This window comes from Pseudomonas sp. B21-059 (assembly GCF_026016285.1).
GTDB lineage: Bacteria > Pseudomonadota > Gammaproteobacteria > Pseudomonadales > Pseudomonadaceae > Aquipseudomonas > Aquipseudomonas danubii.
The window spans coordinates 1,215,424-1,329,968 of the sequence record NZ_CP087201.1; the positions used below are offsets into that span (position 1 = coordinate 1,215,424).

Annotated in this window: 97 protein-coding genes and 1 pseudogene (2 of these 98 only partly in view); 69 read left to right on the forward strand and 29 right to left on the reverse strand. The window is 62.2% G+C overall.

The annotated features are described in order from the left end of the window. Positions 1–766, forward strand: the 3' portion of a protein-coding gene (locus LOY69_RS05435) for an ATP-binding protein (RefSeq protein ID WP_413787143.1). The gene continues 2,846 nt to the left of window position 1, outside the view; the window shows 766 of its 3,612 coding nt (coding positions 2,847–3,612); its start codon lies beyond the left edge, outside the window; it ends in the stop codon at positions 764–766. 90 nt (positions 767–856) lie between these two features. Then, positions 857–2,122, forward strand: coding sequence for an EAL domain-containing protein (locus tag LOY69_RS05440; RefSeq protein ID WP_265074225.1), 1,266 nt, complete (start codon positions 857–859; stop codon positions 2,120–2,122). Between the two features lie 18 nt (positions 2,123–2,140). Here LOY69_RS05440 and LOY69_RS05445 read toward each other — a convergent pair whose 3' ends face one another. Further along, positions 2,141–2,794 carry a response regulator transcription factor gene (locus LOY69_RS05445; protein ID WP_170001088.1) on the reverse strand — a complete coding sequence of 218 codons (654 nt, stop codon included), beginning with the start codon at positions 2,792–2,794 and terminating at the stop codon, positions 2,141–2,143. Between the two features lie 218 nt (positions 2,795–3,012). Here LOY69_RS05445 and LOY69_RS05450 point away from each other — a divergent pair, with 218 nt between their 5' ends. Then, the gene (locus tag LOY69_RS05450) at positions 3,013–3,300 is read left to right on the forward strand and encodes a DUF3509 domain-containing protein (protein WP_102861309.1); all 288 of its coding nucleotides are present in this window, start codon (positions 3,013–3,015) and stop codon (positions 3,298–3,300) included. 168 nt (positions 3,301–3,468) lie between these two features. Here LOY69_RS05450 and LOY69_RS05455 read toward each other — a convergent pair whose 3' ends face one another. Then, on the reverse strand, positions 3,469–4,320 hold the full coding sequence (locus LOY69_RS05455; protein ID WP_413787139.1) for a TIGR02285 family protein: 852 nt from the start codon (positions 4,318–4,320) through the stop codon (positions 3,469–3,471). Positions 4,321–4,396: 76 nt separating this feature from the next. After that, entirely contained in the window at positions 4,397–5,596 is a 1,200-nt protein-coding gene (locus tag LOY69_RS05460) for a CaiB/BaiF CoA transferase family protein (protein WP_102861311.1), read from the reverse strand. A 318-nt stretch (positions 5,597–5,914) separates the two neighbouring features. Between LOY69_RS05460 and LOY69_RS05465 the strand changes: the two genes are divergently transcribed. The 6 genes from LOY69_RS05465 to LOY69_RS05490 all read left to right on the forward strand — a co-directional run bounded on the left by LOY69_RS05465 (position 5,915) and on the right by LOY69_RS05490 (position 16,136). Continuing rightward, entirely contained in the window at positions 5,915–6,535 is a 621-nt protein-coding gene (locus LOY69_RS05465) for a YjfI family protein (protein WP_123393630.1), read from the forward strand. A 15-nt stretch (positions 6,536–6,550) separates the two neighbouring features. Next, positions 6,551–7,246, forward strand: coding sequence for a PspA/IM30 family protein (locus LOY69_RS05470; protein ID WP_265074226.1), 696 nt, complete (start codon positions 6,551–6,553; stop codon positions 7,244–7,246). Positions 7,247–7,312: 66 nt separating this feature from the next. Beyond that, entirely contained in the window at positions 7,313–7,954 is a 642-nt protein-coding gene (locus LOY69_RS05475) for an OB-fold-containig protein (RefSeq protein WP_207167116.1), read from the forward strand. Positions 7,955–7,990: 36 nt separating this feature from the next. Beyond that, the gene (locus LOY69_RS05480; protein WP_170001087.1) at positions 7,991–10,066 is read left to right on the forward strand and encodes a flotillin family protein; all 2,076 of its coding nucleotides are present in this window, start codon (positions 7,991–7,993) and stop codon (positions 10,064–10,066) included. Positions 10,067–10,262: 196 nt separating this feature from the next. Further along, entirely contained in the window at positions 10,263–15,407 is a 5,145-nt protein-coding gene (locus LOY69_RS05485; protein ID WP_265074227.1) for a DNA repair ATPase, read from the forward strand. Positions 15,408–15,446: 39 nt separating this feature from the next. Continuing rightward, a complete protein-coding gene (locus LOY69_RS05490; protein WP_102878510.1) occupies positions 15,447–16,136 on the forward strand; it encodes a phospholipase D-like domain-containing protein in 690 nt (229 codons plus the stop codon). 29 nt (positions 16,137–16,165) lie between these two features. On the opposite strand, the gene LOY69_RS05495 is transcribed toward LOY69_RS05490, so the two are convergent. Then, complete coding sequence (locus LOY69_RS05495) at positions 16,166–17,896, reverse strand: hypothetical protein (protein WP_265074228.1); 1,731 nt, start codon at positions 17,894–17,896, stop codon at positions 16,166–16,168. A gap of 139 nt (positions 17,897–18,035) precedes the next feature. Then, complete coding sequence (locus LOY69_RS05500) at positions 18,036–19,772, reverse strand: hypothetical protein (RefSeq protein ID WP_265074229.1); 1,737 nt, start codon at positions 19,770–19,772, stop codon at positions 18,036–18,038. 219 nt (positions 19,773–19,991) lie between these two features. On the opposite strand from LOY69_RS05500, the gene LOY69_RS05505 reads away from it, so the two are divergent. The 3 genes from LOY69_RS05505 to LOY69_RS05515 all read left to right on the forward strand — a co-directional run bounded on the left by LOY69_RS05505 (position 19,992) and on the right by LOY69_RS05515 (position 23,803). Then, positions 19,992–20,534, forward strand: coding sequence for a YaeQ family protein (locus LOY69_RS05505; RefSeq protein ID WP_041116152.1), 543 nt, complete (start codon positions 19,992–19,994; stop codon positions 20,532–20,534). 57 nt (positions 20,535–20,591) lie between these two features. After that, positions 20,592–22,301 carry a single-stranded-DNA-specific exonuclease RecJ gene (recJ, locus tag LOY69_RS05510; protein ID WP_265074230.1) on the forward strand — a complete coding sequence of 570 codons (1,710 nt, stop codon included), beginning with the start codon at positions 20,592–20,594 and terminating at the stop codon, positions 22,299–22,301. A gap of 395 nt (positions 22,302–22,696) precedes the next feature. After that, a complete protein-coding gene (locus LOY69_RS05515; RefSeq protein ID WP_102878515.1) occupies positions 22,697–23,803 on the forward strand; it encodes an NADH:flavin oxidoreductase/NADH oxidase in 1,107 nt (368 codons plus the stop codon). Between the two features lie 163 nt (positions 23,804–23,966). Here LOY69_RS05515 and LOY69_RS05520 read toward each other — a convergent pair whose 3' ends face one another. Continuing rightward, positions 23,967–25,586, reverse strand: a complete 1,620-nt coding sequence (locus LOY69_RS05520) for a glucan biosynthesis protein D (protein ID WP_265074231.1) — start codon at positions 25,584–25,586, stop codon at positions 23,967–23,969. A gap of 199 nt (positions 25,587–25,785) precedes the next feature. Between LOY69_RS05520 and LOY69_RS05525 the strand changes: the two genes are divergently transcribed. After that, positions 25,786–26,319 (forward strand): GNAT family N-acetyltransferase, encoded by a 534-nt coding sequence (locus tag LOY69_RS05525; RefSeq protein WP_102861323.1) that lies wholly within the window; start codon positions 25,786–25,788, stop codon positions 26,317–26,319. Here the strand turns inward: LOY69_RS05525 and LOY69_RS05530 are convergent. The 3 genes from LOY69_RS05530 to LOY69_RS05540 form a co-directional block, all read right to left on the reverse strand. Then, positions 26,316–27,509, reverse strand: a complete 1,194-nt coding sequence (locus LOY69_RS05530; protein ID WP_265074232.1) for a DUF418 domain-containing protein — start codon at positions 27,507–27,509, stop codon at positions 26,316–26,318. The two genes, LOY69_RS05525 and LOY69_RS05530, sit on opposite strands and share 4 nt — an antisense overlap. Before the next feature lie 184 nt (positions 27,510–27,693). Then, entirely contained in the window at positions 27,694–28,716 is a 1,023-nt protein-coding gene (locus LOY69_RS05535; RefSeq protein ID WP_258379355.1) for a hypothetical protein, read from the reverse strand. Positions 28,717–28,751: 35 nt separating this feature from the next. Then, on the reverse strand, positions 28,752–29,162 hold the full coding sequence (locus tag LOY69_RS05540; RefSeq protein ID WP_170001083.1) for a hypothetical protein: 411 nt from the start codon (positions 29,160–29,162) through the stop codon (positions 28,752–28,754). Positions 29,163–29,564: 402 nt separating this feature from the next. Between LOY69_RS05540 and LOY69_RS05545 the strand changes: the two genes are divergently transcribed. The 14 genes from LOY69_RS05545 to LOY69_RS05610 all read left to right on the forward strand — a co-directional run bounded on the left by LOY69_RS05545 (position 29,565) and on the right by LOY69_RS05610 (position 45,554). Next, on the forward strand, positions 29,565–30,290 hold the full coding sequence (locus LOY69_RS05545) for a tellurite resistance TerB family protein (RefSeq protein WP_110652331.1): 726 nt from the start codon (positions 29,565–29,567) through the stop codon (positions 30,288–30,290). 214 nt (positions 30,291–30,504) lie between these two features. After that, a complete protein-coding gene (locus tag LOY69_RS05550; RefSeq protein ID WP_110596463.1) occupies positions 30,505–32,127 on the forward strand; it encodes a methyl-accepting chemotaxis protein in 1,623 nt (540 codons plus the stop codon). Continuing rightward, entirely contained in the window at positions 32,127–32,663 is a 537-nt protein-coding gene (locus tag LOY69_RS05555) for a chemotaxis protein CheW (protein WP_265074233.1), read from the forward strand. The genes LOY69_RS05550 and LOY69_RS05555 overlap by 1 nt, the downstream gene beginning before the upstream one ends. Then, complete coding sequence (locus tag LOY69_RS05560) at positions 32,660–33,937, forward strand: CheR family methyltransferase (protein ID WP_265074234.1); 1,278 nt, start codon at positions 32,660–32,662, stop codon at positions 33,935–33,937. The genes LOY69_RS05555 and LOY69_RS05560 overlap by 4 nt, the downstream gene beginning before the upstream one ends. After that, a complete protein-coding gene (locus LOY69_RS05565; protein WP_265074235.1) occupies positions 33,934–34,620 on the forward strand; it encodes a chemotaxis protein CheW in 687 nt (228 codons plus the stop codon). The genes LOY69_RS05560 and LOY69_RS05565 overlap by 4 nt, the downstream gene beginning before the upstream one ends. Further along, on the forward strand, positions 34,617–36,935 hold the full coding sequence (locus LOY69_RS05570; protein WP_265074236.1) for a hybrid sensor histidine kinase/response regulator: 2,319 nt from the start codon (positions 34,617–34,619) through the stop codon (positions 36,933–36,935). Before LOY69_RS05565 ends, LOY69_RS05570 begins: the two co-directional genes overlap by 4 nt. Then, complete coding sequence (locus tag LOY69_RS05575; protein ID WP_102878525.1) at positions 36,932–37,942, forward strand: chemotaxis response regulator protein-glutamate methylesterase; 1,011 nt, start codon at positions 36,932–36,934, stop codon at positions 37,940–37,942. The genes LOY69_RS05570 and LOY69_RS05575 overlap by 4 nt, the downstream gene beginning before the upstream one ends. Positions 37,943–37,990: 48 nt before the next feature. Continuing rightward, the gene (locus tag LOY69_RS05580; protein ID WP_102861333.1) at positions 37,991–38,992 is read left to right on the forward strand and encodes a response regulator; all 1,002 of its coding nucleotides are present in this window, start codon (positions 37,991–37,993) and stop codon (positions 38,990–38,992) included. Between the two features lie 237 nt (positions 38,993–39,229). Further along, positions 39,230–40,325, forward strand: a protein-coding gene (gene prfB / locus LOY69_RS05585; RefSeq protein WP_102861334.1) for a peptide chain release factor 2 whose coding sequence is annotated in 2 segments (ribosomal slippage) — positions 39,230–39,301 and positions 39,303–40,325 — 1,095 coding nt in all. Because the reading frame shifts where the segments join, the coding sequence is not laid out codon by codon here. Positions 40,326–40,417: 92 nt separating this feature from the next. Then, positions 40,418–41,920 carry a lysine--tRNA ligase gene (lysS, locus tag LOY69_RS05590; RefSeq protein ID WP_102861335.1) on the forward strand — a complete coding sequence of 501 codons (1,503 nt, stop codon included), beginning with the start codon at positions 40,418–40,420 and terminating at the stop codon, positions 41,918–41,920. A 105-nt stretch (positions 41,921–42,025) separates the two neighbouring features. Next, positions 42,026–42,742, forward strand: coding sequence for a TetR/AcrR family transcriptional regulator (locus LOY69_RS05595; protein WP_102878526.1), 717 nt, complete (start codon positions 42,026–42,028; stop codon positions 42,740–42,742). Between the two features lie 243 nt (positions 42,743–42,985). Then, entirely contained in the window at positions 42,986–44,263 is a 1,278-nt protein-coding gene (locus LOY69_RS05600; protein ID WP_102861337.1) for a flavohemoglobin expression-modulating QEGLA motif protein, read from the forward strand. A 53-nt stretch (positions 44,264–44,316) separates the two neighbouring features. Continuing rightward, the gene (locus LOY69_RS05605) at positions 44,317–45,231 is read left to right on the forward strand and encodes an alpha/beta hydrolase (RefSeq protein WP_265074874.1); all 915 of its coding nucleotides are present in this window, start codon (positions 44,317–44,319) and stop codon (positions 45,229–45,231) included. Continuing rightward, a complete protein-coding gene (locus LOY69_RS05610; protein ID WP_102878528.1) occupies positions 45,228–45,554 on the forward strand; it encodes a hypothetical protein in 327 nt (108 codons plus the stop codon). Before LOY69_RS05605 ends, LOY69_RS05610 begins: the two co-directional genes overlap by 4 nt. Before the next feature lie 127 nt (positions 45,555–45,681). On the opposite strand, the gene LOY69_RS05615 is transcribed toward LOY69_RS05610, so the two are convergent. The 3 genes from LOY69_RS05615 to LOY69_RS05625 form a co-directional block, all read right to left on the reverse strand. Further along, the gene (locus tag LOY69_RS05615) at positions 45,682–46,470 is read right to left on the reverse strand and encodes an OmpA family protein (RefSeq protein ID WP_110596467.1); all 789 of its coding nucleotides are present in this window, start codon (positions 46,468–46,470) and stop codon (positions 45,682–45,684) included. A gap of 50 nt (positions 46,471–46,520) precedes the next feature. Continuing rightward, the gene (locus LOY69_RS05620; protein WP_016967758.1) at positions 46,521–46,934 is read right to left on the reverse strand and encodes a DUF4398 domain-containing protein; all 414 of its coding nucleotides are present in this window, start codon (positions 46,932–46,934) and stop codon (positions 46,521–46,523) included. A 285-nt stretch (positions 46,935–47,219) separates the two neighbouring features. After that, positions 47,220–47,564 carry a pilin assembly protein gene (locus LOY69_RS05625; protein WP_102878530.1) on the reverse strand — a complete coding sequence of 115 codons (345 nt, stop codon included), beginning with the start codon at positions 47,562–47,564 and terminating at the stop codon, positions 47,220–47,222. A 204-nt stretch (positions 47,565–47,768) separates the two neighbouring features. On the opposite strand from LOY69_RS05625, the gene ppc reads away from it, so the two are divergent. The 7 genes from ppc (at position 47,769) to LOY69_RS05660 (ending at position 55,023) form a co-directional block, all read left to right on the forward strand. Continuing rightward, positions 47,769–50,399, forward strand: a complete 2,631-nt coding sequence (gene ppc, locus LOY69_RS05630) for a phosphoenolpyruvate carboxylase (protein WP_102861339.1) — start codon at positions 47,769–47,771, stop codon at positions 50,397–50,399. A gap of 289 nt (positions 50,400–50,688) precedes the next feature. After that, complete coding sequence (adk, locus tag LOY69_RS05635; RefSeq protein ID WP_102861340.1) at positions 50,689–51,336, forward strand: adenylate kinase; 648 nt, start codon at positions 50,689–50,691, stop codon at positions 51,334–51,336. A 90-nt stretch (positions 51,337–51,426) separates the two neighbouring features. Beyond that, entirely contained in the window at positions 51,427–52,101 is a 675-nt protein-coding gene (gene tsaB, locus LOY69_RS05640) for a tRNA (adenosine(37)-N6)-threonylcarbamoyltransferase complex dimerization subunit type 1 TsaB (RefSeq protein ID WP_102878531.1), read from the forward strand. 186 nt (positions 52,102–52,287) lie between these two features. Continuing rightward, positions 52,288–52,590 carry a hypothetical protein gene (locus tag LOY69_RS05645; protein WP_102878532.1) on the forward strand — a complete coding sequence of 101 codons (303 nt, stop codon included), beginning with the start codon at positions 52,288–52,290 and terminating at the stop codon, positions 52,588–52,590. Further along, positions 52,587–53,447 carry a DUF72 domain-containing protein gene (locus tag LOY69_RS05650; protein WP_265074875.1) on the forward strand — a complete coding sequence of 287 codons (861 nt, stop codon included), beginning with the start codon at positions 52,587–52,589 and terminating at the stop codon, positions 53,445–53,447. Before LOY69_RS05645 ends, LOY69_RS05650 begins: the two co-directional genes overlap by 4 nt. Before the next feature lie 33 nt (positions 53,448–53,480). Further along, on the forward strand, positions 53,481–54,311 hold the full coding sequence (locus LOY69_RS05655) for an isocitrate lyase/PEP mutase family protein (RefSeq protein WP_102878533.1): 831 nt from the start codon (positions 53,481–53,483) through the stop codon (positions 54,309–54,311). A 13-nt stretch (positions 54,312–54,324) separates the two neighbouring features. Further along, positions 54,325–55,023 (forward strand): extensin family protein, encoded by a 699-nt coding sequence (locus LOY69_RS05660; RefSeq protein WP_102878534.1) that lies wholly within the window; start codon positions 54,325–54,327, stop codon positions 55,021–55,023. A 9-nt stretch (positions 55,024–55,032) separates the two neighbouring features. Here LOY69_RS05660 and LOY69_RS05665 read toward each other — a convergent pair whose 3' ends face one another. Beyond that, complete coding sequence (locus tag LOY69_RS05665; protein ID WP_110596470.1) at positions 55,033–55,650, reverse strand: energy transducer TonB; 618 nt, start codon at positions 55,648–55,650, stop codon at positions 55,033–55,035. A gap of 93 nt (positions 55,651–55,743) precedes the next feature. Between LOY69_RS05665 and LOY69_RS05670 the strand changes: the two genes are divergently transcribed. Next, entirely contained in the window at positions 55,744–56,526 is a 783-nt protein-coding gene (locus LOY69_RS05670; protein ID WP_102861346.1) for a class I SAM-dependent methyltransferase, read from the forward strand. Positions 56,527–56,674: 148 nt separating this feature from the next. Here LOY69_RS05670 and LOY69_RS05675 read toward each other — a convergent pair whose 3' ends face one another. Next, positions 56,675–57,310 (reverse strand): TetR/AcrR family transcriptional regulator, encoded by a 636-nt coding sequence (locus LOY69_RS05675; RefSeq protein ID WP_102861347.1) that lies wholly within the window; start codon positions 57,308–57,310, stop codon positions 56,675–56,677. A gap of 94 nt (positions 57,311–57,404) precedes the next feature. On the opposite strand from LOY69_RS05675, the gene LOY69_RS05680 reads away from it, so the two are divergent. Beyond that, positions 57,405–58,493 carry an efflux RND transporter periplasmic adaptor subunit gene (locus tag LOY69_RS05680; RefSeq protein WP_102878537.1) on the forward strand — a complete coding sequence of 363 codons (1,089 nt, stop codon included), beginning with the start codon at positions 57,405–57,407 and terminating at the stop codon, positions 58,491–58,493. A 6-nt stretch (positions 58,494–58,499) separates the two neighbouring features. After that, positions 58,500–61,556 carry an efflux RND transporter permease subunit gene (locus tag LOY69_RS05685; protein WP_110596471.1) on the forward strand — a complete coding sequence of 1,019 codons (3,057 nt, stop codon included), beginning with the start codon at positions 58,500–58,502 and terminating at the stop codon, positions 61,554–61,556. 368 nt (positions 61,557–61,924) lie between these two features. Here the strand turns inward: LOY69_RS05685 and LOY69_RS05690 are convergent, their stop codons facing one another. Genes LOY69_RS05690 through plsB form a run of 3 tightly spaced genes read right to left on the reverse strand, consistent with a single transcriptional unit; the run spans position 61,925 to position 65,593 of the window. Beyond that, positions 61,925–62,614 carry a DUF4197 domain-containing protein gene (locus tag LOY69_RS05690; protein ID WP_102878539.1) on the reverse strand — a complete coding sequence of 230 codons (690 nt, stop codon included), beginning with the start codon at positions 62,612–62,614 and terminating at the stop codon, positions 61,925–61,927. Positions 62,615–62,638: 24 nt separating this feature from the next. After that, positions 62,639–63,037, reverse strand: coding sequence for a YbaY family lipoprotein (locus tag LOY69_RS05695; protein ID WP_265074237.1), 399 nt, complete (start codon positions 63,035–63,037; stop codon positions 62,639–62,641). 51 nt (positions 63,038–63,088) lie between these two features. Then, complete coding sequence (gene plsB / locus LOY69_RS05700) at positions 63,089–65,593, reverse strand: glycerol-3-phosphate 1-O-acyltransferase PlsB (protein WP_102878541.1); 2,505 nt, start codon at positions 65,591–65,593, stop codon at positions 63,089–63,091. Between the two features lie 253 nt (positions 65,594–65,846). Here plsB and LOY69_RS05705 point away from each other — a divergent pair, with 253 nt between their 5' ends. Then, a complete protein-coding gene (locus LOY69_RS05705) occupies positions 65,847–66,056 on the forward strand; it encodes a cold-shock protein (protein ID WP_011059510.1) in 210 nt (69 codons plus the stop codon). Between the two features lie 100 nt (positions 66,057–66,156). On the opposite strand, the gene LOY69_RS05710 is transcribed toward LOY69_RS05705, so the two are convergent. The 4 genes from LOY69_RS05710 to LOY69_RS05725 all read right to left on the reverse strand — a co-directional run bounded on the left by LOY69_RS05710 (position 66,157) and on the right by LOY69_RS05725 (position 71,360). Next, positions 66,157–66,534 carry a hypothetical protein gene (locus LOY69_RS05710; RefSeq protein WP_102861352.1) on the reverse strand — a complete coding sequence of 126 codons (378 nt, stop codon included), beginning with the start codon at positions 66,532–66,534 and terminating at the stop codon, positions 66,157–66,159. A gap of 88 nt (positions 66,535–66,622) precedes the next feature. Then, the gene (locus LOY69_RS05715) at positions 66,623–67,432 is read right to left on the reverse strand and encodes a putative RNA methyltransferase (RefSeq protein ID WP_102861353.1); all 810 of its coding nucleotides are present in this window, start codon (positions 67,430–67,432) and stop codon (positions 66,623–66,625) included. Then, positions 67,432–68,583 (reverse strand): succinyl-diaminopimelate desuccinylase, encoded by a 1,152-nt coding sequence (gene dapE / locus LOY69_RS05720; protein WP_265074238.1) that lies wholly within the window; start codon positions 68,581–68,583, stop codon positions 67,432–67,434. Before dapE ends, LOY69_RS05715 begins: the two co-directional genes overlap by 1 nt. Positions 68,584–68,768: 185 nt before the next feature. After that, positions 68,769–71,360, reverse strand: coding sequence for a glycosyltransferase (locus LOY69_RS05725; RefSeq protein ID WP_110596474.1), 2,592 nt, complete (start codon positions 71,358–71,360; stop codon positions 68,769–68,771). 217 nt (positions 71,361–71,577) lie between these two features. Between LOY69_RS05725 and tcdA the strand changes: the two genes are divergently transcribed. Next, a complete protein-coding gene (tcdA, locus tag LOY69_RS05730) occupies positions 71,578–72,387 on the forward strand; it encodes a tRNA cyclic N6-threonylcarbamoyladenosine(37) synthase TcdA (protein WP_372851759.1) in 810 nt (269 codons plus the stop codon). Positions 72,388–72,509: 122 nt separating this feature from the next. On the opposite strand, the gene LOY69_RS05735 is transcribed toward tcdA, so the two are convergent. From LOY69_RS05735 to LOY69_RS05750, 4 genes are all read right to left on the reverse strand, one after another. After that, on the reverse strand, positions 72,510–72,920 hold the full coding sequence (locus tag LOY69_RS05735) for a SufE family protein (RefSeq protein ID WP_102878545.1): 411 nt from the start codon (positions 72,918–72,920) through the stop codon (positions 72,510–72,512). Then, positions 72,917–74,122, reverse strand: coding sequence for an aminotransferase class V-fold PLP-dependent enzyme (locus LOY69_RS05740; protein WP_265074239.1), 1,206 nt, complete (start codon positions 74,120–74,122; stop codon positions 72,917–72,919). The genes LOY69_RS05735 and LOY69_RS05740 overlap by 4 nt, the downstream gene beginning before the upstream one ends. Before the next feature lie 76 nt (positions 74,123–74,198). After that, entirely contained in the window at positions 74,199–75,233 is a 1,035-nt protein-coding gene (dapD, locus tag LOY69_RS05745) for a 2,3,4,5-tetrahydropyridine-2,6-dicarboxylate N-succinyltransferase (RefSeq protein ID WP_102861358.1), read from the reverse strand. A 33-nt stretch (positions 75,234–75,266) separates the two neighbouring features. Further along, positions 75,267–75,629, reverse strand: coding sequence for an ArsC family reductase (locus LOY69_RS05750; RefSeq protein ID WP_102861359.1), 363 nt, complete (start codon positions 75,627–75,629; stop codon positions 75,267–75,269). 237 nt (positions 75,630–75,866) lie between these two features. Between LOY69_RS05750 and LOY69_RS05755 the strand changes: the two genes are divergently transcribed. After that, the gene (locus tag LOY69_RS05755; RefSeq protein WP_102861360.1) at positions 75,867–77,513 is read left to right on the forward strand and encodes a Na+/H+ antiporter; all 1,647 of its coding nucleotides are present in this window, start codon (positions 75,867–75,869) and stop codon (positions 77,511–77,513) included. A 72-nt stretch (positions 77,514–77,585) separates the two neighbouring features. On the opposite strand, the gene dapC is transcribed toward LOY69_RS05755, so the two are convergent. The 3 genes from dapC to map are packed head-to-tail and all read right to left on the reverse strand — an operon-like array spanning position 77,586 to position 82,357. After that, on the reverse strand, positions 77,586–78,785 hold the full coding sequence (gene dapC, locus LOY69_RS05760) for a succinyldiaminopimelate transaminase (RefSeq protein ID WP_265074240.1): 1,200 nt from the start codon (positions 78,783–78,785) through the stop codon (positions 77,586–77,588). 38 nt (positions 78,786–78,823) lie between these two features. Continuing rightward, entirely contained in the window at positions 78,824–81,526 is a 2,703-nt protein-coding gene (locus LOY69_RS05765) for a [protein-PII] uridylyltransferase (protein ID WP_123393597.1), read from the reverse strand. A gap of 48 nt (positions 81,527–81,574) precedes the next feature. After that, positions 81,575–82,357, reverse strand: coding sequence for a type I methionyl aminopeptidase (gene map / locus LOY69_RS05770; protein ID WP_102861366.1), 783 nt, complete (start codon positions 82,355–82,357; stop codon positions 81,575–81,577). A 407-nt stretch (positions 82,358–82,764) separates the two neighbouring features. Here map and rpsB point away from each other — a divergent pair, with 407 nt between their 5' ends. The 23 genes and pseudogenes from rpsB to ispD all read left to right on the forward strand — a co-directional run bounded on the left by rpsB (position 82,765) and on the right by ispD (position 108,886). Continuing rightward, positions 82,765–83,502, forward strand: coding sequence for a 30S ribosomal protein S2 (rpsB, locus tag LOY69_RS05775; protein WP_011059524.1), 738 nt, complete (start codon positions 82,765–82,767; stop codon positions 83,500–83,502). 203 nt (positions 83,503–83,705) lie between these two features. Then, the gene (tsf, locus tag LOY69_RS05780; protein ID WP_016962579.1) at positions 83,706–84,572 is read left to right on the forward strand and encodes a translation elongation factor Ts; all 867 of its coding nucleotides are present in this window, start codon (positions 83,706–83,708) and stop codon (positions 84,570–84,572) included. A 208-nt stretch (positions 84,573–84,780) separates the two neighbouring features. After that, positions 84,781–85,524 carry a UMP kinase gene (gene pyrH / locus LOY69_RS05785; protein ID WP_011059526.1) on the forward strand — a complete coding sequence of 248 codons (744 nt, stop codon included), beginning with the start codon at positions 84,781–84,783 and terminating at the stop codon, positions 85,522–85,524. After that, positions 85,521–86,078 carry a ribosome recycling factor gene (gene frr / locus LOY69_RS05790; RefSeq protein WP_102861367.1) on the forward strand — a complete coding sequence of 186 codons (558 nt, stop codon included), beginning with the start codon at positions 85,521–85,523 and terminating at the stop codon, positions 86,076–86,078. The genes pyrH and frr overlap by 4 nt, the downstream gene beginning before the upstream one ends. 15 nt (positions 86,079–86,093) lie before the next feature. Then, positions 86,094–86,850: pseudogene (gene uppS / locus LOY69_RS05795) on the forward strand (polyprenyl diphosphate synthase). After that, positions 86,850–87,656 carry a phosphatidate cytidylyltransferase gene (locus tag LOY69_RS05800; RefSeq protein WP_102878549.1) on the forward strand — a complete coding sequence of 269 codons (807 nt, stop codon included), beginning with the start codon at positions 86,850–86,852 and terminating at the stop codon, positions 87,654–87,656. Before uppS ends, LOY69_RS05800 begins: the two are co-directional and overlap by 1 nt. Beyond that, positions 87,653–88,843: a 1-deoxy-D-xylulose-5-phosphate reductoisomerase gene (ispC, locus tag LOY69_RS05805; protein ID WP_265074241.1), complete on the forward strand. Its 1,191-nt coding sequence runs from the start codon at positions 87,653–87,655 to the stop codon at positions 88,841–88,843. Before LOY69_RS05800 ends, ispC begins: the two co-directional genes overlap by 4 nt. Before the next feature lie 48 nt (positions 88,844–88,891). Then, on the forward strand, positions 88,892–90,244 hold the full coding sequence (rseP, locus tag LOY69_RS05810) for a sigma E protease regulator RseP (RefSeq protein WP_102861371.1): 1,353 nt from the start codon (positions 88,892–88,894) through the stop codon (positions 90,242–90,244). Between the two features lie 74 nt (positions 90,245–90,318). Continuing rightward, entirely contained in the window at positions 90,319–92,709 is a 2,391-nt protein-coding gene (bamA, locus tag LOY69_RS05815) for an outer membrane protein assembly factor BamA (RefSeq protein WP_102861372.1), read from the forward strand. Positions 92,710–92,753: 44 nt separating this feature from the next. Next, positions 92,754–93,257, forward strand: a complete 504-nt coding sequence (locus LOY69_RS05820) for an OmpH family outer membrane protein (protein ID WP_102861373.1) — start codon at positions 92,754–92,756, stop codon at positions 93,255–93,257. Between the two features lie 3 nt (positions 93,258–93,260). Further along, on the forward strand, positions 93,261–94,316 hold the full coding sequence (gene lpxD / locus LOY69_RS05825; protein ID WP_110652351.1) for a UDP-3-O-(3-hydroxymyristoyl)glucosamine N-acyltransferase: 1,056 nt from the start codon (positions 93,261–93,263) through the stop codon (positions 94,314–94,316). Between the two features lie 109 nt (positions 94,317–94,425). Then, positions 94,426–94,866, forward strand: a complete 441-nt coding sequence (gene fabZ / locus LOY69_RS05830; protein ID WP_007924058.1) for a 3-hydroxyacyl-ACP dehydratase FabZ — start codon at positions 94,426–94,428, stop codon at positions 94,864–94,866. Further along, positions 94,863–95,639 carry an acyl-ACP--UDP-N-acetylglucosamine O-acyltransferase gene (gene lpxA / locus LOY69_RS05835; protein ID WP_102861375.1) on the forward strand — a complete coding sequence of 259 codons (777 nt, stop codon included), beginning with the start codon at positions 94,863–94,865 and terminating at the stop codon, positions 95,637–95,639. The genes fabZ and lpxA overlap by 4 nt, the downstream gene beginning before the upstream one ends. A 2-nt stretch (positions 95,640–95,641) precedes the next feature. Then, on the forward strand, positions 95,642–96,772 hold the full coding sequence (lpxB, locus tag LOY69_RS05840; protein ID WP_102878553.1) for a lipid-A-disaccharide synthase: 1,131 nt from the start codon (positions 95,642–95,644) through the stop codon (positions 96,770–96,772). An 11-nt stretch (positions 96,773–96,783) separates the two neighbouring features. After that, the gene (rnhB, locus tag LOY69_RS05845) at positions 96,784–97,416 is read left to right on the forward strand and encodes a ribonuclease HII (RefSeq protein ID WP_110596483.1); all 633 of its coding nucleotides are present in this window, start codon (positions 96,784–96,786) and stop codon (positions 97,414–97,416) included. Between the two features lie 69 nt (positions 97,417–97,485). After that, positions 97,486–101,007, forward strand: coding sequence for a DNA polymerase III subunit alpha (dnaE, locus tag LOY69_RS05850; RefSeq protein WP_265074242.1), 3,522 nt, complete (start codon positions 97,486–97,488; stop codon positions 101,005–101,007). Positions 101,008–101,146: 139 nt separating this feature from the next. Then, on the forward strand, positions 101,147–102,094 hold the full coding sequence (locus tag LOY69_RS05855; protein WP_016964689.1) for an acetyl-CoA carboxylase carboxyltransferase subunit alpha: 948 nt from the start codon (positions 101,147–101,149) through the stop codon (positions 102,092–102,094). A gap of 115 nt (positions 102,095–102,209) precedes the next feature. Beyond that, a complete protein-coding gene (tilS, locus tag LOY69_RS05860; RefSeq protein ID WP_265074243.1) occupies positions 102,210–103,526 on the forward strand; it encodes a tRNA lysidine(34) synthetase TilS in 1,317 nt (438 codons plus the stop codon). A 274-nt stretch (positions 103,527–103,800) separates the two neighbouring features. Then, positions 103,801–105,432 (forward strand): CTP synthase, encoded by a 1,632-nt coding sequence (locus LOY69_RS05865; protein ID WP_102878557.1) that lies wholly within the window; start codon positions 103,801–103,803, stop codon positions 105,430–105,432. Between the two features lie 5 nt (positions 105,433–105,437). After that, positions 105,438–106,283, forward strand: a complete 846-nt coding sequence (gene kdsA / locus LOY69_RS05870; RefSeq protein WP_011059542.1) for a 3-deoxy-8-phosphooctulonate synthase — start codon at positions 105,438–105,440, stop codon at positions 106,281–106,283. A gap of 157 nt (positions 106,284–106,440) precedes the next feature. Then, complete coding sequence (gene eno, locus LOY69_RS05875; RefSeq protein ID WP_102878558.1) at positions 106,441–107,730, forward strand: phosphopyruvate hydratase; 1,290 nt, start codon at positions 106,441–106,443, stop codon at positions 107,728–107,730. 173 nt (positions 107,731–107,903) lie between these two features. Further along, a complete protein-coding gene (gene ftsB, locus LOY69_RS05880) occupies positions 107,904–108,182 on the forward strand; it encodes a cell division protein FtsB (RefSeq protein ID WP_102861382.1) in 279 nt (92 codons plus the stop codon). Further along, a complete protein-coding gene (ispD, locus tag LOY69_RS05885; RefSeq protein WP_253083805.1) occupies positions 108,179–108,886 on the forward strand; it encodes a 2-C-methyl-D-erythritol 4-phosphate cytidylyltransferase in 708 nt (235 codons plus the stop codon). The genes ftsB and ispD overlap by 4 nt, the downstream gene beginning before the upstream one ends. 98 nt (positions 108,887–108,984) lie before the next feature. On the opposite strand, the gene LOY69_RS05890 is transcribed toward ispD, so the two are convergent. Continuing rightward, a complete protein-coding gene (locus tag LOY69_RS05890) occupies positions 108,985–109,884 on the reverse strand; it encodes a LysR substrate-binding domain-containing protein (RefSeq protein ID WP_102878559.1) in 900 nt (299 codons plus the stop codon). A 104-nt stretch (positions 109,885–109,988) separates the two neighbouring features. Between LOY69_RS05890 and LOY69_RS05895 the strand changes: the two genes are divergently transcribed. The 6 genes from LOY69_RS05895 to LOY69_RS05920 form a co-directional block, all read left to right on the forward strand. Continuing rightward, on the forward strand, positions 109,989–111,101 hold the full coding sequence (locus LOY69_RS05895) for an S-(hydroxymethyl)glutathione dehydrogenase/class III alcohol dehydrogenase (protein ID WP_102861385.1): 1,113 nt from the start codon (positions 109,989–109,991) through the stop codon (positions 111,099–111,101). A gap of 87 nt (positions 111,102–111,188) precedes the next feature. Next, the gene (gene fghA, locus LOY69_RS05900; RefSeq protein ID WP_110596486.1) at positions 111,189–112,034 is read left to right on the forward strand and encodes an S-formylglutathione hydrolase; all 846 of its coding nucleotides are present in this window, start codon (positions 111,189–111,191) and stop codon (positions 112,032–112,034) included. A gap of 52 nt (positions 112,035–112,086) precedes the next feature. Further along, positions 112,087–112,560 (forward strand): 2-C-methyl-D-erythritol 2,4-cyclodiphosphate synthase, encoded by a 474-nt coding sequence (gene ispF / locus LOY69_RS05905; RefSeq protein WP_265074244.1) that lies wholly within the window; start codon positions 112,087–112,089, stop codon positions 112,558–112,560. Then, on the forward strand, positions 112,557–113,615 hold the full coding sequence (gene truD, locus LOY69_RS05910) for a tRNA pseudouridine(13) synthase TruD (RefSeq protein ID WP_265074245.1): 1,059 nt from the start codon (positions 112,557–112,559) through the stop codon (positions 113,613–113,615). The genes ispF and truD overlap by 4 nt, the downstream gene beginning before the upstream one ends. Then, positions 113,603–114,352: a 5'/3'-nucleotidase SurE gene (gene surE, locus LOY69_RS05915; protein ID WP_265074246.1), complete on the forward strand. Its 750-nt coding sequence runs from the start codon at positions 113,603–113,605 to the stop codon at positions 114,350–114,352. The genes truD and surE overlap by 13 nt, the downstream gene beginning before the upstream one ends. Positions 114,353–114,393: 41 nt before the next feature. Further along, a protein-coding gene (locus LOY69_RS05920) for a protein-L-isoaspartate(D-aspartate) O-methyltransferase (RefSeq protein ID WP_170001073.1) crosses the window boundary here: on the forward strand, positions 114,394–114,545 show its 5' end (the start). 484 nt of this gene lie beyond the right edge of the window; only the first 152 of its 636 coding nucleotides appear in the window; the start codon lies at positions 114,394–114,396; its stop codon lies off the right edge, out of view.

A 114,545-nucleotide genomic window follows, 5' to 3' on the forward strand; every position in this document is an offset into this window, starting at 1 on the left:
GGTCAGCGAGGATCTCGATCCGCAAGTCTCGCCGCCTGCCGAGCGTCCGCCGAGCCGCAGCATCGAAGTGCTGGTGGTGGATGACTTGAGCGCCAACCGCATGGTCCTGAGCCAGCAACTGATGTTCCTCGGGCATCGGGTCGTGGCCTGTGACAACGCCCGTGAGGCGTTGCAGCGCTGGCGCTCCGGGACCTTTGATGTGCTGATGACCGATTGCAACATGCCGGGCATGAGTGGCTACGCCCTGACCGAGGCCATCCGCCAGATCGAGTCGCAGGAAGGGCGTTCGCCCTGCCCGGTGATCGGCTGCACGGCCAATGCGTTCGAAGACGAGCGCGAGCGTTGTGAGCGCGCCGGCATGGATCAGTTGCTGGTCAAGCCGGTGACCCTGGATCAGTTGGCCCAGTCTCTGGCCCGTTTCCTGCCGTCGCCATCCTTCAACATCCAGACCTTGCGCGGCATGACCCAGGCCGACGAACACGTGTTGCAGCGCATGTTGCAGGAGCTGTTGCGCAACCTTGCCCAAGAGGAGCAAGCGCTGGAAGAGGCTTTGGCGGTGCTGGATTGGGAGCGCCTGAGAGGCACCTTGCATCGGCTCAAGGGTGTGTGCTGCCTGATCGACGCCTTGCCCCTGGCCAAGGCCTGTATCGAGCTGGAGGTGCTGGTCAAGGAGCGTCAGGAGCAGGCGCTGGGCCGTCAATGGCCGCTGCTGCTTGAGGTCATGGGGATTTTGCGCAGCGATATTCAGATGGCTCTGGACGAATAAGACTTGTCCTATGTGTGATTAGGACTTGTCTGATTACCGTGTCGGCCCGTAGTGGACTGTTCCCACCTGCGCCGATCGGAGGTTGCCCCCATGCATTCGCTAAAAGTGCTGATTCTCGAAGACAACTCGTTCCAATTGATGGCCTTGCACCAGATGCTCAACGCCAATGGTGTCTTCAACGTGCTGACCGCCGAGAACCAGGAGTCCGCGCGGCGCTCGCTGGACAGCAAGGGGCCGGTGGATATCGCTATCTGCGATCTGTACCTGGAGCAGACCGATGGCCTGGAGTTGATCCGCGAACTGGCCCAGCAGCAACTGGCCAAGGCCCTGATCATTCTCAGCGACGCAGAGCCGGATGTCCTTGAAGGTACAGCCGGCATGGCTCGCGAGCTGGGGTTGAAAGTGCTCGCATGCCTGCCCAAGCCGGCTTCGGCTGCGGTGCTCGGCGACTTGCTCTGTGCCTATCAACAGCACGCCAGGGCAGCCGGCCCCGAATTGAACCAGACATTGCTCCGGGACTTGCTGGGCCTTGAGCCCTTTGTCTTCGAGGACGTGACTCAGGATGAGGGGCTGGCGGCGGTGCTGGGTTGTGGGGTTGCGCATTTTCAGCCGGTCATCCATGAGCATGGCGAGCTTCAAGGTGTCGAGGCGCTAGCGCGCTGGCAGCATCCCGAGCGGGGTCTGCTGATGCCTGGCGAATTTCTTCCGCTGATCGAGTTCGCCGGCCTGCAAGAGGTCTTCACCTGGCACATGCTGGAGCAGGCACTGGAACTGGTGGCCGGGGTGAAACTGGTGCTGGGCTACTGGCTGCCGGTTGCCGTGAACATTCCCACCGGCATCCTTGAGCGGCCGTTGTTCCCCCGTCAGTTGGAGGTGTTGCTGAGGCGCTTCGAAGTGCCGGCCCGGATGCTGACCCTGGAAGTCATCGACACCACGCAACTGCAGACCGATACCGCCCATGTGGAGGCGCTGCTGCGCCTGCGGATGATTGGTTGCAAGTTGTCCATCGGCGATTTCGGCACCGGTGGAACCAGCCTGCAGCGCTTGCTGGAGTTGCCGTTCACCGAGCTGAAGATCCCTCCGGTGTTTGTCGCCGGCATGGCCGTGGATGAGCGCAAGCGGGCGCTGGTCGGCGGTGCGATGAACATGGCGCGACGCATGTCCCTGGGGGTGGTGGTGACCGGTATCGAGACCGAGTCCGACTGTGTGGCGGCCAGGGGCCTGGGGGCGGCTCATCTGCAGGGGTGTTTCATCGCCCCGCCGATGAGCGCCGCCCAGATGCGCCAATGGCTGGCCGAGACCCCAGGCGTGGGCAGCAACGGCCTGGATGGGCAGGCCGCCGGTTTGTGTGCTTAAGGTCGCTGCCCGTAGCGCCTAGGACAGCCCGTGTTCCTGGACATAGATGTACAGCGCGGCTTCGCTGGCCAGGCCCAGTTTGCGCATGGCGCTGACTTTCTGCGCGCTGACCGTCTGTTTGCTGCGGTTGAGCTGAGTGGCGATGGTTCCCACCGCATGGCCGGCGGCCAGCAGGCGGATCACTTCCAGTTCCCGGGGCGACAACTGATCCTTGGAGACCAGTCGATCCGGTCCCACTTCACCGGCAAGGCTCAATGCCCGCCTGATGGCCTGGGCCACATAGCGTTTGTGCTGTCGCGCATGGGCAATCGCTGACGGCAGTTCATCGGCCAGGCTGGCCTTGCTCAGCAACCCCATCACCCCCAGGTCGAGGATCGAGCGAAACAGCCCGGCGTGATTGAGCATGGTCACCACCACGATGGGCAGGTCGGGATGATGCCGGCGCAATTGCTCGATCAGGCGCAGGCCGTCGTTCTGCTGCTCCTCGGGCATCATGAAATCCGTTACCAGCACGTCGCACTCGACTTCCTGCATCAGTTGGCTCAGGGCGGAAGGCGAGCGGGCTTCACCGACAATGGCCAGGCTGTCGTCCTGCTCCAGCACGGCACGCAAGCCAATCAGGAAGATCGGGTGATCGTCGGCAAGGATGATGCGCAATTTGTTGTTCGACATTGCTTTCAAAGCTTGGGCTCCAATGCAACGGCGGCGTGGTTTGCGCCTGGTCGGCCGTTTTATATCTGTCATGTTACCCGTGCATGCTCGAATGACTCAGGTCGGCAGCAGTAGGTGTGGCGAACTTTCTTCTCTGAGCGATGGTCACTTGAATGTCAGAAAGCTACCGGCATTTTTGTTTTCGAACCTCTAATTCGAGCTATTGAGTGGTGATCTAGATGGAAAGTATCAGTCTTTTGTTGAGCGAGTCGCTGAGTCCGTACCAGGTCACACTGACGCCTTGCGGCGGCCATGGCGAATGCCTGGTGACCCTGAAGAACGCGGCTGGCGCCATGGTCTTGGAGCGTGAGGTCAATCAGGCCCAGCTCACCGACAAGCGCCTGCTTACCGACGTAGTCGATGGTCTGCACCGTGACGTGCTGATCGCCGAAGGCCGGCTGGAACCCTGTGTGATCGCCGCGTTGCGCCATGCAGCTGAAGGCAAGGTGTTCGATCAGCGCAACTGATGCAAATTTTTGCGGAACCTTCCTGTCACCCGGTCAGTCAGACTCAGTATCAGCAGGATCAGGCATTGTGCTCCGGTGCTTGTAGCCGGCTGATACCGGTCGTCAAAGACCGCGTTTAACCCCGAGTCGTCTCCCCACTTCTCGGGGTTTCTTTTTGCCCGGGATTTGTCAGTGGTCGTGCAGATCGCGGAAATAGGCCTTGGCGTCGGCACGGTATTGGTCACGCATCTCGGGCTCCAGCCAGGCGGCGTACAGCTCAACCAGACGATCCTCACGCAGCTTGAGCAGGGCCTGGTTGATCCGGGCTATGGCTTGTCGCCCTTGGGCGGTCTTGCTGCAGCCGATATGGATCTCCTGATACTGCTGGGTGCCCTGGATTGGGTAGAACTCCAGCTCCTGCGGGTCCATGCCTTGCTGCATTGCCTGGTAGCGAATCTCCGGCCAGTAGCCCAGCAACAAACGCAGGCGCCCCAGGCGCTGCATCTGCAACAGGCTGCCCAGGGCGTCGTTGCCGTGGTGGGCATTGACCGAGTCCGCGGGGGCTGCTTGCAGCAGGTTATCGACTTGTTGGCCATAGCTGCGCTCGGCAACCACTCCGACTTTTTCCTGGCCGCTGGCGAGCAGGGCGCGCAGATCGACCTTGCCCTCCCGGACGAACGGGGTCAGGTGTTCATGGTCGGCGCGGCGGATTACCAGGCCATTGCTCAGGACCCGGAAGCTGGTGATGGAGAAGGTCACCCACTGTTCGCGTTCCTTGTTCATGATCAGCGACGGGTCGCAGACGAAGGTCGGCTCGCGCAGCATCTGCATGCCCCGGGCGCGATTGACCCGCACTATCTGTTGTTGGTACTCCGGCAGGCTGGCGATCAGTTGCGGCATCAGCAGGTCGATAACCCCTTGTCCTTTCTGCTCGCCCTCGAAAATGCTCAGTGGCGGCAGGTCTCGCAGCAGCCAGAACAGCGTCTCCTTGGGTTCGCTGAAGGCGTTCGGCAGCCACAGCAGGGCGAGCAGAAACGTCACGCAGCACCTAAGGCGACGGCGTAGGAAGGGTGGATGGGCGCCGGACAGGGCGCTGATGGAAAACCGGTTTTTCAGCTTAGATCGCCCCAGAGTTGCGCAAGTGTTGGATCTGTTCGCTGCTGTAGCCCAGGCTCGCCAGGACTTCTGTCGAATGCTCGCCGAGCTCGGGGCCGACCCAGTCCGCGGAGCCGGGCGTCTCAGAGAGTTTCGGCACGATGCCGGGCATCTTGAAGGGCTTGCCGTCGGGCAGTTTGGCCTGGAGGAACATTTCCCGAGCGAGGAACTGCGGGTCGTGGAACATGTCCTCGGCGCTGAAGATGCGGCTCGCCGGGACGTCAGCCTGATTCAGCTGCTGCAGTACCTGGTCCAGGGGCAGGGAGGCCACCCAGCGGTCGATCACGCCATAGAGTTCATCGCGGCGGGTATCGCGTCCGTCGTTGCTGGCCAGGGCGGGATCGTTGGCCAGGTCGTCGCGGCCGATAAGCAGCATGAAGCGCTTGAAGATCGCATCGCCGTTGGCGCCGATCTGCACATGCTTGCCATCGGCGCTGGTGTGGATCGAAGACGGGGTGATGCCGGGCATGATGTTGCCGCTGCGCTCGCGGATAAAACCGAACACATCGAACTCCGGAACCATGCTTTCCATCATGGCGAAGATCGCCTCGTACAGCGCCACGTCCACCACTTGCCCCTGGCCGCCGTTGACCTCGCGATGACGCAGGGCCATCAGCGCGCCGATCACGCCCCACAGGGCCGCGATGGAGTCGCCAATGGAAATCCCGGTGCGTACCGGCGGACGATCCTCGAAGCCGGTGATATAGCGCAGGCCGCCCATGGATTCGCCCACGGCGCCGAAGCCCGGCTGGTCCTTCATCGGGCCGGTCTGGCCGAAGCCCGACAGGCGCACCATCACCAGTTTGGGGTTGAGGGCGTGCAGCACGTCCCAGCCCAGGCCGAGCTTTTCCAGGACCCCGGGGCGGAAGTTTTCGATCAGGATGTCGGCTTCGGCCAGCAGTTGCTTGAGCACCGCCAGGCCTTCGGGATGCTTGAGGTTCAGGGTCAGGGATTTCTTGTTGCGGGCCTGGACGAACCACCACAGCGAAGTGCCTTCATACAGCTTGCGCCACTTGCGCAGCGGATCGCCGCCGTCCGGAGACTCGACCTTGATCACCTCGGCACCGAACTCGGCGCAGATACGCGAGGCGAAGGGGCCGGCGATCAGGGTGCCGAGTTCGATCACTTTCAATCCGGCGAGGGGCTTGCTGAGGCTGTTCATGGGGCATCCGCTGGGCAGGAAAATCCGCCTAGCCTAGACCATTGGTTGCCATTAAGGCAGCGCTGGACGGTTGCCTTCATTCATTATTTGCAGGTCGATGGCGGGATAATTGTGCTTCTCATTCTCTGGGGTGGCGGGTTTAATGGCGCCTTTCATGAGAAGGGCGGTTGCAAATCCTTCGATCTGGTCTATGCCCCGTGACAGGTTCGATGTTTTGTTCCGAGCTGGTCGATAGAAAACTATTGTTACAAATACCCCTTTAAAAAATTACATGTGATGAATTGAAAGTCTTACATGTGATGCTCTAGTCTGTGCGCCATGGAAAACAAATCCTCAGCCCATTACCAACGTTTATTCCGCCAGCGCCTGCGTGATCAGGGCTTGGTGAAAAAGGAAGTCTGGATACTGCCCGAGAACGCCCAGGCGTTGCTGGCGGTTGAACGCAAACTGCGTCAGCCCTCCGAGGGGCTGGCTCCTGTGGAAAAGGATGGAGAAATGAGCATGCCGCAGATCTGGAATGCCCGATCGCTGTGCCAGGCCCTGATGGCCACCGAGTTGTTCAGCAGCGGCGAAGCCAGCGTTGAACTGCTTGAAGGCGCCGAACCGAGCTTGCACGTGACCATGCGCGAATACGGCGACCTGCCGCTGTTCGTCGCCCTGTCCGGCGAGCAGATCCTGGTCGAAGCCCTGCTCTGGCCGCAAAGCGAAGTCACCGATGTGCAAGCCTTCAATGAAGAAGTGCTGCTCAGCCGCCAGTTGTTCCCTCTGTCGAGCATCGGTCTGGAAACCGGCTTGGGCGGCGAGCGCTTCTACATGATGTTCGGTGCGCTCAGCGCCACCTCGATCCTCTCCAACGTGCTTTACGAGATCGAAACCCTGGCCAGCAACGTGATCAGGGCTACCGAGGCCTATGAAGGCTACCTGAAGGCTCAGGCCTGACCTGGAGGAATGCACATGAACGTATGGAGCAAGTTGCTTACCGCCCTGCGCGGTGGCGCCAATGAGGCGGGCGAAGCCATGGTGGACAGCCAGGCCCTGAGGATTCTGGATCAGGAAATCCGCGACGCCGACCAGGAACTGCGCAAGTCCAAGGAAGCCCTGGCCGAGATCATGGCCCGGCAGAAACTCGCCGCCGAGCGCGCCAACGGCAGCGCGGCGAAGATCGCCGAGTATGAAAGCTACGCCCTCAAGGCCCTGGAGGCGGGTAATGAAAATCTTGCCCAGGAAGTGGCGCAGAAGATCGCCAATCTGGAAAATGACCTGGCGGTCGAGCGCGAGCAGGCCGATGGCTTTGCCGCCAGCGTGGCCCAGTTGCGCAAGGCCGTGACCCAGGCTGAAGGCAATATCAAACATCTGAAACAACAGGTGGATACCGTCAAGGCCACCGAGAGCGTGCAAAAGGCTCAGCAGGCCGTGGCCCAGCGCTACGGCGGCTCGCAGAGCAAGCTGCACACCGCGGTGGAGTCCCTGGAGCGGATCAAGCAGAAGCAGGCCGAGCGTGCGGCGAAGATGGAAGCCGCAGCGGAGCTGGCCAGCACCAGCACCCCCGACGATGCCCTGGACGCCAAGTTGCGCGAGGCCGGGATCGTCGCCGGCAGCACCAGCGCCGACAGCGTGCTGGCGCGCCTCAAGGACCGCAACAAGTCCTGATTCATCGTTGTGTTGTAGGGGCGGGGCCGATGGGCCTTGCCCGGCTTTTTCAGGGATAGGAAAGCAATGGAAATCTTCCTGCAGACAGTGTTGTCGTTCCCCACAGTGCTGTTCAGCTTCATGCTCTGCCTGGCGGTGATCTACTGGGCCGTGGTGGCCATGGGCATGCTCGAGGTCGATCTGCTGGACTTCGAGGCTGATTCGCTGCTCGAAGGCGCCCATGCCACTGAAGGCCTGGCCGGGCTGCTGATCAAGTTCAAGCTCAACGGGGTGCCGGTCACCCTGGTGCTGACCCTGCTGATGTTCTTCAGCTGGTTCCTGACCTATTTCGCCGAACTCTACGTCCTCAGCCACCTGCCCCTGGGTTGGCTGCGCTATCCCCTGGGCCTGTTGCTGGCTGTGGTTGCGCTGTTTCTGGCGGCCCCCATCAGCGCGGCCATCTGCCGTCCGCTGCGTCCGCTGTTTCACAAGATGGAAGCCACCAGCAGCCAGTCGGTGCTGGGGCAGACCGCCGTGGTACGCAGCGGCAGAGTCACCCTGGAACACGGCGAAGCCGTGCTCGAGAACGGCGGCGCGGGCCTGATCCTGCGTGTGCGTGCCGATGAGGCGCGAGCTTTCAAACGCGGCGATCGCGTCGTGTTACTGGAGTATCTGGAGGCGCAACACGCCTATCGGGTCATTACCGAGGACGAGTTTCGCGGCCTCTGAGCCCGGGCTTCCTCAGAATCAAAGGAGATTGATTGCATGAATTTACCGTCGCTGCTGCCCATCCTGCTCGGGATCGGCCTCGTCGTTCTGGTGGTCTTCGGCCTGCTGGCCCTGTTCAAGGCCTTCTATATCAAGGTCCCCCAAGGCACGGCGCTGATCGTCAACGACATGTCCTCGACGCCCAAGGTGCACTTCACCGGCGCCCTGGTGTACCCGGTCATCCACCTCAAGGAGTTCATGCGGATCTCGCTGATCACCCTGGAAGTCGACCGTCGGGCCAAGGATGGTCTGATCTGCCGCGACAACATGCGCGCCGACATCACCGTGGCTTTCTACCTGCGGGTCAATGAAACCCAGGAAGACGTGCTCAAGGTGGCCAAGGCCATCGGTGTCGACCGTGCCTCCGACCGCGCCGCGGTCAACGAGCTGTTCAACGCCAAGTTCTCCGAAGCGCTGAAGACCGTGGGCAAGCAGTTCGACTTCGTCCAGTTGTTCGAGAACCGCCAGGACTTCCGCGACCGCATCATCGAGATCATCGGCAACGACCTCAACGGCTACGTGCTGGAAGACGTGGCCATCGACTACCTGGAGCAGACCGCCAAGCACTCTCTGGACCCGAGCAACATCCTCGACGCCGAAGGTATCCGCAAGATCACCGAGCTGACCGCGGCGCAGAACGTCATCACCAACGAACTGGAGCGCAACCAGGAACTGGCGATCCAGAAGAAAAACGTCGAGACCCGCGAAGCCTCGCTGTCCCTCGAACGCCAGCAGGCCGACGCCGAAGCGCGGCAGAAGCGCGAGATCGAAACCATCCGCGCCCGCGAGGAAGCCGAGACCGCCAAGGTCAAGGAAGAAGAGCGCCTGAAGGCCGAGCAAGCACGCATTCAGTCGCAGCAGGAAATCGACGTGCGCACCGAGAACCATCAGCGCGAAGTCGAAGTGGCCCAGCAGAACCGTCAGCGTGCGGTGGTCATCGAAGTGGAGAAAGTCACCCGCGCCAAGGACCTGGAAGTAGTGGCCCGTGAGCGTGAAGTGGAACTGCAGCGCATCGAGAAAGAAAAGGCTCTGGAAGAGCAGCGCAAGAACATCGCCACCGTGATTCGTGAGCGGGTAGCGGTCGAGAAGACCGTGGCCCAGGAAGAAGAGCGGATCAAGGAAGTGCGCGAAATTTCCGAAGCCGAACGCGCCAAGCAAGTGGTGGTGATCCAGGCCCAGGCCGAAGCCGAGCAGGATCTGGTGCGTCAGGTCAAACAGGCCGAAGCCGACGAGACTCGTTCCAAGCACAAGGCCGTGGAGATCAACAACCTGGCCCAGGCCGAACTGGAAGCGGCGGCCAAACAGGCCGAAGCCAAGAAGCGCCTGGCCGAAGGCCTGGAAGCCGAGCGCGCCGCGCCTGGTCTGGCCGATGCCCGCGTGCTGGAAATCACCGCAGCGGCCCAGGAAAAAGAAGGCCTGGCTCAAGCCCGCGTACGCACCGAGCAGCTGATTGCCGAAGCTCGCGGCGAGCAGGAAAAAGGCCTGGCCGACGCCCGCGTCATGGAAGCCCAGGCGGCTGCCAAAGAGAAGGACGGCCTGGCGGAAGCCAAGGTCATGGAAGAGAAACTCGGTGCTCAAGCCCGTGGCGAAGAGCAACTGGGCGCGGCCAAGGCCAAGGCCACCAAGGACCTGGGTTCGGCCGAAGCCGAAGTGCTGCTGCAGCGTCTGAACGCCGAAGCCGAAGGCCTGGGCAAGAAGTTCGGTGCCCTGGATTCCCTCAGCGACAGCGCTCGCCAGCACGAAGAGTTCCGCATGCAACTGGAGAAGAACTTCGAGGAAGCGATGGCCGCCATCGCCGCCAACAAGGACATCGCCAAGGACCAGGCCGAAGTGCTGTCCGCCGCCCTCAGCAAGGCCAAGATCGAAATCGTCGGCGGCGAAGGCGACTTCTTCAATTCCTTCGCCAAATCGCTGTCGGTGGGCAAGGCCATCGAGGGCGTGGTGGGCAAGAGCCCGGTGGTCCAGGACGTCCTGGCACGCCTGCTCAATGGCAAGGGTGCCCCGGCCGTTGCCGCTGAACTGGCCGCCGCTGCCGTCTCGCGCAAGGCCGACGCGCCGTCTGCCGAAGCCTGACCCACACCTGACACACCTGTAGCCGCTGCCGAAGGCTGCGACCGACTCCGTAGGAGGCGCAGCCCTTGAGGGCCTTCGGGCCCTCAAGCACGCACCCAGCCCGCGGCAGCGGCTACCGGCCTAGTGTCGGGTACTGGGCTCCAGGTTTGAGGAGCCCGCTTTTTTTGCACACCGCCGTAGATCCAGGAAGGCCACGATGTCGGACGCTCAAGTCGCAACTCCCCCGCAGGACGTATTGGACAAGGCCGTCGCCGAAGGCGGCGCCTATGAGGTGCTGCACAAGCGCCTGCTGGACCAGGGCCAGCGCCTGCGGGCCACCACCGACGACCTCAACCAGAGGCGTCTCGACGAGTTCGGCAACAGCCGCATGGAAGTGGTCGGGCGGGTGCGCATCCGTACCGAGAACAATTGCATCGCCCGGGACATCGTCCAGGTCGGCGACTGCCTGTTGTTCGGCTACAACGTGTTTATCGGCCTGAAGAAGGAAACCAGCGTCGCCGACGTGTTTTCCCTCTACCGGCTGGTGGAAGAGGGCGAAGGCTACGAAGCCGAGCCCGTGCCCCTGGAAGGCAGCTTCCTGGCGGCCCAGGGCTTCCTCAATGATTTCAACGAGCTCTACACCTATTACAAGAACACCCGCCTGCTGCAACTGGCGATCCGTGACGGCAAGCTGCTGGCGAGTTTCCAGATTGGCGAGCGCGTCACCGATGTGCGGGTGTTCCGCTGGTCGATCTCGGTGGACGGACGGGATGTCCGTTACATCGACAACCGCGGCGAGCGGGATATCGCCCTGCCGGCGCCCTTCGATTTCGAATGGAAGAAGGCCACCCGCGAGATGGTGGTCGAAGGCCGCTTCCCGCACCTGAACATCCTCGACACGGTGTTCGTCGAAACCATCGGCGGCGACCTGACCATCAAGGTCGAGAACAACACCGAGTCGGGTCTGGGCATCTACCGCGAAGAGGTGCTGGACAAGACCCAGTCCCTGGACGACTCGCAGATCGAATTCGCCCGCCTGGGCAGCCTGATCCTGCTCAAGGTCCTGCCGTACCGCGAAGAGCAGTGGCGCTACCTGGTGTTCAACAGCCTGACTCGCCAGGTGGAGCGCATCGACGCCATCGGCCTGGCCTGCGTGCAGTTGCCGGAAGACCACGGGATCATCTTCCCCGGCGGTTACTACCTGCAAAGCGGCGAGTACAAGACCTTCGAACAGTCAATGGAAGGCATGCGCTTCAAGCGCTCGGTGCGCTCGCCCAACGGTGAAGATGTGCAGTACATCTTCTACCACCCGGAGCAGGGCCGCTCGGTGCTGCTGACCTACAACATGATCAACCGCCAGTTGCAGAACCCGCTGTTCGGCCACGGCTACGCACGCCTGGAAGACGGGCGCATGGTGATCTTCGCCGCCGAGGGCGAAGAGCCGACCCGGGTGCATCCGATGCAGATCTGGCAGACGCCGTTCTTCACCGAGGAATACGCCGCGCGGCAACCGACCCGCAGCGGTTTCCTGGGGCGCATCGGCAATGCCGAACTGGTGCGCAGCGTCTCCGATCTCTATGACCTGTGCCGCGAGATCGACACCCCGGCGGTGTCGGTGCAGCGCTATTCGTTGCTGTGCCAGAACACCCGGCGCCTGTTCGACGTGTACCACTGGTTGGGCAGTGCCGAACTTGACGGGTTGGCGCCGCTGCTGCGTGAGGTGGCTTCCACGTCGGAGCTGGTGCTCGACGAATACGAGAAAGTCGAAAGCATCCGCCGCCAGTCGGACCAGGCCATGGTGGCCGCCGAGGCCAAGCAGAAAACCCTGCTCGACAGCCTGCTGGTGGACAGTTGGGATCAGGTGCAGAGCTTTGTCGATGCCCTTAACGGCATCACCGCCCAGCGCGGTCTGCTGCTGACCATTCGCGACTACCGCTATATCGACGTGGCGCGCATCGACGCCATGGAAGCCGATTTGCTCAAGGCCCAGGAGCGCACCGCCGCCGGCACCGCGACCTTCCTCGCCAGCGATCAGGCCCTGCAGCCCTTCGTCACTCAGCTGGAAACCCTCGACGCCCAGGCGCAGAAAGCCGAAACCGTGGCCCAGCTCAGCGAGCCCCTGGGCGCTCTGCAAGCCATGGCTGGCGACCTGGACATGCTGTCGAGCCTGATGGCCTCGCTGCAGATCGACGACGCCACCCAGCGCACCCGGATCATCGAATCCATCTCGCAGATCTACGCTCGCCTGAACCAGGCCAAGGCCCGCGCCGAACAGCGGCGCAAGGGCATGGGCTCGACCGAAACCGTGGCCCAGTTCGGGGCCCAGTTCAAACTCTTCAGCCAGGGCATCACCAACGCCCTGGCCCAGGCCCAGGACCCCGAGCGTTGCGACGAGCAGCTGTCGCGGCTGCTGGTGCAGCTTGAGGAACTGGAAAGCCGTTTCGGTGATCACGAACAGTTCCTCGGCGACATCCTCGGCAAGCGCGAGGAGTTGCTGGAAACCTTCGAGGCCCACAAGCAATCGCTGCTCGACGAGCGCCAGCGCAAGGCCCAGGGCCTGCTGGACGCGGCGCGGCGGATTCTCGACAGCCTCGGCCGGCGCACCGCAAAGTTCACCCAGGCCGAGGAGCTCAATGCGTTCTTCGCCGCCGACCCGCTGATCCTCAAGCTGCGGGAGCTGGCCGAGCGCCTGCGCGAGCTCAAGGACAGCGTCAAGGCTGACGACGTCGAGTCGCGTCTCAAGGGCGCCCGGGATCAGGCCGTACGGGCGCTGCGCGACAAGACCGAGCTGTTCGAAGAGGGCGGCAACGTCATCAAGCTGGGGCCGCGCCACCGTTTCAGCGTCAACACCCAGGAGCTGGACCTGACCCTGATGCCCCGGGGCGACGAACTGCACCTGCACCTCACCGGCACGGATTTCCTCGAACCTCTGCGCGACCCCGAGCTGGAAGCCCTGCGCGACTTCTGGCAGGTGGCCCTGGAGTCGGAATCGGCCCAGCTGTACCGCGCCGAGTACCTGGCCGGGCAAGTGCTGGACGCTGCCGACCGGGGCGTGGAAGGGCTGAGCCTGGAAAGCCTGAAACCCTTGCTGGCGCAGCCTGAGGAATTGGCGCGGGTGATCCGCGACTTCGCCGCGCCGCGCTACAAGGAAGGCTACGAAAAGGGCATTCACGATCACGATGCGGCGGCGATCCTGTTGCAACTGCTACCGCTGCGCGACAGCGCCGGCCTGCTGCGCTTCGGCGCGGCGGCGCGGGCCTTCGCCACGCTGTTCTGGGGCCGCCAGCAGCACCAGCCGCAACCGCAGCAATGGGTCGAGCGGGCGCGCACCAGCCGGCATATTCAGCAGCTGTTCGGGCGTCGTGAAGGCTTGCTGCAGTTGCAGGAGGAAATCCTCGCGGCACTGAGTGACTGGCATCAGCAGCACGCCTTCACCCTGGCCGCCGAGCTGTTGCCGGAGGCCGCCGAGTACCTGGTTCAGGAACTGGCTGCAGAACGCATCGAATTCACCTTCAGCAAATACGCCAAGCAACTGCAGGAAGCCCTGACCCTGCGTCTGCAGGGCGCGCGGATGTGGGACGACTACCAGCAGGCCCTGGCGCGGCTGGTGGAGCGGCCTGCTGCACAGTGGGCATTGACCGAGAACTGGCTCTCGGCCCTGTGCGCCGAGGGCGAGTTCGTCGAGTGGGCCGACTACGTGCCCGAGGCGGTGGCCCTGTCGCTGCTGCGGGAAGACTTTGCCAAACGCATCACTGAAGTCGACCTGCGGTTCAAGGTCGACAACCTGATGGGCGAACACCCGCGCATTCACGAGCGCAGTCTGTCACTCACCGTGGATGGTTTCTTTGCCCGCCTGCGGGCCCACCGCGAACAGTTCCTGCCCGGCCTGCAGCGCTACCAGGCGCTGCGCCAGGGCATCATCAGTCGTGAACGCTCGGCCCTGCGCCTGAGCGAATTCAAGCCGCGGCCGCTGAGCTCGTTCGTGCGCAACAAGCTGATCAACGATGTGTACCTGGGCTTTATCGGCGACAACCTGGCCAAGCAGATGGGCACCGTGGGCGAGAACAAGCGCACCGACCTGATGGGCCTGTTAATGCTGATTTCGCCACCGGGCTACGGCAAGACCACCCTGATGGAATATGTCGCCCACCGCCTGGGCCTGATCTTCATGAAGATCAACGGCCCGGCCCTGGGTCACCAGGTGCGTTCCCTGGACCCGGCCCAGGCACCGGACGCTACTTCGCGCCAGGAACTGGAGAAACTCAACCTGGCCCTGGAGATGGGCAACAACGTGATGCTCTATGTCGACGACATCCAGCACACCCACCCGGAATTCCTGCAGAAATTCATCTCGCTGTGCGACGGCACCCGGCGCGTCGAAGGCGTGTGGAAAGGCCGCACCAAGACCTACGACATGCGCGGCAAGAAGTTCTGCGTGGTGATGTCGGGCAACCCGTACACCGAGTCCGGCGAGGTGTTCAAGATCCCTGACATGCTGGCCAACCGGGCCGACATCTATAACCTCGGCGATACCTTGGGTGGCATGCAGGAAGCCTTCGCCCTGAGTTACATCGAGAACGGCCTGACTTCCAACCCGGTGCTGGCGCCGCTGGCCACCCGCGACATGGCCGACGTCTACCGCTTCGTCGCCAAGGCCGAGGGCAAGGCCTTCTCCAGCAACGAACTGAGCCACAGCTACAGCGGCGCCGAGATCAACGAAATCACCACCACCCTGCAACGCCTGATGCAAGTGCGCGACGTGGTGCTGCGGGTCAACCAGCAGTACATCGCCAGCGCCGCGCAGGCCGACCAGTACCGCAGCGAGCCACCGTTCAAGCTGCAGGGCAGCTACCGCAACATGAACAAGATGGCCGAGAAGATCTCGGCGGTGATGAACGATGCCGAGCTCCTGCAACTCTTGGCCGACCACTACCAGGGCGAATCCCAGTTGCTGACCACCGGCGCCGAGGAAAACCTGCTCAAGCTCGCCGAACTGCGCGGTAACCAGACCCCGGAGCAGAGCGAACGCTGGACCCAGATCAAGCGCGACTTCGTGCGTAACCGCTCCATGGGCGGCAGCGACAGCGATGTCGGCACCCGGGTCGTGGCCCAGCTCAACGATCTGGTGGAAGGCGTACGCGGCCTGGCCCGGCCCGCACAGCAGCATGACCTGCGCGCGGTGCTGGAAAACCTCTCCGAGCACCTGGAGAACAGCTTCCTGCCGCTGATCAAGGTCATGCACAAGAAGATCGACGTCGATCTGCACAGCCACCAGCGCATCGGCGACATCGCCACGCGTGTGGACGAACTGAGCCGCATGCTCAGCCACGGCGATGTGCCCACCCTCAAGGACTCCCAATAGTAGGAGCCGGCTTGCCGGCGAACAGCCAAGGATCACAACATGGATTTTGCCCACCTGGACCAGCAGCTGCGCGACAGCCTGCAGGACCTGAAACTGAGCAACGAAGAGCGGGACGAGCTGCGCCAACTGGGCAGCGAACTCAGTGCCGATCAAGTGCGTTACCTGCGCAATCGGGCTTTCGATCTGGTACGGGAACTGAGCCTGGCGGACAGCGCCAATGTGCTGCCGGCGTTGAAATGGCTGGAGCAGGTGGTCAAGACCCTGGACGCCAACAGCGCCCCGGTGCGCGACATGGCCAGCGCCCACTTCAGCCCCGGTGAAGACTGCCGACGCAAGATCCGCGACCTGTGCCGCCAGGCCCGGATCTCGGTGGATATCTGCGTGTTCACCATTTCCGACGATCAACTGAGCGACGAAATCCGCGCCTGCCACCAGCGCGGCGTGGCCGTGCGGGTGATCAGCGACAGTGAAAAGCAGTTCGATGTCGGCAGCGATATCGCCGTGCTACGCGAGGCCGGGGTGCCGGTGCGGATCGACGACACGCCGTTCCACATGCACCACAAGTTCGCCGTGTTTGATGGCCGAACCTTGCTCAATGGCAGCTTCAACTGGACCCGCAGCGCCACCACCGGCAACGAGGAAAACCTGCTGGTGATCGACCACCCGCAACTGGTGGTCAGTTACCTCAAGGAGTTCAACGAACTCTGGGCCCGCTACGCGCCGCGTTAAGGCGTGCCGCGGCGGGCCAGCACCCGGCCTCAGGCGGCGCTCGGCTGACTCCAGAGGCTGTCGTCGGCCAGCCTGTCGAGGAGTTTCTGGCGCAACCTATGGGCCTGTTCGGGGGCGCTCTGGCTTAGGGTTTCCAGGGCCAGGTGCAACTGCTGCAGCGGGTTTTCGCTGTTAAACAGGCTGCCCAGTTCCAGGCCGGCAATGGTTTCTTCGAAACGTTGCTGACGGATATGGTTCAGCAGCGTGGCGTGGCTCAACTGGCTGGCATAGGACAGGTTCTGTTCCAGGCGGCTCTTGAGCTCGGCGGCTTTTGCCTGCTCGTCGATGTAGAGGTAGACCAGTGCCAGCTGTGCCAGGTGGTAGTTTTTTTCCGCAGGGTCCATCGCCGTATTCTGAGCTTCGTCGTCGAGCGCTTGCACGGTCTGGTCCAGCAGTTCGATGGCTTGCCGGGTCTGTTCCAGGTCATGCAGCAATTTGGCCTGTGCTGCCTGTTTCACCGGGCGATCGGCGTATTCGATCTGGGTGTTGAGGAGCGCCACTTCCTCAAGACCGTTGCGGATCAGCTCGCTGTCGCGGCGCTGGGGCGCCAGGGCAGCCTGCACCCACAACTGGGTTTCCACGATCAGCAGGCGATGCCACGGCCATTGCTCAGCGCCACGCCAGGTCTCCAGTGTCAGCAGGGCCTGCTCCAGCAGGTGGGCGCACCAATGCGGGTGCTCCTCGAGGTAGGTGCGCCACAGAGAGAGCAGGCACCAGAGACGCTGCGAGGGCGCGACCGCGCAGGCCTGCAAGGCCGCCTCGGCCTCGGCCAGCTCATGGCGCGCGACATGCCAGTGCAACAGGCTCAGCAGCATCTCGCTGGCGTGTCTCACTGGCACCTGGGCGATCAGCGGTGCCGCCAGATCCGGGCGGCTGGCGTCCAGGATCAGCTTGAGCAGCGGTGGGTAACCGCAGTAGTCCTCGGGCTCGGGGTTCTGCGCCAGCAGTTCGAATCCGGCGTCGAATTCCCCGGCTTGTATCAGCAAGACCACAACGATGATCTGGGCCGACGCGGGCAATTGCGCGGCCATGGCCGGGAACTGCGCGTCCTGCCCCTGGGCACGGAACTCGCGCAGGGTCTGTTCCACTTCATACGGGTCCAGTTCGTCGGCCGGCTGTTTGAGCAGCAGTTGCCAGGCCAGGCCGAGGCTGATGGCGGCCTGCTCGGCCAGGCCCACACTGCGTTGCAGGGTCGCCAACTTTCGGTGCTCACTGGCACAGCCCTGGTTCAACTGCTCGACACCGAAGGTCACCAGCAAGGCGTGGGCCTGCTCAAGTTCACCGCGGGCCACCAACAGCGGGATGCGCAGCAGGGGCGCTGACGGCAGGGGCTGATGCAGGCGCTCCAACAGGCTCAGCACCGCCTGCGGGCCGTCCTTGTCGAGCAGGGTTTCGAGCAGTCGGTACAGCGCCATGGGCTGGTAGGTTTCATCGAGCTCGGCCAGGACTTCCAGGGCCTGGGCCTGGTTGCCTTGCCGGTACAGTGCGGCGGGTATCTGCAGCAGCCCCTGTTGCCGGGCTTTGCCCGTCAGGCGCTGGGCCAGTTGCAGGGCCACCTGCGGTTCGACGGCGCTCAGGTACGCCGAGCGATAGATCTGCGCCTCCTCGTCCAGGTTGATGCCCAGGCTGGTGCCCTGGTCATTGCTGCTGCCCTTGTGGGCATAGACCACCAGCAGCGAGATCACGCCGGTGATGAGCAGCAGGATGATAAACACTTCCATGATTCGGTTTTCCTTGGGGGCGAGAACTGAGCCTGGCGGACCGCGGCAATGTGCTGCCGGCATTGAAACGGCTGGAGCCGATGGTCAAGCCCTTGGACGCCAATAGCGCCCCGTTGGGGGCGCGCAAAAGGCCGCTGGGTCAGTTCGCCTGGAAGGCGCGCCAGGCCATCCCGCTGCTAAACCGCTCCAGCAGCTGTTGCTGGAGTTCGCTGGCCCGCTCGGGGGCCCGTTGCTGCAGCTCCTCCAGGGCCTGATACAGGCGTGACAGAGGCTTCTTGTCGCTGAGCAAGACGCTCAGGGTCAGGGCCTCGATGGCCTGGGCGTAACGCTGGTGCTCGATGTGATTGAGCAGCAGGTCCTCTTCCAGGTCGCGACTACCGGCCTCCAGGCTGTGCAATCGATTCTGCAGGGCCTGGGCCTGCTCTGCTTCGTCGATGCTCAGGTAGGCGCTGGCGATGTCCTCCAGGTAGAAGGTTGTGTCCATCTCATCGACCTCCGGCAGGCTGTCGCTGTCCAGCAATGCCAGGGCCTGCTCCAATAGGGTCCTGGCCTGGGCGGTCTGACCCAGGTCGTGCAGCAACGTGGTCTGCTCGCGAATGCACAGCAATTGCTGTTCGCCGTCTTGCTGCTGGTGCAGGCGGTGCAACTCCTCAAGGCTGCTGCGTACCAGCCAGCTGTCCCGGCGATGGGCCGGCAGCCGGCTTTGCAGCTGGAGCTGGGTGCGCAGGGCCTGCATGCGTATGCCGCTCCAGAACTCATGGTCATTCTTGTAACCGTCGATCTGTTGCAGCGCCTTGGCCAGCAGTGCCTCGGCCCATTGCGGCTGCGTGGCGTGGTGCTGCTCACAGAGGCTGAGCATCAGGCCGGGATGCTGGCTCGGTTCAGGTTCCAGAGTCAGCAGCAGTGCTTCGGCTTCTGCGGTCTGGCCTTGTGCTGCCAGATGGTTCAGCAGGCTCAGCAGCAGGCTGTAGCGATCCCGGTCGGGGGCTTTGTCCAGCAGACGCAGGGCGTTATCGATCGGCGGCAGGGCCAGGGTCAGGTCCATCAGTTCGCTGTACGTGGTGGAGTAGAGCGCGTCGTTGATGGGGGCCAGCAGGTTGAGGGCTGAGTCCAGCTGAGCGGCCTTGATCAGGGCGGCGACTGCCTGGGCCTGTTCTTCTGCCGGCAATGGCGCGGCCCGGGTCAGGATCGTGTCGAACTGACCCAGGGTTGTGCAGGCTTCGAACAGGCTGCGCAGCGTCGACTGGCGATGGACCTCTTCGGTTTCTTCAAACGCCGACCACGCCTGCTCAACGCTGGCCAGCGCCGCATCCTGCATCCCGGCCTGATGCTGCAGGCGCGCCAGGATCAGCAGGTTGCCGATGCTCTGGCGTTCCTGGGCGGCCGCTTGGCGCGGGTCGCTCAGTTCGCCCAGTACGGCCAGGGCCTGGTCCTGTTCGCCGCGGGCCTGAAGGATACGCACTTGCAGCAGCGGCCAGCTGGGCAGGGCTTCACCCCAGTTCTCCAGGAGTTCCAGGCAGGCTTGGGTATCGTCGGTGTCGAGCAGTGTTTCGATCAGGGTATTGAGCACGTAGTCCCGGGCGTGGGGCGGCAGTTGCTGGTAGATCGCCAGGGCCTGGGCCTTGTGTCCTGCCAGGTAGAGCTCGCTGGCCACCAGTTGCAAGGCCAGTTCCCGGGCCTCGCCGGGTAGCGTCTCTGCCAGTTTCAGCGCCAGCAGCGGCTCGGCCTTGCTCAGCAGCAGGGTCTGATTGATCTGGGCGGTGAGGTTGCTGGTCATTACCAGACCCTCGCTCTGTTCGGCGATTTTCCGGCGGGAGTACAGAATCAGTGCGATGAACACCAGTGCGATGACAAGCAGGATGACAAAGAGGGTCATGGACGTCCTTTTCTATTGAACTGCGGCTCTGGCGCGTTACGCGCCAGCCGGTTTGCGCGGGGTTATAAAGCCATGGCTACAGGCTGGCAACCGACTTTACCCAGCCAATGCGTTTCAGCGGATGTCATCCAGAGCAGGGTTGGCCCGGTCAGTGGTCGGGCAGGGCGGCAGGTTTCGGGTTAGACTTGCCGCCTTTTCGCACACTCAAGAAGCCCGCACATGGCCCAGCCGTCCACCACCTACAAATTCGAACTGAACCTGACCGACCTCGACCGCGGGGTCTATGAAAGCGTCAAGCAGACCATCGCCCGTCACCCTTCGGAAACTGAAGAGCGCATGACAGTGCGGCTGCTGGCCTACGCCTTCTGGTACAACGAGCACCTGTCGTTTGGTCGGGGTCTGTCGGATGTGGATGAACCTGCCCTGTGGGAAAAGAGCCTGGATGACCGCGTCCTGCACTGGATCGAAGTCGGCCAGCCGGACGCCGATCGCCTGACCTGGTGCTCGCGCCGCACCGAGCGCACCAGCCTGCTGGCCTACGGCAGCCTGCGGGTCTGGCAGACCCGGGTGCTGGACGCGGTGAAGAACCTGAAGAACCTCAACATCGCCGGCGTACCCCAGGACGTCCTTGAGACCCTGGCCAAGGACATGCCGCGCGTCATCAAGTGGGACGTGATGATCAGTGAAGGCACGATCTTCGTCACCGACGATCGCGGCCAGCACGAAGTGCAGCTGGAATGGCTGCTGGGTGAGCGCGGCTGATCGCCCGCTCTGCCCCTGAACGATCCACCGTCCTCCAAGAGAAGTTGCTGTTAGCCCATGCGTATCGAACCCCGTGAGTTGCCCGCCGTCCTGCCCTTTCTTGGCGATCTGCCGCCACTGCTGACCCGCCTTTATGCCGCCCGTGGTGTGCAATCGGTGGAGGAGTTGGACAAGAGCCTGGCGCGGCTGATCCCGTATCAGCAGCTCAAGGGCATCGACGCCGCGGTGGACCTGCTGGTGACCGCTCTGGACCAGCGCCAGCGCATCCTCATCGTCGGCGACTTCGATGCCGACGGCGCCACCGCCAGCACCGTGGGCGTGCTGGGCCTGCGCCTGCTGGGCGCAGCCCACGTCGATTACCTGGTGCCCAACCGCTTTGAATACGGCTACGGCCTGACCCCGGAAATCGTCGCCGTGGCCCTGCAGCGCGAGCCGCAGCTGCTGATCACCGTGGACAACGGCATCTCCAGCGTCGAAGGCGTGGCCGCGGCCAAGGCCGCAGGCTTGCAAGTGCTGGTCACCGACCACCACTTGCCCGGCCATGAACTGCCCGCGGCGGACGCCATCGTCAACCCCAACCAGCCGGGCTGCGAGTTCCCCAGCAAGGCCCTGGCCGGGGTCGGGGTGATCTTCTATGTGCTGATGGCCCTGCGTGCGCGCCTGCGCAGCCTGGGTCGCTATGAAACCCGGCCGCAGCCGAACATTGGCGAGCTGCTGGACCTGGTGGCCCTGGGCAGCGTGGCAGACGTGGTGCCCCTGGACGCCAACAACCGCATCCTGGTGCACCAGGGCCTGGAGCGGATTCGCGCCGGTCGCGCGCGGCCGGGGCTCAAGGCGATTCTCGAAGTGGCCAAGCGCGATCACTCGCGCATCACCTCCACCGACCTGGGCTTTATCCTCGGCCCGCGGCTCAACGCCGCCGGACGCCTGGACGACATGAGCCTGGGCATCGAATGCCTGCTCAGCGACGACGTTTCCGCCGCCCGGGCCATGGCCGCCCAGCTCGACGAGCTGAATCAGGACCGCAAGTCCATCGAGCAGGGCATGCAGCGCGAAGCGTTGGCCCAGCTCAAGGAGCTGCCGGTGGAATCCATGCCGTTCGGCCTGTGCATGTTCGACGCCGAGTGGCACCAGGGGGTGATCGGGATTCTCGCCTCGCGCCTGAAAGAGCGTTACCACCGCCCGACCATCGCCTTTGCCGACGCTGGCGAGGGCATGCTCAAAGGCTCGGCGCGTTCGGTGCCGGGTTTCCATATCCGCGACGCCCTGGACGCTGTGGCCGCGCGCCATCCGCAACTGATCAGCAAGTTCGGCGGCCACGCCATGGCCGCCGGCCTGTCGCTGCCGGAGCAGAACTTCCCGGCCTTTGCCGAGGCCTTCGACGAAGAGGTGCGGCGCCAGCTGCGCGAAGAAGACCTCACCGGGCGCCTGCTGTCGGACGGCACCCTGGCGGTGGAAGAGTTCCACCTGGAACTGGCCCGCGCCCTGCGCCACGCCGGTCCCTGGGGCCAGCACTTCCCCGAGCCGATGTTCCACGGCGTGTTCGAACTGCTGGAACAACGCATCGTCGGCGAGCGTCACCTGAAAGTGGTGCTGCGCAGCGAATGCGGCTCACTGAAGCTGGACGGCATCGCCTTCGGCATCGACCGCGAAGTCTGGCCCAACCCGACCATCCGCTGGGTGGAGCTGGCCTACAAGCTCGACCTCAACGAGTTCCGTGGCCAGGAAACCGTGCAGTTGATGATTGCCCATATCGAACCGCGCTAACCTGCGAAAGGGCCGCCGAGCCGTGCCCGGCGCCCTCCCGCTGCCCTCTGTAGCCGCTGTCGAGCCTATGGCGAGGCTGCGAAAAGGCCCGCAGGGCCTTGCCTGGCGATCTCCCGCCGAACCTCTGGCAGACTTCAAATCCCGCGTCTGCTGCGTCGGAGTGCCGCCCAAGCCGGTCGCAGCCTGCGGCAGCGGCTACAAGGGCCGGTGGGGCAGTTTTTTGCTCGGGCACTCTGCCAGCGACAGTGTTGTCGACTAGTCTCTAAGCACTGTCTGATTGGCCTTGTGACCTTTTGTCATTCTTCTACCCGCGGGGGCGGGCGCTTCACTTCGCAGTCACTCGTCGACCGTTCAAACAGAACCCTGGAGCCTGACCATTGATCGAGAGGTGCCCCATGAGTCTGCTGCTTGAACCCTATACCTTGCGTCAACTGACCCTGCTCAACCGCATCGCCGTGTCGCCCATGTGCCAGTACTCGTCGGTGGACGGGCTGGCCAACGACTGGCATCTGGTGCACCTGGGCAGCCGCGCCGTCGGCGGCGCCGGGTTGATCTTCACCGAGGCCACGGCGGTCACCGCCGAGGGCCGCATCACCGCCCAGGACCTGGGCCTGTGGAACGACGCGCAGATCGAACCCTTGCAGCGCATCACCCGTTTCATTACCGCCCAGGGCGCGGTGGCGGGTATCCAGCTGGCCCATGCCGGGCGCAAGGCCAGTACCCATCGGCCCTGGCTGGGCAAGTCTGGCAGCGTCAAGCCCGAGGACGGCGGTTGGGTGCCGGTGGGGCCATCGCGGATTGCCTTCGATCCGCAGCACACGCCGCCCACCCAATTGGACCAAGGGCAGATCGACGAGATCATCCAGGCTTTCGTCGCGGCCGCCAAACGCGCCCTGGAAGCTGGTTTCAAGGTGGTGGAAGTGCATGCCGCCCACGGCTACCTGCTGCACCAGTTCCTCTCGCCCCTGAGCAATCAGCGTCAGGACCTGTACGGCGGCTCGTTCGAAAATCGCATTCGCCTGGTGTTGCAAGTGACCGAGGCGGTACGAAAAGTCTGGCCCGAAGAGCTACCGCTGTTTGTGCGGGTGTCGGCCACCGATTGGGTGGAGGACGGCTGGAACCCGGACGAGACCGTCGAGCTGGCGCGGCGCCTCAAGGATCTGGGGGTGGATTTGATCGATGTGTCGTCCGGCGGCACCGCGGCCAATGCCGAGATTCCCACCGGGCCGGGTTATCAGACGCGTTTTGCCGAGCGGGTGCGCAAGGAGTCGGGCATGGCCACCGGCACCGTGGGGCTGATCACTGAGCCGGCCCAGGCCGAGCACATTCTGCGCACCTGTCAGGCGGACATCATCTTCCTCGCCCGGGAGCTGCTGCGCGATCCTTACTGGCCGCTGCATGCCGATGATGACCTGGGCGGGCGCAAGGCAATCTGGCCGGCGCAGTATCAGCGGGCGACCCACAGGGACCAGCCGATTCATGAGTCGGACTTGCGCGATTAAGGTTGTGCCGATGTAAAAAAACCGGCCCGTGTGGGCCGGTTTTTTTGTGTCTGACTGCTGGCTGCCTTCGCGGGCAAGCCCGCTCCTACGGAGGCGGTGCGATCTGTAGGAGCCGGCTTGCCGGCGAAGAGGCCCCTGGGGCGTGCCGGGGGCTGTCAGCCGATCAGGGGTATTTGCGCTTGTCCGGCGCCGGCGGGAAGTACTGGTACAGCCAGGTTTCGCTCAGGGTGCGGTCCTGGGAGCGGATGAACAGCCGCAGTTCCACCGGATCGACGCTGTCGTTGGTCGGGTACCAGTCGAAGAGGATGCGGTAGCCCTTGATCTCGTCCAGCACCAGGATGCTGAAGTCCTTGACCTCGCCGTTGGAAGCGGTGACCACCGGTTCGATGCCAGTGCCGGCGGGCAGACGATCGAGGCCGCCGCCGGTGAAGTCCACGGCAAAGCGTCGGGCCCAGACTGGCGGGTAGTGCTCGCCCGGGGCCCAGCCTTCGACGAAGCCGCCCATGCCGGAACGGGTGGCGTGGACCCGGGCCAGTGGCGTGCCTACCGGCGGCAGGGCGCTCCAGTAGAGCTTGTAGCCGTAGTTCAGGGAGTCGCCGGCGGCCACGGGTTTTTTCGGGGTCCAGAAGGCCACGATGTTGTCCATGGTTTCGCCGGTGGTGGGGATTTCCAGCAGGTCGATGCTGCCTTCGCCCCAGGCGGTGGTGGGCTCGACCCACAGGCTCGGGCGGCGGCTGTACCAGTCCACGGTGTCCTGGTAGCTGGCGAACTCGTGGTCGGTCTGCACCAGGCCGAAGCCCTTCGGGTCCTTGTCGGCGAAAGCGTTGAACTGCAGGTTGGCCGGGTTGTTCAACGGGCGGCAGATCCATTCGCCATTGCCGCGCCACATGGCCAGGCGGTCGGAGTCGTGGATCTGCGGGTGGATGGTGTCGCACATGCGCCGTTCATGGGTGCCGCAGCTGAACATGCTGGTCATCGGTGCGATGCCCAGTTGTTCGATGGCGGTACGGGCATTGATGTGGGCGTCGATCTCCATCACCACGCGCTCGGCCTGGCAGTCGATGTCGAAGCGGTAGGCGCCGGTGGCGCTTGGCGAATCCAGCAGGGCGTAGACCACGAAGCGGGTGCTGTCCTTGTCCGGGGTCTCGAACCAGAACTGGGTGAAGTCGGGGAATTCCTCACGGCGTTTGGCGTAGGTGTCGATGGCCAGGCCCCGGGCCGACAGGCCGTACTGGCCGGTGGCGTCCACTGCACGGAAATAGCTGGCGCCGAGGAAGGACACCACGTCATGCCTGTCCAGTTCCGGAGCCTTGAACAGCTTGAAGCCGGCAAAGCCCAGGTCGCCCTTGAGCTGGGCGGTGTCGACGCTGGTGTTTTGGTAGTTGAACAGCGAGGGACGGAAGTGCACTTCCCGCGCCTGGCGGGTCTTGGGGTCGACGCTGTGCATGCGCACCGGTTGCTTGAAGCCCATGCCCACATGGAAGAACTGCACATCCAGCTGGCCGTTCAGGTCATTCCACAGCGAGTGCTGGCTGTCGTACTGGATGGCGTTGAAGTTCTGCGGCGTCATCTGCGCCAGGGTCGGTGGCAGCACCTGCTTGGTGTCCACGTATCGCTGGCCGGCCAGTTGCTTGGCCTGGGCCTTGAGACGCTCGAAGTCGAATGCCTGGGCTTGGCCATCAGCGGCGCCGGCCCAGGCCCTGGCTGCCAGCAGACCGCTGGCCGAGAGGCCGGTGTAGGCCGCCAGGGCCATGGAGGCTTTGAGGAGATTCCTGCGGTGCATAGGTGAACCTTATACGGGGAAAGATCCCCAGCCGTTCCTGGCTGTATGAGGGGATCGCGAGGTGAGGTTCGGTCAAGCCATCGGCCAAACGCAACTGAATGTAAACAGACGGCGGATAGAATAAACGGTTCGCCAGGGGCAGAAAAATGATTAGCTTGTGTCCATTGGTAACCACTGATCAGCTCCAGGAACCTGTCCCATGCTGCACCCGCGCCTGCTCAGCGAAGACGATATCCAACGGCTAAAATTGATCGACCGTGCCGAGGTCATCGATGAGTTCTACCGCCTGCAGGAGGGGGTTCTGCTGCGTTATGCCCAGCATGAAGTGGTGGAGGGCTGGCCGGAGGGCGAGGCCGAGCATGACGCGCTGATCTTGCAGCAGTGTTACCAGCGCGGCGGCTGGTTGTACGGGGTGTTCGATGGCCCGGCTCTGGTGGCCGCGGCGGTGGTGGATTGCCTGCCCATCGAGGCTGCCGGGCTGGACTTGCGGCAGTTGAAGTTCCTGCATGTGAGCCGGGCTTATCGCGGCCTTGGCCTGGGCCGGCAACTCTTCGCCCTGGCTCGGGAGCAGGCCCTGTTCATGGGCGCCCAGGGCTTGTACGTGTCGGCCACGCCGTCGCGGCACACCGTGGATTTTTACACCGGCCTGGGCTGTGAGCTGCTGGCCATCCCGGACCCGGAGCTGCTGCGCCTGGAGCCCGAGGATATCCACCTCTATCTGCGTCTGGTTTAAGCCTGGAGGGGCTTGCGCCAGCTCGGCCAGGCACCGATGGTCAGCGCCCGCAGCAGCCACTCGCAAGGGCCGTACTGATGAGAACGCAGCCACAGGGCGCTGAGTTGCATCTGCAACAAGTAGATGGCGATTACCAGGACGGGCATCCACAGCGGCGACAGATGGTTGATCAGCCCCAGTCCGTAGCCGGTGAACAGCAGGCAGAGGATCAGTGATTGCAGCAGGTAGTTGCTCAGGGACATCCGGCCCAGAGGGGCCAGGCGTTGGCACAGACGCTGGCCCAGAGGGGAATGAAAGGCCCTGAGCAGCAGCATGGCGTAACTGGCCGAGAGCAGTGGCGCGGTCAGTTGGCTGATGCCGTAGCCGATGACTTCCAGACCACCACCGGGGGCGTAGGCTGCCCAGTATCCGTAAAGCAGGGCGCCACCCAGGCCCAGGGGCAGGGTCAGGGCCAGCAGCCCTGGCAGCCTGCGTTCAAAGCGGTAAGGCGCCACCAGCAGGCCTTTGCGCCCGGCGACATAGCCCAGCAGGAACATCGCCAGGGTACTGGGGCCCTGCAGTAGCCACAGGGCAGAAGCGGTCTCCAGCAGGTGAGAGGCGTTGTAGGCCAGGGTATCCAGGGCATCGCCGCCCAGGGCCATGTCCTTGAGCACCGCTGCGCCGTCGGCGGCGCCGGTGTAGAGACCGGCGCTCAGCAGTTGGACACCCAACAGCAGGATCAGCACGGCGGTTCCCGTGATCAGCACCAGCGCCAGGGTCGCGGCCCACCTTGCCGACAATCCGCGCAGCGTCAGCAGCACCAGGCCCAGCAGGGCGTACAGCGAGAGGATCTCGCCGTAGAACAGCAGTGCGCCGTGCACCAGGCCGATGGCCAGCAAGGCCAGTTGCCGCCGCAGCATGCGCGGCACGAAGCGTTCGCCCGCCCGCTCGGCGGAGGCCATCTGCAGGGTGAAGCTGTAGCCAAACAGGAAGGAGAACAGCAGGTAGAACTTGGCCTCGAACAGCACCGACACCAGCCAGCGGATCAGGTGGTCGAGGTCGCTGGCGTAGGCCGGGTTGCTGACCGGCGAGGCGTAGTAGGGGTCGGCGAAAGACCAGATGTTCACCGCCAGGATGCCCAGCAGAGCGAAGCCGCGCAGGGCGTCGACCTGCTGCAGGCGTGACGCCTGGCGCGGCAACGGCGCGTTCATTTCCGGGACCTGGGCTGCGGGGCGTGTTCCAGAGCGGCGAGGTGCATGGGCGGGCCTGTCGGTGAATGGAGTGAAGGCTCAATTAACGCGATCAGGCGGTGTGCGGGCAATCAAACTCTTGTGAAAAAAAGTCAACAAACCTGCGGCGCCGTGTCCGCCCCAGGGCCGGCACGCCGCTCCGGGGTCAGCTCCCCGCCGGCGCCGTGGCTGGCAGGCACTGGGCTTCACCGGCGGGTGTTTGGCCTTTTTTCGTCCACCAGGTCAGGGGCCGGAGGCTGTTCAGGTCGCCGCGCTTGATCGCTTCCCGGTAGCAAGCCAGGGCCCGGGGGCCATCGGTGGTGCCCCACTTGCCCTCGGCGTAGCCGCTGCCCAGGTAGTAGTAGGCGTCGGCCGAGTCCAGTTCCCGGGCGGTGCGCTGCACCAGCTCTTCGGACTTGCGCGGTTGCTGGCATTCATTGACGGAGCCATCGCCGCGGGGGTCGCAGTAGTACATCGACAGCATCAACGCCGCCTCGGCATCGGTCTGGGCGTAAGGCAGCAGCAGTTCTTCCGGCTCCCCGGGCTTGAGCTCCGGTGCCATGCCCGAGTAACCCAGGCTCACTGCCCGCACCGCCGCCGTGGCCGAGCCATGCCGGGCGGCGTCCAGCAGAAGCTGCTGGCCCAGCTCGAAGAAGTACTGGGTCAACAGGTACTGCTCGCGACCGCCGTAGCCCAGGAACAGATCGGCCTTGCGCATCTGTCGCTGCAGGGCGGTTTCATTGGCCGGGGCGTCCTGGTTGAGCAGGCCGTCCATGGACCACTGCTCCACCCGCACCAGTTGCCAGCAGGCGCCCTGTTGAAAGACGAAGGCCTGGACCACGTCGCCCAGCGGATCATGCACCACCAGGGTCTGGCTCTCCCAGAAGGCTTGCAGTCCGGCCCGAGCCTGGGCCTGTGGATCGAGCAGGGTCAGCAGGTGGCGGGTATCGCCCGTCAGCTTGTGCCGGGTGGTGATCTCGCGGCCGTACTCGTCATGGCTCGGGCGCTGTTCGATCAGCGGCGAATCGGTGAACGCCTGCTGCAGCTCCGGGCTGCTGGCAAAGGCCTTGAGGAAGGTCGGCAGGTCGCTGGACGGGCAGGCGGGGGCAGCGGCCTGGGCCGCCTGGGTGGCGGCGCCAAGCAACAGGGCGGCGAGCAACGGGCGCAAGAGATGACGAAGGGCGGGCATCGGCGAACTCATCGAGGTTGGAGGCGGAGCGCGGTTCATGGCGTGTCCGGCGGGGGTGTCGGCACGCAGCAGCGGCACAGCCACTGCGCCAGCCAGATTGCCAGCAGCAGCGGCACGCTCATCAGGAAGCAATAGACGTAGCCACGTATCGGATGGTCGGGAAACATCGCCCAGGCGGTGAACAGCACCAGGGCGCCGACCAGGCCCAGCTTGGCCTTCAGGTTGGGCACCAGGGCCACCAGCACGCTGACGAGGATCAGCAATTGGAGCAGGAATTCCACCATCATTCCCAGGCCAAAGCCCTTGGCGATGGAACCGAAGTGGCTGCGATACACCGATATGCCCCAGACATGTGCCAGATAGAACAGCGGCGCCGGCAGCGACAGGGGCACGAGGCCGGTGATGATGCGTATCAGGTGATAACGGCCTACGGCGTCCAGGCTCATGGGCGGCACTCGTGGGCGGTGGCGCAGTTCTGTCGGGGCATGGGCGCATCCTTGCTGCCGGAAGGTCTTCAGCGATTCCGGTCGGTGGCGCCGGGTTTTTTCAGGCGGGCGATAGTGCCGTAACTCGGGGCGCTAATCCAGTCTGGCAGCCTGGGTGGGTACTGATCGAGGACCCTTGATGCAGGCATTTCGCGCGCGTGGGGGGCTTCGTTGGCAAGCCGGCTCCTGCAAGGCGATCTTGGTCGTGGTGCGGGTCATGTGTCTGGCCCGTTGTCCGGTCCTTTGTCCGGTTCCTGGGAAAGCAACATTCAGAAGCACTATCGTCCCCCTGAACCTGGGCACTTCTCTCTAGGCTTACGGCCTTATGTGTCGATGTGACACCCAATTTTCCGGAGGCGGCAGATGAACACCCGTGGATTGCTCGATCAATTACTCAGGTCCGGCCAGGAGTTGCTGCAGAACAAGGCAGGCGCGGCGCCAACGGACAAGGCCCGGCCCGATTCCAGTGGCCTTGGCGGCTTGCTCGGCGGCCAGGCCGGCGGGCTGGGTGGACTGCTGTCCGGAGCGGGCGGCGGGGCACTGGCAGCTGGCGCCATGGGCTTGCTGCTGGGCAACAAGAAGGCCCGCAAGTTTGGCGGCAAGGCCCTGACCTATGGCGGCCTGGCGGCTCTCGGAGTGCTGGCCTACAAAGCCTACGGCAACTGGCAAGCGCAACAGGGCACTGCTCCTCGCAACGAGCCGCAGACCCTTGACCGGCTGCCGGCGCAGCAGGTGGAGCAGCACAGCCAGGCAATCCTCAAGGCCCTGGTGGCGGCAGCCAAGGCCGATGGTCACGTGGACGAGCGTGAGCGGGCACTGATCGAAGGCGAGTTCCGCAAGCTGGACAACGATCCGCAATTGCAGAACTGGCTGCACAGCGAGTTGAACAAACCCCTGGACCCGGCGGACGTGGCCCGTGCTGCCAGCACCCCGGAGATGGCGGCCGAGATGTACCTGGCCAGCGTGATGCTGGTGGATGAAGAACACTTCATGGAAAAGGCCTACCTGGACGAACTGGCGCGTCAGTTGAAACTGGCGCCGGGGCTCAAGGCCGAACTGGAAAGCCAGGTGCGCCAGAGCGTTCTCTGAAGCACCTGGGACTTGTCGTTTGCCAAGGATGGCGGTTCTGCCGGAAGGTATTGCCGAAATACCTTCTGCAAGCCTGAAAGTGCCCGCTAAGCCACCATCCAGAGCGGGCGCACAAAGATGCCGAAAGTGCCATTCGGGTTCTTAAACCACCCATAAAACCTGCATCGTCCTCGGCTATACTCCTTCCATTTTTGAATGGCTTCGAGGACTGACTGTGAAGAACTGGACGTTGCGCCAACGCATTTTGGCGAGCTTTGCGGTGATTATTGCCATCATGTTGTTGATGGTCGTCGTCTCGTACTCGCGCCTGTTGAAGATCGAAGCCGGTGAAGAGCGAATGCGCAATGACGCAGTGCCCGGGGTTTATTTCAGTTCGATGATTCGCGGAGCCTGGGTCGACAGCTACCGACAGACGATGGAAATCATCGGGCTCAAGCGGGACCAGGGCATCAGCGCCCAAGACCAGGAAAACTTCAAGAAATATGAAGAAAACCTGCAGACTCAGATGGCCGGTTACCAGAAGTCCATCACCACTGAGGAGGATCGGATTGCGTTCGCGGCCTTCGAGAAAGACCATCAAGAGTTCAATCGCGTCATGGCCCAGGTGCTGGACCTGCACCTGCGGAACCAGAGTGCTGAGGCGATCCGCTTGTTCAACGAGCAACTGACCCCGCTCTGGATCAAGGGCCGCATCAAGCTCAACGAGCTCATCAGTTTCAACAAGCGCATAGCCGATTCTGCCACCCATGCCATCGACGATGCGGTGGCCGCAGCCAAGGTTGGGATGGGCGTGTCGTTGCTGGTGGCGATTTTCGTCGCTGGTCTATGTGGCCTGCTGTTGATGCGGGCGATCATGGCGCCGATGAATCGCATCGTGAGCATTCTTGAAATCATGCGCACCGGTGACCTCAGCGGCCGTTTGAACCTGGAGCGCAAGGACGAGTTCGGCGCGGTGGAAACCGGCTTCAACGACATGATGACCGAGCTCACTGCCCTGGTATCGCAGGCCCAGCGTTCGTCGGTGCAGGTCACCACATCGGTGACCGAGATTGCCGCCACCTCCAAGCAGCAACAGGCCACCGCCACCGAGACCGCCGCCACCACCACGGAAATTGGTGCCACTTCGCGGGAAATCGCCGCGACATCCCGGGATCTGGTGCGCACCATGACTGAAGTATCCAGCGCCGCCGATCAGGCTTCGGTGCTTGCCGGTTCCGGCCAGCAGGGCCTGGCGCGCATGGAAGACACCATGCATTCGGTGATGGGCGCCGCGGACCTGGTGAACGCCAAGCTGGCGATCCTCAATGAGAAGGCCGGCAACATCAATCAGGTGGTGGTGACCATCGTCAAGGTTGCCGACCAGACCAACCTGCTGTCGTTGAACGCCGCCATCGAGGCGGAGAAAGCCGGCGAGTACGGTCGCGGCTTTGCCGTGGTGGCCACTGAAGTGCGACGTCTGGCGGATCAGACCGCCGTCGCCACCTACGACATTGAACAGATGGTCCGTGAGATCCAGTCGGCGGTGTCGGCGGGGGTGATGGGCATGGACAAGTTTTCCGAAGAGGTGCGTCGCGGCATGGCCGAGGTGCAGCAGGTGGGTGAGCAGCTGTCGCAGATCATCCATCAGGTCCAGGCCCTGGCACCTCGGGTGCTGATGGTCAATGAAGGGATGCAGGCCCAGGCCACCGGCGCCGAGCAGATCAACCATGCCCTGGTGCAACTGGGGGATGCCAGCAGCCAGACCGTCGAGTCCCTGCGCCAGGCCAGCTTTGCCATTGATGAGCTGAGCCAGGTGGCCGTGGGCCTGCGCAGCGGCGTCTCGCGTTTCAAAGTCTGATGGATGAGCTCGCGCACAAGCGCAGCGCCGCAGCCGGGGCGCGCAGTGCTCTGTTCCTGGTGTTCCGCATCGGTCAGGAGCGCTATGCACTACAGGCCGTTGACGTGGTGGAGGTGTTGCCGCGCCTGCAGCTCAAGCCCATTGCCCAGGCACCGTCCTGGGTCGCCGGGGTCTTTGCCTATCGCGGGGTGGTGGTACCGGTCATCGACCTGTGCGAGCTGACGTTCGGGCGTGCGGCGCAGTTGCGTACCAGTACCCGGTTGGTGCTGGTGCACTACCGTGGCGACGGCTCCCAGCCACCCCGAGTGCTGGGTTTGTTGCTGGAGCAGGCCAACGACACGTTGCGCTGCGACCCCCAGGAATTCCAGCCCTATGGCCTGGACAACCGCCAGGCGCCGTATCTGGGACCGGTGCGTGAAGACGCCCAGGGGCTTTTGCAATGGGTGCGGGTCGATGACTTGCTGAGCGCGCAGGTGCGGGAGTTGCTGTTTCCGGCCGAGCCTCTGGACCCGGCGTCGCTTGAGGAGCTTCGATGAGCGACGAACAACGGTTTTTCGACTTTCTCAAAGAGCGAATCGGCCTGGACGTCGCCTCGGTGGGCCCGGCGATCATCGAACGCGCGGTGCGCCAGCGCAGCAATGCCCTGTATGCCCGCAGCAGCGATGAGTACTGGCAAAAGCTGCAAGGCTCGCGGGACGAACAGCAGGCCCTGATCGAGGCGGTGATCGTTCCGGAAACCTGGTTTTTCCGTTATCCGGAATCCTTCGCCACCCTGGTCAAGCTGGCCAAGGAACGTCTGTCACAGATCAAGGGCATGCGCGCCTTGCGCCTGTTGAGCCTGCCCTGTTCCACCGGTGAGGAGCCTTACTCGATTGCCATGGCTCTGTTGGATGGCGGCCTGGCTCCCCATCAGTTCAAGGTCGACGGCCTGGACGTCAGCCCGTTGTCAGTGGAGCGGGCCCGGGGGGCGGTCTATGGCAAGAATTCCTTTCGTGGCCAGAACACCGAGTTCCGCGAGCTGCACTTTTGCGCCGAGGGTGATCGTTATCGCTTGAGCGAGCGGGTTCGCGAGCAGGTACGGCTGCAGGTGGGCAATGTCCTGGCCCCGGGCTTGCTGGCCAGCGAGCCGCCTTTCGACTTTGTCTTCTGTCGCAACCTGCTGATCTATTTCGACCAGCCGACCCAGCGTCAGGTGTTCGAGGTGCTCAAGCGCCTGACCCATGAAGAGGGGGTGCTGTTCATCGGGCCTGCCGAGGGCAGCCTGCTGGGGCGGCTGGGCATGCGTTCGATTGGCATTCCCCAGTCCTTTGCCTTCAGCCGGCACAGCGAGCCCGAGCCTGCACCGGCTCCCGTGGCCTTGCCTCAGCCCTTGTCCTTGCCCCTGCCGCCGCGCAGCTCGGTGCCTGCGGCGCCGCGCCAGCGCCCCTTTGCCGTCCGTGCAGCCCCGGCCCCGGTGGCCGAGAGCACGCCGCCGGACAGCGATGCCGCGAGCCTGCTGGCCAACATTGCCGCTTTGGCCAATGAGGGCAAGAGCGCGCAAGCCCGTGCCGCCTGCGAGCGCTATCTGCAGCAGCATGAACCTGTGGCCCAGGTGTTCTATTGGCTGGGGCTGCTCAGCGATGTGGCCGGCAACGCCATGGAAGCCCAGGGTTTCTACCGCAAGGCCCTGTACCTGGCTCCCCAGCACCCTGAAGCCCTGGCGCACCTGGCGGCGCTGCTGGCATCCCAGGGCGATGTCGCCGGAGCCCAACGATTGCAGGAGCGCGCTGCCCGCAGCACTCGCACTGCCGACAGTGAGTTGAAACGATGAGCCATTCCTACTCATTGGACGTGACCCGTGAAGATGCGCAGGCCATCGACGATTGCTGGAACCGCATCGGCATCCACGGCGACAAGTCCTGCCCCTTGCTCGCCGAGCATATCCATTGTCGTAACTGCGCGGTCTACTCCGCCGCTGCTACGCGCCTGCTGGACCGCTATTCGTTGCGTCAGGAGGACCGGGAACACGCGCTGAACCTGGAGGCCAACAGCGATGTGGTCACCCGTTCGCTGCTGATGTTCCGTCTCGGCGAGGAGTGGCTGGGACTGGCGACCCGGTGCCTGCTGGAGGTGGCACCGCTGCAGGAAATCCATTCCTTGCCTCACCAGCGTTCCCGGGCGTTGCTGGGGGTGGCCAACGTGCGCGGGGCCCTGGTGGCCTGTCTGTCATTGACCGAACTGCTGGGCCTGGATGGCACACCGGTGGTCGCTGCCGCCGGGCGGGTCATGCCGCGGATGCTGATCATTGGGGCCGAGGGCGGCCCGGTGGTGGTGCCGGTGGATGAGGTGCACGGCATCCATGCCATCGACGAACGCCTTCTCAACGCTGCCTCGCTCTCCGGAGAACAGGCCAATGCCAAGTACACCCGTGGCGTGTTGCAATGGCAGGGACGCAGCCTGCGCTTGCTGGATGAAGAGCAACTGCTCTTGGCCGTGACCCGGAGCCTGACATGACCCCCGATCAAATGCGCGATGCCTCGTTGCTGGAACTGTTCAGCCTGGAAGCCGAGGCCCAGACCCAGGTACTCAGTACCGGGCTGCTGGCCCTGGAGCGCAATCCGACCCAGGCCGACCAGTTGGAAGCCTGCATGCGCGCCGCCCACTCGCTCAAGGGCGCGGCGCGGATTGTCGGGGTCGATGCCGGGGTCAGCGTTGCCCACGTGATGGAGGATTGCCTGGTCAGTGCCCAGGAAGGGCGACTGTACCTGCAGCCCGAGCATATCGACGCCCTGTTGCAGGGCACCGACCTGTTGATGCGGATTGCCAGTCCCGGGGGCGTCGAGACCGTGGCGCCGGATATTCCGGTCTATGTGGCCTTGATGGAGCGCCTGCTGACTCAAGGACCGGGAACGCCAAGCGTGCCGGCCCAGGACAGCGCCCCGCCAGAGCCGCAATTGGAAGCACCAGTGGCGCCCATGGCGCAGTTGCCGAAGGAACTGGAGCCCTTGCCGCCACCGAGCGATCCGGCCCTGGAGCCGGCAGTGAGCAGCGGGCGCCCAGGCAAGCGCATGACCGAAGGCGGCGAGCGGGTGCTGCGGGTGACCGCCGAGCGCCTCAACAGCTTGCTGGACCTGTCGAGCAAATCCCTGGTGGAAACCCAGCGGCTCAAGCCCTACCTGGTCACGATGCAGCGCCTCAAACGGATTCAGAGCAACAGCCTGGCCGCCCTGGAAAACCTCAACCTGCACCTTAAGGAGCATGCGCTGAGCCTGGAGGCCCAGGAGGCACTGGCCGACGCGCGACGCTTGCTGGCCGAGTCCCAGCAACTGTTGGCGCTGCAGACCGCCGAGCTCGATGAGTTCGGCTGGCAGGCCAGTCAACGGGCCCAGGTGCTTTATGACACGGCCCTGGCCTGTCGCATGCGGCCCTTTGCCGATGTCCTCACCGGTCAGGTGCGCATGGTCCGCGATCTGGGGCGCAGCCTGGGTAAACAGGTACGCCTGGAAGTCGAAGGCGAGAAAACCCAGGTCGACCGCGATGTGTTGGAGAAACTCGAAGCACCGCTGACTCACCTGCTGCGCAATGCCGTCGACCACGGCATCGAGCTGCCCGAGCAGCGCCTGCTGGCGGGCAAGCCGGCCGAAGGGGTGATTCGTCTGCGGGCCTCGCACCAGGCCGGTCTTCTGGTGCTGGAACTCAGTGATGACGGCAACGGCGTGGATCTTCAGCGCTTGCGCCAGAGCATCGTCGAGCGTCAGCTGTCGCCGGCCCAGACCGCCGCCCAGCTCAGCGAGGAAGAACTCCTGACTTTCCTGTTCCTGCCGGGTTTCAGCCTGCGGGACAAAGTCACCGAGGTTTCCGGACGCGGCGTCGGCCTGGATGCCGTGCAGCATATGGTGCGGCAGCTGCGTGGCGCGGTGGAGCTGGAGCAGACCAGCGGCCAGGGCAGCCGTTTCCACCTGGAAGTGCCCTTGACCCTGTCGGTGGTGCGCAGCCTGGTGGTGGAGGTCGGCGACGAGGCCTACGCCTTTCCGCTGGCCCATATCGAACGCATGTGCGACCTGGAACCCGAGTCCATCGTCCAGGTGGAGGGGCGCCAGCATTTCTGGCACGAGGGGCGGCATGTGGGGCTGGTGGCCGCCAGTCAACTGTTGCAGCGGCCGGCGACCGAGACCAACGCGCCGACTCTCAAGGTGGTGGTGATTCGCGAGCGTGATGCGGTGTACGGGATCGCCGTGGAACGCTTTATCGGCGAGCGCACCCTGGTGGTGCTGCCGCTGGATGACCGCCTGGGCAAGATCCAGGATATTTCCGCCGGGGCCCTGCTCGATGATGGTCGGGTGGCGCTGATCGTGGATGTCGAGGACATGCTGCGTTCGGTGGACAAACTGCTCAATACCGGCCGCCTGGAGCGCATCGCACGTCATCACCAGCAGCATGCACAGGCTGCGCGCAAGCGTATTCTGGTGGTGGACGACTCACTGACGGTGCGAGAGTTGCAGCGCAAGCTATTGATCAATCGCGGCTACGATGTGGCCGTTGCAGTGGACGGCATGGATGGCTGGAATGCCTTGCGTTCGGAAAGCTTCGACTTGCTGATCACCGATATCGATATGCCGCGAATGGATGGAATTGAATTGGTCACACTCTTGCGTCGCGACAATCGCCTGCAGTCCCTGCCGGTGATGGTGGTGTCCTACAAGGATCGTGAGGAAGACCGGCGCCGTGGACTGGATGCCGGCGCCGACTACTATCTAGCCAAAGCCAGTTTCCATGACGACGCCCTGCTCGACGCAGTGGTTGAGCTGATTGGAGGAGCGCGGGCATGAAGATAGCGATAGTCAACGACATGCCCATGGCCGTGGAGGCGTTGCGCCGGGCCTTGGCCTTCGACCCCAGCCACGAGGTGGTGTGGGTCGCCACCAATGGCGCCGAGGCGGTGAAATACTGCGCCGAACTGACGCCGGACCTGATTCTCATGGACCTGATCATGCCGGTCATGGATGGTGTCGAGGCCACGCGGCGGATCATGGCCGAGTCGCCTTGCGCCATTGTGATCGTCACCGTCGACCGCCAGCAGAATGTGCACCGAGTGTTCGAGGCCATGGGCCATGGCGCCCTGGACGTGGTGGACACCCCGGCCCTGGGCGCGGGCAATGCCCAGGAGGCGGCGGCGCCGCTGCTGCGCAAGATCCTCAATATCGGCTGGCTGATCGGCCAGCGCGGCAGTCGGGTGCGCTCGGCGCCGGTGCCGCTGCGCAGCGGGGCGCCACGCCAGAGCCTGGTGGCCATTGGCTCTTCCGCCGGTGGCCCGGCGGCCCTGGAAGTGCTGCTCAAGGGCTTGCCAAAGGACTTTCCCGCCGCCATCGTGCTGGTCCAGCATGTTGACCAAGTGTTCGCCGCCGGCATGGCCGAGTGGCTCAGCAGCGCGTCCGGCTTGCAGGTACGGCTGGCCCGGGAAGGCGAGCCGCCGCAAAGCGGCACCGTATTGCTGGCAGGCACCAACCACCATATCCGCTTGTTGAAGAACGGCACCCTGGCCTACACCGCCGAACCGGTGAATGAAATCTACCGGCCCTCCATCGACGTGTTTTTCGAGAGTGTCGCCAGCTATTGGAATGGCGATGCGGTGGGGGTGCTGCTGACCGGCATGGGTCGCGATGGTGCCCAGGGCTTGAAGTTGATGCGCGATCAGGGTTATTTGACCATCGCTCAGGACCAGAACAGTAGCGCGGTGTATGGCATGCCCAAGGCGGCCGCTGCCATCGATGCCGCCGCAGAGATTCGCCCACTGGACAAGATTGCTCCACGTTTGCTGGAGATATTTGCCAAATGACTGAAAAACGCAGCTGTCCTGGCCAGGTAGCAACTCAGGTGACAACCCATGAATGATTTACAGCTCGACGAATTCAAGACCGACGAAAACGCCGCGATGGTGTTGCTGGTGGATGACCAGGCCATGATCGGCGAGGCCGTTCGGCGTGGGTTGGCGAATGAGGAAAACATCGACTTCCACTTCTGCGCCGATCCTCACCAGGCCATCGCCCAGGCCATCCGCATCAAGCCCACGGTGATCCTCCAGGACCTGGTGATGCCAGGGCTGGATGGCCTGACCCTGGTGCGCGAGTACCGTAATCATCCGGCGACCCAGAACATCCCGATCATTGTCCTCTCGACCAAGGAAGACCCGCTGATCAAGAGTGCGGCCTTTGCCGCCGGGGCCAACGACTACCTGGTCAAGCTGCCGGACAACATCGAGCTGGTGGCGCGCATCCGCTATCACTCGCGCTCCTACATGACCCTGTTGCAGCGCGATGCGGCCTACCGTGCGTTGCGGGTCAGCCAGCAGCAATTGCTGGACACCAACCTGGTGCTGCAGCGACTGATGAACTCCGACGGCCTGACCGGGCTGTCCAACCGTCGGCACTTCGACGAATACCTGGAACTGGAATGGCGTCGGGCGATGCGAGAGCAGAGCCAGCTGTCGTTGTTGATGATCGACGTCGACTACTTCAAGACCTACAACGATACCTTCGGCCACCTGGAAGGGGATGAAGCCCTGCGCAAGGTGGCCACGGCGATACGCGAGGCCAGCAGCCGGCCTTCCGACCTGCCGGCGCGTTACGGCGGCGAAGAGTTCGTGCTGGTGCTGCCCAATACTTCGCCGGGCGGGGCGCGACTGGTGGCGGAGAAGCTGCGCCAGACCGTGGAAGCCCTGAAAATCCCTCATATCGTGCCGGTGGAGGGCGCCAGCCTGACCATCAGCATCGGCCTTTCCACCGTAACGCCGCAGCCCAACAGCCATTGTCGACAGTTGATTTCGGCGGCGGACAAGGGGCTGTACCTGGCGAAGAACAACGGTCGCAACCAGGTAGGGATCGAGTAGCGGCTCTGGGGGGGGCGGCTCATGGCCTGCGGGTAGCGGGCTGGCCCCGGCTGACTTTCGGACCCGGGCGCAGATGGATCAGGGCGGTAAAATGGCGCCTGCGCGCGAATCTCAGTGGTTCGCTCACTGAAATTAGATGGCTGATTGGCCGCTAAAGCCGCTAAGCGGGCTGCCGTGATTCGGTGATTCCGTTATAATCTTCGGCTTTCAAAAGTTCGCCAACGAGTGCCGCCCCCCATGGAAATCAACCCGATCCTTAACACCATCAAGGACCTGTCCGAGCGCTCCGAAACTATTCGGGGGTATCTTTGACTACGATCAAAAGCATGAGCGTCTGACCGAGGTCAATCGCGAGCTTGAAGATCCGAGTGTCTGGAACAAACCCGAATACGCCCAGGAACTGGGCCGCGAGCGCGCTGCGCTGGCACAGATCGTCGAGACCCTGGACGAGCTGAACGGCGGTCTGGCCGATTGCCGCGACCTGCTGGACATGGCCGTCGAAGAAAACGACGAAGGTGCAGTGGGCGATGTCGTCGCCGAGCTGGCCCGTCTCGAGGAAAACCTCGCCAAACTAGAATTCCGCCGCATGTTCAGTCACGAAATGGACCCGAACAACGCCTACCTGGACATCCAGGCCGGCTCCGGCGGTACCGAGGCTCAGGACTGGGCCAACATCCTGCTGCGCATGTACCTGCGCTGGGCCGACAAGCGCGGTTTCGAAGCGACCATCATGGAGCTGTCGGCCGGTGAAGTGGCCGGGATCAAGGGCGCGACCGTGCACATCAAGGGCGAATACGCCTTCGGTTGGCTGCGCACCGAGATCGGCGTGCACCGCCTGGTGCGCAAGAGCCCGTTCGACTCCGGCAACCGTCGCCACACCTCGTTCTCGGCAGTGTTCGTCTCGCCAGAGATCGATGACAAGGTGGAAATCGAGATCAACCCGGCCGACCTGCGGATCGATACCTATCGCTCCTCCGGTGCCGGTGGTCAGCACGTAAACACCACCGACTCGGCCGTGCGTATTACCCACGTACCGACCAACACCGTGGTCAGCTGCCAGAACGAACGCTCCCAGCACGCCAACAAGGACACCGCCATGAAAATGCTGCGGGCCAAGTTGTACGAGCAGGAAATGCAGAAGCGCAACGCGGCTTCCCAGGCCCTGGAAGACACCAAGTCGGACATCGGCTGGGGTCATCAGATTCGCTCGTACGTGCTCGACGCGTCGCGGATCAAGGACCTGCGCACCAACATCGAACGCAGCGACTGCGACAAGGTGCTCGACGGCGACATCGACGAGTACCTGGAAGCCAGCCTGAAGTCCGGCCTGTAAAACCCTGTAGGAGCCGGGGGGACGACGAGTCCTTGCCCGGCGCCCCCCGGCCGCAGGCCGGGGGCAACGAACCTGATGGAAAATTTAAAGACATGAGCGACCAACAACTCGACCCGCAAGCCCTGCAACAGGAAGAAAACTCCCTGATCGCCCTGCGCAAGGAAAAGCTTGCTGCCGAGCGCGCCAAGGGCAATGCCTTCCCGAACGACTTCCGCCGCGAAAACTACTGCGAAGATCTGCAGAAAAAGTACGCCGACAAGACCAAGGAAGAGCTGGCAGAGGCGGCGATCCCGGTCAAGGTTGCTGGTCGCATCATGCTCAACCGTGGCTCGTTCATGGTGATCCAGGACATGACCGGTCGCATCCAGGTCTACGTCAACCGCAAGACCCTGTCCGAAGAAACCCTGGCCGCGGTGAAAACCTGGGACATGGGCGACATCATTGCCGCCGAAGGCACCCTGGCCCGTTCCGGCAAGGGTGACCTGTACGTTGAAATGACCCACGTGCGCCTGCTGACCAAATCGCTGCGTCCGCTGCCGGACAAGCACCACGGCCTGACCGACACCGAGCAGCGCTACCGCCAGCGTTACGTTGACCTGATCGTCAACGAAGACGTGCGCCAGACTTTCCGCGTGCGTTCGCAAGTCATTGCCCACATCCGCAGCTTCCTGATGAAGCGCGACTTCCTTGAAGTCGAAACGCCGATGCTGCAAACCATTCCTGGCGGCGCCGCGGCCAAGCCGTTCGAGACCCACCACAACGCCCTGGACATGGAAATGTTCCTGCGCATCGCGCCCGAGCTGTACCTGAAGCGGCTGGTGGTTGGCGGGTTTGAAAAAGTGTTCGAGATCAACCGCAACTTCCGTAACGAAGGCGTTTCGACTCGTCACAACCCTGAATTCACCATGTTGGAGTTCTACCAGGCCTACGCCGACTACGAAGACAACATGGACCTGACCGAAGAGCTGTTCCGTGAACTGGCGCAGCTGGTGCTGGGCAGCACCGACGTGCCTTACGGCGACAAGGTGTTCCACTTCGGCGAGCCGTTCGCCCGTCTCTCGGTGTTCGATTCGATCCTCAAGTACAACCCTGAGCTGACGGCCGATGACCTGAATGACATCGACAAGGCTCGCGCCATCGCCAAGAAGGCCGGCGCCAAGGTGTTGGGCTTCGAAGGTCTGGGCAAGTTGCAGGTGATGATTTTCGAAGAGCTGGTGGAGCACAAGCTGGAACAGCCGCACTTCATCACCCAGTACCCGTTCGAGGTGTCGCCGCTGGCTCGTCGCAACGACGAGAACCCCAACGTCACCGACCGTTTCGAGCTGTTCATCGGCGGCCGCGAGATCGCCAACGCCTACTCCGAGCTCAATGACGCGGAAGATCAGGCCGAGCGCTTCATGGCCCAGGTGGCCGACAAGGACGCCGGTGACGACGAAGCCATGCACTACGACGCCGACTTCGTCCGTGCCCTGGAATACGGCATGCCGCCCACCGCCGGTGAAGGCATCGGTATCGACCGTCTGGTGATGCTGCTGACCAACTCGCCGTCGATTCGCGACGTGATCCTGTTCCCGCACATGCGGCCGCAAGCTTAAGTGTTGTGAATAAGAAGCCGCCTTTAACAGGCGGCTTTTTATTGTCTGGTTGGAACTGACGTACCGCTTCTAATTCTGTGTGATTTTCAAGAGGGAATATCTGTCGTGAACCGCGCAATTGCTCAAGAAGGTGCAGCCGGCATCGCCACTGCGGTGGCTGAAAGTGTTCAGTACCAGGGGCGCAAGGCCAGCCGGCAGGGCAGTGAGCAGCGTAGACAGGACATTCTTGATGCCGCCATGCGCATTGTGGTGCGTGACGGCGTGCGGGCCGTGCGCCATCGCGCGGTGGCCGCCGAAGCCGGCGTGCCCTTGTCGGCCACCACCTATTACTTCAAGGATATCGATGACTTGCTCACCGATACCTTCGCTCAGTATGTGGAACGCAGCGCGGCGTTCATGGGCAAGCTGTGGGCCAACAACGAAGGGTTGCTGCGAGAAATGGTCGCCTACGGTGATGGCAGTCCGGCGTCTCGCTCGCAGCTGGCCGACGACATCGCTCGGCTGACCGCCGACTATGTGCAGCGCCAGTTGAGCACCCGCCGTGAGCACCTGATGGCCGAGCAGGCCTTCCGCCAGGAAGCCTTGCTCAACCCGCGCCTGGCGCAGTTGGTGCGCTCGCACCAGCAGATCCTGCTCCACGGCACCTGTCAGTTCTTTCAGGTCTTGGGCTCGCGGGAGCCGCAGCAGGATGCCAAGGTGTTGACGTCTATAATCGGCCGGATGGAGTATCAGGGCCTGCTCAACGGCGCTGAGCCGCTGGCGGAGGAAGAGATGCTCGGTATCCTCACGCGCTACATGCATCTGGTTCTGGCTTCGGTCTGACGCGCCCCACACGGCTGACCGGCTGCGGCCTGTCGGCCGAGGCCCACGCCAGCGGCTACAGTCATTCTGGTGTTCAAAGGAGAGTTGCATGCAAGCCTGGCGCATTCTGATTGCCCCGTCGTTCCCGCTGCTCAGCGGTTGCCAGATGCTCTTCAAGGACCCGCTGCCGGCTGAACAGGCGGCGCCTACCCAATTGCTGGGCAAGTGACCCCGCGCTACAGACCCATTCAATAGGAGTTTCGGGTGGACGATTACCAGCAGACGATACGCACTTTGTCCGATCGCATAGTGCTGGCCCAGACACCGATCCGGGTGCTGGATGCGGTGAAGTGGGACGAGAACATCCGCAAGGGCTTTCTCAAGGCCAAGGGCAAGGAAATGCCGGCGGTGGACCGCGCCTACTACGAAGGGCGGCCGCTGTCCTTCGACTCTGGCGCGGTGAAACTGGAGTTCCAGAACATTGAGCGCGACATCACCCGCCAGTTGGGCCAGTTCAACCCGGTGGGGCAGATCATGCGCCGCATGTGCAAGGAATACCGCATGGTGGTGCGCATGCTCGAAGCCCGGGGGACCGCTGATTTCGGGCTGATTTCCCAGGAGCTTTATGGCGCCGCGTCCGATGCCTTCCACGCCGGTGATCCGACTCTGGCAGACCTCGGGCTGATGATGTCCGACTACCTGAACAACATCGACGGGCGTGGCGATCTCAAGGACGAACCCAAGACTCTCAGTGCCAAGGAGGCGGTGAGCCTGCTGCAAAGCCGGTTGAACAAAGTGTTCGGCGAGGCCGAGGAAACCATCCGCGTATTCGAGTCCGACGGCATTGTCGCCGACGCGGCGGCGGGTGCCGACTACATCAAGATCCGCAGCGATGCGATGTTCAACAACCGGGACGTGCGGGCGCTGGAAGTCCATGAGGGGTTGGTGCATGTGGGCACCACCCTCAACGGGTTGAACCAGCCGATCTGCACCTTCCTGGCCAAGGGCCCGCCGTCGTCCACGGTGACCCAGGAAGGCCTGGCGATCCTGATGGAGATCATCACCTTTGCCTCCTACCCCAGCCGCCTGCGCAAGCTGACCAACCGCACCCGAGCCATCCACATGGTGGAGGAGGGCGCGGACTTTCTGCAGGTGTTCGAGTTCTTCCGTGAGCAGGGTTTCGAGATGGCCGAGAGCTACGGCAACGCCAGCCGGGTGTTCCGCGGTTCGGTGCCCAACGGGCTGCCGTTTACCAAAGACTTGTCCTATCTCAAGGGCTTCATCATGGTTTACAACTACATTCAGCTGGCTGTGCGCAAGGGCAAGCTGGAACAGATCCCCTTGCTGTTCTGCGGCAAGACCACCCTGGAAGACATGCGCACCTTGCGCCAACTGGTGGATGAAGGCCTGGTGGTGCCACCCAAGTACCTGCCCGACCAGTTCCGCGACATGAATGCGCTGTCGGCGTGGATGTGTTTCTCCAACTTCCTCAACCACCTGAGCCTGGATCGGATCGAGGCGGACTACTCCAATATCCTTTGAATTTTTCCGGGGGCGCACATGGACGTATTCATAGATACACGGAGTGGCCGATGATGCGTTTGTTGGCCGCACTGACGTTGCTGCTGTGCCTCACCGGCTGCAGCTCGTTGCTGTTCTATCCCGAGCCCGGGCTGCCCTTCACCCCCGAACGGGCCAAGCTCGAATACCGTGACATTACCCTGACCAGCGCCGACGGCCTGGAGCTGCACGGCTGGTGGCTGCCGGCCAAACCGGGGGTGGCCGTCAAGGGCACGGTGCTGCACCTGCACGGTAACGGCGGCAACCTGGCCTGGCACCTTGGGGGCAGTTGGTGGCTGCCGGAGCAGGGCTATCAGGTGCTGCTGGTGGACTATCGCGGCTATGGCTTGTCCGAAGGTGCGCCGAGCCTGCCGGCGATCTACCAGGACGTCGATGCCGCGTTCAAGTGGTTGGACCAAGCCCCGGAGGTTCAAGGCAAACCCTTGATCGTCCTCGGACAAAGCCTTGGCGGCGCCCTGGCCATTCATTATCTGGTGGAGCACCCCGAGCGTCAGGCCCAACTCAAGGCCATCGTCCTCGACGGCGTGCCGGCCAGCTACCGTGATGTCGGGCGTTATGCCCTGAGCACGTCCTGGCTGACCTGGCCGTTGCAGGTGCCTTTGTCGTGGCTGGTGCCAGACACCGACAGCGCGGTTCACCTGCTGCCGCGTCTGACCGGCGTGCCGAAACTCATTTACCACAGCATCGACGATCCGATCGTGCCCCTTTCCAACGGCATCCGGGTGTATCAAGCTGCGCCGCCGCCGCGGGTCCTGCAACTGACCCGCGGCGGCCATGTGCAAACCTTTGCCGATCCGACCTGGCGCCGCGTGATGCTGCGCTACCTCGATGATCCGCAGCATTTCGACGGGTTGCGCCGCCTGGGGGAAATCCCCAACTATCCGGCGACGCCGAATTCAGCAGTTGAACCTCCAGAGAGTCCGCAATGAGTGAAGAACGTAACGCCATTCCAATGATCATCACCGGTATCTGCAGCATCATCGGCACCGTGGCCTGCCTGTGGTACTACGGTTACCTGCACTTCGCCAAACCGGAGGACGCGCTGCTGCTCAGCGACTTCACCATGCTCAAGACCGTGCCCGGCGAGGACTACAAGATCTCCCTGCAACCGGCCGATGAAGTGGCCCAGTGCATCGATGGCGTGCTGGTGTTGTTCGACACCCAGCAGAAGGGCTTGACCGGGGTGCTGGTGAACAAGAAGAAGCAGGCCGTGCGCTGCATGGGGCAAGAGACGCCGCAACTGCAGCAGTGATCGATTTGCCGGCCAGCCGGTTCCCGTCTGGATAACCGCATAAAAAACGCCGCCGACCTGAAGAGGTCGGCGGCGTTTGGTTTTACCTGCCTATAGTTTTACCTGCCTATATAAGCAGGGCGCTCCATCAGTTGCGGCTGATGGCCGAGCGTGGCGCTACCGGCTGGTTGTCGTTGGAAATGGTCACTTCCACACGACGGTTCATGGCACGACCGGAAACGCTGCCGTTATCGGCCACCGGATACTCCTTGCCGTAACCCTGGCTGACGATCCGCGCCGGATCGACGCCCATGCGGATCAGGGCCATCTGCACCGAGCCGGCACGGCGCTCGGACAGGGACTGGTTGTAGGAGTCGCTGCCGGTGCTGTCGGTGTAGCCTTCGACGATCACCTTGCGGTCCGGGTTCTCCTGGAGGAATTGCGACAACTTGTTGATGTTCACCAGACCATTGGATTTCAGGTCGGACTTGTTGGTGGCGAACAGCACGTCACCGAAAGTCACCAGGGTGCCGCGATCGGTCTGCTTGGCGTTGAGGCTGTCCTGCAGTTGCTTGATCTGCGCGTTACGGGCATCGAGGATGGCGCGGGCGCGCTGGTCGCCGGCGTCCTTGAGCTTGGCTTCGGCAGTGCGCAGGGCAATGGTTTCCTTGGCCACTTCAACCCGCTGGTTGGTCAGGTAGGCCAGTTGGTCGACTTTCTTCTCGTCTTCCTTGTTCAGGTAAGCCTTGTCGGCCTTGTCCATCCAGTCGGCGGCATCCTTGGTTTCCAGGGCCGCGATTTTGCTCGCCTGCGGGTTGGCTTGCAGGCCGGAGAAGTTGGTCCGGGCGTTTTCCAGGTTGGCGTTAGGTGGGGTGGAGCACGCCGCCAGGGCTACGCTCATGGCCAACAGGGCAGGGATCATCAGTTGTTTGCGCATAATGGTTCGTCCTTTCAATCAAATACGAGTACGTGGGAATCGGCGGCGGCTTACTGCACGCTGCGCATACCTTCCTGACGCAGTTCCTGAACGCCTTTCTGCGAATCTTTCAGCGCCTGTTCGGCCTTGGCGGCCTGGGCCTTGCGTTCGGCGACACGGGCATCCCACTCGGCTTGTTCAGCCAGGCGACGGGCTTCGTCGTACTTCTTGTCGTGCATGGCAATCTCGGCTTGCTTGAGCTTGTCCTGGGCCGATTTCATTTCCACGGCGGCGAATTCGGTGCCGCCTGCGCTCACTGCGCTGTTGACCGCAGATTGCGTGACCGCGTACTGCTCGGAAGGCGGGTTACCGGCACAACCGGCCAGTACCATGCTGCTACCGAGGGCCAGCGCGGCCAGTTTCAGCCCGCGCAGAGAGGTGAACGAGGATTTGGCAGTGCTGATCTTCATGGTCTTCAACTCCATTGGGTAACTCCTGAAAAACATCAATATCCATCCCGGTCCTGGCGCCGTGACGCTGAGTGACGGGCGCTGATGGCAAAATTTGAAACGGCCGTTCCAGTGATGGCTAATGGGTGTGACCCGAGGCTTTTTTGAATAGTTCAGAGAAAGATGGCGATTGGCCGGAAAAAAATCTGACGCCTTGGTCAGGGCTCTAAATCGGGAACTTTTGCTGTGCGCAGGGGTATCCCCGGCCCTTTTCAGGACCGGGAGCGATGGTTTTCATCAGGGAAACGAGAGACGGTGGACTCAGTGTTTGGGCTTGTCGGCCTGGCTTGAGATCAACTGCAGATGTTGACGTGACAGGGCCAGAAAGCGTGGGGTGGGGCCGACATCTTCGTACAGCGGATCACCTTCCTCGTCGGTGGCCACTACGTGCTGACCCTGGATGTAGGGGAAGCTGGCTTCCAGCTCTTCCAGGGCGGCGCCGATCAGTTCGCCGAGCAGTTCCTCGGTCTGGCGTTTGGGGTACATCTCGGAGAGTGCGGCCAGGCGCGCGGCGGCTTCCACATCCAGGTGAATCCGGTAGCCGGTCTTGGTCAGGCGACCCTTGGCGTTTTCTTCCCAGTGTTGCGCAAGTTCACGGATTTTCATGATGACCTCAATGAACACCTGCTTGTGGCAAGTTGGGTTGAGTGACCGGCCCGGGCCGGTGCGTGGCCCTTGTGCGGTCTACTGTTGAGACTAGCTCCATCGCCGAAGGTTGGGCGCCGGTTTGCCACGTGCTTGCTAAGGGATGCCTGCAAGCGGCACTCTTGAGCCTTCCGTGCCGCCTTGAGTCTGCTGGAGAACACCTCGATGACCGATATTGATGCGCGCTTGCGCGAAGACGTTCACCTCTTGGGAGAACTGTTGGGCAATACCATCCGTGATCAGTACGGGGAGGCTTTCCTCGACAAGATCGAGCAGATTCGCAAGGGCGCCAAGGCCGATCGACGGGGCTCGCCCGGGGTCGAATTGAGTGCCAGTCTCGACCAGTTGAGCGAGGACGAACTGCTTCCGGTGGCCAGGGCCTTCAACCAGTTCCTCAACCTGGCGAACATCGCCGAGCAGTATCAGTTGATCCACCGCCGCGACGAGTCGCAGCCGGCACCGTTCGAGGCCCGGGTACTACCGGAGCTGCTGGCCCGGCTGCGGGCTGCAGGGCATTCTGCCGACGCTCTGGCCCGGCAGTTGGGGCGCCTGGAGATCGAGCTGGTGCTCACCGCTCACCCCACCGAAGTGGCGCGCCGCACCCTGATTCAGAAATACGATGCCATCGCCGGGCAACTGGCGGCCCAGGACCATCGCGATCTCACCAGCGCCGAGCGCGGGCAGATCCAGGAACGCCTGCAGCGCTTGATTGCCGAAGCCTGGCACACCGAGGAAATCCGCCGTACTCGGCCGACGCCGGTGGATGAGGCCAAATGGGGTTTCGCGGTGATCGAGCACTCCTTGTGGCAGGCCATTCCCAACTACCTGCGCAAGGCCGACAAGGCGTTGTTCGAGGCTACCGGGCTGCACCTGCCGTTGGAATCGGCACCGATCCGCTTCGCTTCGTGGATGGGCGGCGACCGGGACGGCAACCCCAATGTCACTGCCAGCGTGACCCGGGAGGTACTGTTGCTGGCGCGCTGGATGGCTGCCGACCTGTACCTGCGGGACGTCGATCACCTGGCCGCCGAACTGTCCATGCAGCAGGCCAACGCGGCCTTGCTGGCCAGGGCCGGGGACAGTGCCGAGCCGTATCGGGCGCTGCTCAAGCAATTGCGCGAGCGTCTGCGGGCCACCCGTAACTGGGCGCATGCAGCGCTTGGCGCTCCGGTGCCGGCGGGTGCCGAGGTATTGCAGAACAACCGCGACCTGCTGGAGCCGCTGCAACTGTGCTACCAGTCGCTGCATGAATGCGGGATGGGGGTGATCGCCGATGGCCCATTGCTCGATTGCTTGCGGCGGGCGGTGACCTTCGGCCTGTTCCTGGTGCGTCTCGATGTGCGTCAGGACTCCAGTCGGCACACCTCGGCCATGACCGAAATCACCGACTATCTGGGCCTGGGCCGCTATGAGGACTGGAGCGAGGAAGATCGCATCAGCTTCCTGATGCGCGAGCTGAGCAGTCGCCGTCCCTTGCTGCCGGGTTATTTCAAACCCTCGGCTGACACGGCGGAGGTGCTCGCTACCTGTCGCGAGATCGCCGTCGCCCCGGCGGCTTCCTTGGGTTCCTACGTGATTTCCATGGCGGGCGCGGCCTCCGATGTACTGGCGGTGCAGTTGCTGCTCAAGGAGTCTGGGGTGCTGCGGCCGATGCGTGTGGTGCCCTTGTTCGAAACCCTGGCGGACCTGGACAACGCCGGGCCGGTGATGGAAAAACTGCTGCACATGCCGGGCTATCGCTCACGCCTGCAAGGGCCTCAGGAAGTGATGATCGGTTATTCCGACTCGGCCAAGGATGCCGGGACCACCGCTGCGGCCTGGGCGCAATATCGGGCTCAGGAACGGCTGGTGGATATCTGCCGTGAACAGCAGGTGGAACTGCTGTTGTTCCATGGCCGCGGCGGTACTGTGGGGCGCGGCGGCGGTCCGGCCCACGCGGCGATTCTGTCGCAGCCTCCGGGTTCGGTGGCGGGGCGCTTCCGCACCACCGAGCAGGGGGAAATGATCCGTTTCAAATTTGGCCTGCCGGACATCGCCGAGCAGAACCTCAACCTCTATCTGGCTGCGGTACTGGAAGCCACCTTGCTGCCGCCGCCGCCTCCGGAGCCAGCCTGGCGTCACCTGATGGACGAGCTGGCCAGCGACGGGGTCCAGGCCTATCGCGCGGTGGTGCGGGACAACCCGCAGTTTGTCGAGTACTTCCGCCAGTCCACCCCGGAGCAGGAGCTGGGCCGCCTGCCCCTGGGCAGTCGGCCAGCCAAGCGCCGTGCCGGTGGCATTGAAAGCCTGCGGGCTATCCCATGGATCTTCGGCTGGACTCAGACGCGCCTGATGCTGCCGGCGTGGCTCGGCTGGGAAGCGGCCTTGAGCAAGGCGCTGGCCCGAGGCGAGGGTGAGTTGCTGGGGCAGATGCGTGAGCAATGGCCGTTTTTCCGCACTCGCATCGACATGCTGGAGATGGTCCTGGCCAAGGCCGATGCCGACATTGCCCGTTCTTATGACGAGCGCCTGGTGGAAGCGGAACTGCTGCCATTGGGTGCGCATTTACGCGACCTATTGTCGCAGGCCTGCGCGGTGGTCCTGGGCCTGACCGGGCAGTCGCAACTGCTGGCCCACAGCCCCGACACCCTGGAGTTCATCCGCCTGCGCAATACCTACCTCGACCCGCTGCATCTGTTGCAGGCGGAGTTGCTGGCACGCTCGCGCAAACAGGAGGCGCCGCAAGGAAGCCCCCTGGAACAGGCGCTGCTGGTCTCCGTAGCGGGTATCGCCGCCGGTTTGCGCAATACCGGCTGAGGTTGCAGAGGGCTGTCGGCCTGCTTTGGCACGGCCCTGATCGGGACAATCCCAAGGTGTCGCTCAGATTCATCTGGCGACACTTTGTTATGGGGTTGCGACTTGTTCTACCGTGCCGATGGGGCACAAAAGGGCCGGGTTCCTCCGACTTTCGACTGCTTGTGTGCGCTGTGTCGGCTGTGTATCTTGATCAGCCTTTGGCCGTTTGGGCGGCCACTATCCTATTTTTGAGATTGGCCCCACGAGGCGAATCTGAGCGTTTCTAAATAAAAAATTGAGGAGCACATCGATGCGCGTAATTCTGCTGGGAGCTCCCGGGGCCGGTAAAGGTACTCAGGCAAAGTTCATCACCGAAAAGTTCGGCATTCCACAGATCTCCACCGGCGACATGCTGCGTGCTGCGGTCAAGGCCGGCACCGAGCTGGGCCTGAAGGCCAAGAGCGTGATGGACAGCGGTGGCCTGGTGTCCGATGACCTGATCATCAACCTGGTCAAGGAACGCATCAGCCAGGCCGACTGCGTTAATGGCTTCCTGTTCGACGGCTTCCCGCGCACCATTCCTCAGGCCGAAGCGCTGGTCAAAGCCGGTGTTGAGCTGGACAACGTAGTAGAAATCGCTGTTGACGACGAAGAGATCGTCCAGCGTATTGCCGGCCGCCGGGTGCACGAAGCTTCGGGCCGGGTCTACCACACCGTTTACAACCCGCCGAAGATCGCCGGCAAGGACGACATCACCGGTGAAGACCTGGTGCAGCGCAAGGACGACACCGAAGAAACCGTGCGTCATCGCCTGTCGGTCTATCACTCCCAGACCAAGCCGCTGGTGGAGTTCTACCAGCAACTGGCCGCGGCTCAAGGCAAACCGAAGTACAGCCATATCCCTGGCGTGGGTTCGGTGGAAGTGATCACCGCCAAGGTGCTCGAAGCCCTGAGCTGAGTTGCCTGATCGTTTGATCGTTCAACGGCCCGCTTGCGGGCCGTTGCTGTTTATAATGCGTCACTTTTTTCAATGCCGATGGAACCCCCGATGAGCACCTTGCTGGCCCTGGACACCGCGACTGAAGCTTGCTCCGTTGCTTTGCTGCATGACGGCAAGGTTACGAGCCATTACGAGGTGATTCCCCGCCTGCATGCGCAGAAGCTGTTGCCGATGATCCAGGAGCTGCTGGCCAATGCCGGCACCACCTTGCAGGCGGTGGATGCGATTGCCTTTGGCCGTGGCCCCGGCGCTTTCACCGGCGTGCGGATCGCCATTGGCGTGGTGCAGGGGCTGGCCTTCGCCCTGGAGCGTCCGGTGCTGCCGGTGTCCAACCTGGCGGTGCTGGCCCAGCGCGCTTTGCGTGAGCACGGTGCGACCCAGGTGGCCTCGGCCATCGATGCGCGCATGGATGAAGTCTATTGGGGCTGCTACCGGGAAACGGCTGGCGAGATGCGTCTGGTGGGCGCCGAAGCGGTGCTGCCGCCGGAGGTCGCGGCCTTGCCGGAAGGGGCCAGCGGCGACTGGTTCGGCGCGGGCACCGGCTGGGGTTATGGCGAGCGCATCGCGGTCCCTCTCAGTGGTCAGGACGCGGGCATGCTGCCCCACGCCGAAGACCTGCTGACCCTGGCGAAATTTGCCTGGGAGCGGGGCGAAGCGATAGTTGCCGACGACGCACAACCGGTCTATCTGCGCGACAAGGTGGCCACGCCCAAAGCCCGTTGAGGGTGGTCCAAGTGTTTGCGGGGGTTCAGATTTTTCCGGTGTAAACTGGCCAATCGTCTGGTTTTCGGAGTCGATTCTGCTCGGGTTTAAACCTTTTGGCTTTTCTGTGTTCTAGTTATCACTTGGGCATTTGCTAAGTCGAAGCGGTGCCGCTAAATTGCCATCATTGACCCCGGGCTTTTCAGTATGCGCATAGACGGCATCTCCTCTCAGTCCTACCCCATCAAGCGCAAGCCTCGTAAAGGCCTGGCGCTGGTAGACGAGTCTCTGGACGATGACGACGCCATTGAAGTCCAGTCCGAACCTGCGACTCAAAGCCGTTCCCAGGCATCTGCCCCCCGCACCGGTAATCTCCCCGCCCGTCCTCAGGACATGATCTTTCAGCGCGCGATGAAAAAGAGCGTGGCCAATGCCCTGGCCAGCTACCTGACCACCGCCGGCTTTGTCGATTGGGATCTGGAAGTGGTGGGGCTCGACCTGTACATCTGATGCTGCCTTATTTCCTGGGTTGTCCTTCCTGGAGCGAAAACGCCTGGCGTGAGTACCTGTACCCGGAGGATGCGCGACCCACTGATTTCCTTGGCCTGTATTCCCAGGTCTTCAATGCCGTTGAAGGCAACACCACCTTCTATGCACGGCCCGCGCCCGGCACTGTGCAGCGCTGGGCCCAGATCATGCCCGAGCACTTTCGTTTCACCGCCAAGTTTCCCGGTGACATCAGCCACGGCGGTGACCTGCGCGAACAACTGAGCGCTGCCCAGACCTTTATCCAGTTGCTCAGCCCCCTGGGGGAACGTGTGTCGCCCTTGTGGCTGCAATTGCCGGCCAGCTTCGCACCGCAGCGTCTGGGGGAGTTGGCGGGCTTTATCGAGGGTCTGGAGCGGCCGCTGGCGGTGGAGGTCCGGCATCCGGAGTTCTTTGCCAAGGGCGATGCGGAGCGCATGCTCAACCGACTGTTGCGTGAGCGTGGCGTCGAGCGTATCAGCCTTGATCCACGGGCCCTGTTCAGTTGCACGTCCACTGCTCCCGCGGTGCTGCACGCCCAGTCGAAAAAGCCCAAGGTGCCGCCGCGACCTGCGGCGTTCACCCAGTTTCCGCAAGTGCGCTTCATCGGTCATCCGGAGCTTGAGGCCAACGATCCATTTCTCGTGCCCTGGATCGACAAGGTCGCCGGCTGGATCGAAGAGGGGCGTACCCCTTATGTCTTCCTGCATACCTCGGACAACCGACTGGCCGCTGAACTGGCTCGCCGTTTTCATAGCCAGCTGATGCAACGTTTGCCTGGCTTGCCCGCGTTGCCTGAGTTATACAGAGAGCCCGCCGCGGAGCAGCTCGGCTTGCTCTGAGGCGTCTTCATTGCCTTCTTCCGGAGCGAGCAAATGGACGCGCAAACCCTTCGAGCCAATGCCTTCAAAGCCCTGCATGAACGTGCCGGCGCCTTTGTCATTCCCAACCCCTGGGATGCCGGTTCCGCGAAGATGCTGGCCGGTCTCGGGTTCGAGGCCCTGGCCACCACCAGCGCCGGTTATGCCTTCTCCCTGGGGCGTCCGGATGCCGAGGGCGCCGTCAGCCTGGAAGACACCCTGGACAATGTGCGGGTCATAGTCGGTGCCAGCAGCCTGCCGGTGGCGGTGGACTTGGAAAACGGCTTTTCCGACAGTCCTGAAGGTTGCGCCCAAGCCCTGTTGTTGGCGGCAGCCAGTGGTGTGGTTGGAGGCTCGATCGAGGACGCCAGCGGTCGCGCCGACGACCCTATCTATGACTTCAACCTGGCGGTGGAGCGTATCGAGGCATGTGCTGCCGCCGTGCGCAGCTTGCCATTCCCCTTCATCCTGACTGCCCGGGCGGAGAACCTGCTCCACGGTCGTGATGATCTGCCAGACACCATTCGCCGCTTGCAGGCCTTTGCCGAAGCCGGTGCCGATGTACTCTATGCTCCGGCCCTGCGCAGCGCCGAGGAGATTGTGCAGGTGGTGCGGGCTGTGGCGCCCAAGCCGGTGAACGTGCTGATGTCTGGTGGCCTCAACCTGAGCGTGGCGCAACTGGCGGAGCTGGGGGTCAAGCGCATCAGTGTCGGTTCGGCCCTGGCCCGGGCCGCCTATGGTGCTTTCTACCGGGCTGCGGAGGATATCCGCGAGCATGGTCGCTTTGATTTTGCCGATCGTGCGATGCCGTTTCGGCAGATCAATCAATTGTTCAAACAGCCATAAAACGGGACATTCTGTGCGGGTGGTGAGAATTCTGGGCGTCCTGTTGTTGCTGGGCGCCTTGTTGTTGATCGGTATACGCCTGGGCTGGGTGCCGCTGGCGGATGCCTGGAACCCTTGGGCGCCGCTGGATGTAAGGGCCAAGCCGAATCTGTTGACCCGCTTCAAGCTGGCGCGGCTGCGGGACGATCCGCAGCTGTGCGACGAGGTGCTTGGCCGCTCTGGCCTGCGCACCAGTCGCCAGCCCGACAGTCGTGGTGATGTGGCCTGCCCATTGAGCAATACCTTGCGCGTGCAAGGTGGCGATGTCGCCTTGAGCAGCAGCTTCCTTGCCAGTTGCCCACTGGCGGTGGCCTTTGCCCTTTATGAGCGCCACGGGCTGCAGCCCGCGGCACAGGCGGTGTATGGGCAGCGCGTGGCGCGGGTCGATCATCTGGGCAGTTTTGCCTGCCGCAATATGTACAGTCGTGAGAATGGTGCTCGCAGTCAGCACGCCAGTGCCAACGCCCTGGATATTGCCGGTTTTCGACTGGCGGACGGGCGCAGCATCAGTGTGCTCAAGGATTGGCCGAAGGACAGCGATGCGGGACGTTTTTTGCGACTGGCCCGGGACGGTGCCTGCGATGCATTCAATGTGGTACTGGGGCCGGATTACAACAGCGCCCATCGCAACCATTTTCATCTGGATGTAGGGCCTTGGTGGATATGTCGCTGAGGAGCCGGCTCAGGCGGCGATGCGCAGGTTCTGCAGAATCAGTGGGCGTGCCCAGCCGATGTCGAAGTCCATCTGCCGCTGTTGCTCGATAAGCTCCTGCGGCGGGAACGGTTCGGCCGGTTTATCCAGCAGGTCCAGTTCGAATTCGGCGATGGGCAGGTGCAGCGGACGTGGTTCCGGCGCCGGGCCGGGGGCCGGCAGCGGCTGACCGGCATTAAGCACGATCGGGCGGACCCAGCCACTCTCAAAGTCCTGCTGACGTTGCTGGGCAACGATTTCTTCCGGCGGGAAGGGTGGAGCCGGCTTGTCCAGCAGTTCCATTTCGAATTCGGCGATCGGCAGGAACAGCGGCTCAGGGGGGCGAATCTCGGTGTCCTGAACATCGCAATGGCGCTGGTTGACGATCTGCGTCAGAACATCGGTGCCGCCAACCGGCTCCACGGGACCATCAATGGCCACCGCGGGCAGCCCTTCAACGTTCGCGCCTTCTCCCTGTTGCTCGGCCAGGGCCTGGGCAAAGAAGTCCTGCCACAGATGGCTGACGCCGCTCAGTGCCTGGGAGTTGCGTAGGCCATAGTCGCCGTGGCGAGAGATATAACCTATCGATGTGCGTTGAATGTCTGACATTGCTCTCGGTCGACGCTGAGCTCTGGCAAAATGGCCGATAGTTCTGTTATCGGCAGTTTTTGCCGATCATTAATTTTTTGAGTGTGTTTTCAGATGAATGAGCAACCCGCGGCCTGCCGCATCAAAGTCGAGGCCCTGGACGCTGGATTCGCGCCGCAGGCTCAGCAATGGGCACAACGCCTGGGACTGCCGTTGCAGATCGACGAGGCCGAGTTTGCCCTGCAGGTGGGTGAGCAGGGGCTGCAATTGCAGCAGCTGGGCGCCGATGCACCAGGGCCGGTGCGGGTGGACTTTGTTGAAGGCGGAGCGGCCCACCGGCGGCTGTACGGTGGTGGCAGCGGGCAGATGATTGCCAAGGCGGTGGGCGTTGCTCAGGGCGTGCGGCCACGGGTGCTGGATGCCACGGCAGGCTTGGGCAAGGACGGGTTTGTCCTGGCTACCCTCGGCTGTGAGATGAGTCTGATCGAGCGCCAGCCATTGATTGGTGCGCTGCTGGAGGACGGGTTGGCCCGGGGGGCGCTGGACGCCGAGGTGGCGCCTATCGTTGCCCGCATGCACTTGCTCAAGGGCAACTCTATCGAGCTGATGCGCAACTGGGAGGGCGAGCCGCCTCAGGTGATCTACCTCGATCCGATGTTTCCCCATCGGGAGAAAAGCGCCTTGGTGAAAAAGGAAATGCGTCTGTTCCGGCCGTTGGTGGGGGACGACAACGACGCTCCGGCGCTGCTGGCCGCAGCCCTGGCCCTGGCCAGCCATCGAGTGGTGGTCAAGCGCCCGCGCAAGGCACCGTGCATTGAAGGGCCGAAGCCAAGCCATGGACTGGAAGGCAAATCCAGTCGCTACGATATCTACCCGAAGAAGGCCCTCAAGGCCTGAACCCGATGTAGGCGCCGGCTTGCTGGCAAAAGCGGTTTCAGGGGAGGGCTCCTGGTTGTAGGAGCCGGCTTGCCGGCGAAGGCGATCTCAGGGCCTCTTCGCTGGCAAGCCAGCTCCTACAACAGCCTGCTCCCGCACATGCCGGTTTCTATGGCCGGTAGGCGCGCATGAACAGATCCACCACTTCTTGCACGTGCTCTTCCGCAGCGGGGCCTCTCAAGGGCTCGCCGCAACCATAGAGCAGGCGGAAGTTCGCCCCGCCCTTGAGCATGCAGAAGAAATGCTCGGCGGCATTGCGCGGCTTGTCGATGTGCAAGGTGCCCAACTGATTGATTCGCCCCAGCAGCCGTTCCATACCCTGCAGTACGCGTTCGGGGCCGGCCTCAATGAACATTTGCGAGAGCTTGGGATCCTGATTGCCCAGGGCCATGATCAAGCGATGCAGGTTCACCGACTCGTCGCTGTTGATCAACTGATGAAAGCCTCGTGCGATGTTCAACAGGACGCCTCGCACCGGTGTGTCGGGCGTCAGTTCGTAGATCAGCGTGGGCAGCTGCTCTTCGCACTTGGCCACCACGGCGGCGGTGAACAGGGTCTCTTTGTCGTTGAAATGGCTATAGACCGTGAGTTTTGAAACGCCGGCTTCGGCGGCGACCGCATCCATGCTGGTACTGGCGTAGCCATTGCTCAGAAACAGGTTTTTCGCTGCTTCGAGAATGGCCTGGCGCTTGGCCAGATCCTTGGGCCTGCCTGGCCCAACGTTTGCGGAGTGATTGTCGGACATTTTTTCGCTGTTAATACTGGACTGGTGAGTTTGCTATTAATAACATACCGGCCAGTATAATTATTCCAAGCACCATTAGCGAAAGGTCGCCGCCATGTTCCGCTATGCCTTGCCAGTCAGCCTGGCTTTTTTTCTGTCTGCTTGTGGGCACGAAGAGCCCGTTCAAATTGGCGTCCGACCGGCCATGGTGGTCCAGCCAGAGCCTTCGGCGCGGGTTTCGGACAGTTATCCGGGCGAGGTGCGAGCCCGCTACGAACCCGACCTGGCGTTCCGTATCGGTGGCAAGGTCAGTCGACGACTGGTGGAAGAAGGCGAGCGGGTCAAGGCCAATCAGCCCCTGGCCGAACTCGATCCCCAGGATGTTCGCCTGCAACTGGAGGCCACTCGGGCCCAGGTCACGGCGGCCACTGCCAACCTCAATCTGGTGCGCGCCGAGCGTGATCGCTACAAGACCCTGCTGGAGCGGCAGATGGTCAGCCATTCCCAATACGACAACGCCGAAAACCTCTACCGTGCTGGTGAAGCACGCCTGAAGCAGATCAAGGCCGAGTTCGACGTGGCCAACAACCAGGCCGGTTATGCCGTGCTGCGTGCCCCGCAGGATGGCGTGGTGGCCAAGCGCGCAGTGGAAGTGGGGCAAGTGGTGGCGGCCGGGCAGACAGTCTTTACCCTGGCCACTGACGGTGAGCGTGAGGTGCTGATCAGCTTCCCCGAGCAGAACTACGGTCGCTTCAAGGTCGGCCAGCCAGTCTCGGTGGAACTCTGGACCCAGCCGGGCCAACGTTTCGACGGGCGCATCCGCGAGCTGTCCCCGGCTGCCGATCCCAAGTCCCGGACCTTTGCCGCACGCATTGCCTTCAGTGCCGGCAAGGTTCCGGCGGAGTTGGGCCAGAGCGCCAGGGTGTTCATCCAGAGCGCTGATGCGCTGTCGCTGTCGGTGCCGTTGTCGGCGCTGACTGCCGAAGGGGGCGCGACCTACGTTTGGCGAGTCGATGCCAACAACACCTTGCACAAGACGCCGGTACGGGTCGGTGCCTTCGGTGAGAAGACAGTGCCGGTGCTCGAAGGTTTGAGCGCCAGCGATTGGGTGGTGGCAGCCGGGGTGCATGTGCTCCATGAGGGCTTGCAGGTGCGCCCGGTGGATCGCTCCAACCGTGTGGTCAATCTGGCGGTCAAGGAGTAGTCCCCGATGGGTTTCAACCTTTCTGCATGGGCGTTGCGCAATCGCCAGATCGTCCTGTTCCTGATGCTGTTGCTGGCCATTGTCGGTGCGCTGTCCTACACCAAGCTGGGCCAGAGCGAAGACCCGCCTTTCACCTTCAAGGCCATGGTGATCCGCACCAACTGGCCGGGGGCCACGGCCCAGGAAGTGTCGCGCCAGGTCACCGAGCGCATTGAAAAGAAACTCATGGAAACCGGCGAGTACGATCGCATCGTTTCCTTCTCCCGCCCCGGGGAATCCCAGGTGACCTTCATTGCCCGGGATTCGATGCACTCCAACGAGATTCCCGAACTCTGGTATCAGGTTCGCAAGAAGATCAGCGACATTCGCCAGTCCCTGCCGCCGGGCATCCAGGGACCCTTCTTCAACGATGAATTCGGTACGACCTTCGGCAATATCTATGCGCTGACAGGGCAGGGCTTCGACTACGCCGTGCTCAAGGACTATGCCGACCGTATCCAGATCCAGCTGCAGCGGGTCAAGGACGTGGGCAAGGTCGATCTGCTGGGCCTGCAGGACGAAAAGATCTGGATCGAGCTATCCAACGTCAAGCTGGCAACCCTGGGCCTGCCCTTGGCAGCGGTGCAAAAGGCGCTGGAGGAGCAGAACGCAGTGTCCACTGCGGGGTTCTTCGAGACCCCCAGCGAGCGGGTGCAATTGCGGGTATCCGGCAACTTCCAGACGGTGGAGCAGATCCGCAATTTCCCGATCCGGGTCGCCGATCGCACCTTCCGCATTGGTGATGTGGCGGATGTGCGTCGCGGCTTTAATGATCCACCGGCACCGCGCATGCGTTTCATGGGGGAAGACGCCATTGGCCTGGCCGTGGCGATGAAGGACGGCGGCGACATCCTGGTGTTGGGCAAGGCCCTGGAAGGCGAGTTCTCCCGCCTGCAGAAAAGCCTGCCGGCGGGGATGGAGTTGCGCAAGGTGTCCGATCAGCCGGCGGCGGTGAAAACCGGGGTCGGCGAGTTTGTCCGGGTGCTGGCCGAGGCCCTGATCATTGTCCTGCTGGTGAGCTTCTTTTCCCTGGGGGTGCGCACTGGCATGGTGGTGGCCCTGGCGATTCCCTTGGTGCTGGCGATCACGTTCGCCACCATGTACTACCTGGGGATAGGCCTGCACAAGATTTCCCTGGGCGCCCTGGTGCTGGCGTTGGGGCTGTTGGTGGATGACGCGATCATTGCGGTGGAGATGATGGCGATCAAGATGGAGCAGGGGTTCGACCGGATCAAGGCCGCCAGCTTTGCCTGGACCAGTACCGCCTTTCCCATGCTCACCGGCACCCTGATTACCGCAGCGGGCTTTTTGCCGATTGCCACGGCCCAGTCCGGCACCGGCGAGTACACCCGCTCGATCTTCCAGGTGGTGACCATCGCCCTGGTGGCCTCATGGATTGCCGCCGTGGTCTTCGTTCCCTACCTGGGGGAAAAGCTCCTGCCGGACCTGGCCAAGATCCACGCCGCCAAGCACGGCGCCGAGTCCAATCCCCACGGCACGCCTTTCTACCAGCGCGTGCGCCGGGTGGTGGGCTGGTGCGTGGAGCGGCGCAAGACCGTGATCGTCCTGACCATCCTGGCATTCGTCGGTTCGGTGATGCTGTTCCGTTTTGTCCCGCAGCAGTTCTTCCCGGCCTCGGGCCGCCTGGAATTGATGGTCGACCTGAAACTGGCGGAAGGTGCTTCCCTGAGCAACACCGCCGATGAGGTCAAGCGCCTGGAGGCGATGCTCAAGGACCACCCAGGCATCGACAACTACGTGGCCTACGTGGGAACCGGCTCGCCGCGTTTCTACCTGCCGCTGGACCAGCAACTGCCGGCCACCAGCTTTGCCCAGTTTGTGGTGCTGGCCAAGACCATCGAGGAGCGGGAGAGCCTGCGCAGTTGGCTGATCGCGACCCTCAATGAACAGTTCCCGGCCTTGCGCTCCCGGGTCACGCGCCTGGAGAACGGTCCGCCAGTGGGTTACCCGGTGCAGTTCCGGGTCACGGGCGAGCACATCGAGGAGGTTCGCGCCCTGGCGCGCAAGGTGGCGGCCAAGGTGCGGGAGAACCCCCATGTGGTCAACGTTCACCTGGACTGGGAGGAGCCGAGCAAGGTGGTCTACCTGAATATCGATCAGGACCGGGCCCGGGCGCTGGGTGTCAGCACGGCCAACCTGTCGAAGTTCCTGCAGAGCTCGCTGATCGGTTCCACCGTCAGCCAGTACCGTGAGGACAACGAACTGATCGAGATTCTCCTGCGCGGAACCCAGCAGGAGCGCACTGAGCTGGCCTTGTTGCCAAGCCTGGCAGTGCCCACCGACAACGGCCAGAGCGTGTCGCTGTCCCAGGTCGCGACCCTGGAGTACGGCTTCGAGGAAGGGGTGATCTGGCACCGTAACCGCTTGCCCAACGTCACCGTGCGTGCCGATATCTACGGCAAGGAACAACCGGCGACGTTGGTGCAGCAGATTCTGCCGACCCTGGAGCCGATTCGCGCCGAACTGCCGGACGGCTTCTTGCTGGAGGTGGGCGGCACTGTCGAGGATTCGGCCCGTGGCCAGAACTCGGTGAAGGCCGGCGTGCCGCTGTTCATCGTGGTAGTGCTGACCTTGCTGATGATTCAGCTGCGCAGTTTTTCGCGCACCGCCATGGTGTTCCTCACTGCGCCCCTGGGGCTGATCGGGGTCACCCTGTTCCTCCTGGTGTTCCGCCAGCCCTTCGGCTTTGTGGCCATGCTCGGCACCATTGCCCTGTCCGGGATGATCATGCGCAACTCGGTGATCCTGGTGGACCAGATCGAACAGGACATCAAGGCTGGCCTGCGTCCCTGGGATGCGATCATCGAAGCCACTGTGCGGCGTTTCCGTCCCATCGTGCTGACTGCCCTGGCGGCGGTACTGGCGATGATTCCGCTGTCGCGCAGTGTGTTCTTCGGGCCGATGGCGGTGGCCATCATGGGCGGCCTGATTATCGCCACGGTCTTGACCCTGCTGTTTCTGCCAGCGCTGTATGCGGCCTGGTTCCGGGTCAGGAAGGACTGATCCGGGCAACTCGCAAGGCATCAACCTGGGCCGGGTAGAGATTACCCGGCCTGGTTTTTCCGCAGTGCAGGTTTTCCAGCAATTGGGCAGCGTGCTCTTCGAGCATCTGCTGCCTGGGACTTAGGGGGAGCAGGCCAGGACCGCAAGGTCGTGAATGGACAGCAGTCCGCAGGGGGGGGGCCATGACCGGACCGCCAGCTCTGGCATTTCATCCGGGGGCTGCCCCCTAGCCAGGGAGTCTGCCTTCAGTAGGAGCTGCGGGGCTTGCCCAAGAGCCAATGGGACCTGCACCGTCAGGGCAACCTGCTGTACTTTCGCCGGCACTCGCGGCCTTGCCCGCTAAACAGTGGGCAAGGCCGTAGGGCGGATCAGAGGGTGCCGAAGACCTTCTTGGCCAGGCTGGTGGCCGCAGCCGCCGGGTTCTGGCGAATGGTTTCTTCCTGCTTGCCGATCATTTCGAACAGACCATTGAGGGCTTGCTCGGTCACGTAGCCTTCGATGTTGGCGCTCTTGGCATCCAGCACACCCAGGGTCGCGGCCTGGCCGGCGAAGGAGTTGTACTGCTTGGCCAGGCCTACCTGGTCGGTGGCTTGCTTGACGATAGGCAGGAACTTGGCGCGGATCTGTTCGCGGCTGCTCTTGTCCAGATACTGGGTGGCGGAGTCCTTGCCACCGGCGAGAATGCCCTTGGCGTCGGCCACGGTCATCTTCTTCACCGCGTCCACCAGCAGTGCCTGCGCTTGCGGCACGGCGGCCTCAGCGGCCTTGTTCATGCTGGTTTCCAGCTGATCGACCTGATCCCCCATGCCGAACTGTTTCATTTTCTTCGCGACTTTGCCGAGGTTGCCCGGCAGTTCGATACGCACATCGGGGTTGTTGCTGAATCCGCCGGGTGTTCCCAGCTGTTTGACGGCGATCTGTGCGCCTTGGGTCAGGGCGTCCTTGAGGCCACCGCTGGCGTCACCCTGGGACAGGTCGCTCAGGGACAGGGCCAGGGCACTGGCGGAGATCAGCAGGCCAGCGCACAGGCTGGTGAAACGGAGCGAGGTACGGAGCATGGCGGCTTCCTTGGGCAATGAAAATTAACGTACAGCGTCGACACGGAGTTTCAACGGCTGGGGATCTTTGCCGTCGAGGTTGACCCCGTTGTGTTCGGTGGTGATGAACATCAGCTTGCCGTCCAGTTCGATCCGCGCACTGACCGCGTAGCGGTGGCCGGGCTTGACCTGGGCCGGGTCGTAGTTGAGGTGGAAGGGCAGCGGCACCTGGCCTTTGACCGGGCCACTCTGCTCGGCCAGGACCACCGCCGGAGCGTCCGCCAGGGAGACGTCCTGCAGGCTCACGCTCAAGGTGGCGGCAGGCGGCAGGGCGATGCGTTGCAGATAGAAGACTTCGCCGTCGAGGCTGGCCTTGGCTGCGGGTTGCATGGCCTGGCAGGCTCCAAGCAGCGCAGTGGCTGCCAGCAGGGTGAGTTTTTTCATGACGGATCTCCGTATCGAGGGCGCCGCAGGTTCTGCGGCGCCGATAAGAATCTAGTCGCTTTGCGCCGGTGCCGCGAGCTGGTCGGCGGCATCTTCGCTGCGGTGCAGGGCGACCTGGCGGATCGACAGGCGAATCTCCGCCGGCAGCACCCGTTTGGCCGCGCCCTCGGCCAGTTCCCCCAGCAGTGGGTGATAGCTCAGCTTGCCGGCTTCGTCGCGGCGCAGTACGCCCTGATCCAGCAGGGTCTGGATGAAGTGGCGGAACAGGCTCTTGTCGAAGAACTCCGGGGCATTGAGGCCATGCAGGATCGACAGGCGCTGGGCCATGACCGTGCACAGGTCTTCCAGTTCTTCGGCGCTGATACTGTTCTGGCCGCTGTTGAGCAACAGGGAAATGGCCATGTAGAAGCGCTGCAGGGTCTGGGCGATGCTCTTGGACAGCAGGGTCAGCAGGACAAAATGCCGCGAGCTGGGCGCCGGGCGCAGGTACAGGTCTTTCTCGAAGCGCAGCAGGCCCTGTTCGACGAAGGCCTCCAGCCATTGATCCACCACGCCGTCCAGTTCTTCCAGGGACCAGCGAATGAACAGCTCCGACTGCAGGTAGGGATACAGCGCGCGGGTGTAGCGCAGGATCTGTTCGCGGCTCATGCGCGACGAACTCTGGAAGAAGCTCGCCAGCAGTGCCGGCAGGGCGAAGATATGCAGCACGTTGTTGCGGTAGTAGGTCATCAGGACGGCGTTCTGCTCGTCCAGGTAGAGGATCTTGCCCAGGGCGTCGTTCTGCTCGGCCAGCAGGTTCATGTCCTTGACGTGCTGGATCAGCGCCTGGCCGTCGCCTTCCGGCAAGGTGGTGTGGGGCGAGTAGGGCACGCGGCGCAACAGCGCCAGGTACAGGTCCAGGACTCGGGCCATGGCTCGGTCGTCCAGGGCCAGGCGGCTGGTGGACAGCAGGGCCAGGGCCACCAGGTTCACCGGGTTGATCGCCGCGGCTTCATTGAGGTGCTGAGCCACACGCTCGCCCAGGCGGTTGGTGGTTTCATTGAGCCAGGCCGGGCGGTATTGCGGGCCCAGTTCCTGGGTGCGCCAGTCCGGTTGTTCCTGGTCGAGGAATTCCGCCAGTTTGATCGGTTCGCCGAAGTTCACCGCCACCTGGCCAAAGCGCTGTTTGAGGGCGCCGATGACTTTGAAGATGTCGAAGATCGACTCCTTCTTCTTGCTCGCGCCGCGCAGTTCGCCCAGGTAGGTGCGGCCTTCCAGAACCCGTTCGTAGCCGATGTACACCGGCACGAAAACGATGGGCATGCGTGAGGAACGCAGGAAGCTGCGCAGGGTGATGGCCAGCATCCCGGTCTTGGGCTGCAGCATGCGTCCGGTACGCGAGCGGCCGCCTTCGACGAAGTACTCCACCGGGAAACCCTTGGTGAACAGGGTGTGCAGGTACTCGTTGAACACCGAGGTGTACAGCGGGTTGCCCTTGAAGGTGCGGCGCATGAAGAAGGCCCCGCCGCGGCGCAACAGGCTGCCGATCACCGGCATGTTGAGGTTGATCCCGGCGGCGATGTGCGGCGGGGTCAGGCCATTGCGGAACAGTAGGTAGGACAGCAGCAGGTAGTCGATATGGCTGCGGTGGCAGGGCACGTAGATCACTTCGTGGCCCTGGGCGATTTTCTGTACGCCTTCGAGGTGGTTGACCTTGATCCCGTCGTAGATCTTGTTCCAGAACCAGCTCAGCACCACTTCCAGGAAGCGGATTGCAGTGTAGGTGTAGTCCGAGGCGATCTCGTTGCCGTAGCGCAGGGCCTGGGCCTTGGCCTTTTCCGGGGAGATCTTCTCGCGCTCGGCCTCGTCGAGGATCGCCTGTTTCACCAGGGGTTGATTGAGCAGGCCCTTGACCAGGTTGCGCCGGTGGGAGATGTCCGGGCCGATGACCGCGGCCTTGAGGTTGCGAAAGTGCACCCGCAGGATGCGCTGGGCCATGCGCACGGTGCGCTCGTGACCCTTGTTGTGCTCGATCAGTTCGCGCAGGTTGATCGGGGCCGAGAACTGCACCCGGGTCTTGCGCCCCAGGATCATGATGCTCAGCAGCCGGCGCAGGCGTCCGGTGACCGCCCAACTGTCGGCGAACAGCAGCTTCCAGGGGCTGGACTCGCTGTCCGGGGACTGGCCCCAGAACACACTGACCGGAATGATTTGCGCATCTTCGGCAGCGTTCTGGGTCAGGGCGCTGACCAGTCGGGTCAGGGTTGGCGGTGCGCCGCGTTTGTCCTGGCGACCGAGCCAGTCGGGTTCCGGGGTCAGGTAGAAGAACGCCGCGGGCTCCAGCAGGTTGCCCACCGACACCGGCAGTACCGGGCGTGGCAAGCCGGCCTTGGTGCATTCGGTATCGACCACGGCGAGGTCAGTCAGGGATGGGTTTTGCAGGACGTAGAACACCGGCCGGCTGCGGTCGAGGTCGAGGGTGAAGGACGACTGGTTGATGGTTTCCGAGCGCACCCAGAGGTACAGCAGGCGGCGCAAGGTGCCAAACACAAGACGACGGATCGGGGAGCGGGTCATACGGCTTCTGCGTGAGTGAATAAGAAATCAAAACCGAGCACCTGCTCGGGGCCGGTAGTGTGCCGGATTCGCCGAAAATCGGCAAAAAAGCACCCAAACAAGATTGAGTTGAGAGTTTTTACGCCTGTCATATACTCGGCCGACTCTCCCGCGGTCGTATTGCCTCCAGTCATAGAGAGGCAGCTCGAGGGAAAGTTCTCAAGGCAGGGTGGCAGTGCGCCCAGCCAATAATAAAAAAATGAGGTGTGGATTCATGACTACTCGTGAGACCGGCAACGTGAAGTGGTTCAACGACGCCAAGGGCTACGGCTTTATCCAGCGTGAAGGTGGGGCGGACGTGTTTGTCCATTACCGAGCGATCCGTGGCGAAGGCCACCGTTCGCTGACCGAAGGCCAGCAGGTGGAATACGCCGTGGTCGAAGGTCAGAAAGGTCTGCAAGCCGAAGACGTCGTCGGCCTGTAACCAACCCTGCAGGAGCTGGCTTGCCAGCGAACGGGGCGCTGGCGATGCAAGGCTCAGGGGCCTTTTCGCCGGCAAGCCGGCTCCTACCGGATTGCGCTGTTCAGGCAGTGCGCCAGGTAATCTCTTCTTCGCCGTCGGTGCTGATGCGAATCCAGCGATCGGCGGTCTCTTCACCTTCTTCCTCGACCCAACTGCCCGGTGCGCAGCGCACTTCCACATTCAGCGCGGCAAAGGCGGCTCGGGCACAGGCGATGTCGTCGTCCCACGGAGTCTGGTCGCTTTCCAGGTACAGGCTGTTCCACTTGCCCACGGCCTTGGGCAGCCAGGTCACGGGTACTGAGCCTGCGGTGCATTTGTAGGTCTGGCCCTTTTGCACCCAGTCGCTGCACGGGCCGAGCACGGCGCCGAGCCAGGTGGCGATGGCCTTGTAGTCGACGTCGGCGTCTTTCAGGTAAATCTCGATATCGGGCTGGCGCATGGATGTCCTCATTGCCGGTCTGAAAAATCCATTCGCGGATTTCTTCGACCTCGGGCCCATGCCCGCGGTCGTTGGGTTAAGTGGGGGGTTACTGCAGCACGAAGTAATCGTAGCGCATCGACACGCTGACCTCGAAAGGCTCGGCCTGCTCGATCACCGCGGCCCGGCGTTCGGCGCTGGCGCGCCAGCCGTGGGGCGTCATGGCCAACAGGTTGGCGCGATCTTCCGGGCGTTCCAGGCGCAGCCTGAACTCCAGGGTTTCGCTGTGGGCCAGGGCCATGCCCTCCGGCACCAGGGCCAGGTGCTTGTCGTCGGTGTATTCACGCACTTCGTCGTACAGGCGTTCGCGCAGCTCCATCAGGTGGCCGCTGGTAGGGCCGACTTTCATCAGGCCGCCACCCGGGCTCAACAGGCGCTTGGCCTCTTGCCAGTCGAGGGGGCTGAAGACGCTGGCGAGAAACTGGCAGCTGGCATCGGCCAACGGGATGCGCGCCATGCTGGCGACCATCCAGGTCAGTTGCGGCGCGCGACGACAGGCGCGTTTCACGGCCTCCCGGGAAATATCCAGGGCGTAGCCGTCGGCGTCGGGCAGGGCGTCGGCCAACTGCGCGGTGTAGTAACCCTCGCCGCAGCCGATGTCGACCCAGCGCTGGGGCGTGCGTTCTGCCGCCAGCTCTGCCAGGCGCCGGGCCACCGGGGCGTAGTGCCCGGCGTTGAGAAAGTCGCGGCGGGCCTCGACCATGGCCTGGTTGTCGCCCGGGTCACGGCTGTTCTTGTGCTGCACCGGCAGCAGGTTCAGGTAGCCCTGGCGGGCACGGTCGAAGCGATGCCCGGCCGGGCAGACCACGCCGTTGTCCACGGCGTTCAGCGGTGCGTTGCAAAGAGGACAGGCAAGCATCAGGCAAGCAACTTGATCAGGGTCTGGTAGTAGATTTCGGTCAGCACATCCAGGTCACTAGCCAGGATGCGCTCATTGACCTGATGGATGGTGGCGTTGACCGGGCCCAACTCCACCACCTGGGTGCCCAGGGTGGCGATGAAGCGCCCGTCGGACGTGCCGCCGCTGGTGGATGCCTGGGTCTCGCGGCCAGTGACTTGCTTGATGCTGGCCGAGACCGCGTCCAGCAGGGCGCCGGGTTCGGTGAGGAACGGCAGGCCGGACAGGGCCCAGTCCACGTGCCAGTCCAGGCCGTGCTTGTCGAGGATCGCTGCAACCCGTTGTTGCAGGCCTTCAACGGTGGATTCGGTGGAGAAGCGGAAGTTGAACACCGCCACCAGATCACCGGGGATCACATTGGTGGCGCCGGTCCCTGAATTGAGGTTGGAAATCTGGAAGCTGGTGGGCGGGAAGAAGGCATTGCCGTCGTCCCAGTGTTCGGCCGCCAGTTCCGCCAAGGCCGGAGCCGCCAGGTGGATCGGGTTCTTGGCCAGGTGCGGGTAGGCCACGTGGCCTTGCACTCCACGTACCGTGAGCTTGGCGCCGAGGGAGCCGCGGCGGCCGTTCTTGACCACATCGCCCACCAGGCTGGTGCTCGAAGGTTCACCGACGATGCACCAGTCCAGGCGCTCCTTGCGTGCCGCCAGGCGTTCCACCACCGCCTTGGTGCCGTGGTGCGCCGGGCCTTCTTCGTCGCTGGTGATCAGAAAGGCCACCGAGCCCTTGTGGTCCGGGTAATCGGCGACAAAGCGCTCGGCGGCCACCAGCATGGCGGCCAGGCTGCCTTTCATGTCCGCCGCGCCACGGCCACACAGCATGCCGTGCTCGTCGATCAGGGCTTCGAACGGGTCGTTCTGCCAGGCCTGGACCGGGCCGGTGGGCACCACGTCAGTGTGGCCGGCGAAGCACAGCACCGGGCCTTCATGCTGGCCATGGGTGGCCCAGAAGTTGTCCACGTCCTCGATGCGCATCGGTTCCAGCTTGAAGCCGGCATCCCCCAGGCGCTGCATCATCAGCTTCTGGCAGTCGGCGTCGACCGGCGTCACCGAGGGGCGACGGATCAGATCACAGGCAAGTTGCAGGGTCGGCGAAAGCTCGGCAGGGGCCGTCATGGGGAACTCCGGTGCAAGGCATTGTGTAGGAGCCGGCTGGCCGGCGATGGCGGTTTACTGGTTACACCGCGTCGCGTGGTTCGCTGGTCAGCCAGCGCCTACAGGGTTGGGCGGGGCGCGCAAAATGGCGGATATCTTAAAGCAAAACGGCGGCCTGAGGCCGCCGTTTAGTGCTTTGCATCGATTTAGGCGGCTGGAGCCGGCTCGGGGTGTTCCGCAGGTTTTGGCAGTGACGACAGGAACGCCATGATCAGTGCCGCCACATAGGGCAGCGACTGCACCAGAAGCATGGTTACCCAGAAGCGCATGTCGTTGCTGGGCAGCCCCTGTACCAGGAAGATCCCCAGCGCCGCGCCCCACAACAGCAGCATGATGAACAACTCTTCCCGGGCTTCCGAGATGGCTACCCAGAAGCCGTGGTTGTCGGCGTTCTTCGGGGTGCGGAAGAACGGGATGCTGCTGGTGAAGAAGCCGTACAGCACCGCCTTGGCGATGGTGTGGGACAAGGCCAGGCCGGCCAGGGCCGCGCAGAACGCATCCTTGAGGTTGACCCCCACTGCCCGGCGGTAGAGGAAGATGATCTTGCCCACCTTGAACACGAACAGCGCGAGCGGCGGGATCGCGAAGATCAGCAGCGGCGGGTCGACCCGTTGCGGCACGATGATCATCGCCGCCGACCACAGCAGGGCGCCGACGGTGAAGAAAATGTTCATGCCGTCCGCCACCCACGGCAGCCAACCCGCCAGGAAGTGGTAGCGCTGGCCACGGGTCAGTTCGGTGTCCTTGCCACGCAGCAGGCTGGCGGTGTGGCGCTTGATGATCTGGATCGCGCCATAGGCCCAGCGGAAGCGCTGCTTCTTGAAGTCGATGAAGGTGTCGGGCATCAGGCCCTTGCCGTAGCTTTCGTGATGGTAGGCCGCCGACAGGCCTTTCTCGAACACTCGCAGGCCCAGCTCGGCGTCTTCGCAGATGCACCAGTCGGCCCAGCCCAATTCTTCCAGCACCGAACGCCGGGTCATGGTCATGGTGCCGTGCTGGATGATCGCGTCACGGTCGTTGCGGGTGACCATGCCGATATGGAAGAAGCCCTTGTATTCCGCATAGCAGAGCTTCTTGAAGGTACTTTCGTTCTGGTCGCGGTAGTCCTGGGGCGATTGCACGATGGCGATCTTCGGATCGGCGAAGTGCGGCACCATGTGCTTGAGCCAGTTGCGGTCGACGCAGTAGTCGGAGTCGATCACCGCGATCACTTCGGCATCCTTGGCGGTGTGCGGCAGCAGGTAGTTCAGGGCGCCGCCCTTGAAACCGGCCAGGGGCGCGACGTGGAAGAACTTGAAGCGTGGTCCCAGGGTCTCGCAATAGGCCTGCACCGGTTCCCAGACCGCCGGGTCCTTGGTGTTGTTGTCGATGATCAGGACTTCGAAGTCCGGGTAATCGAGGTTGGCCAGGGCGTTGAGGGTCTGTTTGACCATCTCCGGCGGCTCGTTGTAGCAGGGCACGTGGATCGAGACTTTCGGCCGGTAGCTGGAGTCTCCTTCCACCGGCAGGAATTCGCGCCGGCGTTTGCGGACCCACACCGCCTCGGCCAGTTCATGGGCCTCGGTCAGCAGCACGATAAACACCCCCAGCGCGCCGAGGGCCAGCAGGAAGCCCACCGTCAGGCTGAACCAGGTGCTGTATTGCTGGCTGTAGTCGTAGCCGATCCACACCAGCACTGAACCGCAGAGGAAGGCGATGAAGGTCAGGAAGGTGCGGCCGCGCTGGCGCAGGGCCGAGCCGTCGATCATCAGCAGGGTCAGCGACAGCAGCGCCAGCACCACCGAACCGATGGCCAGCACCCGCCATTGCGGGATCGCCACCACAGGGCCTTCGAAGTTGAATTTCTGTTGGCGCGCAGCGTTGAACACGCCCCAGTAGGCGCCTACCGAACCCTCGTCGCTGGCCTTCCACGGTTGGTCGAAGGCTTCGATGACAAAGTAGTTGTAGCCCTGACGATTGAGCTTGTTGACCAGGGTCCGCAGGTAGATCGCCTGGTCCGCGGGGCTGGCGTCAGCGCCACCGCGCATGCGGCCGTTGCTCGGCCAGCCCACCTCGGACAGCAGCAGCGGCTTTTTCGGGAACATCTTCTTCAGGTCCCGGGCGCGGTCGAGGACAAACTGCCCGGCCTTGTCCATCGGGATGAATTCCCAGTAGGGCAGGATGTGCGCGGCGATCAGATCGACGTGTTTGGCCAGTTCTGGGTGTTCTTCCCAGACGTGCCACTGTTCTGAAGTGGTCACCGGAACTTTCACCGCAGCGCGGACCCGGTCGAGAAGCACCGATAACTGGTCGGCGGTGATTTCCTTGCGGAAGATCGCTTCGTTGCCCACCACTACGCGGACGACGCTGCGTGAGCTGTTGGCCAGCTCGATGGCGCGCATGATTTCCCGCTCGTTGCGCTCCAGGTCCGGGCTGATCCAGATCCCCAGGGTCACTCGCAGGCCGAACTCTTCCGCCAGTTTGGGAATATCCTGCAGGCTGCCGTCCACCGAATAGGTACGGATGTTGTCGGTCAGCTTGCTCATGATCTCCAGGTCACGACGCATTTCATCGTCGGACGGGTACTGCTCCTTCTGCGGGAACTGGCCCTGCTGGAAAGGCGAGTAGGAAAAACCGGAGATCTGTTCCGGCCAGTCGGGGGCCGAGACCGGGCGATTGATCAGCGCCCAGAAACCGGTGAACAGCGCGGCAATGGCCAGCACTATCACCAGATTGAGTCCAAATTTACGCGATGACATAGCTATTTCGGGTTCCAAAAGGTGTGGAACGAGGGAAGGGTTGGCAGGCGCCAAACGGCGGGCATCCTACACCGGCCCTCAACTGAGCGTACAGCGCACAGAGGAAAGCCAGACCTTGGGCACTGTAATTGCGTTTAAGTTCTTTACTTGTAGCTGGCGGCTTAAAACTTGTCGCTTCCCAGCTCTATAATGCGCGCCGGTTTTTTAGGTGATGGTCATGAGTACAGAAGATCCACGGTTTGCCGGCGTCGCCCGTTTGTATGGCATTGAAGGCCTGGAGCGGCTGCGGGCGGCCCATGTGGCGATCGTTGGCGTCGGCGGAGTCGGTTCCTGGGCGGCGGAAGCCATCGCCCGTTGCGGGGTCGGGGAGATCTCGCTGTTCGACCTCGACGATGTCTGCGTCAGCAACAGCAACCGTCAGTTGCACGCCCTGGACAGCACCGTGGGCAAGCCCAAGGTCGAGGTCATGGCCGAGCGCCTGCGGGGCATCAACCCAGACTGTAAGGTGCATGCGGTAGCGGATTTCGTCACCCGCGACACCATGGCCGAATACATCACCCCCGACATCGACTGCGTGATTGACTGCATCGACAGCGTGAATGCCAAGGCGGCGCTGATTGCCTGGTGCAAGCGGCGCAAGATCCAGATCATCACCACTGGCGGTGCCGGCGGGCAGATCGACCCGACGCTGATCCAGGTCTGCGACCTGAACCGCACCTTTAATGACCCGTTGGCCTCCAAGGTGCGTTCCACCTTGCGTCGTGACTATGGTTTTTCGCGTACCGTGACCCGGCACTACAGCGTGCCCTGTGTGTTTTCTACTGAGCAACTGCGTTATCCGAAACCCGATGGCAGCATCTGCCTGCAGAAGAGCTTTGTCGGCGACGGGGTCAAGCTCGACTGCGCCGGCGGTTTTGGCGCGGTGATGATGGTGACCGCGACCTTTGGCATGGTGGCGGCGACCAAGGCGGTGGACAAGATCGTTGCCGGCGTACGCCGCCCCTCGGAACGCAGCAAGCCCCTGTAGCCGCTGCCGCAGGCTGCGAGCGGCCCGGCGGGCCGTGGGGCTTGAGGCCGCTAGAGGTCTGGCGGGAGATCGCCAGGCAAGGTCCTGCGGACCTTTTCGCAGCCTCGCAGGCTCGGCAGCGGCTACAGGGCGCCGGCCAGTTCGTTCATGCGTTGCAAGACGGCGTTCAGGCCATTGCTGCGCGACGGCGAGAGCTGGCGCGACAGGCCCAGCTGGTTGAACCAGTCCGCCAGGTCCACTTCCTGCAATTGCTGCACCGTCAGGCCGTTGACCCGGGCCAGCAGCAAGGCCACCAAACCGCGAATCAGCCGTGCGTCGCTGGCGGCGGCAAACTGCCAATGACCATTTTCCAGGGCCGCCACCAGCCAGACCTGGCTTTCACAGCCATGGACTCGATTGGCGTCTACCTTGTCGTCCTCGCTCAGGGGCGGCAGGCGCTCGCCCCATTGCATCAGCAGGCGGGCCCGCTGTTCCCAGCCGGCCGCCCCCTGGAAAACTTCAAGGGCGGCCACGGCGTCCGCCGGCAGGCTCATCGCAGCAACTCCAGGGCCTGATCCAGGGCTTCGAAGAAACGCTCCAAGTCCTCGGAGTCGTTGTACAGCGCCAGGGATACGCGAATCGCCCCGACGAGGCCGAAGCTTTTCATCAGCGGCATGGCGCAATGATGACCGGCCCGCACGGCAATGCCCTGTTCGGTCAGCAGGTGGGCCAGGTCGGCGTTGTGCACGCCGTCCACGACGAAGCTGACCAGGGCCAGTTGCGGCGTGCCCAGCAGGCGGATGCCATTGCGTGCCTGCAAGCCCTGCAGCAGATAGGCATGCAGCGCGGCTTCGTGCGTGGCCACTGCCTGCTGATCCATGCCAGCGAGGTAATCCAGGGTCGCCCCCAGGCCAATGACTCCGGCAATCGGCGGGGTGCCGGCCTCGAATCCCAGGGGCGCCGGGCGAAAGCTGGCGTGCTGGTAGTCGGCGTCCTGGACCATTTCTCCGCCGAACTGCCAATGACGCAGGTGCTTGAGCGCGGCATGACGGCCGAACAGCACGCCGACGCCGTCCGGACCATAAAGTTTATGGCTGGAGAACACATAGAAGTCGCAGCCCAGGGCCTGCACATCGTGACGGCCATGGACCACGCCCTGGGCGCCGTCGATCACCGTCAGTGCGCCCTGGGCATTGGCCATGGCCAGCAGTGGCGTCAAGGGTTGCCAGGCGCCGAGCACATTGGACAACTGGCTCACTGCCAGCAGGCGAGTGCGCGGGCCAATCAGACGGCTTGCCGCATCAATATCGATCAGTCCGTCGGCATCCAGGGGCAGGATCAGCAGCTTGAGGTCGCGACGTTGGGCCAACTGTTGCCAGGGCAGCAGGTTGGCATGGTGTTCAAGGGCGCTGATGACGATCTCATCGCCGCTTTCAAATTGCTGCTCCAGGCCATAAGCCAGGAGATTCAGCGCACTGGTGGCGCCGTGGGTGAAGATGATCTGTCCGCTGTCACCGGCATTCAGCCATTGGCCGACCTTGCGGCGACTGTCCTCGAAGGCCTGGGTGGCATGGGCGCCGGGCAGGTGCTGCGCGCGATGCACATTGGCCGCGCCATTGGCGTAGTAGTGGGCCAGGGCGTCCAGCAGGGCTTGGGGTTTTTGCGTGGTGGCGGCGTTGTCCAGGTACGTCTGGTCCTGGCGATGCAGTGCGGCGATGGCCGGGAAGTCGGCGCGCCAGGGGGAGGGTACAAGCATGGTGGCAGAACTCGTTTGAACAGGCCGGGCGCCGATGATAAGCGCCCGGCCGGTTCCAGTGAAACCGAATCGCTGCTTAGTTGTGAGCGTGCAGCGCTTCGTTCAGCTCGATGGCCGACTTGTGGGTCTTGCACTCCACGGCGCCGGTTTCCGAGTTGCGGCGGAACAGCAGGTCCGGCTGGCCGGCCAGTTCACGGGCCTTGAGCACTTTGACCAACTGGTTGTTTTCGTCCAGCAGCGCCACCTTGGTGCCAGCGGTCACGTACAGACCCGACTCCACGGTGTTGCGGTCGCCCAGGGGAATGCCGATACCGGCATTGGCGCCGATCAGGCAGCCTTCGCCGACCTTGATCACGATGTTGCCGCCACCCGACAGGGTGCCCATGGTGGAGCAGCCACCGCCCAGGTCCGAACCCTTGCCGACGAACACGCCAGCTGATACACGGCCTTCGATCATGCCCGGGCCTTCGGTGCCGGCGTTGAAGTTGACGAAGCCTTCGTGCATCACGGTGGTGCCTTCGCCGATGTAGGCGCCCAGGCGAATCCGCGCGCTGTCAGCGATACGCACGCCGCTCGGCACCACGTAGTCGGTCATTTTCGGGAACTTGTCCACGGAGAACACTTCCAGCAGCTCGCCGCGCAGGCGGGCTTCCAGTTGCCGCTCGGCCAACTCGCCCAGATCGATGGCGCCCTGGCTGGTCCAGGCTACGTTCGGCAGCAGGGGGAACACCCCGGCCAGGCTCAGGCCGTGCGGCTTGACCAAACGGTGGGACAGCAGGTGCAGCTTCAGGTAAGCCTCTGGGGTGGAGGTCAATTGAGCGTCTTCGGCCAGCAGGGTGGCTACCAGCGGCTTGTGGCTTTCGGCCAGGCGGGTCAGCAGGGCAGCCTGGGTGGCGTCGATGCCTTTCAGCGCGTCGGCCATTTGCGCGGCCTGGGCGGTGGTGAAGGTGATGGCCTGGTTGCCTTCGCTGTAGCCGAGGATCGGTGCGACAGCGGCAACGATTTCGGCGGCAGGATTGAGCAGTGGCGATGCGTAGAACACTTCCAGCCAGGCGCCTTGACGATTTTGGGTGCCGACACCGAATGCCAGGCTGAACAGAGTAGTGGACATGCAGTTACCTCTTGCGAAATAGAGTGAGCAGGCTTACTTGAGCGCCGCTGCGTAAAGGTCTGGCTTGAAGCCAATCAGGGTCTTGTCTCCGAGGTCGAGCACCGGGCGCTTGATCATCGAAGGTTGCGCGAGCATCAGTTCAACGGCTTTCGCCTGGTCGAGATCGGCTTTGCTTTCGTCATCGAGTTTGCGAAAGGTCGTGCCCGCGCGGTTCAACACCACCTGCCAGCCGTGCTCGTTGCACCACTGATTCAGGTGCTCACGGTCAATGCCGGAGGTTTTGTAATCATGGAAGTCATAGCTGACAGCGTGTTCATCGAGCCAGGTGCGCGCCTTTTTCATGGTGTCACAGGCTTTGATGCCGAAAAGGTGCAACGTTTTGCTTGAAGCGGTCAAGGAATTGCCCCCTTTGGAGATGCTGGAGATGAAAGGTCACGGATTATGCCACGACCGCAGCGCTTCAGCGTCGGCCTGAAATCGGCTTTGTCGCAGGTTGTTGCATGGCAGGTCATGGGGCTTGCGACTTTTGTGCAGCGGTCAGTACCGAGTTTAAGCGGCTAATATGGCACTTCGTCGGCGATTCTCAGCTGAGATGCGTACGATTTTTCCTGTTGAGCCTTGGATTTTCGCTTTATGCAAACCGCCTATACCGTCCTCATCCTGCTGATGCTGGTGAGTCTTTCGCGACTGGTCGGACGGGTGATTCCGCTGCCCTTGCCTCTGGTACAGATCGCCGCCGGAGCCCTGTTGGCCTGGCCGACCCTGGGTTTGCATGTGGCCCTGGACCCGGAATTGTTCCTTTTCCTGTTCCTGCCGCCGTTGCTGTTTTCCGACGGTTGGCGCATGCCCAAGCGCGAGTTCTGGCGCTTGCGTGGCCCGATCCTGACCTTGGCGGTGGGCCTGGTGTTGTTCACCGTGGTCGGGGCCGGTTATTTCATTCACTGGCTGTTGCCGACTATCCCGTTGCCGGTGGCTTTCGCCCTGGCTGCGGTGCTGTCGCCCACTGACGCCGTCGCGGTGTCGGCCATTTCCCAGAACCGCCTGCCAACCCCGCTGATGCACATGCTCCAGGGCGAGGCCTTGATGAACGATGCCTCGGGCCTGGTGACTTTCAAGTTCGCCCTGGTGGCCGCCGTTACCGGGGTGTTCTCCCTGGCCAATGCCAGCCTGACCTTTGTGTTGGTGGCGGTGGGTGGCTTGGCGGTCGGCGTGGCCCTGAGCTGGCTGGTCGGGCGCCTGCGGGCCTGGATGATCGCCCGCGGCTGGGACGATCCGGCGACCCATGTGGTGTTCATGTTGCTATTGCCCTTCGCGGCTTACGTCCTGGCCGAGCGCCTGGGGGCCTCGGGCATTCTCTCGGCGGTGGCGGCGGGAATGATGCAGAGCTGGCTCGACCTGCTGCCGCGCCAGACCAGCACCCGACTGCTCAATCGCAGTGTCTGGTCGCTGCTGGAGTTCGCCTTCAATGGCCTGATCTTCCTACTGTTGGGGCTGCAATTGCCTGACATCATCAAGGCCGTGGTCAGTCATGAAACTTCACTCTGGCCGACCCTGTTCTACCGCTGCCTGGATGTGCTGGCGATCTTCCTGGTGCTGCTGGTGTTGCGTTTTATCTGGGTGCAGAGCATCTGGCGCCTGTCCGGGCTGCTGCGGCGCTGGCGCGGCAAGGGCGAGCTGACCCTGGTGCCCACGGCGCGCTCCTGCTGGCTGCTGACGGTGGGCGGGGTGCGTGGGGCTGTGACCCTGGCCGGCGTGATGTCGGTGCCCTTGTTCCTGGGCGCCGGGGAGGCCTTCCCCGAACGTGACCTGCTGATCTTTATCGCCGCTGGAGTGATCCTGCTGTCCCTGGTGGCGGCCTGCATTGCCCTGCCGCTGCTGTTGCGCGGTATCGTCAAAAGCCCCGACGACAAACGCCGTGGAGAAGTCCGCGATGCCTGGCGCAAGACCGCCGAGGCGGCGATCCATGCCCTGGAAGCCGAGGAAGTGGCTGAAACCAGTGAGGCCCCCGATGCGGCCCAGGCGGCACTGGCCACCGAGCTCAAGGGCCGTTTGATGGCTGAGTACCGGCATCAGTTGGAGGTCTACAACGATTCCGCGGAGGCTCAGGCCCTGGCATTGCAGATGGACTTGCTGGAACGGCGCCTGCGGCTCAAGGCCCTGCGCGCGCAACGGCTGGAGCTGTACCGCCTGAGCCGGCATCACCAGATCGGTGATGATGTGCTGCGCGAGGTGTTGGCGGACCTGGATTTGAGCGAGGCGAATTTGGGGCAGGTGAAGTGAGCGAATAACGCTTTCGCCGGCAAGCCGGCTCCTACTGGGAGGGTGTAGGAGCCGGCTTGCCGGCGAAGGGGCTCACGCGCGACGCAGAACGAAGTCGCGAATCCGCTCGGCTGCCTCGACACACTCCGCCAGCGGCGCGACCAGCGCCATGCGCACCCGTCCGGCGCCCGGGTTGGTGCCGTCCACATCCCGCGACAGGTAGGAACCCGGAACCACGGTCACGTGCTCCTGCTCGAACAGGTCGCGGCAGAAGGCGGCGTCATCTCCGGCCACGTTGGGCCACAGGTAGAAGCTGCCGTCCGGGCGCTGCACGTCCATTACCGGCGCGAGGATTGTCAGCACCGCGTCGAACTTCTCGCGGTACAGGGCGCGGTTGGCGCGCACGTGCACTTCATCGTTCCAGGCGGCGATGCTGGCCAGTTGGGTCTGCACCGGCATGGCGCAGCCGTGGTAGGTGCGGTACAGCAGGAAACCCTTGAGGATGTCGGCGTCGCCGGCCACGAAGCCGGAGCGCAGGCCCGGCAGGTTGGAGCGCTTGGACAGGCTGTGGAACACCACGCAACGCTTGAAGTCCTTGCGGCCCAGTTCGACGCAGGCGCTGAGCAGCCCCGGCGGCGGGGTCTGTTCGTCGAAGTACAGCTCGCTGTAGCACTCGTCGGCGGCGATCACGAAGTCGTGTTCGTCGGCCAGGGCGATCAGTTTCTTCAGGGTGTCCAGCGGGATCAGCGCGCCGGTGGGGTTGCCCGGGGAGCACAGGAAGAGGATCTGGCAGCGCTGCCAGATCTCGGCCGGTACGGCGTCGAAATCCGGGTTGAAGCCGTTTTCATCCAGGCACGGCAGGTAGTGCGGCTTGGCCCCGGCAAGGAAGGCTGCGCCTTCGTAGATCTGATAGAAGGGGTTGGGGCTGACCACCAGGGCGTCGTCACCGCGGTTGACTACGGTCTGGGTGAAGGCGAACAGGGCTTCACGGGTGCCGTTGACCGGCAGGACGTTGCGCGCCGGGTCGATCCAGCCGGTCGGCACGCCGAAGCGTCGCTCGCACCAACCAGCGATGGCTTCACGCAGGGCCGGTATACCCAGGGTGGTGGGGTACACCGCCATCTGATCGAGGTTGCTGGCCAGGGCTTCGGCGACAAAGCTCGGCGAGCGGTGCTTGGGTTCGCCGATGGACAGGGCGATCGGGCGCTTGTCCGGGTTGGGGGTCACGGTGCCGAGCAGGGCCCGCAGCTTTTCGAACGGGTAGGGCTGCAACTGGTTCAGAGCGTTGTTCATCGGTGCGTTTTCTCACTCAAAGCGGCGGTTCGGACCCTTCAGATGCTCAGGCGGGTCATTTCGATAGTCGGTTCATGGCTGACACTCAACTGTTCGACGATCGCATCCTGCAAGCGGCTGCACAGCTGTGGGTCGGAAAGAGGGTGGTTGTGCGCGTCGGTGATGAAGAACACGTCTTCCACGCGCTCGCCCAAGGTGGCGATCTTGGCGTTTTGCAGCGACAGGTCGAACTCCAGGAAGATCTTGCCGATCCGCGCCAGCAGGCCCGGACGATCCGGGGCGCTGAGTTCCAGCACGGTGACCGGGCGCTGGGCGTCGTTGTGGATGGTCACCTCGGGCTCGAAGGCAAAGTGCTTGAGCTGTCGCGGCACCCGGCGCTGGATGATGGTCGGGTAGTCGTCGGGGTTGCGCAGGGCATCGGTCAGGCCTTTGCGGATCTGCTCGACCCGCTGCGGGTTGTTGCCGATGGACTCGCCGTCGTTGTCCAGGACGATGTAGGTGTCGAGGGTGAACTGGCTGCTGGAGGTGATGATCCGCGCGTCATGGATGTTGAGGTTGAGCTGGTCCATGGCGGCCACGGTCACCGCAAAGAAGTCGTGCTGGTCCGGGGCGTAGATGAAGATTTGGGTGCCACCCTCGAACTCGCGCTGGGTGATTTCCTTGATCAGCACCAGTGGCCCGCCATCGGCCGGCTGCTGGAGGATCGCGTCGCTGTGCCAGGCCACATCGCCAGCGGTGTGACGCAGAAAGTAGTCGTCTCCCAGTTGCGACCAGAGCTGCTCGACCTCGTCCGGATCGGTGCCGTTGCGCACCAGGATATCCAGGGCGGCGCTCTGGGTCTGGCGGATCTGCTCTTCGCGGTCCACCGGGTTTTCCAGGCCGCGGCGCAGGGCGCGCTTGGTCTCGGTGTAGAGCTGGCGCAACAGGCTGGCGCGCCAGGAGTTCCACAGGGTCGGGTTGGTGGCGTAGATGTCGGCGACCGTCAGCACGTAGAGGTAGTCGAGGCGGGTCTGGTCGACCACAGTCTGGGCGAAATCGTGGATCACCTGCGGGTCGGACAGGTCCTTGCGCTGGGCGGTGGTGGACATCACCAGGTGGTTCTGCACCAGCCAGACGATCAGCCGGGTGTCCCATAGAGGCAGTTGGTGGCGCACACAGAAGGCTTCGGCATCCACCGCGCCGATCTCCGAGTGGTCGCCGTGGCGGCCCTTGCCGATGTCGTGATACAGGCCGGCCAGGTAGATCAGTTCGGGCTTGGGCAGCTTGCCCATGAGCTTGCTGGCCAGGGGGAATTTCTCGGAGATCGGCGTGTACTGCATCTTGCGCAGGTGCTTGATCAGATTCAGCGTGTGGGCGTCCACGGTATAGATGTGGAACAGGTCGTGCTGCATCTGTCCAACGATGAAGCCGAATTCCGGCAGGTAGCGTCCAAGGATGCCGTAGCGGTTCATCCGCCGCAGGTTGCGGTGGATGCCGATCTCGCATTTGAACAGCTCGATGAACAGGCTGGTGTTGCGGATGTCGTGACGGAAGTCGTCGTCGATCAGGTGCCGGTGCTCGCGCAGCAGGCGGATGGTGTCGGCGCGTACGCCCTTGATCTCCGGGTGCTGGGCCATCAGCACGAAGATTTCCAGCATGGCGAACGGCGTGCGTTTGAACACGTTGTCGTTGATCGCCTCGATGTAGCCGTCGTGCAGTTGGAAGCGGGCGTTGATCGGCTGTGGCGGGGCTTCGTCCTCGGGGGCGAGGATCACCTCTTCGAAGTGCTGGATGATCAGGTCGCTCAACTGGGCGATGCTCATCACCACCCGGTAGTACTGCTGCATGAAGCTTTCAATCGACTGCTTGACGTCTTCACCGCTGAAACCCAGTAGCTCGGCGATGGAGCGCTGGTGGTCCAGCAGCAGGCGGTCTTCGGCGCGGCCGGCGAGCATGTGCAGGGCGTAGCGGACCTTCCACAGGAACTCCTGGGAGGAGGCCAGCAGGGCGTTTTCGCTTTCCACCAGGAAGCCTTCGCCGGCCAGTGCTCGCAGATTCAGGGTGCCGTACTGGCGGCGGGCGACCCAGAGAATGGTCTGGATATCCCGCAGGCCGCCGGGTGAGCCTTTGACGTTGGGCTCCAGGTTGTATTCGGTGTCGTTGTACTTGTGGTGGCGGGCCTTCTGCTCGGCGTGCTTGGCCAGGAAGAAGTCCTTGCTCGGCCACATATGTGCGGTGCTGGTGACGTCCAGCATGCGCTGGCGCAGGCGCTCGGGGCCGGCGATGGTGCGGCTTTCCATCAGGTTGGTGATGACCGTCAGGTCGGCCCGGGCCTCCTCGGCGCATTCATCCACCGAACGCACGCTTTGCCCGACTTCCAGGCCGATGTCCCAGAGCAGGGTGAGAAAGCGTTCGATGGAGTCGCGAAAGATCTCATGATCGGCGCTGTCCAGGAGGATCAGCAGGTCGATATCGGAATAGGGGTGAAGCTCGCCGCGGCCGTAGCCGCCGACCGCCACCAGGGCGATGTCGGCTTCGTTGCTCCAGGTGAACTGGTCCCAGGCCTTTTGCAGGATGTTATCGATGAACCAGGCGCGGTCCTCGATCAGCCGGCGGATTTCCCGTCCGCTGCGAAAGCGGTTGTCGAGCACTTCCCGTGCCTGACGGATGGCTTTCTTGAAGGCGGCGATGGGGCTGGCCTTCAGTGCCAGTTCCGCCTGGAACTGGCCACGGTCGAAGAGTTCGGGATCCACCTGCGGCATCGATTGGCTTTCCTTTCTATCTATAAGGTCGGGACGCGGCGTTGTGGATCAGGCAGATACCCGGGGGATGGTGTCATCGCTGCGCAGGGTAAAGATCTCGTAGCCGGTTTCGGTCACCAGCAGGGTGTGTTCCCACTGTGCCGAGAGCTTGCGGTCCTTGGTGATGGCGGTCCAACCGTCGCCCAGTACCTTAGTGTCGGCCTTGCCCTGGTTGATCATCGGCTCGATGGTGAAGGTCATGCCGGCCTTGAGTTCCATGCCGGTGCCGGCGCGGCCGTAGTGCAGGATCTGCGGCTCTTCGTGGAACACCTTGCCGATGCCGTGACCACAGAACTCGCGAACCACCGAGAAGCCGTTCTTTTCCGCGTGCTTCTGGATCACTTCGCCGATGTCGCCCAGGCGGCAGCCCGGCTTCACCAGTTCGATGGCCTTGTACATGCATTCCTGGGTGATCTGCGACAGGCGCTCGGCCCAGACTGGCACGGTGCCGACGTGGAACATGCGGCTGGTGTCGCCGTGGTAGCCGTCCTTGATGACGGTGACGTCGATGTTCAGGGTGTCGCCGTCCTTCAGGGGCTTCTCGTTGGGAATACCGTGGCACACCACGTGATTGATCGAGGTGCAGATGGACTTGGGGAAACCCTTGTAGTTCAGCGGGGCCGGGATAGCGCCCTGCACGTTGACGATGTAGTCATGGCAGATGCGGTCCAGTTCTTCGGTGGTGACACCGGGTTTGACATGCTCGGCAATCATTTCCAGGACTTCGGCGGCCAGTTTGCCGGCGACACGCATTTTGGCGATGTCCTCGGGAGTTTTGAGGGTGACGGTCATACAGGCTCTCTTGACGCTCAATGGCGCGATATACACGGAATGGCTTGAAAACCTGCCCCTGCAAGGCTGGAACCGGGATGGAACCGGTGAGGTTTTCGGAAGCCGCAAAGGTGCGATTCTAACAGAGGCTCAGCGTAAATCTGAGGTTCTGCTGGCGCTTGTCTCCATACAATGGTGCATTCTGGGCTGTTTCCAAGGTCAGGGCGAAAACTGCAAGGATCGACGGATGTGAATCCGGGTTCCGTTTTTGACCTTGCTGTGGTATAAAATGCGCCGCTTTCCGGGGATGCCCCGAAAAGCTCAAACCCACACACGTGTCGACACGATGACCTGGGTGCCCTCAGCACATGCTGTTGGTTGGTCATTGGGATACGTGGAGGCCTAACCCGACTTATTAAGGAACTATCATGTCCCAAGTCAACATGCGCGATATGCTGAAGGCCGGTGTGCACTTCGGTCACCAAACCCGTTACTGGAACCCGAAAATGGGTAAGTACATTTTTGGTGCGCGTAACAAGATTCACATCATCAACCTTGAAAAAACCCTGCCAATGTTCAACGAAGCTCTGACTTTCGTAGAGCGTCTGGCCCAGGGCAAAAACAAGATTCTGTTCGTCGGCACCAAGCGTTCCGCTGGCAAGATCGTTGCTGAAGAAGCAGCACGTTGCGGTTCGCCGTACGTCGATCACCGCTGGTTGGGCGGCATGCTGACCAACTACAAAACCATCCGTGCTTCCATCAAGCGTCTGCGTGACCTTGAAGTGCAAGCAGAAGACGGCACCTTCGCCAAGCTGACCAAGAAAGAGGCGCTGATGCGCACTCGCGACCTGGAAAAGCTGGATCGTTCCCTGGGTGGTATCAAGGACATGGGCGGCCTGCCTGACGCACTGTTCGTGATCGACGTTGATCACGAGCGCATCGCGATCACCGAAGCCAACAAGCTGGGCATCCCGGTCATCGGCGTTGTCGATACCAACAGCAGCCCGGAAGGCGTTGACTACATCATCCCAGGCAACGATGACGCCATTCGCGCCATCCAGCTGTACATGGGCTCGATGGCTGACGCTGTGATCCGTGGTCGCAACAACGTTGCTGGCGGCACCGAAGTGTTCGAAGAAGCTGCAGCACCGGCGGCTGAAGCCTGAGTAACTGACGCTTAGCGTTTACTCAGTACGCAAAAAGGGGGCTTGGCCCCCTTTTTGCCAACTCGAAAATCATTTCGTCGTTGCGCCCCGACAGTTTCTGTAATGCGGGGCTGTTATGAAGTGAATTCGGGGCAGCGCCCAAGAATTGAACGCCCGTTCGATCGGGTGGAATGGTTGAAAACCTATCCAAGAGGATTTTGAAAATGGCAGAGATTACTGCAGCGTTGGTCAAAGAACTGCGCGAGCGTACCGGCGAAGGCATGATGGACTGCAAAAAGGCCTTGACCAAGGCCGGCGGCGACATCGAAAAAGCCATTGATGACATGCGTGCTTCCGGCGCCATCAAGGCTGCCAAGAAAGCAGGCAACGTGGCTGCTGAAGGCGCTATCGCCATCAAGGACGACGGTAAAGCCGCTGTCCTGCTGGAAGTGAACTCGCAGACCGACTTCCTGGCTCTGCAGGACGACTTCAAGGCATTCGTTGCTGCCAGCGTTGAAAAAGCGTTCGCTGACAAACTGACCGACGCCGCTCCACTGATCGAAGCTCAAGAAGCTGACCGTCTGATCCTGGTGGGCAAGACCGGTGAGAACGTCAACATCCGTCGTCTGGCTCGCGTTGAAGGTGACGTGGTCGGTACTTACCTGCACGGTAACAAGATCGGTGTTGCGGTTGTCCTGAAGGGCGGCTCCGTTGAGCTGGCCAAAGACATCGCCATGCACGTAGCGGCAAGCAACCCTGAGTTCCTGCTGCCTTCGCAGGTTTCTGCCGAAGCCATCGAGCGCGAAAAAGCTGTGTTCCTGCAGCTGAACGAAGACAAGATGAAAGGCAAGCCGGCCGAAATCGTCGAGAAAATGATCGCTGGCCGTATCAGCAAGTTCCTGGCTGAAGCCAGCCTGGTTGAGCAAGCGTTCGTCAAGGATCCAGAAGTCACCGTAGGTGCTCTGGCCAAGAAAGGCGGCGCTGAAATCGTTTCCTTCACCCGTTTCGCAGTAGGTGAAGGCATCGAGAAGAAAGAAGACAACTTCGCTGAAGAAGTTGCTGCACAACTGGCTGCTGCCAAGCAACAGTAAGACGGTTTTTCAACTGTCGCCCAGAAGAGGCTGCCCGCTCACGCGCGCAGCCTCTTTTCAAATGGGCAGGGCAATTTTGTTGCTTTACCTCGGAACCGGTTTACAAAGTCGTGTTCTGATGGCGCTGTGACAGCGTCAAGCTAGAGTGAACGCAGGCTGCAAACAGCCCGCAAAGAATTTTTAAAATACGCCGCAGGAGAGATTCGCAATGGCTCAGCAGGGCAGTGGTTATCAAGCTCGCTATAAACGCATTCTACTCAAGCTTAGCGGCGAGGCCCTGATGGGCTCGGAAGAGTTCGGGATCGACCCCAAGGTGCTGGACCGCATGGCGCTGGAAGTCGGCCAACTGGTTGGCATCGGTGTCCAGGTAGGTTTGGTGATCGGTGGTGGCAACCTGTTCCGTGGCGCCGCCTTGAGCGCTGCCGGGATGGATCGGGTCACAGGCGACCACATGGGCATGCTGGCCACTGTGATGAACGCCCTGGCCATGCGCGACGCGCTGGAACGTGCGAATATCTCGGCCATCGTGATGTCCGCTATTTCCATGGTGGGTGTGACCGATCACTATGATCGTCGCAAGGCCATGCGCCACCTGAACTCCAAAGAAGTGGTGATTTTCGCGGCCGGTACCGGCAACCCGTTCTTCACTACCGACTCCGCAGCCTGTCTGCGCGCCATCGAGATCGATGCCGATGTCGTGCTCAAGGCAACCAAGGTCGACGGTGTTTACACTGCAGACCCGTTCAAAGACCCGCATGCCGAGAAGTTCGATCATCTGACTTACGATGAAGTGCTGGATCGCAAGCTGGGAGTGATGGACCTGACGGCCATTTGCCTGTGCCGCGACCACAAGATGCCGCTGCGGGTATTCAACATGAACAAGCCCGGCGCCCTGCTGAATATCGTGCATGGTGGCGCTGAAGGAACCCTGATCGAGGAAGGCGAGCAATGATCAACGAAATCAAGAAAGACGCTCAAGAGCGCATGAAGAAAACCCTGGAGTCTCTGGCGCATGCATTCGGCCAGATCCGCACCGGCAAGGCGCACCCCAGCATTCTGGGCAGCGTGATGGTGCCTTACTACGGTACCGACACGCCGTTGAGCGGCGTTGCCAACGTGACCGTGAAGGACTCCCAGACCCTGCAGGTCGTGCCGTTCGAGCGCAACATGCTCGGAGCCATCGACAAGGCCATTGGCAGTGCCGGTCTTAACCTCAATCCGACCAACCTGGGCGAGCTGCTGCTGATCAAGATGGCGCCGCTGACCGAGGAAACCCGCAAGGGCTTCACCAAGCAGGCGCGTGCCGCCGCCGAGGATGCGCGGGTTGCTGTGCGCAACATTCGCCGCGATGCCTTGGGCGAGTTGAAGAAGCTGACCAAGGACAAGGAAATCAGCGAAGACGAAGAGCGTCGTGGCAGCGCCGAAATCGACAAGTTGATCAAGGACTTTGAAGCTCAGATCGCCAAGGCGACTGAGGAAAAAGAAAAGGACTTGATGGCCGTATAAGGGTCAGGCGTTTTCATGGAAAAGACCAAGCAGTCCGTGTTGTCCTCGGTGCCGCGCCATGTGGCGATCATCATGGACGGTAATAACCGCTGGGCAAAAAAAACGCTTTATGCCGGGTGTTGCCGGGCATAAAGCGGGCGTTGACGCGGTACGTGCAGTGATCGAAGTGTGCGCTGAGGCCAAGGTTGAAGTCCTGACCCTGTTTGCCTTTTCCAGTGAAAACTGGCAGCGCCCGGCCGACGAAGTCAGTGCCTTGATGGATCTGTTCTTCAAGGCGCTGCGGCGTGAGGCCAAGCGTCTTAACGAGAACAACATCAGTCTGCGGATCATTGGCGACCGTTCGCGTTTCCATCCCGAGTTGCAGGCGGCGATGCGCGAGGCGGAAGCGATTACCGCGGGCAGTGATCGTTTCATTCTGCAGATCGCTGCCAACTACGGCGGTCAATGGGATATCGCCCAGGCTGCCCAGCGCCTGGCGCGTGAGGTTCAGGCCGGTCATCTACGACCCGAGGACATCACTCCGGGCCTGTTGCAGACCTGTCTGGCAACCGGCGACTTGCCGTTGCCGGACCTCTGCATCCGCACCGGTGGCGAGCATCGCATCAGTAATTTCCTGCTGTGGCAGCTGGCCTATGCCGAGCTGTATTTCTCCGACCTGTTCTGGCCGGACTTCAAACACGAAGCCATGCGCAACGCGCTGGCCGATTACGCATCTCGACAGCGGCGCTTCGGTAAAACGAGCGAGCAGGTCGAGGCTGGAGCCCGGGTTTAATGCTTAAACAACGAATCATTACTGCGCTGATCCTGCTGCCGATCGCCTTATGCGGGTTTTTCCTGCTCGAAGGTTCAGGGTTTGCCCTGTTCATCGGTTTGGTGGTGAGCCTGGGGGCCTGGGAGTGGGCGCGTCTGGCGGGTTTCGAGGCGCAGCCGGCTCGGGTGGCTTACGCGCTGGTAGTGGCGGCGCTGCTGTTCTTGATGCATCTGGTCCCGGGTGTTGCGCCTTGGGTGCTGGGTGCCGCGGTGTTGTGGTGGGGGTTGGCGACTTTCCTGGTGCTGACCTATCCGCGCACCAGTGAGCAATGGTCCGGGGCGGCCCCCAAGCTGCTGATCGGTCTATTGATCCTGTTGCCGGCCTGGCAGGGCTTGGTGTTCATCAAGCAGCTGCCGCTGGGCAACTGGTTGATCATGGCGGTAATGGTGCTGGTTTGGGGGGCAGACATCGGTGCCTACTTCTCCGGCAAGGCCTTCGGCAAGCGCAAGCTGGCGCCACAGGTGAGTCCTGGCAAGAGCTGGGAGGGCGTCTATGGCGGCCTGGCATTGAGCCTGGTGATCACGGCAGTGGTCGGGCTGGTGCGTGATTGGTCCTTCGGACAGATCCTGTTGGGGCTGTTGGGTGCGGCCATTGTGGTCTTCATTTCGGTGGTCGGTGACCTGACCGAGAGCATGTTCAAGCGTCAGTCCGGCATCAAGGACAGCAGTAATCTGTTGCCGGGGCACGGCGGTGTGCTCGATCGGATCGACAGTCTGACGGCGGCGATTCCCGTGTTTGCGGTGCTGCTGTGGATGGCTGCGCTGTGAGTCGTGTGCAACAGATCACGGTTCTGGGGGCTACGGGCTCCATTGGCCTGAGTACGCTGGATGTGATTGCTCGTCATCCGGATCGCTATCAGGTGTTTGCCCTTAGCGGGTTCAGCCGTCTGGCCGAGTTGCTGGCGTTGTGCGTACGCCATGTGCCGCGTTTTGCCGTGGTGCCTGAGGTCGCTGCGGCGAGGACTTTGCAGGACGATCTGCGAGCCGCTGGCCTGTCGACTCGGGTGCTGGTGGGGGAGCAGGGGTTGTGTGAAGTCGCCTCGGCGCCTGAAGTCGATGCGGTGATGGCGGCTATTGTCGGGGCGGCGGGCCTGCGTCCGACCCTCGCGGCGGTGGAGGCCGGCAAAAAGATCCTCCTGGCCAATAAAGAAGCGCTGGTGATGTCCGGCGCACTGTTCATGCAGGCGGTAGGCAAGAGTGGCTCGTTGCTGCTGCCTATCGACAGTGAGCACAACGCGATTTTCCAATGCATGCCTGGGGATTTTTCTCGGGGCTTGAGTCAGGTCGGGGTGCGACGGATTCTGTTGACCGCTTCGGGCGGTCCATTCCGTCAGACGCCTCTGGCCGAGCTCGAACATGTTTCGCCGGAACAGGCCTGTGCCCATCCGAACTGGTCCATGGGGCGCAAGATCTCCGTGGATTCGGCGAGCATGATGAACAAGGGGTTGGAGTTGATCGAGGCCTGCTGGCTGTTCGATGCCAAGCCTTCCCAGGTCGAGGTGGTGGTGCATCCACAGAGCGTGATCCATTCCCTGGTGGATTATGTCGACGGCTCGGTGCTTGCCCAGTTGGGCAATCCGGATATGCGCACGCCTATCGCCAACGCCCTGGCCTGGCCGGAGCGTATCGACTCCGGTGTAGCCCCGTTGGATCTGTTCGCGATCGCCCGTCTGGACTTCCAGGCACCCGACGAGCAGCGGTTCCCTTGCCTGCGTCTGGCGCGTCAAGCTGCCGAGGCGGGGGGCAGCGCTCCGGCGATGCTCAATGCGGCCAATGAAGTGGCTGTTTCGGCCTTTCTTGATCGGCGCATCCGTTACCCGGAGATCGCGAGTATCATCGAAGAAGTTTTGGTCCTTGAGCCTGTAGTTGCAGTCAATGAGCTCGATGCAGTGTTTGCGGCGGATGCCAAGGCCCGAAGCCTGGCAGAACAATGGTTGCAGCGTAACGGGCGATAGGATTTGCGACCGGGCGAGTGGCGGCGAATAGGATTGCGGAGAAAGTAGATGAGCGCGCTCTATATGATTGTCGGCACCCTGGTAGCCCTGGGTGTGCTGGTCACCTTCCATGAATTCGGTCACTTCTGGGTCGCGCGTCGCTGTGGCGTCAAGGTGCTGCGTTTCTCCGTGGGCTTTGGTATGCCGTTGCTGCGCTGGCATGATCGTCGCGGTACCGAGTTTGTGATCGCCGCCATTCCCCTGGGTGGCTACGTGAAGATGCTCGACGAGCGTGAAGGCGAAGTGGCCCTCGATGAGCTCGACCAGTCCTTCAACCGCAAGTCCGTACGCCAGCGTATCGCCATTGTTGCCGCCGGCCCGATCGCCAACTTCCTACTCGCCCTGGTGTTCTTCTGGGCCCTGGCGATGCTGGGCAGTCAGCAGGTGCGACCGGTCATCGGTGGCGTGGAGGCGGGGAGCATAGCCGCCAAGGCCGGCCTCGGTGCCGGCGAGGAAATCGTTGCCATCGATGGTGAGCCAACTTCCGGTTGGGCGGCAGTGAATCTGCAACTGGTGCGCCGTCTGGGTGAAAGTGGAACGCTGCAGGTGCAGGTGCGCGAGCAGGGTGCGACGGTTGACTCCTCTCGCCAGTTGGTGCTGGACAAATGGCTCAAGGGCGCCGACGAGCCGGACCCGATCCGCTCCCTGGGGATTCGCCCATGGCGCCCGGCATTGCCCCCCGTGCTGGCTGAACTCGATCCGAAAGGCCCGGCCCAGGCTGCCGGCCTGAAAACCGGCGACCGTCTGCTGGCGCTCGATGGGCAATCGCTCAGTGACTGGCAGCAGGTGGTTGATTGGGTCCGTGTGCACCCTGATACGAAAATTGTGCTGCAAGTCGAGCGCGATGGTGCTCAAATCGACGTCCCCGTGACCTTGGCCAGCCGTGGCGAAAACAAAGCGCCCAATGGCTACCTGGGGGCTGGGGTGAAAGCTGTCGACTGGCCTGCGGAGATGCTTCGCGAGGTCAGTTATGGCCCGCTGGAGGCGATTGGCGAAGGGGCTCGACGGACCTGGACCATGAGTGTCCTGACCCTCGAATCACTGAAGAAAATGTTGTTCGGCGAGCTCTCGGTAAAAAACTTGAGTGGACCGATAACCATTGCTAAAGTGGCGGGCGCTTCTGCCCAGTCGGGCATTGCTGATTTCTTGAATTTCCTTGCTTATCTGAGTATTAGCCTGGGTGTTCTGAATTTGTTGCCCATCCCGGTACTGGATGGGGGGCATTTGTTGTTTTATCTGATCGAGTGGGCGCGTGGTCGTCCCTTGTCGGATCGGGTGCAAGGTTGGGGGATACAGATCGGTATCAGCTTGGTGGTCGGAGTCATGCTGCTTGCTCTGGTCAACGATCTGGGTCGTCTGTAACGCTTCGCTGAATTGCGAATCTGCCGCATTTTGCGGCAGTTTGTTTATTGCCAGTTGGAATAAGAAAGGACTTCATGAAACGTCTGCTGCTAACTGCGGTTCTCACCGTATTGATGATCGCCGAAGTTCACGCCGAGTCCTTCACTATCTCCGATATCCGCGTCAACGGCCTTCAGCGCGTTTCCGCGGGTAGCGTCTTTGGTGCCTTGCCGTTGAACGTCGGCGAGCAGGCGGACGACCGTCGCCTGGTGGAATCCACTCGTGCGCTGTTCAAAACCGGTTTCTTTCAAGACATCCAACTGGGCCGCGATGGCAACGTCCTGGTCATTACGGTAGTCGAGCGGCCGTCGGTTGCCAGTATCGAGATCGAAGGCAACAAGGCGATCTCCACCGAAGACTTGATGAAGGGCCTGAAACAGTCCGGTCTGGCCGAGGGTGAGATCTTCCAGCGTGCGACACTCGAAGGCGTTCGTAACGAGTTGCAGCGCCAATATGTCGCCCAGGGCCGTTACTCGGCCACCGTTGAGACTGAAGTGGTTCCGCAGCCACGCAACCGTGTCGGCCTGAAGGTTAATATCAACGAAGGCACGGTCGCAGCCATCCAGCACATCAACGTGGTGGGCAACACTGTCTTTCCAGACGAAGACCTGATCGGCCTGTTCGAGCTCAAGACCACCAACTGGCTGTCGTTCTTCAAGAACGACGACAAGTACGCCCGTGAAAAGCTCTCCGGTGACCTGGAGCGTCTGCGTTCCTACTATCTGGACCGTGGCTATATCAATATGGATATTGCTTCGACCCAGGTGTCCATCACCCCGGACAAAAAGCACGTCTACATTACCGTCAACGTCAACGAAGGCGAGAAGTACAGCGTTCGTGACGTGAAGCTCAGCGGCGACCTGAAAGTACCTGAAGACCAAGTCAAGGCACTGTTGTTGGTGGAGAAGGGCCAGGTGTTCTCGCGCAAACTGATGACCACCACGTCCGAACTGATTACCCGCCGTCTGGGTAACGAGGGCTACACCTTCGCCAACGTCAACGGCGTGCCTCAGCCTCATGATGAAGACCACACCGTGGACATCACCTTCGTGGTAGACCCGGGTAAACGTGCCTACGTCAACCGTATCAACTTCCGTGGCAACACCAAGTCCGAGGACGAAGTGCTGCGTCGCGAAATGCGTCAGATGGAAGGCGGCTGGGCTTCGACCTACCTGATCGACCAGTCCAAGACCCGTCTTGAGCGCTTGGGCTTCTTTAAGGAAGTCAACGTCGAGACACCGGCTGTACCGGGTGTTGATGACCAGGTCGACGTGAACTACGCGGTTGAAGAGCAAGCATCCGGTTCGATCACCGCCAGTGTCGGTTTCGCCCAGAGCGCTGGTCTGATCCTCGGTGGTTCCATTACCCAGAACAACTTCCTGGGTACCGGTAACAAGGTCAGCATCGGTCTGACCCGCAGCGAATACCAGAGCCGCTACAACTTCGGCTACGTTGACCCCTACTGGACCGCCGACGGCGTGAGCCTGGGTTACAACGCTTTCTATCGCACCACTGACTACAAAGACCTCGACGTCGACGTGGCCAGCTATGCGGTGGACAGCCTCGGTGCCGGCGTCAGCGTGGGCTATCCGATCAGTGAGACTTCGCGTCTGACCTTCGGCCTGACCGCGCAGCAGGACAAGATCAAGACCGGCCTGTACACCGTCGACGAAATCTTCGACTTCGTGAACAAACAGGGCGACAGCTACCTCAACTTCAAGGCGTCGGCCGGCTGGTCCGAGTCGACCCTGAACAAAGGTGTGCTGGCCACTCGCGGCCATTCGCAAAGCCTGGTTCTGGAAACCACTACTCCAGGTAGCGACCTGTCGTTCTTCAAGCTCGACTACCGTGGTCAGTTGTTCACTCCGCTGAGTGAGAACTACACCATGCGCTTCCATACCGAACTGGGTTATGGCGACGGCTTTGGTGACACCAAGGGCTTGCCGTTCTACGAGAACTACTATGCTGGTGGTTTCAACTCGGTACGTGGCTTCAAGGACAGTACCCTGGGGCCGCGCAGTACTCCGAGTCGTGGTGCTGGTGTAACCGGTAACGCCGGTACAGCTGCCGACCCAGACCAGGATCCACTGCCATTCGGCGGTAACGTATTGATCCAGGGCGGTGCCGAGTTGCTGTTCCCGCTGCCGTTCGTCAAAGATCAGCGTTCCCTGCGCACTTCGTTGTTCTGGGATGTGGGTAACGTCTTCAACTCTCGCTGTGAAAGCACGTCCAACACCATTGCGGCGTCGAATGTGAAAACGCAGTGCAACGATATCAGCTTGAGCAATCTGGCCAGTTCGGTGGGTGTTGGTGTGACTTGGGTCACTGCTTTGGGGCCATTGAGCTTTGCCCTGGCGATGCCGATCAAGAAACCGGATGACGCTGAAACTCAGGTGTTCCAATTCTCTCTCGGTCAGACTTTCTAATAGTCTACCCAAGATAACGACAATGGATTTTGTAGGAGTGCATCGTGCGTAAGTTGACTCAATTGGTTCTCCTGGCCTCCGTACTGGTCGCGAGCCCGGCGTTTGCCGAAATGAAAATCGCTGTTCTGAACTATCAGATGGCTCTGCTGGAATCAGACGCGGCCAAGAAGTACGCAGTGGATGCCGAGAAGAAATTCGGCCCGCAACTGACCAAGCTGAAGACTCTGGAAAGCAGTGCCAAGGGCATCCAGGATCGCTTGGTTGCGGGTGGCGACAAGATGCAGCAAGGCGAGCGTGAGCGTCTGGAGCTCGAGTTCAAGCAAAAGGCTCGGGACTTCCAGTTCCAGTCCAAGGAACTGAACGAAGCCAAGGCTGTTGCTGACCGTGAAATGCTCAAGCAATTGAAGCCGAAGCTGGATAGCGCCGTTGAAGAAGTCATCAAGAAAGGTGCTTTCGACCTGGTTTTCGAGCGTGGCGCAGTGATCGATGTCAAACCTCAGTACGACATCACCCGCCAAGTTATCGAGCGCATGAATCAGCTGAAGTAAGCCATGACCGCGACCATAAAACTCGGCCAATTGGCCGAGTTCCTCGGCGCCACCTTGAGTGGTGACGCGGAGAAGGAAATCACTGGGCTAGCCACCTTGCAGGAGGCTGGCCCAGCTCAGTTGAGCTTTTTGGCAAATCCGCAATATCGCAAGTACCTGGTGGACTGCCAGGCCGGCGCGGTATTGCTGAAGGCCGCTGATGCCGAGGCTTATGCCGGCGATGCACTGGTGGTGGCTGATCCTTATCTGTCCTACGCCCGTATTTCCCATCTGTTCGATCCCAAGCCCAAGGCGCCAGCGGGTATCCATCCGTCAGCGGTGATTGCCGCCGATGCGCTGGTGCACCCGGAGGCCAGCATTGGTCCGTTTGCAGTGATCGAGTCTGGTGTGCGTATTGCGGCTGGAGTGACCATCGGTGCCCACTGCTTTATCGGCGCTCGCTGCGAAATCGGCGAAGGCGGCTGGCTGGCCCCGCGGGTGACCTTGTACCACGATGTGCGCATTGGTCAGCGTGTGGTCATCCAGTCGGGGGCGGTGCTCGGTGGTGAAGGTTTCGGCTTTGCCAATGAAAAAGGCATCTGGCAGAAGATCGCGCAGATTGGTGGTGTGACCATCGGTGACGATGTGGAAATCGGCGTCAATACGGCGATTGACCGCGGCGCCCTGGCCGATACCGTCATCGGCAACGGTGTGAAGCTGGATAACCAGATTCAGATTGCCCACAACGTCCAGGTCGGCGATCACACGGCGATGGCGGCTTGTGTGGGGATTTCCGGCAGCACCAAGATCGGCAAGCACTGTATGCTCGCCGGCGGTGTGGGTCTGGTAGGGCACATCGAGATTTGTGACAACGTATTCCTCACTGGAATGACCATGGTGACTCACTCGATTACCGAGCCGGGCGCTTACTCTTCCGGTACGGCCATGCAACCTGCTGCCGAGTGGCGCAAAAGCGCGGCACGCATCCGTCAGCTCGATGACCTTGCGCGGCGTTTGCGCCAGTTGGAAAAGCGCGTTGGGGACGTGACCCCTGACGGCAATGCTTCATCAGATGGCTGATACCATTTCCATATCAAGTGTGCACAGCCGCTAGACTGCCTCCTTGATTTGCTAGAGGGGCGTGCGTTAGTCGCGCGCTCCCACTCTTTACTACAGGCTTCCCCCCGAAATGATGGACATCAACGAGATTCGCGAATACTTGCCTCACCGTTACCCTTTCCTGTTGGTGGATCGGGTAGTGGACCTGGATGTCGAGGGCAAGTGCATTCGTGCCTACAAGAATGTCAGCATCAACGAGCCGTTCTTCAATGGTCACTTCCCGGCGCATCCGATCATGCCGGGCGTGTTGATCATCGAGGCCATGGCTCAGGCTGCGGGCATTCTCGGTTTCAAGATGCTCGACGTGAAGCCAGCCGACGGCACCCTTTATTACTTCGTCGGTTCCGACAAGCTGCGCTTCCGTCAGCCAGTACTGCCGGGCGACCAACTGATTCTTGAAGCCAAGTTCATCAGCTGCAAGCGTCAGATCTGGAAGTTCGAGTGCCAGGCGTCGGTAGACGGCAAGCCTGTCTGCTCCGCTGAAATCATCTGTGCGGAACGCAAACTATGAGTTTGATTGACCCTCGCGCAATCATCGATCCGACGGCTATCCTGGCCGACGACGTTGAGGTTGGCCCGTGGTCGATCATCGGCGCTGGTGTGGAAATCGGCGAGGGTACAGTGATCGGGCCCCATGTGATTCTCAAGGGCCCTACCCGGATCGGTAAGCACAACCGCATCTACCAGTTTTCCTCGGTAGGTGAGGACACGCCTGATCTGAAGTACAAAGGCGAGGAAACCCGCCTGGTTATTGGCGACCACAACGTGATCCGCGAAGGCGTGACCATTCACCGTGGCACCGTCCAGGACCGTTCCGAAACCACTCTGGGCGATCACAACCTGATCATGGCCTATGCCCATATCGGCCATGACAGTGTCATTGGCAACCATTGCATCCTGGTCAACAACACTGCGTTGGCCGGGCATGTGCACGTGGATGACTGGGCGATTCTCTCCGGTTTCACCCTTGTGCATCAGTACTGCCATATCGGCGCTCACAGCTTCTCCGGCATGGGCACCGCCATCGGCAAGGATGTGCCGGCATTCGTCACGGTGTTCGGCAACCCTGCCGAAGCCCGCAGCATGAACTTCGAAGGCATGCGCCGTCGTGGCTTCAGCGAAGATGCAATCCATGCACTGCGTCGCGCCTACAAGACGGTCTATCGCCAAGGGCTGACGGTGGATCAGGCCTTGGCCGAGCTGGCCGAGCCGGCTGCACAGTTCCCCGAAGTCGCGGTGTTTCGTGACTCGATCCAGTCTTCGACTCGCGGCATCACCCGTTAATCATGAACACTCTGCGTATTGCGCTGGTGGCTGGCGAAGCCTCCGGCGACATTCTCGGCGCCGGTTTGATGCGAGCCTTCAAGGCTCAGCACCCGGCCGTTGAATTCATTGGCGTCGGCGGTCCGCTGATGGAGGCCGAAGGCCTCACTTCCTACTTTCCCATGGAGCGCCTGGCGGTCATGGGGTTGGTGGAGGTGCTTGGGCGGCTGCGTGAGTTGCTGGCTCGACGCAAGAAGCTGATCCAGACCCTGATTGCTGAAAAGCCGGATGTGTTCATCGGGATCGATGCCCCGGATTTCACCCTGAATATCGAACTCAAGTTGCGTCAGGCCGGGATCAAGACGGTGCACTACGTCAGTCCGTCGGTCTGGGCATGGCGGCAGAAGCGGGTACTGAAGATCCGCGAAGGCTGCGATCTGATGCTGACCCTGTTTCCCTTCGAGGCTCGCTTCTATGAAGAGCAGGGTGTACCGGTGAAGTTCGTCGGTCACTCCTTGGCCGATGCCATTCCGCTGCAAGCCGATCGCGCCGCAGCGCGTGCCGAGCTGGGCTTGCCCGACGGTCCGCTGGTGGCCTTGCTGCCCGGCAGTCGTGGTGGCGAAGTAGGGCGCCTGGGTGCCTTGTTCCTCGATGCCGCACAGCGTTTGCGAGCCATGCGCCCCGGCGTGCGCTTCATCATGCCGTGCGCGAGCCCGGAGCGTCGGGTCCAGCTGGAAGAGCTGCTGGCCAGTCGCGACCTGCCGCTGACCTTGCTCGATGGTCAGTCCCACAAGGCCCTGGCCGCTTGTGATGCGGTGCTGATCGCCTCCGGTACCGCGACTCTGGAAGCCTTGCTCTACAAGCGGCCGATGGTGGTGGCCTATCGCCTGGCGCCGCTGACCTTCTGGATTCTCAAGCGCATGGTCAAGAGTCCGTATATTTCCTTGCCGAACCTGCTGGCTCAGCGTTTGCTGGTACCCGAGTTGCTGCAGGACGACGCCACTGCCGAGGCCCTGGCTCAGACGCTGTCGCCGCTGATCGATGGCGGTGAAGAGCAGACCCGTGGCTTTGACGAGATCCACCGAACCTTGCGCCGTGATGCGTCCAACCAGGCCGCGCAAGCGGTGCTGGGGCTGATCGGCAAAACCCTGTGAGTAATTCAAAGATGCAGATGGGCCTGGATTTCACCCTGGTGGCCGATGCCGAGGACCTGGTGGCCGGTGTCGACGAAGTTGGCCGTGGCCCGTTGTGCGGGGCGGTTGTCACTGCTGCAGTGATTCTTGATCCGCAACGGCCGATTCTCGGCCTCAACGACTCGAAGAAGCTCACTGAGGCCCGCCGCGAAAAACTGTTCGATGAAATCTGTGAGAAGGCCCTGAGCTGGTGCATTGCTCGGGCTGAAGTCGAAGAGATCGACGAGCTGAACATCCTCCACGCCACCATGCTGGCGATGCAGCGAGCGGTGGAAGGCCTGAGCGTGACGCCGAAGCTGGCGATGATCGACGGCAACCGTTGCCCGAAGCTGGCGATGCCGGCGGAAGCTGTGGTCAAGGGCGATAGCAAGGTTCCGGCAATCGCTGCAGCGTCGATTCTGGCCAAGGTCAGCCGCGACCGGGAAATGGCCGCTTTCGAGCTGATCTACCCGGGTTACGGTATCGGTGGCCACAAGGGCTATCCGACGCCGGAGCATCTGGAAGCCCTGGCCCGCCTGGGGCCGACGCCGATTCACCGGCGTTCCTTCGCCCCGGTACGGCAAGCTTATGAAGCCCGTGAGGCGCAGGGCGAGATTCAGTCCTGAGGCTGATGTTTTAGTCGAGGCCCGGTACAATCCGGGCCTTGTTGTTTTCGCGCTTATTACAGGATCACTATGCCGGCTTCATTCGTTCACCTGCGCCTGCACACTGAATACTCCCTGGTCGACGGTCTGGTGCGGATCAAGCCGCTGGTCAAGGCTCTCACCGGCATGGGCATGCCTGCGGTGGCGGTCACCGACCAGAACAACATGTGTTCCCTGGTCAAGTTCTACAAAAACAGCATGGGCGCCGGGATTAAGCCGATCTGCGGTGCCGACCTGTGGCTGTCGAACAAGGACCCGGATAACCCCCTGAGCCGCATCAGCCTGCTGGTGATGAACGCCGTGGGTTACCGCAACCTGACCGAGCTGATTTCCCGGGGCTTCATTGATGGTCAGCGCAATGGCCAGATCATCATCGAGCGCGAGTGGGTGGCGGAGGCGGCGGAAGGCCTGATCATGCTTTCGGCGGCCAAGGAGGGCGAGATTGGCATGGCGCTGATCGCCGGTGACCTGGAGGTCGCCGAAACCCTGGCCCGGGAGTGGATGGCGGTGTTCCCGGACCGTTTCTACCTGGAAGTGCAGCGTACCAATCGGCCCAATGATGAAGAGCAACTGCACGCCGCCGTGGCCCTGGCCGACAAGATCGGTGCGCCGCTGGTGGCCACCAACGATGTGCGCTTTATCAAGCAGGAAGACTTCGAAGCCCACGAAACCCGAGTCTGCATCGGTGAAGGTCGGGCCCTGGACGATCCGCGCCGTTCGAAGAACTACAGCGATCAGCAGTACCTGAAAAGCGCCGAGGAAATGGCCGAGCTGTTCAGCGACCTGCCCGAGGCGCTGGAAAACACGGTCGAGATCGCCAAGCGCTGCAATATCGAAGTCAAGCTGGGCAAGCACTTCCTGCCCGACTACCCCATTCCTGATGGCATGACCATCGATGAATACTTCCGCAAGGTTTCCTTCGACGGCCTGGACGAGCGCCTCAGCGTGCTGCTGCCCAAGGACACCACCGAGGACTATGAAGCCAAGCGCCAGGTCTACGTCGACCGGCTGAATTTCGAGCTGGATATCATCATCCAGATGGGATTCCCCGGTTACTTCCTGATCGTTATGGACTTTATCCAGTGGGCCAAGAGCAACGGCGTGCCGGTGGGTCCGGGCCGTGGCTCGGGTGCCGGTTCCCTGGTGGCCTATGTGCAGAAGATCACCGACCTCGACCCGCTGGAATACGACCTGCTGTTCGAACGTTTCCTTAACCCGGAACGGGTTTCCATGCCCGACTTCGACGTCGACTTCTGCATGGACGGTCGCGACCGGGTGATCGATTACGTGGCCGAGAAGTACGGCCGCAACGCGGTAAGCCAGATCATCACTTTTGGTTCCATGGCGGCCAAGGCGGTGGTGCGCGACGTTGCGCGGGTGCAAGGCAAGTCCTATGGCCTGGCCGACCGTCTGTCGAAGATGATCCCCTTCGAAGTCGGCATGACCCTGGAAAAAGCCTACGAGCAGGAAGAGATCCTGCGGGACTTCATCAAGGTCGATGAAGAGGCGGCGGAAATCTGGGAGATGGCGCGCAAGCTTGAAGGTGTGGTGCGTAACGTCGGTAAACACGCCGGTGGTGTGGTGATCGCGCCGACCAAGCTCACCGACTTCTCGCCGATCTACTGCGACGAAGAAGGCGGCGGCCTGGTGACCCAGTTCGACAAGGATGACGTCGAGGCGGCCGGTCTGGTGAAGTTCGACTTCCTCGGTCTGCGGACCCTGACCATTATCGATTGGGCGCTGAAAACCATTAACCGCGACCGCGCCAAGGTCGGCGAGGAACCGCTGGATATCGCCTTTATCCCGCTGGACGACAAGCCGACCTATAGCCTGTTGCAGAAAGCTGAAACCACCGCGGTATTCCAGCTTGAATCCCGGGGCATGAAGGAGCTGATCAAGAAGCTCAAGCCCGACTGCCTGGAAGACTTGATTGCACTGGTGGCCCTGTTCCGTCCGGGGCCGCTGCAATCGGGCATGGTGGATGACTTCATCAACCGTAAGCACGGTCGCGCCGAACTGGCCTATCCGCACCCCGACTATCAGTACGATGGCCTGCGCCCGGTTCTGGCGCCGACCTACGGCATCATCCTGTATCAGGAACAGGTGATGCAGATTGCCCAGGTCATGGCCGGTTACACCCTCGGTGGTGCAGACATGCTGCGTCGGGCCATGGGTAAGAAAAAGCCCGAGGAAATGGCCAAGCAGCGTGGCGGTTTCATTGAGGGTTGCGCCAGCAACAACATCGATGCGGACCTGGCGGGCAACATCTTCGACCTGGTGGAAAAATTCGCCGGTTACGGTTTCAACAAATCCCACTCCGCCGCCTACGGCCTGGTGTCGTACCAGACTGCCTGGCTCAAGGCTCACTACCCGGCGCCCTTCATGGCGGCGGTACTGTCCGCGGATATGCACAACACCGACAAGGTCGTGACCTTGATCGAGGAAGTGCGGACCATGAAACTGCGCCTCGATGCGCCAGACGTGAACACTTCCGAATTCAAGTTCACGGTGAACGATGAAGGTCGCATCGTTTATGGCCTTGGCGCGATCAAAGGGGTGGGCGAGGGACCGGTGGAAGCCATCACCGAAGCCCGTGCTGAGGGGCCGTTCAAGGACCTGTTCGATTTCTGTGCCCGGGTCGACCTCAAGCGCATTAACAAGCGGACCCTGGATGGTCTGATTCGCAGTGGTGCCCTGGACCGTCTCGGCCCGCACTTCTTCGACGAGCCCAAGGCCTACCAGGCCAACATCGACCAGAACCGCGCGGTACTGCTGGCAGCCATGGAAGAGGCGATCAAGGCGGCGGAGCAAACTGCTCGTACCCACGACAGCGGCCACGCCGACCTGTTTGGCGGGGTGTTCGTCGATGAGGACGCGGATGTCTACGCCAACCATCGCAAGGCCAAGGAGCTGACCCTCAAGGAGCGCCTTAAAGGCGAGAAAGATACCCTCGGCCTGTACCTGACCGGGCACCCGATTGATGAGTATGAAGGCGAGATCCGCCGCTTCGCTCGTCAGCGCATCATTGACCTGAAACCGGCCCGGGATACCCAGACGGTAGCGGGCATGATCATTGCCCTGCGGGTGATGAAGAACAAAAAGGGCGACAAGATGGGTTTCATCACCCTCGACGACCGTTCGGGGCGGATCGAGGCCTCCTTGTTTGCCGATGCTTTCCATTCGGCCCAGTCGCTGTTGCAGACCGACGCCATGGTGGTGGTGGAAGGCGAGGTGAGCAACGACGACTTCTCCGGCGGCCTGCGTTTGCGGGTCAAGCGGGTGATGAGCATGGAAGACGCGCGGACCAACCTGGCGGAAAGCCTGCGCCTGAAAGTCCATACCGATGCCCTCAAGGGCGATCAGCTACGCTGGCTGGGGGACTTGTTCAAGCGTCACCGCGGTGCGTGCCCGATCACCATGGAGTACACCCGTAACGACGCCAAGGCCTTGCTGCAGTTTGGCGAGAGCTGGCGGATCGACCCGGCAGACAGCTTGATTCAAGCCCTGCGTGACCAGTTCGGGCGAGACAACGTCTTCCTCCAATACCGTTGACGGTGAGGTGCCATCATTGCGCCTCATCGCCACATGAATTTTTAATCTCGACCTCAACGCGTCCGTCCCTTAAGGTAGGGCGCGAATAGACAACCGGCCGGCCCAAGCCCCCTTGGACGTCGAGCCCAGACGGACGCCTATGAACCCGAATTTTCTTGATTTCGAACAGCCGATCGCCGACCTGCAAGCCAAGATCGAAGAGTTGCGCTTGGTCGGTAATGACAATTCGCTGAATATCGGCGATGAGATTTCCCGCCTGCAGGACAAGAGCAATACCCTGACCGAAGACATCTTCGGCAAGCTCACCAGCTGGCAGATCGCACGTCTGGCGCGGCACCCGCGTCGTCCGTACACCCTGGATTACATCCAGCACATCTTCACCGAGTTTGACGAGCTGCATGGCGATCGCCACTTCTCTGACGACGCCGCGATCGTCGGCGGCGTTGCTCGCCTGGATGAGCAGCCGGTGATGATCATCGGTCATCAGAAAGGCCGTGAAGTGCGCGAGAAGGTACGCCGTAACTTCGGCATGCCGCGTCCGGAAGGCTACCGCAAGGCCTGCCGCCTGATGGAAATGGCCGAACGCTTCAAGATGCCGATCCTGACCTTCATCGACACCCCGGGCGCCTACCCGGGCATCGACGCTGAAGAGCGCAACCAGAGCGAGGCGATTGCCTGGAACCTGCGGGTCATGGCACGCCTGAAGACCCCGATCATCGCCACCGTGATCGGTGAGGGTGGTTCCGGCGGCGCATTGGCCATCGGTGTCTGCGACCAGTTGAACATGCTGCAATATTCCACTTATGCGGTGATCTCGCCGGAAGGCTGCGCCTCGATCCTGTGGAAAACCTCGGAAAAGGCCGCCGATGCAGCCGAGGCCATGGGCATCACCGCCGAGCGTCTGAAAGGCCTGGGCATTGTCGACAAGGTCATCAGCGAGCCGCTGGGTGGCGCCCATCGTGATCCAGCCGCCGCGGCTGCCTCGATCCGTGCCGAACTCAGCTCGCAGCTGGCAATGCTCAAGGAAATGGATAACGACACCCTGCTGGCCCGTCGTTATGACCGCCTGATGAGCTACGGTCTCTGATCGAGCACTGTTCCCCCTTGTAGGGGTACGCTTGCTCGCGACCCAGGCGCCGCAATCGATCAGATTGCGGCGTCGTCCTTTGTCGAGCATATGCTCCTGCGGGGCTTGAAGCTTCATGAACTCTCTCTCCGCCAAACTCCTAAAAAGCCTGGCGCCCTGGCGTGAAGCCGCTCATTGGCGCATCGCTTTCTCCGGTGGACTTGATTCCACTGTCCTGCTGCATCTCCTTGTCGATCTGGCGCATCAACATGGCCTTCCACGGCTCACGGCTGTGCATGTTCATCATGGGCTGCAAGCGGCGGCGGATGCTTGGCCGGCCCACTGTCAGGCGATCTGTGCTGCCCTGGGTGTGCCGTTGCAGGTGATTCATGTTCAGGTGCGCGCCGGTTCCAGTCTCGAAGGGGCTGCCCGGGAGGCGCGTTATGGGGCATTCGAGCGCTTGACCGCTGCCAATGAGTTGCTGCTGACAGCGCAGCATCGTGATGATCAGGCCGAAACCCTGTTGTTTCGACTGTTGCGCGGTGCTGGCGTCAGGGGGCTATCGGCAATGCCGGAAAGCCGACCTTTGGGCGCAGGGCACCTGTTGCGGCCCTTGCTTGGCGTGTCCCGTGCCGAACTTGAACGTTACGCCGCCGAGCATTGCCTGAGCTGGGTTCAGGACCCTTCAAATGCCGATCATCAATATTCGCGCAATTATCTGCGGCATCAGGTGATGCCGTCGTTGATTGCTCGCTGGCCTCAGGCCGCGACCAGCATAAGTCGCAGCGCCGCCCACCTGAGAGAAGCACAGGGCCTGCTCGATGAACTGGCGATGATGGATCTGGCGACCGCCGAGGGGGAGAGCGACTTTCCCTGGCTGGACTTGCCGTCACTGGCCCTTGCCCCTTTGCAGTCGTTATCCCCGGCCCGGCAGCGCAACGTCTTGAGTCACTGGCTGAGCAAGCGTGGCCGTTTACCGGACACCGATCATTGGGCCGGCTGGGAGAGTCTGCGGGATGCCAGCGCGCAGGGGCATCCTCGATGGCGTCTGGCCGACGGCGAAGTGCATCGCGCGGGAGGGCGAATCTGGTGGCTGTCTGGTGCCTGGTTGCAGCAGGTGAAAAGCGGGATCGAATGGCAGGATCCGGGCAGTCCGTTGCAGTTGCCGAACAATGGCCAGGTGTTTTTCGTCGGCTCGGCGCCCCAGGGCCCGTTGCACATCCGTTATCGGCAGGGTGGGGAAGTCATGCAAGTGGCCGGACGTGGTCATCGTGACCTGAAGCGTCTGCTCAACGAGGCCGGACTACCGAGCTTCGTCCGTGGCAGATTGCCGCTGCTGTACCAGGATGAGCGGTTGCTGGCAGTGGCAAACCTGCCGGCGCTTGCGGCAAATCCCCAGGCAGGCTGGCAATTGAATTGGCGACCACTGACCAGCGATCAAGGTTTGAGCTGAAAGGGGCTTTCCGGTAGACTACGCTCCCTTCTTGATACAACTTCTGTGGATTCGCCTGAATTGCAGGAGTTGCCGATTACCAAGCAGTCTTTGCTGGGCGATTCCAAAAAATGTGTAGCGAGCAACCTACCGGTGTTTTTGCATCCGGTCTGTCACCACGCGGCGGTTTTTTTGAAAGGTGCACTGTGATTAATGCAGGTGATCGGGGGCTTCGGCCTTCCTTCGCTTTCCCCGGCGGCACTGACCGCTTTAACGCAGACTTCTAGGGTTTTTCATGACGCGCTACATATTCGTCACGGGCGGTGTTGTTTCTTCATTGGGGAAAGGCATTGCCTCGGCTTCATTGGCGGCCATCCTGGAGGCGCGGGGGCTTAAGGTCACCATGCTCAAGCTGGACCCGTACATCAACGTCGACCCGGGCACCATGAGCCCGTTCCAGCACGGTGAAGTGTTCGTCACCCACGACGGCGCCGAGACCGACCTGGACCTGGGCCACTACGAGCGGTTCATCCGCACGACCATGACCCAGAACAACAACTTCACCACTGGCCGTGTCTACGAGCACGTACTGCGCAAGGAGCGCCGTGGTGATTACCTGGGCGCCACCATCCAGGTGATTCCGCATATCACCGACGAGATCAAGCGTCGCATCATCAAGGGCGCCGGCGATGCCGACGTGGCCCTGGTGGAAATCGGCGGTACTGTGGGCGACATCGAGTCGCAACCGTTCCTCGAAGCCATCCGCCAACTGCGGGTCGAAGTCGGCTCCAAGCGCGCGATGCTGATGCACCTGACCCTGGTTCCGTACATCGCCACCGCTGGCGAGACCAAGACCAAGCCGACCCAACACTCGGTGAAGGAACTGCGCTCCATCGGTCTGCAGCCTGACGTGCTGATCTGCCGCTCCGACCATCCGGTGGATGTGTCCTCGCGTCGCAAGATCGCGCTGTTCACCAACGTTGAAGAGCGTGCGGTGATCTCCCTGGAAGACGTCGACACCATCTACAAGATCCCGGCCGTACTGCACGCCCAGGGTCTGGACGATTTCGTCGTCGAGCGTTTCGGCCTGCAATGCAACGGCGCCGATCTGTCCGAGTGGGAAAAGGTGGTAGACGCCAAGCTCAACCCTGAGCATGAAGTCACCATCGCCATGGTCGGCAAGTACATGGAACTGCTGGATGCCTACAAGTCGCTGATCGAAGCGATGAGTCACGCCGGCATCACCAACCGCACCAAGGTCAATCTGCGCTATATCGATTCCGAAGACATCGAGAACCAAGGCACCGCGCTGCTGGAAGGCGTTGATGCGATCCTGGTCCCGGGCGGTTTCGGCCTGCGTGGCGTGGAAGGTAAGATCACTGCAGTGCAATACGCTCGCGAGAACAAGGTGCCGTACCTGGGTATCTGCCTGGGCATGCAAGTGGCGGTCATCGAGTTCGCCCGTAACGTCATGGGCTGGAAAGATGCCAACTCCACCGAATTCGATCGCACCAGTGGTCACCCGGTCGTCGGTCTGATCACCGAGTGGGAAGACGCCACCGGCGCTGTCGAAGTGCGTAACGAAGCGTCCGATCTGGGCGGCACCATGCGTCTGGGCGCCCAGGAATGCTTGCTGGAAGCGGGCTCCAAGGTCCACGACTGCTACGCCAAGGACGTGATCATCGAGCGTCACCGTCACCGTTACGAAGTGAACAACAAGCTGCTGCCACAGCTGATCGAGGCTGGCCTGAAGATCTCCGGTCGCTCGGGCGACGGCGCGCTGGTTGAAGTGGTCGAAGCTGCGGATCATCCATGGTTCGTCGCTTGCCAGTTCCACCCTGAGTTCACCTCGACGCCACGTGACGGTCACCCACTGTTCAGCGGTTTCGTCAAAGCAGCATTGGCTCAACACCAGAAGAAGGCTTGAACCTGATGGCGCAGAAGATCATCCGCGTAGGCAACATCGAGATCGCCAACGACAAGCCGATGGTGCTGTTCGGCGGCATGAACGTGCTGGAAAGCCGCGACATGGCGATGCAGGTCTGTGAAGAGTACGTACGGGTTACCGAGAAGCTCGGTATTCCCTACGTGTTCAAGGCCAGCTTCGACAAGGCCAACCGTTCGTCGGTGACTTCTTATCGTGGTCCTGGCCTGGAAGAGGGCATGCGGATTTTCGAAGACGTGAAGCAGGCCTTCGGCGTGCCGATCATCACCGATGTCCATGAGCCGGCCCAGGCCGCCGTGGTCGCCGAAGTCTGCGACATCATCCAGTTGCCGGCGTTTCTCTCGCGGCAGACCGACCTGGTGGTGGCCATGGCCAAGACCGGCGCGGTGATCAACATCAAGAAGGCCCAGTTTCTCGCGCCTCAGGAAATGAAACACATCCTGAGCAAGTGCGAAGAGGCGGGTAATGATCAGTTGATCCTCTGCGAGCGCGGCTCCAGCTTCGGTTACAACAACCTGGTGGTGGACATGCTCGGCTTCGGCATCATGAAGCAGTTCGAGTACCCGGTGTTCTTTGACGTGACCCATGCCCTGCAGATGCCGGGCGGTCGCGCCGACTCCGCGGGTGGTCGTCGGGCTCAGGTCACCGACTTGGCCAAGGCCGGCATGAGCCAGTCCCTGGCCGGCCTGTTCCTGGAAGCCCACCCGGATCCGGATAACGCCAAGTGCGACGGCCCTTGCGCCCTGCGCCTGGACAAGCTTGAGCCGTTCCTGGCTCAGCTCAAGGCTCTGGACGAGCTGGTCAAGAGTTTCCCCACGGTAGAAACCGCGTAAAACCGGCGACTTCCTCTGTAGGAGCCGGCTGGCCGGCGAAGGTGTCCTCGCGGGCCCGTTCGCCAGCCAGCCGGCTCCTACAAGAATGCAATTTGACCCACAAGTTATAAATCGAGCGGTACTCAGCGTTTTCGTCAACTTTGGAGTGTTTACAACAATGGCAAAAATCGTCGACATCAAAGGTCGTGAAGTTCTCGACTCCCGTGGCAACCCCACTGTCGAAGCGGACGTGCTTCTCGACAACGGCATCATCGGCAGTGCTTGCGCGCCGTCCGGTGCCTCCACCGGCTCGCGCGAAGCGCTGGAGCTGCGTGATGGCGACAAGAGCCGTTATCTGGGCAAGGGCGTGCTCAAGGCGGTAGCCAACATCAACGGTCCGATCCGCGACCTGTTGCTGGGTAAAGACCCGATCGACCAGAAAGCGCTGGATCAGGCGATGATCAAGCTCGACGGTACCGAGAACAAGGCCACCCTGGGCGCCAACGCTATCCTCGCCGTGTCCCTGGCCGCGGCCAAGGCTGCCGCCCAGGACCAGGACCTGCCGCTGTACGCTCACATCGCCAACCTCAACGGCACCCCAGGCGTCTACTCGATGCCGGTACCGATGATGAACATCATCAACGGTGGCGAGCACGCCGATAACAACGTCGACATTCAGGAGTTCATGGTGCAGCCGGTTGGCGCCAAGTCCTTCTCGGAAGGTCTGCGCATGGGCACAGAGATTTTCCATCACCTCAAAGCCGTGCTGAAGGCCCGTGGCCTGAACACCGCTGTGGGTGATGAAGGTGGTTTCGCGCCAAACCTGGCTTCCAACGAAGATGCACTGAAAGTCATCTCCGAGGCCGTGGCCAATGCCGGTTACACCCTGGGCACCGACGTGACCCTGGCTCTGGACTGCGCCGCCAGCGAGTTCTACGAAGACGGTAAGTACAACCTGTCCGGCGAAGGCCAGGTGTTCACCGCCGAAGGTTTTGCCGAGTACCTCAAAGGCCTGACTCAGCGCTACCCGATCATCTCCATCGAAGACGGCCTGGACGAGTCCGACTGGGCGGGCTGGAAGATCCTCACCGACAAGATCGGCGACAAGGTGCAACTGGTCGGTGACGACCTGTTCGTGACCAACACCAAGATCCTGAAAGAAGGCATCGACAAGAAGATCGCCAACTCGATCCTGATCAAGTTCAACCAGATCGGCACCCTGACCGAAACCCTGGAAGCCATCCAGATGGCCAAGGCTGCCGGTTACACCGCCGTGATTTCGCACCGTTCCGGCGAAACCGAAGACTCGACCATCGCCGACCTGGCTGTGGGCACCTCGGCTGGCCAGATCAAGACCGGCTCCCTGTGCCGTTCCGACCGCGTATCCAAGTACAACCAATTGCTGCGTATCGAAGAGCAATTGAACGGCAAGGCCAAGTACAACGGTCGCAGCGAGTTTCGCGGCTAAGCCGTAGATGGTAAAAAGACACCGGATTGTGTCGGGAAAATCGCTACAGCGAGTTTTTTGCCACTAATCTGATGCCTTAAGAGCACGAAGCCTGGTTCTTCCAGGCTTCGTGCTATCAGTAGGTCCGAAGTTGTTGGCATGGCTGTCTTTTTTCACTGGATACCCGATATTCGATGCGCAGTCCCAATTGGTTGTTCCTGGTCTTGCTCTTGCTGCTGGCTGGCTTGCAGTACCGCCTGTGGGTGGGGAGCGGCAGCTTGGCCCAGGTAGCTGACCTGACTCAGCAGATTGCCGACCAGCACGCTGAAAACGAGCGTTTGCTGGAGCGAAATCGCGTACTCGATGCGGAAGTCATGGAACTGAAGAAGGGCATGGAGACCGTTGAAGAACGGGCTCGCCACGAGTTGGGCATGGTCAAGGAGGGTGAAACCCTCTACCAGTTGGCCCAATGAGCGATAGATTGCCGGCCTTCTGGGCCGTGATTCCTGCCGCGGGCGTCGGTGCCCGCATGGCCGCGGATCGTCCCAAGCAGTACCTGCAACTGGGCGGACGCACAATTCTCGAACACAGCCTCGGCTGTTTCCTCGACCATCCTGGCCTCAAGGGGCTGGTGGTCAGCCTGGCGCTGGACGATCCTTACTGGCCAACCCTGGCCTGTGCCCATGACTCGCGGATTCAGCGGGTCGAAGGTGGCACCGAGCGTTCCGGGTCGGTACTCAATGCCTTGCTTCATCTGCATGCTCAGGGCGCGGCCGATGAGGATTGGGTTCTGGTTCACGATGCCGCACGCCCCAATCTTTCCCGAGATGACCTGGACAAGCTGCTGAGTGAATTGGCGCATGACCCGGTGGGCGGGCTGCTGGCGGTGCCGGCTCGGGACACCCTGAAGCGGATCGACAAGCACGGAAGGGTTTTGGAAACCGTGGATCGCAGCCTGATCTGGCAAGCCTACACACCGCAGATGTTCCGTCTTGGCGCGCTGCACCGCGCCTTGGCCGACAGCCTGGTGGCCGATGTGGCGATCACCGATGAGGCTTCGGCAATGGAATGGGCCGGGCAGGCGCCACGCCTGATCGAAGGCCGTTCCGACAACCTCAAGGTCACTCGCCCCGAGGATCTTGAGTGGCTGCGCCAGCGTTGGTCCAATCGGCGCTGATCGCGGGCGGGCGCTGAACCTTGTAGCCGCTGCCGCAGGCTGCGAACGACTCCGAAGGAGGCGCCGCTCCTGAAACCCCGAGGGCCCTGCGGCAGCGGCTACACATCGCGGTATTCCGGGCGTTCGGCCAAGCCTTGCTTGAGATAATCCACCAGCTTGCGCACTTTCGGCGACAGATGCCGTTGCTGTGGATAGAGCGCCCAGACTGCGGTGTTGGGCGGCTGGTGAGCTTCCAGCAAGGAAACCAGCGTACCGTCCTGCAGGTGCTCCAGAACGTAGTAGTCCGGCAGTTGGCAGAGTCCGACGCCTTGTAATGCCGCGTCCAGCACTGCCTGTCCGCTGTTGCAGCGCCAGTTGCCCTGCACCCTTTGCGAAAATTCGCGCCCGTCGACCTCCAACTGCCAGATATCCGAGCTGCCGATCAGGCAGTTGTGCCGGCTCAATTCCGAAAGGCTGTGAGGGCGGCCATAGCGTTCCAGATAGGACGGCGATGCACATAGGTACATGCGGCGTGGTGCCAGGCGAGTGGCGACCAGGCGTGAGTCCTGCAGGCGTCCCAGGCGAATGGCCAGGTCGAGCCCCTCGTGCACCAGGTCCAGGGGACGGTTGCTCAGTTCTATGTCCACCCGCAATTGCGGATAAAGGCTCATGAAACGCGTGACCAGCGGCACGATGAAACGCTCGCCATAGGCCACTGCGCAAGTCATGCGCAGCATGCCCTTGGGCTCGCTGGTCAGGTCCCCCACGGCTCGCAATGCTTCCTCGCGTCCGTCCTGCAAGCGTTGGCAATGCTGGAGAAAGGTCTGCCCGGCCTCGGTCAGGGTGACGCGGCGGGTACTGCGATACAGCAGGCGGGTCTGCAAGCGCTCTTCCAGGCGCACGACCTGGCGGCTGATATGAGATGAGGACACCCCCAGGCGTTCGGCAGCGGCAGTGAACTGGCTGCATTCGGCGACTGCGACAAATTCGTCGATGCCTTCCCAACGGTTTTCGCTCATTGATTATCCCTGCATGGCAATAATGTTTTGCTTTTGTCTGGATTATTCATCGCCTTGCGCTGTTTTACACTCACTGCCTCGTTTTTATTCGCTGGAGAGTCAGGATGATCAAGTCACGTGCTGCCGTAGCCTTCGAGGCCAAGAAGCCCCTGGAAATCGTCGAAGTGGATGTTGCCATGCCCAAGGCCGGCGAAGTGCTGTTGCGGGTTGTCGCTTCCGGCGTCTGCCACACCGACGCCTACACCCTGTCCGGTGCTGACCCGGAAGGTATCTTTCCGGCGATCCTCGGCCATGAAGGTGGTGCAGTGGTGGAAGCGGTGGGCGAGGGCGTGACCTCGGTGGCCGTCGGCGATCATGTGATCCCGCTCTACACCCCGGAATGTGGCAAGTGCAAATTCTGTCTGTCGGGCAAGACCAACCTCTGTCAGGCCATTCGCGCTACCCAGGGCAAAGGCCTGATGCCTGATGGTACTACCCGTTTTTCCTACAAGGGTCAGCCCATTTTCCACTATATGGGTACCTCGACATTCTCCGAGTACACCGTTCTGCCGGAAATCTCCGTGGCCAAGATTCCCAAGGACGCGCCTCTGGAGAAGGTCTGCCTGCTGGGTTGCGGCGTGACCACAGGCATTGGCGCGGTGATCAACACCGCCAAGGTCAAGGCCGGTGATACCGTGGCTATCTTCGGCCTGGGGGGCATTGGTCTGTCGGCGGTAATCGGTGCGGTCAAGGCCAAGGCCGGGCGCATTATTGCTATCGATATCAATCCGGCCAAGTTCGAGATCGCCAAGCAACTGGGCGCCACCGATTGCGTCAACCCCAAGGATTTCGACCGTCCGATCCAGGAGGTCATCGTCGATATGACTGACGGCGGCGTGGATTTCTCCTTCGAATGCATCGGCAACGTGCAACTGATGCGCGCCGCGCTGGAATGCTGCCACAAGGGCTGGGGCGAGTCGGTGATCATCGGTGTGGCCGGTGCCGGTCAGGAAATTTCGACCCGTCCCTTCCAGCTGGTGACTGGCCGCGTTTGGCGCGGTTCGGCATTCGGTGGCGTGCGTGGTCGCAGCGAGCTGCCAAGCTACGTGGAAATGTCTCAGACCGGCGAAATCCCGCTGGATACCTTCATTACTCACACCATGGGCCTGGAAGATATCAACAAGGCTTTCGACCTGATGCACGAAGGCAAGAGCATTCGTTCGGTCATTCATTTCTAAGAGCAGCGGCAAGCTGCAAGCCACAAGCACCAAGAGGGGATTCCCACTTGCGGCTCGTAGCTTGCGGCTTGTGACTGGAGGTCTGCCATGAGTCTGGAAAACCTTTCCTGCCAGAAGAGCTTCGGCGGCTGGCACAAACGCTACAAGCATCATTCCCAGGTGTTGGGCTGTGACATGGTGTTCGCCGTGTACTTGCCGCCCCAGGCGGAGCAGGGGGGCAAGCTGCCGGTGCTTTACTGGTTGTCCGGCCTGACCTGCACCGACGAGAACTTCATGCAAAAGGCCGGCGCCCAGCGCCTGGCGGCGGAACTGGGCCTGATCATCGTCGCTCCGGATACCAGCCCTCGCGGCGCAGGCGTGCCCGGTGACCCGGAGGGCGCTTGGGACTTTGGCCTGGGCGCGGGGTTCTATCTGAACGCGACACAGGAGCCCTGGGCCCAGCATTATCGGATGCATGACTATGTGGTGAACGAGCTGCCGGAGTTGGTGGAGGCGCACTTTCCCGCGTCGCAGAAACGTGGGATCAGCGGCCACTCCATGGGCGGTCACGGGGCGTTGGTCTGCGCGTTGCGTAATCCCGGTCGCTATCAGTCGGTTTCGGCGTTCGCTCCTATCAGTAATCCCATGGATTGTCCTTGGGGGCAGAAGGCGTTTTCCCGTTATCTGGGGGAAGAGCGCTCACGCTGGCGCGAGTGGGATGCCAGCGTATTGATCGCCGAGGCCACGCAGAAGCTGCCGTTGCTAGTGGATCAGGGGGATCGCGACGATTTCCTCGCCGGCCAGCTCAAGCCTGAAGTTCTGCAGCAAGCGGCAAAGAATGCCGGGCATGAGCTGACGCTGCGCATGCAGCCCGGTTATGACCACAGCTACTTCTTTATCGCCAGCTTTATAGACGATCACTTGCAGCACCATGCACGTGCTCTTAACGCCTAATACCCGCCAAAGCAGGTAGAATCACGCCCTGACTTTTTCGGGGCGTTTTTTTATGCGTATTGGCCACGGCTACGATGTGCACCGTTTCGCTGAGGGCGACTTCATTACTTTGGGCGGTGTGCGTATCGCCCATCATTCTGGGTTGCTCGCCCACTCCGACGGTGATGTGTTGTTGCACGCACTCAGTGATGCCCTGCTGGGCGCCGCGGCGCTGGGGGATATCGGCAAGCATTTTCCGGACACCGATCCGCAGTTCAAAGGTGCCGACAGCCGCGTCCTGCTGCGTCATGTTGTCGCGCTGATCCATGCCAAAGGCTGGAAGATCGGCAACGTCGACAACACCATCGTCGCCCAGGCCCCAAAAATGGCGCCTCATATTGAAACCATGCGGGCCTTGATTGCCGAGGACCTGCAAGTCGAACTGGATCAAGTGAACGTGAAGGCCACCACTACCGAAAAACTCGGTTTCGTCGGTCGCGAGGAAGGTATCGCGGTGCACTCCGTGGCCTTGTTGCTGCGCCCATGAATGAACTGCAACTGTTGGGCCCGCGGGCCTATGGCGATGCCCTGGGCAGCGCGGTGCTCAAGGCTACTGCCGAAGATTTCCAGGTCGATGAAGTGCTCGATATCCCGCTGAGCGGTGAAGGCGAGCACCTGTGGCTGTGGGTGGAAAAGCGTGGCTTGAATACCGAAGAGGCCGCGCGGCGGATTGCCAAGGCCGCCGGAGTGTCGTTGCGCACCGTGAGCTACGCCGGGCTCAAGGATCGTCAGGCGCTGACTCGCCAATGGTTCAGTGTGCAACTGCCGGGCAAGGCTGATCCGGATCTTGGCGCGGCGGAAAACCACACCCTGAAAATCCTCAAGGCCACCCGACACAAGCGCAAGCTACAGCGTGGAGCCCATGCGGCCAACGGTTTTACCCTGCGTCTGACAGAGCTTACGGCGGACCATTCGGCCATTGATGAGCGTTTGCAGCAGATCGCCCAGTTTGGGATTCCCAACTATTTCGGCGCCCAGCGTTTTGGCCACGACGGCGGCAATCTAGTGGATGCCCGCGGCTGGGCCGCGCGCCAGGCACTACCAGAGCAGCGCAATGTGCGTTCGCGGTTGTTGTCTACGGCCCGCAGCTATTTGTTCAACCAGGTGCTGGCAGCACGGGTGGCGGACGGCAGTTGGCAGCAGGCACAGATAGGTGACCTGCTGGCGTTTACCGACAGTCGCAGCTTTTTCATGGCCGGGCCTGATGAATGCTCGGACCCACGCCTGGCGATTCTCGACCTGCACCCCACCGGTCCGCTGTGGGGGGAGGGTGTTTCTCCGGCGGGCGGTGTATCCCATGAGCTTGAGCAACAGATTGCCGATCGTGAGGCGGGACTGTGCGATTGGCTGATTAAAGCCGGCATGAGCCACGAACGACGCATCCTGCGGCTGCCCATTGGCGGTTTGACGTGGCATTATCCCGAGCCTGACATTCTGCAACTGGAATTCGTCCTGCCGGCCGGGTGTTTCGCCACCGCATTGGTGCGTGAACTCGTCGATCTGGTGCCGGTGGGGCAGACGGACAGCTCATGCGTATTCTGATTTCTAACGATGATGGGGTAACTGCACCCGGTATCGCCGCGCTGCATGCTGCGTTGGCGGATTACGCCGAGTGTGTGGTTATCGCACCGGATCAAGACAAAAGCGGCGCCAGCAGTTCGCTGACGCTCGACCGTCCGTTGCATCCGCATACCCTCGGCAATGGTTTCATCAGTATCAATGGCACACCGACCGACTGTGTTCACCTGGGGCTTAACGGCCTGTTGGAGCATGAGCCGGACATGGTGGTGTCGGGAATCAACCTGGGGGCCAACCTCGGTGATGACGTGCTGTATTCCGGAACCGTCGCTGCTGCGCTTGAAGGACGTTTCCTGCAGCGCCCGGCGATTGCCTTTTCGCTGGTGTCGAGGCAGGTAGAAAACCTCGCCACTGCTGCCCATTTCGCGCGCAAGCTGGTACAGGCTCAGGGCTTGCTGGATTTGCCACCACGGACGGTGTTGAACGTGAATATTCCCAACCTCCCGCTTGATCATATCCGTGGCATACAGCTGACCCGGTTGGGCCATCGCGCGCGCGCAGCGGCGCCCATGCAGGTCGTCGATCCCCGTGGCAAGTCGGGATACTGGATTGCCGCCGCAGGGGACGCCGAAGATGGCGGTCCAGGTACTGACTTCCATGCTGTCATGCAAGGTTATGTGTCGATCACGCCGTTACAGCTCGATCGCACCTTCAATGAGGCGTTCAGGAGTCTGGATGGTTGGTTGGAGGGGCTGCGCTGATGGCTCGTGAGCAGGACGATTTGCTACGACGGGGAATAGGCATGACTTCCCAGCGAACCCGCGAGCGCCTGATCCAACGGCTTTACGATGAGGGCCTGTCCAATCCCCAGGTATTGGAAGTCATTCGTCGTACACCACGGCATCTGTTCGTTGATGAAGCTCTGGCGCACCGTGCCTATGAAGACACAGCGCT

Bases quoted from the DNA above. Each gene is read 5' to 3' on its own strand.
- ispD (WP_253083805.1), top strand. From the start codon at position 108,179: ATGAGCGATAGATTGCCGGCCTTCTGGGCCGTGATTCCTGCCGCGGGC.
- pyrH (WP_011059526.1), top strand. From the start codon at position 84,781: ATGGCTCAGCAGGGCAGTGGTTATCAAGCTCGCTATAAACGCATTCTA.
- LOY69_RS05540 (WP_170001083.1), bottom strand. From the start codon at position 29,162: ATGAGCCTGGACGCCGTAGGCCGTTATCACCTGATACGCATCATCACC.
- LOY69_RS05545 (WP_110652331.1), top strand. From the start codon at position 29,565: ATGAACACCCGTGGATTGCTCGATCAATTACTCAGGTCCGGCCAGGAG.
- LOY69_RS05740 (WP_265074239.1), bottom strand. From the start codon at position 74,122: ATGCTTGTACCCTCCCCCTGGCGCGCCGACTTCCCGGCCATCGCCGCA.
- LOY69_RS05515 (WP_102878515.1), top strand. From the start codon at position 22,697: ATGAGTCTGCTGCTTGAACCCTATACCTTGCGTCAACTGACCCTGCTC.
- rpsB (WP_011059524.1), top strand. From the start codon at position 82,765: ATGTCCCAAGTCAACATGCGCGATATGCTGAAGGCCGGTGTGCACTTC.
- LOY69_RS05800 (WP_102878549.1), top strand. From the start codon at position 86,850: ATGCTTAAACAACGAATCATTACTGCGCTGATCCTGCTGCCGATCGCC.
- LOY69_RS05475 (WP_207167116.1), top strand. From the start codon at position 7,313: ATGGAAATCTTCCTGCAGACAGTGTTGTCGTTCCCCACAGTGCTGTTC.
- LOY69_RS05690 (WP_102878539.1), bottom strand. From the start codon at position 62,614: ATGCTCCGTACCTCGCTCCGTTTCACCAGCCTGTGCGCTGGCCTGCTG.
- ppc (WP_102861339.1), top strand. From the start codon at position 47,769: ATGACCGATATTGATGCGCGCTTGCGCGAAGACGTTCACCTCTTGGGA.
- LOY69_RS05680 (WP_102878537.1), top strand. From the start codon at position 57,405: ATGTTCCGCTATGCCTTGCCAGTCAGCCTGGCTTTTTTTCTGTCTGCT.
- dapE (WP_265074238.1), bottom strand. From the start codon at position 68,583: ATGACGGCCCCTGCCGAGCTTTCGCCGACCCTGCAACTTGCCTGTGAT.
- LOY69_RS05495 (WP_265074228.1), bottom strand. From the start codon at position 17,896: ATGGAAGTGTTTATCATCCTGCTGCTCATCACCGGCGTGATCTCGCTG.
- LOY69_RS05725 (WP_110596474.1), bottom strand. From the start codon at position 71,360: ATGTCATCGCGTAAATTTGGACTCAATCTGGTGATAGTGCTGGCCATT.
- dapC (WP_265074240.1), bottom strand. From the start codon at position 78,785: ATGAACAACGCTCTGAACCAGTTGCAGCCCTACCCGTTCGAAAAGCTG.
- dnaE (WP_265074242.1), top strand. From the start codon at position 97,486: ATGCCGGCTTCATTCGTTCACCTGCGCCTGCACACTGAATACTCCCTG.
- LOY69_RS05655 (WP_102878533.1), top strand. From the start codon at position 53,481: ATGGACGCGCAAACCCTTCGAGCCAATGCCTTCAAAGCCCTGCATGAA.
- ispF (WP_265074244.1), top strand. From the start codon at position 112,087: ATGCGTATTGGCCACGGCTACGATGTGCACCGTTTCGCTGAGGGCGAC.
- LOY69_RS05485 (WP_265074227.1), top strand. From the start codon at position 10,263: ATGTCGGACGCTCAAGTCGCAACTCCCCCGCAGGACGTATTGGACAAG.
- LOY69_RS05645 (WP_102878532.1), top strand. From the start codon at position 52,288: ATGCGCATAGACGGCATCTCCTCTCAGTCCTACCCCATCAAGCGCAAG.
- LOY69_RS05615 (WP_110596467.1), bottom strand. From the start codon at position 46,470: ATGCGCAAACAACTGATGATCCCTGCCCTGTTGGCCATGAGCGTAGCC.
- tcdA (WP_372851759.1), top strand. From the start codon at position 71,578: ATGAGTACAGAAGATCCACGGTTTGCCGGCGTCGCCCGTTTGTATGGC.
- LOY69_RS05490 (WP_102878510.1), top strand. From the start codon at position 15,447: ATGGATTTTGCCCACCTGGACCAGCAGCTGCGCGACAGCCTGCAGGAC.
- LOY69_RS05865 (WP_102878557.1), top strand. From the start codon at position 103,801: ATGACGCGCTACATATTCGTCACGGGCGGTGTTGTTTCTTCATTGGGG.
- ftsB (WP_102861382.1), top strand. From the start codon at position 107,904: ATGCGCAGTCCCAATTGGTTGTTCCTGGTCTTGCTCTTGCTGCTGGCT.
- LOY69_RS05705 (WP_011059510.1), top strand. From the start codon at position 65,847: ATGACTACTCGTGAGACCGGCAACGTGAAGTGGTTCAACGACGCCAAG.
- LOY69_RS05675 (WP_102861347.1), bottom strand. From the start codon at position 57,310: ATGTCCGACAATCACTCCGCAAACGTTGGGCCAGGCAGGCCCAAGGAT.
- LOY69_RS05525 (WP_102861323.1), top strand. From the start codon at position 25,786: ATGCTGCACCCGCGCCTGCTCAGCGAAGACGATATCCAACGGCTAAAA.
- lpxD (WP_110652351.1), top strand. From the start codon at position 93,261: ATGACCGCGACCATAAAACTCGGCCAATTGGCCGAGTTCCTCGGCGCC.
- LOY69_RS05765 (WP_123393597.1), bottom strand. From the start codon at position 81,526: ATGCCGCAGGTGGATCCCGAACTCTTCGACCGTGGCCAGTTCCAGGCG.
- LOY69_RS05565 (WP_265074235.1), top strand. From the start codon at position 33,934: ATGAGCCATTCCTACTCATTGGACGTGACCCGTGAAGATGCGCAGGCC.
- LOY69_RS05685 (WP_110596471.1), top strand. From the start codon at position 58,500: ATGGGTTTCAACCTTTCTGCATGGGCGTTGCGCAATCGCCAGATCGTC.
- fabZ (WP_007924058.1), top strand. From the start codon at position 94,426: ATGATGGACATCAACGAGATTCGCGAATACTTGCCTCACCGTTACCCT.
- LOY69_RS05570 (WP_265074236.1), top strand. From the start codon at position 34,617: ATGACCCCCGATCAAATGCGCGATGCCTCGTTGCTGGAACTGTTCAGC.
- dapD (WP_102861358.1), bottom strand. From the start codon at position 75,233: ATGTCCACTACTCTGTTCAGCCTGGCATTCGGTGTCGGCACCCAAAAT.
- LOY69_RS05620 (WP_016967758.1), bottom strand. From the start codon at position 46,934: ATGGAGTTGAAGACCATGAAGATCAGCACTGCCAAATCCTCGTTCACC.
- LOY69_RS05445 (WP_170001088.1), bottom strand. From the start codon at position 2,794: ATGTCGAACAACAAATTGCGCATCATCCTTGCCGACGATCACCCGATC.
- plsB (WP_102878541.1), bottom strand. From the start codon at position 65,593: ATGACCCGCTCCCCGATCCGTCGTCTTGTGTTTGGCACCTTGCGCCGC.
- LOY69_RS05890 (WP_102878559.1), bottom strand. From the start codon at position 109,884: ATGAGCGAAAACCGTTGGGAAGGCATCGACGAATTTGTCGCAGTCGCC.
- LOY69_RS05580 (WP_102861333.1), top strand. From the start codon at position 37,991: ATGAATGATTTACAGCTCGACGAATTCAAGACCGACGAAAACGCCGCG.
- LOY69_RS05460 (WP_102861311.1), bottom strand. From the start codon at position 5,596: ATGAACAGCCTCAGCAAGCCCCTCGCCGGATTGAAAGTGATCGAACTC.
- LOY69_RS05450 (WP_102861309.1), top strand. From the start codon at position 3,013: ATGGAAAGTATCAGTCTTTTGTTGAGCGAGTCGCTGAGTCCGTACCAG.
- LOY69_RS05735 (WP_102878545.1), bottom strand. From the start codon at position 72,920: ATGAGCCTGCCGGCGGACGCCGTGGCCGCCCTTGAAGTTTTCCAGGGG.
- fghA (WP_110596486.1), top strand. From the start codon at position 111,189: ATGAGTCTGGAAAACCTTTCCTGCCAGAAGAGCTTCGGCGGCTGGCAC.
- LOY69_RS05560 (WP_265074234.1), top strand. From the start codon at position 32,660: ATGAGCGACGAACAACGGTTTTTCGACTTTCTCAAAGAGCGAATCGGC.
- kdsA (WP_011059542.1), top strand. From the start codon at position 105,438: ATGGCGCAGAAGATCATCCGCGTAGGCAACATCGAGATCGCCAACGAC.
- LOY69_RS05610 (WP_102878528.1), top strand. From the start codon at position 45,228: ATGAGTGAAGAACGTAACGCCATTCCAATGATCATCACCGGTATCTGC.
- LOY69_RS05440 (WP_265074225.1), top strand. From the start codon at position 857: ATGCATTCGCTAAAAGTGCTGATTCTCGAAGACAACTCGTTCCAATTG.
- LOY69_RS05470 (WP_265074226.1), top strand. From the start codon at position 6,551: ATGAACGTATGGAGCAAGTTGCTTACCGCCCTGCGCGGTGGCGCCAAT.
- tsf (WP_016962579.1), top strand. From the start codon at position 83,706: ATGGCAGAGATTACTGCAGCGTTGGTCAAAGAACTGCGCGAGCGTACC.
- LOY69_RS05575 (WP_102878525.1), top strand. From the start codon at position 36,932: ATGAAGATAGCGATAGTCAACGACATGCCCATGGCCGTGGAGGCGTTG.
- adk (WP_102861340.1), top strand. From the start codon at position 50,689: ATGCGCGTAATTCTGCTGGGAGCTCCCGGGGCCGGTAAAGGTACTCAG.
- LOY69_RS05555 (WP_265074233.1), top strand. From the start codon at position 32,127: ATGGATGAGCTCGCGCACAAGCGCAGCGCCGCAGCCGGGGCGCGCAGT.
- frr (WP_102861367.1), top strand. From the start codon at position 85,521: ATGATCAACGAAATCAAGAAAGACGCTCAAGAGCGCATGAAGAAAACC.
- LOY69_RS05605 (WP_265074874.1), top strand. From the start codon at position 44,317: ATGCGTTTGTTGGCCGCACTGACGTTGCTGCTGTGCCTCACCGGCTGC.
- truD (WP_265074245.1), top strand. From the start codon at position 112,557: ATGAATGAACTGCAACTGTTGGGCCCGCGGGCCTATGGCGATGCCCTG.
- LOY69_RS05710 (WP_102861352.1), bottom strand. From the start codon at position 66,534: ATGCGCCAGCCCGATATCGAGATTTACCTGAAAGACGCCGACGTCGAC.
- lysS (WP_102861335.1), top strand. From the start codon at position 40,418: ATGAGCGACCAACAACTCGACCCGCAAGCCCTGCAACAGGAAGAAAAC.
- LOY69_RS05465 (WP_123393630.1), top strand. From the start codon at position 5,915: ATGGAAAACAAATCCTCAGCCCATTACCAACGTTTATTCCGCCAGCGC.
- bamA (WP_102861372.1), top strand. From the start codon at position 90,319: ATGAAACGTCTGCTGCTAACTGCGGTTCTCACCGTATTGATGATCGCC.
- lpxB (WP_102878553.1), top strand. From the start codon at position 95,642: ATGAACACTCTGCGTATTGCGCTGGTGGCTGGCGAAGCCTCCGGCGAC.
- LOY69_RS05530 (WP_265074232.1), bottom strand. From the start codon at position 27,509: ATGAACGCGCCGTTGCCGCGCCAGGCGTCACGCCTGCAGCAGGTCGAC.
- LOY69_RS05715 (WP_102861353.1), bottom strand. From the start codon at position 67,432: ATGCTTGCCTGTCCTCTTTGCAACGCACCGCTGAACGCCGTGGACAAC.
- lpxA (WP_102861375.1), top strand. From the start codon at position 94,863: ATGAGTTTGATTGACCCTCGCGCAATCATCGATCCGACGGCTATCCTG.
- map (WP_102861366.1), bottom strand. From the start codon at position 82,357: ATGACCGTCACCCTCAAAACTCCCGAGGACATCGCCAAAATGCGTGTC.
- surE (WP_265074246.1), top strand. From the start codon at position 113,603: ATGCGTATTCTGATTTCTAACGATGATGGGGTAACTGCACCCGGTATC.
- eno (WP_102878558.1), top strand. From the start codon at position 106,441: ATGGCAAAAATCGTCGACATCAAAGGTCGTGAAGTTCTCGACTCCCGT.
- LOY69_RS05480 (WP_170001087.1), top strand. From the start codon at position 7,991: ATGAATTTACCGTCGCTGCTGCCCATCCTGCTCGGGATCGGCCTCGTC.
- rseP (WP_102861371.1), top strand. From the start codon at position 88,892: ATGAGCGCGCTCTATATGATTGTCGGCACCCTGGTAGCCCTGGGTGTG.
- LOY69_RS05500 (WP_265074229.1), bottom strand. From the start codon at position 19,772: ATGACCCTCTTTGTCATCCTGCTTGTCATCGCACTGGTGTTCATCGCA.
- LOY69_RS05520 (WP_265074231.1), bottom strand. From the start codon at position 25,586: ATGCACCGCAGGAATCTCCTCAAAGCCTCCATGGCCCTGGCGGCCTAC.
- recJ (WP_265074230.1), top strand. From the start codon at position 20,592: ATGCGTATCGAACCCCGTGAGTTGCCCGCCGTCCTGCCCTTTCTTGGC.
- LOY69_RS05665 (WP_110596470.1), bottom strand. From the start codon at position 55,650: ATGTCAGACATTCAACGCACATCGATAGGTTATATCTCTCGCCACGGC.
- LOY69_RS05695 (WP_265074237.1), bottom strand. From the start codon at position 63,037: ATGAAAAAACTCACCCTGCTGGCAGCCACTGCGCTGCTTGGAGCCTGC.
- rnhB (WP_110596483.1), top strand. From the start codon at position 96,784: ATGCAGATGGGCCTGGATTTCACCCTGGTGGCCGATGCCGAGGACCTG.
- LOY69_RS05505 (WP_041116152.1), top strand. From the start codon at position 19,992: ATGGCCCAGCCGTCCACCACCTACAAATTCGAACTGAACCTGACCGAC.
- LOY69_RS05670 (WP_102861346.1), top strand. From the start codon at position 55,744: ATGAATGAGCAACCCGCGGCCTGCCGCATCAAAGTCGAGGCCCTGGAC.
- LOY69_RS05535 (WP_258379355.1), bottom strand. From the start codon at position 28,716: ATGCCCGCCCTTCGTCATCTCTTGCGCCCGTTGCTCGCCGCCCTGTTG.
- tilS (WP_265074243.1), top strand. From the start codon at position 102,210: ATGAACTCTCTCTCCGCCAAACTCCTAAAAAGCCTGGCGCCCTGGCGT.
- LOY69_RS05755 (WP_102861360.1), top strand. From the start codon at position 75,867: ATGCAAACCGCCTATACCGTCCTCATCCTGCTGATGCTGGTGAGTCTT.
- LOY69_RS05625 (WP_102878530.1), bottom strand. From the start codon at position 47,564: ATGAAAATCCGTGAACTTGCGCAACACTGGGAAGAAAACGCCAAGGGT.
- LOY69_RS05895 (WP_102861385.1), top strand. From the start codon at position 109,989: ATGATCAAGTCACGTGCTGCCGTAGCCTTCGAGGCCAAGAAGCCCCTG.
- tsaB (WP_102878531.1), top strand. From the start codon at position 51,427: ATGAGCACCTTGCTGGCCCTGGACACCGCGACTGAAGCTTGCTCCGTT.
- LOY69_RS05855 (WP_016964689.1), top strand. From the start codon at position 101,147: ATGAACCCGAATTTTCTTGATTTCGAACAGCCGATCGCCGACCTGCAA.